This is a genomic window from Pseudomonas maumuensis (genome assembly GCF_019139675.1).
In the GTDB taxonomy this organism is placed as follows: domain Bacteria; phylum Pseudomonadota; class Gammaproteobacteria; order Pseudomonadales; family Pseudomonadaceae; genus Aquipseudomonas; species Aquipseudomonas maumuensis.
Genome location: NZ_CP077077.1, coordinates 165,852 through 278,371 on the forward strand (window position 1 = coordinate 165,852; position 112,520 = coordinate 278,371).

Consider the following 112,520-nt stretch of genomic DNA (forward strand, 5'->3'; position numbering starts at 1 on the left):
GCTCACGCATCACGCTCAGTTGCGGGTCGGCCAGTGCGTGTTCGCGCCATTGCCGGCGCAGGGCGCGTAGCGGCGCCACAACGTCTCGTTGCCAGGGCCCGGCCAGCGCCTGCAGGGTGGCAATCCGTTGTTCGTCGACGGCCACGCCGCGGGCCTGCAACCAGGTGCCGCAAAGCAGCAGGCAGACATCGCCGCCCAGTTCCTGGAGGGCCAGGCAGGCTGCCTCGACACCCGGCCGGGCATACAGGGCCAGGGCATGATTCCACAGGTCGGTGTGCATGGTTTCACTCGCGCCAGTGATCGGGGAAGCTGGTAGACTCCGCGACCATCATGATCAGACTATCGAACCTCACTTTACAGCGTGGTCCCCAGCGCCTGCTAGAAGGCGCCGAGATGACCCTGCACACCGGCCACAAGGCCGGCCTGATCGGTGCCAACGGTGCCGGTAAATCCAGCCTGTTCGCCTTGCTGCGCGGCGAGCTGTCGCCCGATGCCGGTGACTGCCAGCTGCCCGGCGACTGGCGCATCGCCCACATGCGCCAGGAGGTCGACACCCTCGACCGTATCGCCGTGGACTATGTCCTCGATGGCGACGTGCGCCTGCGTAAGGTCCAGGCCGAACTGGCCGCCGCCGAGCAGGCCCATGACGGTACCGCCCTGGCGCGCCTGCACAGTGAGCTGGACAGCGCCGACGGCTACACCGCCGACGCCCGGGCGCGCAAGCTGCTGGCCGGCCTTGGCTTCAGCAACGAGCAGATGGACCGCCGCGTCGGTGACTTTTCCGGTGGCTGGCGGATGCGCCTGAACCTGGCCCAGGCCTTGATGTGCCCGTCCGACCTGCTGCTGCTCGACGAACCGACCAACCACCTGGACCTCGACGCCATCCTCTGGCTGGAGGAGTGGCTCAAGGGCTACCCGGGCACGCTGCTGCTGATCTCCCACGACCGCGACTTCCTCGATGCCGTGGTCGACCATGTGCTGCATGTCGAGCAACGCAAGCTCAATCTCTACAAGGGCGGCTACAGCGCCTTCGAGCGCACCCGCGCCGAACGCCTGGCGCAGCAGCAGCAGGCCTACGAGAAGCAGCAGGCGCAGCGCGCGCACATGGAAAAGTACATCGCCCGCTTCAAGGCCCAGGCCACCAAGGCGCGCCAGGCGCAGAGCCGGATCAAGGCCCTCGAGCGCATGGAGGAGCTGTCGGCGGCCCACGTCGATTCGCCGTTCGACTTCGTCTTCCGCGAATCGGAGAAGATCTCCAGCCCTCTGCTCGACCTGTCCGAGGGCCGCCTGGGCTATGGCGACAAGGCCATCCTCGAGAAGGTCAAGCTGCAGCTGGCGCCGGGTGCGCGGATTGGCCTGCTTGGCCCCAACGGCGCGGGCAAGTCGACCCTGATCAAGAACCTCGCCGGCGAGCTGCAGCCGTTGTCCGGGCGCCTGGTGCGCGGTGAAAACCTCGCCGTCGGCTACTTCGCCCAGCATCAGCTCGACTCGCTGGACGACAAGGCCAGCCCACTGTTGCACCTGCAACGCATCGCGCCGGGCGAGCGTGAGCAGACCCTGCGCGACTTCCTCGGTGGTTTCGACTTCCATGGCAATCGTGTGGACGAGCCGGTGGTCAACTTCTCCGGTGGCGAGAAGGCCCGCCTAGCCTTGGCGCTGATCGCCTGGGAGCGACCGAACCTGTTGCTGCTCGACGAACCGACCAACCACCTGGACCTCGAGATGCGCCTGGCGCTGACCATGGCGCTGCAGGAGTTCGCCGGTGCCGTGGTGGTGGTCTCCCACGACCGTCACCTGCTCAAGAGCACCACCAACGACTTCCTGCTGGTGGCCGACGGTAAGGTCGACACCTTCGACGGCGACCTGGACGACTACAGCCGCTGGCTGGTCGAGTTCCGCCAGCGCAACGCGCCGGTGAGCAGCACGCCGGCCAACCCCGACAAGACCGACAAGAAAGCCCAGCGCCAGGCGGCCGCGGCCCTGCGCCAGCAGTTGGCGCCGCACAAGAAGGCGGCCGACAAGCTGGAGACCGAGCTCAACCAGGTACACAAGGATCTGGCCGAGGTCGAGACCGCGCTGGGCGACGGTGGCGTATACGAGGCCGCGCGCAAGGATGAACTGCGCGACCTGCTGGCTCGCCAGACCAAGCTCAAGCAACGCGAAGGCGAGCTTGAAGAGGCCTGGATGGAGGCTCTGGAAACCCTCGAAAGCATGCAGGCCGAACTCGAGGCGCTGTCCTGATGGAGGAGCTGCGCTCGCTGTTGCCGGGGCAGTGGATGGACTCGATGTGGCTGGGGTTGCAGATTCTGCTGATCCTCATCGCCGCGTTCGTCCTGCAGCGCATGGTCGCTCGCGGGTTGAGAAGTCTGGGCGAACGCTACCCTTTGCCGCACGAGCTGATGGTGCCGGTGCGCGGCGCCTTGCGCTGGCTGATCATGGGCAGCGCGTTGCTGTTCGTGCTCGAGCGCCTGGGCGTCTCGGCCACGGTGCTGTGGACCGCGCTGTCGGGCTTCGTCGCGGTGGCGGCGGTGGCGTTCTTCGCCATCTGGAGCGTGCTGTCCAACTTGCTGTGCGCGGTACTGATCTTCACTGTCGGGCCATTTCGCATCGGCGATGTGGTCGAGTTGGTCGACACCCTCGACAAGCCGGGGGTGAAGGGCCGGGTGATCGCCATCAATCTGCTGTACACCACGCTGATGGAAACGCCGGAAGCGGGGGGCGCGCTGGTACAGGTACCCAACAGCCAGTTCTTCCAGAAGGCCGTGCGCCGTTGGCGTGGCGCCGAGGCCGCCACAGCGGTAAGGCCCGAGGCGATCGAAACCGACTGAAGCCGCAGAATTTAGTGGTTATTTTTTCGCCAGCACCGTAGCTTAACGCTTTGTAACAAATGTTCGAGCGAGGTGTGCGATGTCGATGGAAACGTGGTTGGCCTTCTTTGCCGCGTGCTGGGTGATCAGCCTGTCGCCGGGCGCCGGGGCCATTGCCTCGATGTCCAGCGGGCTGCAGTACGGTTTCTGGCGGGGGTACTGGAATGCCCTGGGCCTGCAACTGGGCCTGATCGTGCAGATCGCCGTCATCGCCGCCGGTGTCGGTGCCATCCTTGCCGCTTCCGCCACGGCCTTCCAGGTCATCAAGTGGTTCGGCGTCGCCTACCTGGTTTACCTCGCTTACAAGCAATGGCAAGCACTGCCGATGGACATGAGCGACGGGTCCGGCGTGCGGCCGATCGGTAAGCCGCTGAGCCTGGTGTTCCGTGGTTTCCTGGTTAATGTCAGCAACCCCAAGGCGCTGGTGTTCATGCTCGCGGTGCTGCCGCAGTTCATCAACCCGCACGAGGCGTTGCTGCCACAGTACGTGGCGATCACCGTGACCATGATCAGCGTCGACCTGCTGGTGATGGCGGGCTATACCGGGCTGGCTTCGCGGGTGCTGCGCCTGCTGCGCACGCCGAAGCAGCAGAAGCGCCTGAACCGCACCTTTGCCGGGCTGTTCATTGGCGCTGCGACGTTCCTCGCCACCTTGCGCCGCGCGCCGCTTTGACGCGTGATGGGGCCTCCCAGAGGCCCCATCAGCGCTGCCGATCGAGCAGCCCCTTGAGCAGATCCACCGGCAGTGGAAACACGATGGTCGAGCTCTTGTCCCCGGCAATCGAACCCAGCGTCTGCATGTAGCGCAATTGCATCGCCCCCGGCTCCTTGCCCAGCATCTGCGCCGCCTGCATGAGTTTCTCCGACGCCTGCAACTCACCCTCGGCATGGATCACCTTGGCCCGGCGTTCGCGCTCGGCCTCGGCCTGGCGGGCGATGGCGCGGATCATCGATTCGTTGAGGTCGACGTGCTTGATCTCGACGTTGGCCACCTTGATGCCCCAAGCGTCGGTCTGTGCATCCAGCACTTCGCGGATATCCGAGTTCAACTGTTCGCGCTCGGCCAGCAGTTCGTCCAGCTCGTGCTTGCCAAGCACCGCCCGCAAGGTGGTCTGGGCCAGCTGGCTGGTGGCGGCGAGGAAGTCCTCGACCTGGATGATCGCCTTCTGTGGGTCGAGTACGCGAAAGTACAGCACGGCGTTGACCTTGACCGAGACGTTGTCGCGGGTGATCACGTCCTGGGGCGGTACATCCAGCACCACGGTGCGCAGGTCGACGCGCACCATCTGCTGGATCCCCGGAATCAGGATGATCAGGCCCGGGCCCTTGACCTGCCAGAAGCGCCCGAGCTGGAACACCACGCCGCGCTCGTACTCGCGCAGGATGCGCAGCGCCGACAGCAGCAGTACGGCCAGCAGCACCAGTACGGCGCTGAAACCGAATTGCATGAACATCGCTTACTCTCCTTGCGCCGTGGGCGCAGTGGCGCTGACCTCCAGGGTCACGCCATGACGGGCCGTCACCCGCACGTGCTGGCCAGGTTGCAGCGGTGTCGCGCACTGCACCTGCCACTGTTCGCCCTGGGCCTGTACCGAGCCGCAGAACGGGTTGTCGGTGCGCACCTGCGTCACCGTTACCAGGCTGCCCACCAGCCCGGCATCGCCGCTGACCAGGGCGCGCCGCCGCGCCTTCACCGCCATGCCCAGCACGCCGCCGAGCAACAGCGCCGAGAGCACTGCCAGGCTGACGATCAGCGCCAGCGGAATGCCGAAGCCTGGGGCGTCGGTGTCCATCAGGATCACCGCGCCGACGACGAAGGCGACGATACCGCCGAAGCCGACCACGCCGAAGCTGGGCAGGAACGCCTCGGCGACCATGAACGCCACCCCGAGCAGGATCAACGCCACCCCGGCATGGCTCACCGGTAGCAGTTGCAGGGCATACAGCGCCAGCAGCAGGCAGATGCCGCCGACCACGCCGCCGACCCCGGAGCCCGGGTTCATGAATTCGAACAGCAGGCCGTACACGCCGATCATGATCAGGATCAGCGCCACGCTGGGGTTGGTGATCACCGCGAGCAGGCGGGTGCGCCAGTCCGGCAGGTGTTCCACCACGCTGGCGCCAGCGGTCTGCAGGGATAGGGCCTGGCCGGCGACGGTCAGTGTTTGACCATCGAGCTGGCGCAGCAGGTCGGGCAGGTCAACGGCGACCAGGTCGATGACCTTCAGCCGCTGGGCTTCGCTGGCCGATAGGCTGACCGCCTCGCGCACGGCCTTTTCCGCCCAGTCGGCGTTGCGCCCGCGCAGTTGCGCCAGGCCGCGGATGTAGGCTGCGGCGTCGTTGACCTGTTTATGGGCAAGAGTGTCCTGTTCGCTGCTCGCAGCAGGTTTTTCGTCCTTGCCGGAGATACCGATCTGGACCGGCGTCGCCGCGCCCAGGTTGGTCCCCGGAGCCATGGCTGCCACGTGACTGGCGTAGAGGATGTAGGTGCCGGCGCTGGCCGCCCTGGCACCGCCCGGGGCGACGTAGGTGGCCACCGGCACCGGGCTGGCGAGGATGGCCTTGATGATCTGGCGCATGGCGCTGTCCAGCCCGCCGGGGGTGTCGAGGCGGATCACCACCAGTTGCGCGCCTTGTGCCTGCGCCTGGTCCAGCCCACGCAGCAGATAGTCGGCGCTGGCCGGACCGATGGCGTCATCGACGCTCAATAGCCATACGCTTGCGCCAGGCGCGGTCTGGCCACCCGGGGCGAAGCCGAGCATCAACAGCAACAGCAGCATGCGCCAGCGCTGGGCGATCACCTGTCGTCACCTCATGCGGACCTGTCCTTGAAGTTTAGCCGTGGCTGCCGGGCCACGGCCTAAACTTGAGGATGGGGGCAAAACCGGAGGTGCATCATGCGTATGGCCAAGACCCTTCAGCAGCGCCTGGACCAGGCCAACTGCGACTACGACATCATTCCCCATCCCCATTCGGCCACCAGCCTGGAGTCGGCGCGCACGGCCGGCGTACCCGCCGAGCGGGTCGCCAAGTCAGTGATGCTCGATGACCGCCATGGCAACTTCATCATGGCCGTGCTGCCGGCCAACCGGCATCTGGACATGACCGAGGTGCGCATGACCGGCGCCTGGCAGCTGACCCGCGAAAGCAACCTGCCGAGCCTGTTCGGCGATTGCGAGCGCGGCGCCATCCCGGCCCTGGGCGACGCCTACAACATTCCCATGCTGCTCGACCGGAGTCTTACCCGCCAGGGCGATGTCTACCTCGAGGCAGGTGACCACGATCATCTGATCCACATGAGCATGGAGCAATACTTGAAGCTGGTGCCGCACGCCGAAGTGCGCGAATTGAGCTGATGCTCGCAACCAACGCCGGGTTGGCGTCGTCGACGACCCGCCCGGCCCGAGGAGGAATCATGGAAGCACCGAACCATCCATTTGCCGACCTGTTCAAGCAACTGGGGCTGGCGGACGATGCCACCAGCATCGACCAGTTCATCACCACTCATTCGCCGTTGAAGAACGAAATCAAGCTGGTGGATGCGCCGTTCTGGACCGAGGCGCAAAGAGCCTTTTTGAAGGAAAGCATCATAGAGGACGCCGATTGGGCGGTACCCTTCGACCAACTCAACGAAGCGCTGCGTCGCCCCCGCAAATAAAGCGCCGAGCGGCACCTGATGGGTGATCGGGCCGTTGCTATGCTCAGGTAAAACAAGAGGGGATGGCGCAATGAAAGATCCCTACGCACCAGGATTCTGGTGCACCGTGACGATCCTGGGCACCCTGACCGCCGGCTACTTCTACGGTATCCGGCACACCCACCAGATGAACCAGGCCGTGCAGTTTCTCTATGCCGCCGCCGCCGTGACCGCGGCGGTGGCGCTCTGCGGCCTGGCATGGATCGCCTGGCAGCATTTGCACCTGAACAAGCGTGAGGTGGCCCAGGGGCGAACGTTGCTGACCATCTGGAACACCAAGGTCGCCCTGCGCCGGGTCGAGACGGTGTTCGACCGCTATTTTTGGGGTAGCTACTGGCACTCCGGGCGCACCTTCGAGGAGGTGATGGGCGAGCTCAAGGGCACGCCGCTGGAGCAGAGCCTCGATGCCCTCAAGCGCCAGTGCCGGGAGCTCGACCGCGAGGTTCACGACCACCACCATCATTGGTTGGCCAATGCCCGCGACCTGTCCAGCGTGGCCACGGCGATGGCCCGCGAACGCTACCAGCTGGACCTGTGCGATGCCCCGGTGCGCGACGGCGGCAATACCGCCGTGCTCAATCGCGATCTGGAAGTGCTGGTGTACACCTGGTCGGCGCGCCTGCGCAGCTTCGACCATCAACTGGACGAGCTGGAGCGCGCTTACCACTGAAGGAGATCATTCGCCGCGGATGTATTGCTCGAGCTGCAGGATCAGGTTGGCCTGCTCGGCGATGGTTTCTTTCACAAGGTCGCCAATCGACAAAAGCCCCAGCAGCTTGCCGTTATCCACTACGGGCAGGTGGCGCAGATGGCGGTTGGTCATCAGGTTCATGCAGTACTCGAGGTTCTGCTTGGGCTCCACGGTGACCACCGGCGAACTCATGATTTCCCGTACTGGCGTTGCAGCCGATGAGCGCCCCTTGAGCACCAGCTTGCGGGCATAGTCGCGCTCGCTGACGATGCCGACGACCTGGTCGTTTTCCATCACCGGCAATGCACCGACGTTCTTCTCCGCCAGCAGCTTCAAGGCATCCAGCACCGAGTCATCCGGGCTGATGGTGTAGACGGTCTGATGCTGGGACTTGGCTTTGAGGATTTGTTCGACGTTCTTCATACGGGCCTCGGTGGGTGAAAAAGCGCGGTGTCGGAGTAAATAAAGCATCCGGCACGGCGCTCTGCACGGCAATGCAGGAAACGGCATCGAGGTGATTGAAAAACGTCATCGGTGAAGCGGGGCTGCTGCGCCGCCCAATCGCCGGCAAGCCGGCTCCCACATCGATCGCGCCATCTTCAAGGTCAGCGCTGTACCTGTGGGAGCCGGCTTGCCGGCGATGAAGCCAGTGAAAAGCCCGCAAAGCGGCCCTTTGAGAAGGCTCAGAGCTTCGGCATCTGCCCGATCCGCGCCACCATCTCGCTGACGATCTGCAGGTCGAGCATGAACTGCTCCACGGTCTTGAACTCGTTGTCGTTGTGCCCGGTGTACTTCACATCCGGCATGGCCAGGCCGAACTGCACGCCGTTGGGCAGGTCGTGTACCGAGGTGGCGCCGGCGGAAGTGCCGTACTCGTGCTTCATGCCCAGGTTCTCGCTGGCCACGGCCAGCAGGGCCTTGACCCACTCGCCCTCGGGGTTGCGGTACATCGGCTCGTCCATGCTGTAGTCGAAGGCCACCTTGGTCTGGCTCTTGGCAACCCAGCTGTCGAGCTTGCCGGAGATCTCACCCTTGAGGGTGTCGAGCGACTTGCCTTTGGGAATGCGCAGGTTCACCGCCAGCTTCAGCGCCTTGTCATCCAGGCCGACGAAGGTCAGCGAGGTGGTCAGCGGGCCCATGAAGTCGTCCTTGAAGCCGACGCCGAGCTTGTTGCCCAGGTAGTCCAGGCCCCAGTTGTCGGCGGCGTAACGGGCGGCGTCGGTGATGTGGTTGTGCTTGAGCGGCACGTCCTTGCCCAGGCCATTGAGGAAGTCGAGCATGCGCGCCACCGGGTTGACACCGGACTCGGGCTCGGAGGAGTGCGCCGACACGCCGGTCACGGTCAGCAGCACCTGCTTGCCGTCGACCTTGGCGTCGATGCTGAAGTCGCCACCATGGCGTTTGGCGTAGGCCGCGCCGGCCTTGTTCAGCGCCTTGGCCAGGTCGGCCGGCTTGTCGCTGGTCAGTGTCGCCACCGAGCTGCCGGGGATCTGGTTGGTGGCCAGGCCGCCGGTGAGGTTGATCACCTCGGCGCCTTTGCCATCACCGGCACGCTTGGCGAAGGTGGCCATGACGGTGCCGTAGCCCTTCTCGGCGATCACCACCGGGTAGCCGCCGTCCAGCGCCAGGTTGTAGTCGGGGGTGGCGTTGCGTTCGAAGTAGTAGGGGATGGCGTCACCGGTGGTTTCCTCGGTGGTGTCCACCAGCAGCTTGAACTGGCGCGCCAGCGGCAGCTTTTCGTCCTTGGCTACTTTCAGCGCGTAGAGCGCCACGACGATGCCGTTCTTGTCGTCCTCGGTGCCGCGGCCGTACATGCGGTCGCCCACTAGGGTGACCTTGAACGGGTCGAGCTTGGTGCCGTCCTTGAGCTTCCAGTTTTCCGGGGTGACCGGCACCACGTCGGCATGGGCATGGATGCCGATGACTTCCTTGCCTTCGCCCAAGGTGATCTCGTAGACGCGGTTGTCGATATTGCGGAACTGCAGGCCAAAGCCCTCCGCCAGGGCCTTGATCTTGTCGGCGATCTTGAGGAATTCCGGGTTCTCGTGCTGCGGCACGCCCTCTTTGCGAACGGTCGGGATCTCCACCAGCTCGCGCAGGGTCTCCTTGGCGGCCTTGCCGTACTTGATGCGGGTGTACAGGCCCAGCAGACGGTTGATCTCGTCCTGTTGCTCGGCAGCCAGCGGCTTGCCGGCCAGGTACAGCTTGAGGGTGTCGTCCAGCTTGTCGGCCTTGGCCAGGTCGCTGCCGGCCAGCTTGCCGAGGAACTGCTTGAAGTCCGCCGGGTCGCTGCCGTCGTAGGCCTTGATGATGGCGGCGGACTGCTGCTGGGAGAGGTTGGCCTGGGCCGGGATCGAGAACATGGCCACGCTGGCCAGCAGGAGCGATGCGGCGGATAGCTTGGTAAATGGCATGGGTGTGCGCATTCCTTTGCAAGGGGGGGAGGGTGACCGTTTACGCAAACGGAAGATGCCCACGCTATCACCAATGACCACTGGCGCGGGAGAGGTGGCAATGTGCATTTCTGCACAAACGTGCAAGCTTTCACCTACGGCGCGGCCTGCAGCTTTATGACAAAAATGCGTATCATTAGCGTTTTTCGTAATAACCCCTGCTTTACAGAGAAGGATCCTCATGTTCACGTCTTACCTTGCACCCCTGGCCGGGGTGTTGGCCTTCACCCTTGCCTGCATCGCGCCCGCCCAGGCCCGTGACGACGGCACCGACCATTCCCTCACCCTGGAAAAGGTCGTGCAGACCTTCACCGTGCAGACCGACGGCAGCTTCCAGGTGGCGGTCGAGTCGATCTCGCGCATCAACGAAGAGCGGGCCATCCAAGCCAAGGCCCAGCAGGCGCTGAGCTACAACCGCTCGTACGAAACCCTGGAGGTCGACGAAGCCTTCACGCAGAAGCCCGACGGGCGCAAGGTCATGGTGGAGGCCGCGCAGATCAAGGAGCAGCAGGAGCAGGCGTCCACCTACGCGCCGATGTTCCAGGACTCCCGGGTCAAGGTGGTGATCTTCCCGGAAGTGGCCGTCGGTGATCGCCTGGTGTTGCGCTACAAGCGCCATCGCAGCACTGCGCTGTTCCCTGGCCACTTCGAGGACCTCACCGGCCCGGATTTCCACCCCGTGGAGCAGTTCTCGCTGATCTACGACCTGCCGGCGGATCTGCCGCTGTACGCCGATGCTCGTGGCTTCAAGGCGTCCACCCCCAAGGCCGGCAAGGGCCGCAAGGTCTACCGCTGGGACTTCGTGCCCACCGACCGGGCCAGGATCGAGGCGAGCGCCGTGTCCTACCTCGACTACGGCCAGTACCTCGCGGTCTCGACCTTCAAGGACTACGCCGGGCTTGCCGCCAGCTACCAGGCGCGCGCCGGCGTGGAAGTGACGCCGGCCATCGCCGCACTGGCCGAGCAACTGACGGCGAACCTGCCCGATGCCCGGGCCAAGGCGCTCAAGCTCAGCGACTGGGTACGTGAGAACATCCGCTACGTGGCGGTCTATGTCGGTGCCGGCGGGGTGGTCCCGCATTCGGCGCAGAGCGTGCTGGACAACCGCTATGGCGACTGCAAGGACCATGTCGCCCTGCTCGAGGCGTTGCTCAAGGCCGCGGCCATCGAAAGCTCGCCTGCCCTGATCAACCTCGGCAATGCCTACCATCTGCCCAAGGTGCCGACCCTGGGCGTGCTCAACCATGTGCTCACCTACGTGCCGAGCCTGGACCTGTACCTGGACTCGACCGATCCGTCGGTGGCCGCTGGCTACCTGCCGCTGATGGACCTGGACAAGACCACGCTGCTGACGGCCTCGGGCGCGTTCGGCAAGACTCCGGCTTCGCAGTTCGGCAAGCAGGTCGGTGAGATGCTGTTCAAGGTGAAGGGCACGGGTGCCGCGGACTTTACCGGTACTTCGACGATCGAGGGTTGGGCCAGCGAGGTCAACCGCTATGGCGCCAAGTCGATGAAGCCAGCCGACCTAGACCGCATGGTCGAGCAGGTGCTCAATGCCTACGGGCAGCGGGGTAGCGGCAAGATCCTGATCCAGCCATCGGTGGCGCCGGAGCACTTCCGCAGCCAGGTCCAGGGCCATACCGAGAACCTGGTGAACCTGCCAGGCCCAGTGGGGCTTCCGGCGCTGAGCAGCCTGGCTGGCGGCATCTCGCAGATGGTCTATGGCTTTGCCGCGGAAAACGAACGCACCCAGGGCTTCGTCTGCATTTCCAACGAAACGGTGGAGCAGTCGCGCTTCGAGTTCCCTGCCGAAGTCACCGTCCTGGCGACGCCCAAGGCCGTCGCCGTGAAGGAAGGCAGCTTCGACTACAGCGCGCGGTATACCCGCGATGGCAATGCCGTGGTGGTCGAGCGGCGCATGCAGTTCAAGCATCCGACGGCAGTGTGTACGCCTGAGGAGTTCAAGGCGATGAAGCCGGTCATCGAGGCCATGGTCCGGGACCTGCAGGGCCAGATCATCGTGCAGGGCTGAAGCCCGTAAACGCAAAAGCCCCGCCAGAGTGACTGCGCGGGGCTTTGCTTTTGCCGTCACCGTGGCAACACGTGGGTGACGGTTGATGTCATGGCGCACTCGGCGGGATTCGAACCCACGACCCCTGCCTTCGGAGGGCAGTACTCTATCCAGCTGAGCTACGAGTGCAACGGGCCGCATCATACCCATCTGCGTCGAGGACGTCCATCGCCTTGATCTGTGGCTGTTTTTCCACGGCATCGGGGGAGCCGGCGATTGCCCGGCGAGTCCGCCCCGACCGGTGCGAGGCTTGGGTGCGCAACGGTCTATCCATATGCGATATCGATATTTCACAGGGCAGACTTAGGCTCGCTATCTTCTTGCTACAACTTGTTATAACAAGTCAGATCACAGCGAAGACGACCATGGCCGAATTGCTTCCCCTCTCTCCCGTACCGCTCTATACCCAGCTCAAGGACTTGCTGCGCGAGCGCATCCTCGACGGCAGCTACCCACCGCACAGCCGCATGCCCTCGGAAAACGAGCTGGGCAAGGCGTTCGACGTCAGCCGCATCACCGTGCGCCAGGCGCTGGGCGACCTGCAGAAGGAAGGGCTGATCTTCAAGATCCACGGCAAGGGCACCTTCGTCGCCAAGCCCAAGGCATTCCAGAACGTCAGCACCCTGCAGGGGCTGGCCGAGTCGATGACGCAAATGGGCTACGAAGTGCTCAACCGCCTGCGCAGCCTGCGCCATGTGCCAGCCAGTGCCCTGGTGGCGGCACGCCTGCAGGTCGAGGAGGGCAGCCTGGTCACCGAGATCCGCCGGGTGCGCCTGATCAACCGCGAGCCGGTGTCGCTGGAAATCACTTGGCTGCCCAAGGCGGTCGGGGAAAAGCTGGAGAAGGCCGACCTGGTCACCCGCGACATCTTCCTGCTGCTGGAGAACGACTGCGGCATCGCCCTCGGCCATGCCGACCTGGCCATCGACGCGGTGCTTGCCGACAGCGACCTCACCCAGGCGCTGGAGGTGGAGGAGGGCTCGCCGATCATGCGCATCGAGCGCCTTACCCACACCGCCGACGGCGCGCCGCTGGACTTCGAGCACCTCTACTACCGGGGCGATGCCTTCCAGTACCGCCTGCGCATCGACCGCCAGAAAGGGGGCAAGGCATGACTGTGGAGATCCAGGACTACGACATCGTCGTCATCGGTGGCGGCACCGCCGGCCCCATGGCGGCGATCAAGGCCAAGGAGCAGGACAAGGCCCTGCGCGTGCTGCTGCTGGAGAAGGCCAACGTCAAGCGCAGCGGCGCCATCAGCATGGGCATGGACGGTCTGAACAACGCCATCATCCCAGGCCATGCCACCGCGGAGCAGTACACCAAGGAAATCACCGTCGCCAACGATGGCATCGTCAACCAGGCCACGGTGCATGCCTATGCCACCAAGAGCTTCGAGACCATCGAGCAGCTCGACCGCTGGGGCGTGAAGTTCGAGAAGGACGAGACCGGCGACTACGCGGTGAAGAAGGTCCACCACATGGGCGCCTATGTGCTGCCCATGCCGGAGGGGCACGATATCAAGAAGGTGCTCTATCGCCAGCTCAAGCGCGCCCGGGTCGAGATCAGCAACCGCATGGTCTGCACCCGTGTGCTGCTCGATGGCGAAGGCGCGGCGGCCGGTGTACTCGGTTTCGATTGCCGCACGGGGGTGTTCCGGGTGATCCGCGCCAAGGCGGTGATCCTTGCCTGTGGCGCCGCCGGGCGCCTGGGCCTGCCGTCGTCGGGCTACCTGATGGGCACCTACGAAAACCCCACCAATGCCGGCGACGGCTACGCCATGGCCTACCACGCAGGGGCGGAGCTGGCGAACCTCGAGTGCTTCCAGATCAACCCGCTGATCAAGGACTACAACGGCCCTGCCTGCGCCTACGTCACCGGACCGTTGGGTGGCTACACCGCCAACAGCAAGGGCGAGCGCTTCATCGAATGTGACTACTGGAGCGGGCAGATGATGTGGGAGTTTCATCAAGAGCTCGAGGGCGGCAATGGCCCGGTGTTTCTCAAGCTCGACCACCTGGCCGAGGAAACCATCCAGAACATCGAAGAGATCCTGCACGGCAATGAGCGCCCCAGCCGGGGCCAGTTCCATGCCGGGCGCGGCACCGACTACCGCCAGCACATGGTCGAGATGCATATCTCCGAGATCGGTTTCTGCTCCGGGCATTCGGCGTCGGGGGTATGGGTCAACGAGAAGGCCGAGACCAGCGTGAAGGGCCTTTATGCCGCTGGTGACATGGCGGCGGTGCCGCACAACTACATGCTCGGCGCCTTCACCTATGGCTGGTTCGCCGGCGTGAATGCCGCGCAGTACGTGGCCGGGCGTGACTTCGCCGCCGTCGATGGCGCGCAGGTCGAACGTGAACAGGCGCGGGTCTTCGCCCCACTGCGCCGTGAGCACGGGCTGCCGCCAGCGCAGGTCGAGTACAAGCTGCGGCGCATGGTCAACGACTACCTGCAGCCGCCCAAGGTTACGAAGAAGATGGAGATCGGCCTGGCGCGGTTCGCCGAGATCGAGCGCGACCTGGCGCAGATGAAGGCCAGCAACCCCCATGAGCTGATGCGCGCCATGGAAGTTGCGGTCATCCGCGATTGCGCCGAGATGGCCGCGCGCGCTTCGTTGTTCCGCAAGGAGAGCCGCTGGGGGCTGTACCACCACCGGGTTGATTTCCCCGAGCGCAATGATGGTGAGTGGTTCGTGCATTGCCATCTGAAGAAGGGCGAGGACGGTGAGATGACCAGCTTCAAAAAGCCGGTGGAGCCGTACCTGATCCCGCTGGATGCCGAGGAGCAGACCGCGTACGACCGGCTGCGGGTGAAGGCTGACGCGGCGTGAATGGGGCCGCTGTGCGGCCCTTTCGCCGGCAAGCCGGCTCCCACAGGGTGGACATAGCGCTTCTGTGGGAGCTGGCTTGCCAGCGATAGGGCCAGCAGCCCCGGCGATTAACCATAAAGAGGGCCAAAGGCCCCAAGGACCCCGTGAACATGGCCTACCAACCCCAGGAAATCTTCTTTCGCAGCAGCGCCCCGGTCACCATCGACGAAGACAAGTGCATCGCCGAGAAAGGCTGCACCGTCTGCGTCGAGGTCTGCCCCATGGACCTGCTGGCCATCAACCCGGCCACGCAGAAGGCCTACATGGCCTTCGACGAATGCTGGTACTGCATGCCTTGCGAGAAAGACTGCCCCACCGGCGCAGTGAAGGTAGACATCCCCTACCTGTTGCGCTGAAGCCTCTGTTTCAACCAAGCGTGGATTGCCCGATGACCGAACGCATCACCGATAACCCTGACATCCTCGACCTGTTGCCGCGCCTCAACGATGTCGACGCTGGCGTGCGGCGCATTGCGCTGATCGACCTGGCCGACCTGGAGGACCCCGACGGCCTCCCCTGGTTGACCGATGCGCTGTTGGTCGACGCCAGTTCTGAGGTGCGCGCCGAGGCGGCGCGGCTGCTCGAAGCCTGGGAGCAACCGGAGGTGGTGCAAGGCTTGTGCGCCGCGCTCGCCGATCCTGCCGAGGCAGTACGGCTGGCGGCCGCCCAGAGCCTGAGCGAACTCAAGACCCAGGACGCCGGGCAACAGATCCTGCCCTGGACCAACCACGCCGATGCCTTCGTGCGTGCCAGTGCCTTGCGCGCCCTGCGCGAGCTGCGCCTGGAAGAAGCCGCCGAGCCCGCGTTGCGGGCATTGGCCGATGGTGATGGCGCTGTGCGCCGTGAGGCGGTGGGTATCCTTGGCTGGCTCAAGCATGCAGCGGCGTTGCCCGCATTGGCGCAGTTGGCGGCGAATGAACCGGATAGCGACGTGCGCCGTGCGGCCATTGGCGCGTTAGGCCTGGCCCGTGACGGCAGTGCGCTACCGGCGTTGATCGGCGCCTTGGCCGACGAGGCCTGGCAGGTGCGCGAAGAGGCGGCGACCACATTGGGCAAGGTGGGCGATGGCGAGGCTGGGCAGGCGTTGATCGCGGCCCTGGGCGACAGCTACTGGCAGGTCCGTCTGCGCGCGGCGCGGGCATTGGGCCGGCTCCGCCATGCGGCGGCGCTGGAAGCACTGGCGCAGCTGCTTGGCCACGGCATTGCCAACTTGCGCAAGGAGGCTGCGCTGGCGCTGGGCGAACTAGGTGAAGCCCGGGCATTGTCGGCGTTGCAGGCGGCCGAGGCCGACAGTGACCCGGAAGTGCGCAAGGCGGTGCGTATCGCCCAGGCGCAGTTGCGGGGGGTGGCGTGATGCAAACCCCCAGTGCGTTGAACAACCGCCGTGCAGCGGGTGAGCTTCAGCTGCGCTGGGGCCAGACGTGGCAGGTGATCAGCCACGCCCGGCTGCGCGGTGCCTGCCCTTGCTCACAGTGCCGCGTGGCAAGGTTGAACGGCGCGATCAGCCTGGTACGCGAGGATGTACGCGTGGCGCGGATCGAGGCACAGGGGTACGGGTTGCAGCTGGTGTTCAGCGATGGGCATGAGCGGGGGATCTATCCTTGGGACTACCTGCGCAGCCTTGGATGACAGCCCTGGCCACCGATTCCTAGAGCGCAATCAACTCTGGCCGCAACCCTTCCACCCCCTGCGTCACAGGCCGCAGGTATCCGCCATCGCCGGTAATCTGATGCAACACCCGCTCCCGCAAACCGTGCAATGCAACGCCGGTGCGCTGGCGCGGGTGCGGCAAGTCGATCTCCACCACCGCCTTGATCCGCCCTGGACGCGGCTCTAGCACCACCACCCGGTCGGCCAGGTAGGTCGCCTCCTCGGCATCGTGGGTGACCAGCAGGATGGTGATCCCTGCGCGTTCGCGAATCGCCAGCAGCTCGTCCTGGAGTTGTTGCCGGGTCAGCGCGTCGAGGGCGCCGAAGGGTTCGTCCAGCAGCAGGATCCTCGGGCTGGCCACCAGGCCGCGGGCGATGGCCACGCGCTGGGCCATGCCGCCGGACAGCTGGTGCGGGTAGGCCGCTTCGAAGCCGACCAGCCCTACCAATTGCACGTATTCATGCACACGCCGGGCGCGTTCGCCCTGGGTGAGCTTTTCGTTGATCAACCCCAGGCCGATGTTCTGCGCCACCGTCAGCCAGGGAAACAGGCGGTGTTCCTGGAACACGATGCCACGTTCACCGCCGATACCATCGACCGGCTGACCGTCCACCCGGATCGTGCCGCTGTAGTCGGTGTCCAGCCCCACCAGCAGGCGCAGCAGGGTGGACTTGCCGCACCCGGAGGAGCCGACGATGGCGATGAACTCGCCTTGGTTGATCGAGAGGTCGAAGTTGCGGATCGCCTCGAAGGCCTGGCCATCGACGCTGAAGGTCTTGCCGACCCCCTCGAAACTGACCAGAGGCGGCGTGGCGTCGGCTTGGTTGGCTGCGTGCAGGGCCGGGGTAATGAAGGCGTTCATGCGGATCTCCAGCGCGTGGCGCGCGATTCGAGGCGTTGGCCGAGGTGGCCGAGCAGGGCGCCGACCAGGCCGATCAGAACCATGGCGGCCATCACCTGGTCCATGCGGAACAATTGCTGGGCGCCAATCATCAGGCTGGCGATGCCGCCGTCCGAGGGCATGAAGTATTCGGCGCCGATGGTGCCGAGCCAGGCGTAGATCAACGACAGGCGCAACCCGGCGAAGATCGCCGGGGCGGCGCCGGGCAGCACCAGCAGACGCAGCCGGTGCGCCAGGCCCAGGCGCAGGGCCTGTGCCGCTTCGCCCAGCTGTGGCGCAAGGCTGGCGATGCCGCGCTGGGTGGCGATCAGCAGCGGGAAGAACGCCGCCAGCGCGACGAACACCAGCTTGGCGCCTTCGCCCAGGCCGAACCAGGCGGTCAGCAGGGGTACCCAGGCAAACAGCGCCACCTGGCGCAACGCCGACAGGCTTGGCCCGAGTAAACGCTCGGCGTTCGGCGACAGGCCCAGCAGCAGGCCCAGCACGAAGCCCGCGCCACCGCCAAGCAGCAGGCCGGCAAGGGTGCGTTGCAGGCTCAGGCGCAGGGCCTCGGGCAACGAGCCGTCGAGCAGGCCTGCGTACAGGCTGCGCAGCACATCCAGCGGCGAGGTGAGGATATTGGCGTCCACCCAGCCAAGGCTGTTGGCGGCCTGCCACAGCAGCAACAGCCCCGCAGGTAGCAACAGGCTTTGCCAACCGCGTGGTAGCTGGCCCCGCAGTTGTTCGCCCGTGGCCGGTTGCGGCCAGTGCAACAGACCACGTTCCACGCGCGAGAAGCCGCGATCCAGCAAGGCGCCGACCAGGCCGATCAGCAGGATGCAGAGGAACACCAGGTCGAGCATGAACAGTTGCCGCCCCCAGACCATCAGGTAGCCGATGCCTTCGCTGGAAGCCAGCAGCTCCACGGCCAGCAGCGAGGTCCAGCCAGTGGCCAGGGCCAGCCGCACACCGGCGAGAAACGCCGGCAGCGCGGCGGGCAGCAGCAGGCGCAGGAACAGCAGGTGATGGGGCAGACGCAGGACGGCGGCGGCTTCCCGCAGTTTAGGTTGGGCATCGCGCACGCCGACCAGGGTATGCAGCGTCACCGGCACCACCACGGCCTTGACCAGCACCACCAGCTTGAGCAACTCGCCGATGCCGAAGAACAGCATGAACAGTGGGATCCAGGCCAGGGTCGGGATCTGCGCCAGGGCGACGAAGGTGGGCAGCACCAGTGTCTGCGCCCGTCGCGACCCGCCCAGCCAGGTGCCCAGCAGCAGGCCGCTGGCGATCCCTACCAACAGCCCCCAGATCAGGCGCTGCAGGCTTATCCACAAGTGGCCCCAGAGCTCGCCCGAGCCGAACTCCAGCGCGCTCTGCCAGACCAGCGCGGGGGCGGGCAGGATCTGTTCGCTCATCCAGTGCTCACGGCTGGCGACGATCCACAAGGCCGCCACCGCCAGCGGCACGATCCACGGTATCCAGGAGCGGCCGTGCGCCGCGACAGGGCCGCGTACTGGCCGCCATAGACGGCGCAGGCTTGCGCTCAAGACTTCGCTCATCGGCGCACCTCTCAAACCATTCCTTGTTTATTCGCTTATGGAATTAAAAAATCTCACAAGCAAGATTCAAGAGATAAGAGCATGCGCCCGTTGCCGGCGATAGCCCCGTTCCGTTGCGTTTTCCTCATATTTTCCATGCGTTTCCTGCAAGCCCGTCCCAGGCCCGCGTGGCGCCTGATTTATGTCTTATGGTTACTAAAAAATGAAGTTTTGATCTTTGTAGGTTCTAACCGGACCTGCCTAGCTTCTGGCCCATAGCGCCGGCCATCGCCGGTGGCAGCCTGCCAAGGAGCCTTGCCATGAAAACCGCGTTCCGCCATCTGCTCAGCCCGTTGCTCGCCGCCTTGTTGAGTTCCGTGCCGGTGGCCGCCCATGCCGCCCAGCCCGATGTGATCCGCATCGCCGTGCCCGACCTCAGCGCCGGCAGCAAACCCAGCGCTGGCGGCGTGGTGGACGTGCTGCGCGACCAGCAACTGCTGGAGAAAGAGTTTGCCAAGGACGGCATCCGCATCGACTGGCGCTTCTTCAAGGGGGCCGGCCCCGTGGTCAACGAAGCCCTGGCCAACGGTCAGGCGGACTTCGCCTACCTGGGCGACCTGGCCGCGATCATCGGCAAGGCCAACGGCCTCGACACCCGCGTGCTGTCGGCTGGGGTGCGTGGGGTGAAGAGCTACCTCGGGGTAGTCCCGGGCTCGGGCATCCACAGCCTGCAAGACCTCAAGGGCAAGCGCGTGGCAGTGTTTCGCGGCACCGCCAACCAGCTGTCGTTCGCCAGCGCCCTGGCCAGCCAGGGGTTGTCCGAGCGTGAGCTGAAAGTGATCAACCTCGACTTCAACGCCGCCAATGCCGCCCTGGCCGCCAAGCAGATCGACGCCACCTGGGGCCTGTCCAACCTGCTGTCGCTACGTGAGCGTGGGCTGGTCGAGCTGCCGGTCAACTCGCGCAACCTTCAGGGCGCTGGCAGCACCCAGGCGGTGTTGCTCGGCACCGGCGCGTTCATTCGCCAGCACCCCGACCTGGTGCAGCGCCTGGTCAACACCCAGGAACAGGCGGCGAAGTGGCTGCGCGACGAGCGCAACCGCGAGGCCTACGTGGACCTGGTGGCCAATACCGCCAACTGGCCGAAGTCGATCCTGCGCGACGACCTGGCCGAGGAGAACCTTGCCGAGTACTTCGACCCACGGCTGGACGCCGGTTTCGTCGGCCTGCTGCAACAGGGCGTCGACCTGGCCGCCAAGGAGCGCCTGATCCGCCGTGGCTTCCAGGTAGCCGACTGGATCGAACCACGTTTCATCGACAACGCCCTGCAACAGGACCAGGCCGTCCAGGCCACCCGCTGACCCGACAACAACCGTGAGGAGCACGACCATGAGCAACGCCGCACTGGCCACCGCGCCGCAAACCCTCGAACTCGATATCCACCCCGTCGCCGGGCGCATCGGCGCCGAGATTCGCGGCATCGAGCTGTCCGCTGACCTCGACCCAGCCACCGTCGACGCCATCCAGGCGGCGCTGGTGCAGTACAAGGTGATCTTCTTCCGTGGCCAGGAGCACCTGGACGACGTCGGCCAGGAAGCCTTCGCCCAACGGCTCGGCGACCCCATCGCCCACCCCACGGTGCCCGTGGTCGACGGTACCAGCTACCTGCTCCAACTCGATGGCGCCGAGGGGCAGCGGGCCAACTCCTGGCACACCGACGTGACCTTCGTCGATGCCTATCCCAAGGCCTCGATCCTGCGCAGCGTGGTGGCCCCGGCCTCCGGTGGCGACACGGTGTGGGCCAACACCGCCGCGGCCTACCAGGAACTGCCCGAGCCGCTGCGTGCCCTGGCCGACCAGCTGTGGGCGGTACACAGCAACGAGTATGACTACGCCAGCGTGAAACCGGATGTCGATCCGGCCAAGCTGGAGCGCTACCGCAAGGTGTTCACCTCGACGGTTTACGAGACCGAGCACCCGGTGGTGCGGGTGCATCCGATCAGTGGCGAGCGCGTGCTGCAACTGGGGCATTTCGTCAAACGCATCAAGGGCTATTCGCTGGCGGACTCGCAGCACCTGTTCGCAGTGCTGCAGGGGCATGTGACACGCCTGGAAAACACTGTGCGCTGGCGCTGGCAGGCCGGGGACGTGGCGATCTGGGACAACCGCGCGACCCAGCACTATGCGGTGGATGACTACGGTACGCAGCCGCGCATCGTGCGCCGCGTGACCCTGGCCGGCGAGGTGCCGGTGGGGGTGGATGGGCAACTGAGCCGGACCACGCGCAAGGGCTGAGATCGTTGGGGCCGCTTTGCGGCCCTTTCGCCGGCAAGCCGGCTCCCACGAAAAGAGTGCGCAGCAACCCCTATTCGCTAAGCTTCGGCGTCACAGGCCACCAACTGTCTCACCAGCCCCTGCGCTAGCGCCGACAAGCCATACCCCACCCGGCTCACCACCCCATAGCGGGTGTAGAACGCCTCTTCCTGTTCCGGTACCAGGTCCGCCAGCTTGAGCGCCACCAGCCCTTCGTACGGACGCAAGTTTGCGCTGCAGGCGATGCCGAGGGTGTCCGAGTGCAGCACGACATTGAGCAGCGCATAGCCATGCTCGCATTCCACGCTGGGCAGAAAATCCTGGCGCCCGCTTAGGTCGCTGAGGATCTTGCGGATGTTCGGCGGGCGGAAGGTGGTCGCCAGCGGATAGTCGAACAGGTCCCGCGCCCGCACTTCGCCAAGCTCGGTCAATGGATGCCCCTGGCGGCAGCAGAAGTGCCAGCGTTGGGGCGTGAGCTTATGCACCTGGTAATCCGGGTCGGCTTCGAACTGGCGGGTGTCGGCGACGAAGAACTCGATCTCCTCGGCGATCAGCCGGCGGTTCAAGGCCTGCCAATTGTCCACCTGGAAGCAGGTGCGCGCTGCCGGGTACTCGGCGACGAAGCGCGCCACCGCCCGCGGCACTAGCCCGCCGGCGGGCGCCGGCCCCGAACCAAAGCGCACCACGCCGGTGGTGGCGCCATTGAACTGATTGATCTCGTTGACCAGGTTGTGCGCCCCATGCACCAGGCGCCGCGAATGCTCCAGCACCAGCAGGCCCTGGCGGGTCGGCGCCAGCTCCTTGCTGGCGCGGTCGACCAGGCGGCAGCCGACGTTGTGCTCCAGCGTCTGGATGCTGCGGCTGAAAGCCGATTGCGAGAGGTTCACCGCAGCCGCCGCGGCGACGAAGCTGCGGTGCTCGACAAGGGCGATGAAGTGGCGGAGCTGGCGCAGGTCGATATGCATTTTCTACATGGAAACTTTCGGTGGAATGCAATTGCTGGGAAGGGTTGGGAACCTTATAAAGGGAGTCACTTATTCCACAAAATATGAATTAAAAATATTTATATCTCTTAAAAGAATATACGTCTGCCTGACCGCGATTCGGTTCCGCCAACGGAAATGCTCGCCTGGGCCCTTGCCTCAAGGAGCATCTGCATGTCCCGACTTTCCCGTTGGCCCGCGCGCGTCTCGCTGTTCGCCCTGCAACCCCTGGCGGCTGGGGTGCTGCTGGCCGCTTCCGGCAGCAGCTTCGCCGATGAGCCCAACGCCGCCCCAGCCGTGAGGCAGGAGGCCCAGCTTGGCACCGTCACCGTCAATGCCCGGCGGCGCGAAGAGACCGCGCAGAGCGTGCCCACGCCGATCAGCGTGCTGGGCAGCGAAACCCTCGAGACCCAGCGCATCTACCGCGTGCAGGATTTGCAGCAACTGGTACCGAGCACCAACGTCGCCTATGTGCATGCCCGCCAGTCGAGCATCTCCATCCGCGGCCTGGGCAACAACCCGGCCAGCGATGGCCTGGAAGGCAGCGTCGGGATCTACCTCGACAACGTCTACCTCGGCCGCCCGGGCATGGCGGTGTTCGACCTGCTCGATGTCGAACAACTGGAGGTGTTGCGCGGCCCGCAAGGCACGCTGTTCGGCAAGAACACCACTGCCGGGGTGCTCAACATCACCACGCGCAAGCCAACCTTCCACCAGGAGGGCAGCGTGCAGTCATCGCTGGGCGAGGATGGCTACTGGCAGACCCAGGGCAGTTTCTCCGGCCCCTTGACCGACACCCTCGCCGGGCGCATCAGCGCCTATCACACCGAGGACGACGGCTATGTGAAGAACGTCTACAACGGCCATGACCTCAATGGTGGCAAGCGCCAGGGCTTTCGCACCCAGTTGCTGTTCAAGCCCAGCGAAACCTTCAACCTGCGCTGGATCGGCGAATACAACGAAGAAAACTCCGACAACGGCATCCTCAGCCTGTACAGCACCGGCCCGACCATCAATGGCGTGAATCGCTACGAAAGCCTGGCCGCCCAGGCCGGCGCCACCCTGGTGTCGGGCAAGGATCGCAAGGTCAACTTCGACGCCGACCAGATGGTCAAGGTGTTCCAGGGCGGAACCTCGGTGGAGGCCAACTGGACCCTGCCCAACGACTTCACCCTCACCTCGATCACTGCCTACCGCTGGTGGGACTTCACCCCGCGCAACGACGACGGCCTCAACGTGCCGGTGTTCCGCAGCGCCGGCGTCTCGGTGCGGGACAAGCAGTACTCCCAGGAAATCCGCCTGGCTTCGCCCACCGGTGGGTTCTTCGACTATGTGCTCGGCGCCTACTACTTCAAGCAGGACCTGGACAACAAATCGTTCACCTACAACGGACCGCAAGCCGATATCTGGAACCTGACCCCGGCTGGCGCCCTGGCCAACGTCACCACGATCGGCAACGGCCATATCGATACCGACAGCTACGCGTTGTTCGCCCAGGGTACCTGGCACCTGACCGAGCGCCTGGATTTCACCGCTGGCGTACGGGGTACCTATGAAGAGAAAAGCGCCTGGGTGACCCGCGATGCACCGTCCGGCGGCGCGACGGTAACCGGCGCGGCGGCTGCGGCTCGCCAGGGCCGGGTGGGGGCCTACGATTCGGGCGACCTCAGCCAGTACAGCTTCGCCCCGTCCGGGCTGCTTAGCCTGAGCTACCGCTTCAGCGACGCGGTACTGGGCTATGCCAGCCTGTCCCACGGCGAGAAGTCTGGTGGCGTCAACCTCACCGTCGGTGCCGCGCCTCGCCTGGGCACCGATTCGCTGTTGGTGGGCACCGAGCGCGCCAACAACGCAGAACTGGGGCTCAAGAGCACGCTGCTGGACAACCGCCTGCAGCTCAACACCAACCTGTTCTGGACCGAAGTGCATGGCTACCAGGCCAACGTCTACGACGAGGCCAACCGCGTGCAGTACCTGGCCAATGCCGGCAGCGTGCGCTCGCGGGGCCTGGAGTTCGAGGCCACGGCCCTGCCGATCCGCGGGTTGACCGTGAATTTCAATGGTTCGTGGAACGACGTGCGCTACACCGAGTACGACGACGCGCCATGCCCGCCGGAGGTGAGCCTGGCCAATGCCGCCGCCACTTGCGATCTGTCCGGCCACCAGGTGGTCGGCGCCTCCAAGTACATCGCCAACCTCAACGGCCAGTACAAGTGGCAGCTGACCGAGCGTATCGAGCCCTACGTCACTGCCAGCTACGCCTTCCGCTCCAGGGCCGTCGGCACCATCGACGACTCCGACTACGGCCAGATCCCCAGCTACGCCATCGTCAACCTGTCCACCGGCGTGCGCCTGGACCAGGGCGACGGTGTCCTCGACCTGTCGCTGTGGGTAAAGAACGCCGGCGACAAGACCTACTTCACCAGCCTGTGGAACTCCGCCAACGGCGGCTACGCCGGCGTGCTGGGCACCCCGCGCACCGTGGGCGCCACCGCCCGTTACGACTTCTGAGCACAAGGAGCTTTGCCATGAACGCCAAGACCCAACCTCACGACCTGCCCGAAGGCGCCTGCCTCACCGCCAAGGTGCCCGAGCGCGACGAAGCCCTGCTTGGCGACGTCGTGATCAACCCATACCGCCTGGCGCCGTTGACCGCGATCATCCGCGACGGCGGTCGCGCCCTCGGCGCCGCCCACGTTCGCGTGCTGGGGCGTGGCGAGCGTGGTGTCGATATCAGCTACGAGGTGTCCGAACGCTCGTTGTGGACCTACGGTGGCATCCCCGTGTTCGGCCTGTATCCGGACCACGTCAACCAGGTGGAGGTGAGTTACAAGCTCGAGGGTGAGCGCATCCGCGAACGTTACGAGATCTACGCCCCGGCGGTGCGCCTGCCAGTGGTGGCCAAGCAGACCGCCGCGCTGCCCGAGGTGGAGCCGGTCAAGGTTGCGCCTGGCTTCGAACCGCGTCTGTACCTGTTCAACCACCTGCTGGCCGACATCCCCGGTGGTCGCGCCTTCAAGTGGAACGGCCTGGGCGGCGCCGCCGAGTGGGACTCGGTGGGCAACAACTGGATCTCCGACAGCAACGGCGATGTGCGTTGGTACCTCGATATCGAGCAGATCCACGATTCCAACCACCGCGACGGCCTGGGCGGCACCATGGGCTTCCACCAGACCCGCGACGGCAAGTTGATCTGGGGCCAGGGCCAGACCTACTCCAAGTACGACCTGCTGGGGCGGCGCATCTGGCAGCGCAACCTGCCGGACAAGTTCGCCGACTTCTCCCACGAAATCCGCGAGACGCCCAACGGCACCTACCTGCTGCGGGTGGGCACCAGCGACTACCGGCGCCCGGACGGCAAGCGCGTGCGCTCGATCCGCGACCATATCATCGAGGTCGACGAAGCCGGCGACGTGCTGGATTTCTGGGATCTCAACCAGATCCTCGACCCGTACCGCGGCGACCTGCTGGAAACCCTGGGCAAGGCTGCGATCCAGCTCCCGGACGGGGTGCAGAAACAGGACGACCGCCTGGCCAACGAGCTGGCCGAGGGCGACCTGCCGTTCGGTGACACCCCGGGGGTAGGCACCGGGCGTAACTGGGCTCACGTCAATGCCATCGACTACGACGCCGATGACGACAGCATCATCGTTTCAGCACGGCACCAGGGCGTGGCGAAGATCGGTCGCGACAAGCAGGTGAAGTGGATTCTTGCCGCGCCCCAAGGTTGGCCGGCGCATTTGCAGGACAAGGTACTCAAGCCTGTGGGCGAGGGTTTCGAGTGGTCCTGGACCCAGCACACCGCCTGGCTGACCGGGCGCGGCACGCTGACCGTGTTCGACAACGGCTGGGGCCGGGACTTCGGCCCGACCAAGCTGGCGGGCAACTACAGTCGGGCGGTGGAATACAAGGTCGACGAGGCCAACGGCACGGTTGAACAACTATGGCAGTACGGCAAGGAGCGCGGTGACGAGTGGTACAGCCCGATCACCTCGGTGGTGGCCTACCGGGCCGATACCGATACCCAGTTCATCTATTCGGCGTCGGTGAACTTCCTCACGCCCGAGAAACTGACCACCACGGTGCTTAACGAGGTCCGACGCGGTACCCAGGAGGTGGCGGTGGAGCTGAAAGTGCATAGTCGCCAACCGGGCAGCGTGGGTTACCGGGCACTGGTGATCGACCTCGACAAGGTGTTCTGATTTCGTTGATCTAAACTGGCACTGCCCAATCGCGGGGCAAGTCGCATCGGCATACCGCCGCTCCGACTTGCCCCGCGACGTTTTTGCCACTGATCTGAATTCCGACCACTCGTTCTTTTTTTCGAACAGCCTATTGTCCAACCCCCCAGCGCCCGCTTAGCATTCCGTTTGAGATTTCAAACGCTCGGCACCCAGGCGTCGAACACCCTGGTGCACGAATTCCTGACGGCCGCCCCCGCATGGGGCGCCTTTTCAACAATCAAAATTCGCAGTAAAGGGAAGCCGACATGCAGCTCAAAGACGCTCAGTTGTTCCGCCAGCAGGCCTTCATCAACGGTGAATGGCTGGATGCGGACAGCGGTCAGACCATCAAGGTGACCAACCCGGCCACCGGCGAAGTGATCGGCAGCGTGCCGAAGATGGGCGCCGCCGAAACCCGCCGCGCCATCGAGGCCGCCGACAAGGCGCTGCCGGCCTGGCGCGCACTGACCGCCAAAGAGCGTGCCGGCAAGCTGCGTCGCTGGTTCGAGCTGATGATCGAGCACCAGGACGACCTGGCCCGCCTGATGACCACCGAGCAGGGCAAGCCACTGGCCGAAGCCAAGGGCGAGATCGCCTACGCCGCCTCGTTCATCGAGTGGTTCGCCGAAGAGGCCAAGCGTGTCTACGGCGACGTGATCCCGGGCCACCAGCCGGACAAGCGCCTGATCGTCATCAAGCAGCCGATCGGCGTCACCGCAGCCATCACCCCGTGGAACTTCCCGGCGGCGATGATCACCCGTAAAGCCGGTCCGGCTCTGGCCGCTGGCTGCACCATGGTGCTCAAGCCCGCTTCGCAGACCCCGTACTCCGCCCTGGCCCTGGTCGAGCTGGCTACCCGTGCCGGCATCCCGGCTGGCGTGCTGAGCGTGATCACCGGCAGCGCCGGCGAAGTCGGCTCCGAACTGACCGGCAACTCCCTGGTACGTAAGCTGTCCTTCACCGGCTCGACCGAAATCGGTCGCCAGCTGATGGAAGAATGCGCCAAGGACATCAAGAAGGTTTCCCTGGAGCTGGGCGGCAACGCGCCGTTCATCGTGTTCGACGATGCCGACCTGGACAAGGCGGTCGAGGGCGCGATCATCTCCAAGTACCGCAACAACGGCCAGACCTGCGTCTGCGCCAACCGTATCTACGTGCAGGACGGTGTCTACGACGCCTTCGCCGAGAAGCTGAAAGCCGCCGTGGCCAAGCTGAAGATCGGCAACGGCCTGGAAGAAGGCACCACCACTGGCCCGCTGATCGACGGCAAGGCTGTCGCCAAGGTCCAGGAGCACATCGAGGACGCCGTGGCCAAGGGCGCCAAGGTACTGTCCGGTGGCAAGCTCATCGAAGGCAACTTCTTCGAGCCGACCATCCTGGTCGACGTGCCGAAAACCGCTGCTGTTGCCAAGGAAGAGACTTTCGGCCCGCTGGCGCCGCTGTTCCGCTTCAAGGACGAGGCCGAAGTCATCGCCATGTCCAACGACACCGAGTTCGGCCTGGCCTCGTACTTCTATGCCCGTGACATGAGCCGCGTGTTCCGCGTTGCCGAGGCCCTGGAATACGGCATGGTCGGCATCAACACCGGCCTGATCTCCAACGAAGTCGCGCCGTTCGGCGGCATCAAGGCCTCGGGCCTGGGCCGCGAAGGTTCCAAGTACGGTATCGAGGACTACCTCGAGATCAAATACCTGTGCATCAGCGTCTGATCGCCGGGTAAGCGGTTTTACCTCTGCCAGCGGGGCGCGAGAGCGACGTCTCGCTGGCCTTTTTGACATAGCGGTACCCGGTGGCCAGGGCATGCGTGACAGTCGATCAACGAATACTGTGTACGCCTGCATCCAGCCACCCCCGAATAAAAGCGCCGCAGAACCGGCGCAATTGAGGGCACTATGAGCAAGACCAACGAATCCCTGATGCAACGTCGTGTCGCCGCCGTCCCACGTGGCGTTGGCCAGATTCACCCGATCTTCGTCGATACCGCGAAGAACTCGACGGTGATCGACGTTGAAGGCCGCGAACTGATCGACTTCGCCGGCGGCATCGCCGTACTGAACACCGGCCACCTGCACCCGAAAGTGGTCGCGGCCGTGCAAGACCAGCTGACCAAGGTCAGCCACACCTGCTTCCAGGTGCTGGCCTACGAGCCTTATGTCGAGCTGTGCGAGAAGATCAACAAGCTGGTACCAGGCAACTTCGACAAGAAGACCCTGCTGGTCACCACCGGCTCCGAAGCCGTTGAAAACGCCGTGAAGATCGCCCGTGCCGCCACCGGCCGCGCCGGCGTGATCGCCTTCACCGGCGGCTACCACGGCCGCACCATGATGACCCTGGGCCTGACCGGCAAGGTCGTGCCGTACTCCGCCGGCATGGGCCTGATGCCAGGTGGCATCTTCCGCGCCCTGTTCCCAAGCGAACTGCACGGAATCAGCGTCGACGACGCCATCGCCTCGGTCGAGCGCATCTTCAAGAACGACGCCGAACCGCGCGACATCGCCGCGATCATCCTCGAGCCGGTACAAGGCGAAGGCGGCTTCCTGCCTGCGCCGAAAGAACTGATGCAGCGCCTGCGCGCCCTGTGCGACCAGCACGGTATCCTGCTGATCGCCGACGAAGTGCAGACCGGCGCTGGCCGCACCGGCACCTTCTTCGCCATGGAGCAGATGGGCGTCGCGCCTGACCTGACCACCTTCGCCAAGTCGATTGCCGGCGGCTTCCCGCTGGCCGGTGTGTGCGGCAAGGCCGAGTACATGGACGCCATCGCCCCGGGCGGCCTGGGCGGCACCTACGCCGGTTCGCCGATCGCTTGCGCCGCGGCCCTGGCGGTGATCGAAGTGTTCGAGGAAGAGAAGCTGCTGGATCGCAGCAAGGCCGTTGGCGAGCGCCTGACCACCGGCCTGCGTGAAATCCAGAAGAAGCACCCGATCATCGGCGACGTCCGTGGCCTGGGCTCGATGATTGCCGTGGAAGTCTTCGAGAAAGGTACCCACACCCCGAACGCCGCCGCCGTTGCCCAAGTGGTCGCCAAGGCACGTGACAAGGGCCTGATCCTGCTGTCCTGTGGCACCTACGGCAACGTCCTGCGCATCCTGGTGCCGCTGACCGCCGAAGACGCCCTGCTGGACAAGGGCCTGGCGATCATCGAAGAGTGCTTCGCCGAACTGGCCTGAAATATGTGACGCGCTTCAGAAAAAAACCCGCCTCGGCGGGTTTTTTTTGTGCCGTTCATAGGCATCAGGCGCTAAGGTTGTACGAGGATTCCGTGGAAGCTGCGATGGATCGCGCGTCATAGCCTGGAGAATAGCCCATGAGCGCTATCGACCCCGTCCCCCCCTGCGTGCTGATTGCCGAAGGCGATCCCTGGGTGCGCGACATGCTCAGCGAAATGCTGCTCAGCGTGCGCTGCGATGCCCGCCTGCAGGTCTGTGCCGATGGTTCCGAGGCGCTGAGCGCGTTGGCGGCCAAACCCGACCTGATCATTGCAGCCCGTGAACTCTCAGGGCTCGATGGTCTCGATCTGCTGCGCAAGGTACGCGCCAAGGGTGGTAAGCCCGGCTTGCCGTTCATCCTCATGAGCGACCGCACTGACAGCGCCAGTGTGCGTGAGGCGCTGCCGCTGCACCCGACCGCCTACTTGAGCAAGCCGCTCGACCTGGACAATCTGCGCAAGCGCCTGGAGAACCTGCTGCTGGCAGTGGGCGAGCAGATTGCCTGCCCGGTGCCGCCGTTGCAGCCGGGCGCGCAACTGCCGGCCTACCTGGAGCAGCGCAGGGCCACCGCCGATGGCGGTCCGCTGTTCGCCGATGTGCAGATGGCGGTCAAGCGTGCTCTCAATCCCCATGGCCTCAATCTCAAGGTGCTCGAGGAAGAGGTGCGCAACGACCCGCAGATCACCGGCGTGCTCATCGCCGCCGCCAATAGTGCCGCCCTGCACCGCGAAGCGCCGGTACAGACCCTGCTGCAGGCGCTGAACAAGCTCGGCAGCACCCAGAGCATGAATCTCATCCTCGGCCTCACGCTCAAGCGCAGCGCCCGCTTGACCGACCCGCTGCTGGCGCGACACGCCACCCATTACTGGAACCTTTCGCTGCACACCGCCGAGTACGGTCGCACCCTGGCGCGCATGCTCGAGGTGGACGAAGCGCGCTGCTACTGCGCGGGGCTGCTGCACTGCCTGGGTGACCTGGCGGTGCTGCGCACCTTGCAGGAGTGGCGCCTGGCCGGTGGCGAGCTGGACGAGGATCAGGTGGAGCTGTCGCTCAACGAGTTCGGCGCACCGTTCGGCTCGGCCCTGCGCACCCGCTGGCGCCTGCCGCTGGACTTGCGTGAGCTGATCGCCGCGGTGTATCAGCTGGGTGGCGGTGTCTACTCCCGGGAAATCCTGGCGATGAACCTGGCCGGGCAACTGTCGCGACTCAAGCCCAGCGAGGGGCTGGAGAAGATCGCCAGCAGCAAGACGGCGCGGTTGCTCAAGCTGGGGTTGCCGGAGCTGTCGCGGCTGCGCAAGGTGGACCCTGAGGCGCTGGCGCGGGAGGAGGCCGAACGTCTGGAGGCGGAAACTGCTGCGAGCGAGCCGGAGGTTGCCCCGATCACTGCACCGGCTACTGACGCAGGCCCGGTCGAAGATGAGGAGCGCCAGGCTTGATCAATGCAGCGCCGGAGTTGCATCAGGCTTGGGAGCATTCCTACATGTATTGCGGACGGCTGTTCGTATCCAGGGAAGTCCTTCACGCGTAGCTTTCCCTGCACTCCAACAACGGGGGTGACAGCAGAGTTGCGGCTGAAGATGAGCACGTACAGACACCATGGTCTGCGCTATCAAGTCTTTCGATCGCAAGCGCGAAAGCTAGCCCAGGAAGCATTCTGCAGGAGTCAACGTGTGCCCAGACCTGGGCTTGACGTCGACAAGGTGCGTTTCGAACCTATTGGCCACAGGGCTTTCGAGGCTTTTCAGGGCTGGGGCGAGCAGACCCACCACTTCCCGTGGGAGGAGGTGCCGCGATGGACGGACTGCGACCTCAAAGGCTTCGATTTGTCGCTGTGGTTTGCGCGAGAGCTCTGCGGGCTCTGCTATGCCAGCCCCCGGCAAAGCAGACGCTGCATCAAGATCATCCTGCTGGAGGGCAAGCCGGGCCCGGAAAATCCATTGAGGGGGCTGGTGGCGTCACTGTCTTTGTTGGCGGTTGCAGAGTACGCAAGGATGCTCAAGTACTCGCGAATTGAGGTTCAACAGCCAGATCCGGGAGCCGAGCCCCTGTACCAGTCGCTTGGCTTCGCTCGCGATCCGGCCGGAAGTCTCGTGATATCCGTGGCGGCAATGAGCCAGCGACGTGGTTTCCACATCTCGGAGGTGCCTATGAGCTATTCGAAAGATTCCAGGAGGGCTGCACTGATCAAACGCTACACAGCCCAGGCTATCGCTTTGGCCGGTGAAATCACCGATCAGCAACGACATTTTCTCGAAGTTGGCTTCAAGGAAGGTCTGGAAAAGGAGCCTGAGGGGATATTGGCTGGGCCACGTAGCGGGTCGATCGATTATGAGTGGAGTGCCGCAGCCGCGAAGTGACCCGCTTCAGCCTTTCACGATCTGGTTCTTGCCCTGGCGCTTGGCACGGTACATGGCCGCATCCGCCCGGGCGAACAAGCTGTCTAGCGTTTCATCCTCATCCTGTAACCCCGTCAGCCCTTGGCTCACTGTGACGCCATAGGTCTGCTCACCATGACTGAAACTCAACCGCTGGATTTCCCGCTGCAGCCGCTCGGCAATCTGTTCGGCCACCTGAGCGGTGCAGCCGGGGAACACGGCGGCGAATTCTTCGCCACCAATGCGCCCGAACTGATCGCCACGCCTTAGCACGGCCTTGCCGCTGTCGGCGATGCGCTGCAGCACGTGGTCGCCTTCCTGGTGACCATAACTGTCGTTGATGTGCTTGAAGTCGTCGATGTCCAGCAGCAGGAAGGCCATCGGCGTGCCGTCCTCGCGGGCGCTGTCGAAGGCCTGCTGGGCGCACTCGAAGAAATGCCTGCGGTTGCTGCTTTGGGTAAGCACGTCGGTGGTGGCCAGGCGCTGCAACTCGCCTTCGAGCTGCTTCTTCTCGGTGATGTCCTCGGCGATGCCGACGATGATCACCCGCTGGTCGCCCTCGCGTTGCTGGTTGATATAGCACTTGTCGCTGAGCCAGCGCACTTCGCCGGCGGCGTTGAGGATGCGGTACTCGCGGTCCTCGACGGTGCCCTTGACCAGCACCTGGGCCAGGCTGCGTTCGGCGTACTCCAGGTCGTCCGGGTAGATGGCGTCGCGCCATTCGTTGTAGTCGGCCAGCACCAGGCTGGCCGGGCGACCGAAGATGCGTTCGTAGGCGGGGCTGACGTAGAGCACCTGGCGGGTTTCCCAGTCGAAGGCCCAGAGCACGGCATTGACGCTGTCGAGCAGCGAGCTGTACAGCTGCTCGCGTTCGCTCAGGCGGGCCACTTCGCCTTGAGCGTGCAACAGCGCGAGCAGGGTTTGAGCAGCTTCGGGGCGCGGGGTGCCGGTTGAGGTGGGTGGGAGGTCTTTGGCCATGAGCACGGAACGGTTCTCGACGATGGGCGTGCGGCCACGGTCCGGCCCGCCACGCGGGCGATATGCCGGATTTGAGTCGATTGAGCGGGGGGAAGTTCCGGTCGGCACGCCCCGTTGCGGGGCATGCCGATCAACGGTGCTCAGGCGCCGTTGGGGCGCAGCGAGTAGGTCTTGAGCTGGGCGGCGAAGTCACGCAGCGACTGGATGCCACTGGCTTCGGCCTCGTGTACCCAGTCCTTCATGGCGGCGAGCATGTCGTGGCCGTTGGCGCTGGTGCGCGCCCAGATCTGCTGCAGCGCCAGGCGCTTTTCGTAGATGGTCTTGAGTGCCTGGCTGTGGGCCAGCAGCGACTCGATGCGCACGTGGTGGCGATCCTGCAGCAGGCTGGTTTCCCGCGAGAGCAGGCGCTTGGCGCGGCGGAAGCGGTGGCGTACCGAGGTGTCGACCTTGTCCAGCTCCTGCTTGACCAGCGGGCCGATCACCAGCTTGCGGTACTGGGCCATGATCTGGAAGCGGTTGTTGAGGATGGCCATGGCGGTGTCCATGTCCAGCGACGCCTTGCCCTCCACCCGATGGGCGATGGGCGCCACACGCTGCACCTTGGCCAGGCGCAGCAGGCTCAGCAGGCGGATCCACATCCAGCCCATGTCGAATTCCCAGCGGCGTACCGAGAGCTTCGCCGAGTTGGGATAGGTGTGGTGATTATTGTGCAGCTCTTCGCCGCCAATGATGATGCCCCACGGCACCAGGTTGGTAGCGGCGTCGCGGCATTCGAAGTTGCGATAGCCCACGGCATGGCCCAAGCCGTTGACCACGCCGGCGGCCCAGAACGGGATCCACATCATCTGGATCGCCCAGATGGTGATGCCGATGGTGCCGAACAGCAGCAGGTCGATGACTGCCATCAGCGCGATGCCGCCGAGCTTGTAGCGGGTGTAGAGGTTGCGCTCGATCCAGTCGTCCGGGCAGTTCTTGCCGTAGATGCGCAACGTTTCCTCGTTGCGCGCCTCTTCCCGGTACAGCTCGGCGCCCTTGCGCAGCACGGTACCCAGGCCCTTGTGTACCGGGCTGTGCGGATCGTCGGGGGTTTCGCACTTGGCGTGGTGCTTACGGTGGATGGCGGTCCACTCGCGGGTGTTCTGCGCCGTGGTAAGCCACAGCCAGAACCGGAAGAAATGCTTGAGGCCCGCGTTCAGCTCCAGGGCGCGGTGGGCCGAGTAGCGGTGCAGGTAGATGGTGACGCTGACGATGGTCACATGGGTCATCAGCAGGGTGACGGCGACCAGTTGCCAGGCCGACAAGTCGAGCAGACCGTAATACCACATAACGGGAAATACCCTCGGAAAACAGGCGGAACAACGCAGGCATTATCCTTTGGCGGGGAAATAAAACCAGTCGCGCTTTTGGATAGGAAGTCACAGGGTGTTTCAGCCCCTATAATGCCCCTTCTTTTTTCATGGGCTCATCCACCCGACATGTCTGTTTCCGTTCGCGACGCCTTGCGCATGGCCGGGCTCTACGTGTTGTTTTCGATTCTCTGGCTGGCGCTGTCCGAGCTGGTTTTACACGGTATGACCGAGAACCCATTGGCCCTGGCCGTGGGGCGGCAGATCAATGTCGTGCTCTGGGTAATGCTCAGTGCCGCACTGATCTTCGTTTCCCGCGCGCGCCTGCTCGATTTCATCGGCATCGGCGCGCGCCTGCGCAGCGAGGACCGTGAGCGCCTGCGCATGGCCGCAGCGGTGTTCGACAGCACCTTGGAGGGTGTACTGGTGACCGACCGCAACGGCCTGATCGTGCATGTCAACCGGGCATTCATGCGCATCACTGGCTACCAGCAGGAAGAAGTCATCGGTCAGCGCCCGAGCAAGTTCAAGTCCGGGCGCCATGGCGCGCCGTTCTACCAGCAGATCTATGCCGCGCTGGCAGAGCAGGGTGAATGGAGCGGGGAAATCTGGAACCGCCGTAAAAGCGGGGAGATCTACCCGCAATGGCAGACGATTTGTGCCATTCACGATGACAGTGGCGCACTCAGCCATTACGTCGCGGTGTTCAGCGACATCAGCGTGATCAAACACACCGAGCAAGAGCTGGCCTACCTTGTCCATCACGATCCGCTGACCGGCCTGCCCAACCGCCTGCTGTTCAACGATCGCGCGATGCAGGCCATGGCCGCGGCGCAGGCCAACAAGCGCGGTTGCGCCTTGCTGCTGCTCGACCTCGACCACTTCCAGAGCATCAACGACGGCCTCGGCCACACCATTGGCGACCAACTGCTCAAGCTGGTCGGCGAACGCCTGCGCGAGGTGCTTGGCAGCGGTGTGACCTTGGCGCGCCTGGGGGGCGACGAGTTCGGCGTGCTGGCCGAGAGCTGCCAGCAGGTGGGCCAGGCCGGCAAGTTGGCGCAATCGATCATCGAACGCTTGAAAGAACCGTTCTGCTTCGAGGGCAACCGCCTGTTCATCAGTGCCAGCATCGGCATCAGCCTGTTTCCCAACGATGCACTGAGTGCCGAGCAGCTGCTGCGCAACGCCGATTCGGCGCTGTTCAAGGCCAAGAGCAATGGCCGTGCCTGCTACGCGTTGTACACCGAGGAGCTTACCGCCCATGCCCAGCAGCGGGTCGAGACTGCCGGCGAATTGCGCCGGGCGCTCGAACAGCAGGAACTGCGGGTGTTCTTCCAGCCGGTGTACGATCTGTTCACCGCGCGGATGATCGGCGTCGAGGCGCTGGTGCGCTGGCAGCACCCTGTGCGTGGCCTGGTTCCTCCCGGGGAGTTCATCCCCATCGCCGAGCGTACCGGGTTGATAGCAGAAATCGACGCCTGGGTGCTGCGCCAGGCGTGTCGGCAGATGATGCAGTGGCAGGTCGAAGGGCGGCAGCTGGCGTTCGTGGCGGTGAACATCTCCAGTCGCCTGTTCAGCCAGCGTGACCTGTACCGACAGGTGGCCGATGCGCTGCACGATACCGGGCTGGACCCATCGCTGCTCGAACTCGAAGTGACAGAGAGCGCCGTGATGGAAGACCCCGAGGTCGCCCTGGAACAGCTGCATCGCCTGCGCGAGCTGGGCGTGACCTTGGCCATCGACGATTTCGGCACGGGTTACTCGTCATTGCTGCGGCTCAAGCGCATGCCCGTGCAGAAGCTGAAGATCGACCAGGGTTTCGTCGCGGGTTTGCCCCACGACGAAGACGACATCGCCATCGTGCGGGTGATCATCGCCCTGGCGCGGAGCATGGGCATGCAGGTGCATGCCGAGGGCGTCGAGCAGGCCGAGCAGGCGCGGTTCCTGCTGGAGCAGCAGTGCCAGCTGGGGCAGGGGTATTGGTTCGGGCGGCCGGTGCCGGCGGCGGAACTGCACTGGGGCTGAGGTCGTATCGCAGGGCAGGCCCGCTCCCGCTGGTCGCAGGAGCGGGCTTGCCCCGCGATAGGCTCAACGCTTGTTCAACCCTTTGGCCAAACGGTCCCCACCCAACTGGATCACCGCCACCAGCGCCACCAGCATCACGATCACGGTCAGCATGATCTGGCTGTCGAAGCGCTGGTAGCCGTAGCGATAGGCGATATCCCCCAGGCCTCCGGCACCGATCGCCCCGGCCATGGCCGACGAGTTGATCAGTGTCACCAGGGTGATGGTGAAGCCGCCGACGATCCCCGGCAGCGCCTCAGGCAGCAGAACGTGCCAGACGATGTGCCAGCGCCGGCAGCCCATGGCCTGTGCCGCTTCGATCAGGCCGTGGTCCACCTCGCGCAGGCTGACCTCGGCGATGCGCGCGAAGAACGGCGTGGCGGCGATGGTCAACGGCACCACCGCGGCCCACACGCCATAGGTGGTGCCGACCACCAGGCGGGTGAAGGGGATCAGCGCGACCATCAGGATCAGGAACGGGATCGAGCGGAACAGGTTGACGATGGCGCCCAACACCCGGTTCAGCGCGGCGGCCTCGAAGATCCCGCCCTTGTCGCTGGTGACCAGCAGCACTGCCATCGGTACCCCGACGATTAGCGCGACCAGCGAGGACACGCCGACCATCAGCAGGGTGTCGAGCAAGCCTTGCAGCAGGCGATCAATCCACATGGCCGAGTACCTCCACATCCGCGGCCCAGCGACGGGCGCGTTCGAGCAATTGGTGGGTGTCCAGCGGCGAACCGCGCACGGCCAGGATCAGTTGCCCCAAGGCATGCTCGCCGATGGTCTCGACGCCGCCCTGGAGCAGCCGCACGCGTCCGCCCAGATCGCTGAACAGGGCGCTCAGTTCCGGCTCGCCCACCAGGTCGAGCTTGAGCACCACAGCCGCGTCGCGGCTGATCGGCTGGGCACGCAGGCTGGCTTGCAAGGCGGCCGGCAGCTTGGTCTGCAGCGGTGCGAGCAGGGTGCGGGTGACGTCGTGGCGCGGTGTGCCGAACACTTGCCAGACCTCGCCCTGTTCGACGATCTCGCCCCGCTCGAGCACCACCACGCGCTGGCAGATATCGCGGATCACCGCCATTTCGTGGGTGATCAGCACCACGGTCAGGCCCAGGCGTTGGTTGATGTCGCGCAGCAGCTCGAGGATCGAGGCGGTGGTTTCCGGGTCCAGCGCGGAGGTGGCTTCGTCGCACAGCAGGATCTCGGGGTCATGCACCAGCGCCCGGGCGATGCCGACGCGCTGCTTCTGCCCGCCGGACAGCTGCGCCGGGTAGACATGGTGTTTTTCCGCAAGACCCACCAGCTCCAGCAGCTCGCGGACCTTGCGCTGGCGCTCGGCCTTGGCCACCCCGGCCACCTTCAACGGCAGCTCGACGTTCTGCCACACGGTCTTGGCCGACATCAGGTTGAAGTGCTGGAAGATCATGCCGATGCGCCGGCGCAAGGCGACCAGGCGGTCTTCGTCGAACGGCGCGATATCCACCTGCTCGATCAGCACCCGGCCCTGGCTGGGCTGTTCCAGGCGGTTGATGGTGCGCAGCAGCGAGGACTTGCCGGCGCCGCTGCGGCCGATGATGCCGAATATCTCGCCGCGGCGGATGTTCAGGTCGATGCCTTGCAACGCCGGCTGGACCTGGCCCGGATAGGTCTTGCCCAGGCCGATGAAGCGGATGTGCGCCTGGTTCACTTCCGGGCGCAGGGCCGTTTCTTCGGCCTTGGACGGTTCGGCGGGCGGGATGGGCGCCCTGAGGGCGCTGGCCTGGGCCATGTCAGCCTTCCCAGCCGGCCTGGTAGAGCTTGCCATGGGCCTTGTCGAGGGCGGCGCGCACCGCCGGCGAGTGTTGGTAGATGTCGACGAACTTGGCCAGGCGCGGGTCGTTTTTCTCCTGTGGGCGGATAACGAACTGGATCACGTATTCCTTGTTCTCCAGGCCGTCGAACAGCAGCGCCGAGGTGGCGTCAAAGGTGTTGGCCAGGCGGATATAGGCCGGGTAGCCCTGCACCAGGTCGGCGTCGTCGTAGGCGCGCACCAGTTGCACCGCTTCTACCTGGAGAATCTTGATCTTCTTCGGGTTGGCGATGATGTCGTCCTCGGTGGCCTTGTAACCCACGCCCTGCTTGAGGGTGATCAGGCCGGCCTTGGCCAGCAGTTGCAGGCCACGGCCACTGTTGATCGGGTCGTTGGCGATGGCCACGCTGGCGCCTTCGGGCAGCTCGGCAAAGCTTTTGTACTTTTTCGAGTACAGCCCGACGTTGTTGATGATCCCCGGTGCATAGGGGACCAGGTTGAAGCCGGCGGCGGCCTTGGCGTTTTCCAGGAAGGGGATGTGCTGGAAGTAGTTCACGTCGATGTCGCCGCTGTTGAGGCTGACATTCGGCGCGATCCAGTCGCTGAACTCGATCAGCTTCACTTCCAGGCCCTGTTTATGGGCCTCCTCCACTGCCGCCTCCAGGGGAATGGCGAAGGCGGCGGTGGTGCCGATCTTCAGTGGTTCGGCGGCGAGGGCTGCGGCGGACAGGCCGAGGCCCAGGGCAATGGCCGCGACGGGCCGGAACAGTTTTTCAAGCATGGTGCAGGGCTCCAGTCGGGGCAGGGGTGTGGGCGTTGCGGTAGGTGGATCCGGGGTGGTCGGCGGGCAAGTGCGGGTGGTCGCTGGCGAACAGCTTCTCGCGCAGGGTGCCCTCGGCGTAGTCGGTCTTGTAGCGGCCACGGCGTTGCAGCTCGGGGACTACCAGGTCGATGAAGGCTTCGAAGCTTTCCGGGGTGACGGTGCGGGTCAGGTTGAAACCGTCCAGGCCGGTGTCGTCGAGCCAGCCGATCAGTTGCTCGGCGACTTGCTCGGGGCTGCCGACCAGGACCACGTAGCGCCCCCCCAAGGCGTGTTGCTCGAGCAGGCGGCGGCGGGTCCAGGCGCTTTCCTGCAACTGGCGGGTGGCGGACTGGATGGCATTGCCCTTGGCGAAGCCGATGGGTTCGTCCAGTTCGTAGCGGGAGAAATCGATACCGGTGGAGCTGGCGAAGTGCGCAACCCCGGCCTCGGGGCTGGCGTAGCGCAGATACTCGGCGTGCAGGGCGCGGGCTTCGTCCTCGGTTTTGCCAACGATCACGGTGATGCCCATGAATACCTTGACCGCCTGCGGGTCGCGACCAGCTGCTTGCGCCGCTGCACGCACTTTGTCGACCTGGGCGCGGGTGGCGGCCTTTTCCTGGCCACTGATGAACACGCACTCGGCATGGTTGCCGGCAAAGGCCAAACCGCGTGCCGAACTACCGGCCTGGAACAGCACCGGCGTACGCTGTGGTGAGGGTTCGCACAGGTGGTAGCCCTCGACGTCGTAGAACTCGCCATGGTGCGCGACCTTGCGCACTTTGTCCGGGCGCGCATAGACGCGTTGCTCGCGATCGGCGACCACGGCGTCGTCGGCCCAGCTGCCTTCGAGCAGCTTGTACAGCACCTGCAGGTACTCGTCGGCCTGGTCGTAGCGGCGGTCGTGCTCGGGTTGCTGCTCCAGGCCCATGGCCCGGGCGGCGCTGTCGAGGTAGCCGGTGACGATGTTCCAGCCGACCCGGCCATTGCTCAGGTGGTCGAGGGTGGAGAGGCGCCGGGCGAACAGGTAAGGCGCTTCATAGGTCAGGTTGGCGGTGAGGCCGAAGCCCAGATGCCTGGTAACGGCGGCCATGGCCGAGACCAGCAGCAGCGGGTCGTTGACCGGCAGCTGGATCGACTCCTTCAGCGTCACGTCCAGCGACTGGCCATAGACATCGTAGGTGCCGACGATATCGGCGATGAACAGCCCGTCGAACAGTCCCCGCTCCAGCAGGCGGGCCAGGTCGGTCCAGTAGTCGAGGGTCTTGTACTGGGTCGAAGTGTCCCGCGGGTGGGTCCACAAACCGTGGTTGATGTGCCCGATGCAGTTCATGTTGAAGGCATTGAGCAGGATCTGCTTGGCCATCAGATGGTCCCTCGGCGCGGCGGTTTCTCGTCGTTGAGGTAGTAGTTGCCGATAGCGTGGTACTTCCAGCGCACCGGGTCGTGCAGGGTATGCACCCGGGCGTTGCGCCAGTGGCGGTCGAGGTTGTGCTCGGCCAGGGTGGCCTGGCTGCCGGCCAGCTCGAACAGGGTGGTGCCGGCGGCCAGGGAGATCTCGGTGCTGATCGCCCGGGCCTCGGCGACGGCGATGGAGGCGGCGGCCAGGGTCTCGGCGTTGCTGTCGGCTTGGGCGATGTCGAGGATTTCCCCGGCGCGTTCGAGCAGGGCCTCGGTGGCGTGCAGGCGGATTGCCAGGTGACCGAAGCTCTTCAGGGTCAGCGGATCGTCGCTGGCCTTGTCGAGGCCGGAGTCGATCCAGGGTCGGCTGCGGGTGCGCACGAAATGCAGGGCGTCCTCGTAGGCGGCGCGGGCGATACCGGTGTCGATCGCGGCATGGAGGATCTGCGCCAGCGGGCCGACCGTGGTCGGGCGCTCGAAGGCGCTCTGGAACGGTACGACGTCCTCGGCGCGGACCGGCACATGGTTGAACACCACCGAGCCGCTGCCGGTGGTGCGCTGGCCGAAGCCGCTCCAGTCGTCGATCACCTCGATGCCCGGGTTGTCGGCGGGCACGAAGGCCAGGTGCGATACGCCCTGTTCGTCGATCACCAGGGTCGGGATGCGCTGGGCGTAGATCGCGCCGGTGCAGTAGAACTTGCGGCCGTCGATACGGAAGTGGTCGCCGTCGCGGCTCAGGCGGGTGGTGCGCTCATGGGCGTTCTTCGTGCCGAGCTCGGCCAGGGCGTTGCCGAAGCGGCGGCCGGCGAGGACTTCGGCGTAGAGGCGTTGCTGTTGTTCGGGATTGCCGTTCACCCGCAGCACTTCCAGGGCGTAGAAGTGGTTCTGCGGGATCTGCCCGAGCGAGGCGTCGGCCTGGGCGATGCGGGCGATGACCTTGGCCAGGGTGGCGCTGGACACGCCGGCGCCGCCAAAGGCCTTGGGCACGCTGATGCCCCACAGGCCGGACTGCACGAAACGTTCGAGTTCGGCATGCGGCAGGCGGCGCTCGCGGTCGCGCAGGGCGCTGTCTTCGCGCAGGTAGTGGGCGAGTTCGTCGGCGACGGCCAGGGCCTGGGCGTCGGTGCTGATGAGGGATGCAGTCATGTTGCTCTCCGGGCACTGGGGGTCGCTGTGCTTCCCTTTCGCCGGCAAGCCGGCTCCCACAGTGAGGGTTCACTGGAGTACTTGTGGGAGCCGGCTTGCCGGCGAAAGGGCTGCAGCGCAGCCCTTGGGCCTTGAATCAGATCCAGGAATGGCGGGCAGGCAGGGTGCCGTTGAGGTAGTAGGCGCCGACGGCGTGGTACTTCCAGCGCACCGGGTCGTGCAGGGTGTGGACCCGGGCGTTGCGCCAGTGCCGGTCGAGGTTGAACTCGGCCAGGCTGGCGCGGCTGCCGGCCAGCTCGAACAGCTTCTCGCTGGCCTGCAGCGAGATCTCGGTGGTGAGCACCTTGGCTTCGGCCACGGCAATCGAGGCACGGGCCGCGGCGGCGGCATCGATCACACCGGCGTTCACTTCGTCGAGCACCCTGGCGGCCTTGCGCAGCAGGGCCTCGGCGGCGTGCAGTTCGAGCTTCAGGCGGCCGATGTCGGCGATCACATAGGGATCGTCGCTGTTGCGTTCGACCTTGGCCTCGATCCAGGGCCGGGACTTCTCCCGCACGAACTGGATCGTGTCCGCGATGGCCGCTTCGGCGATGCCGGCGTCGATGGCCGCCTGGATCAGCTGCGAGGCGGCGCCCTGGATGCTGGGCTCTTCACGCAGGCGCCAGTTGTCCAGCACCAGGTCGGCGTCCACCGGCACCTGGTCGAGCAGCACGGTGCCGCTGGCGGTGGTGCGCTGGCCGAAGCCGGACCAGTCGTCGACGATGCGCAGCCCCGGGCTGCCGCGACGGACGAAGGCCAGGCGTTGCCGGCCGTCATCGTCCAGGGCTTTTACCGCTACCCAGTGGGCGTACAGGGCACCGGTGGAATAGAACTTCTCGCCACTGATGCGATAGCCGTCGCCCTCGCGGGTAATGCGTGCCTTGAGCGTCAGGGTGTCCTTGGTCCCGCGCTCGGGGCCGGCATTGCCGATGCGCCAGCCGTCGAGCACGGCGCGGAAGATCGCTTCCTGCTGCGCCTGGGTGGCGGTAAGGCGCACCAGTTGCAGGATGCCGAACTGGTTCTGCGGAATCTGCCCCAGCGCCGGGTCGGCGGCACTGATCAGGCGGAACACTTCGGCGATGGTTTCGAACGACACCTCGGGGCCGCCGAAGGCCTTGGGCACGCTGATGCTGCCCAGGCCGCTGCGGGTGAACTGCTCAATCTCGGCCCATGGCAGCTTGCGCTGCTGGTCACGTTTGGCGGCCTGCTGGCGGGCCACCTCGGCCAGTTCGCGGGCGGCCTGCAGGGCCTCTTCGTCGTTGCGCAGCACCTTGGCCGGCAGCAGCAGTGGCGAGCTATCGTGATCGCTGTGGAATCGGGTAGTTGGTTGGCTGGACATCAGTACCGCTCCTTGGCTGCACTCAATGCCCTGGCGTTATGCACTGGGGTGATTGTGATCCTGACCATTCCTAACCTCACAAAGTTGAAAGCGTCGCCTCAGCTGATGGCGACAGACGTTTGCTGGTCCGGTGGTCCGGTCGATATACCCTATTCGTTTAGAAAAAGTTTATGAACTACCGTTTAGGAATATGAATAGAAGAACTGCGGGGTCTGCCCTGTCACTGTGAGCCAGTGACAGGGCAGAAAGGTCAGCGCTGAACCGTTACCACCAGCTTGCCCGCTGCCTGGCGCTGCGCCAGACGCTCGATCGCGGCGCCGCCCTCGGCCAGCGCGTAGGTCTGCGACACCAGCGGCTTCAGCTTGCCCTCGGCATGCCAGGCGAACAGCTGGCGGAAGTTGGCGGCGTTGTCCTCCGGCTGGCGCTGGGCAAAGGCGCCCCAGAACACCCCGACCACTGCCGCGCCCTTGAGCAGCGCCAGGTTCACCGGCAACTGCGGGATCGTCCCGCTGGCGAACCCCACCACCAGCAAGCGGCCGTTCCACGCCAGTCCGCGTACAGCCTGGTCGAACAACTCGCCACCGACCGGATCGTAGATCACATCCACGCCCTGGCCGCCGGTCAGGCGCTTGATCTCGTCCTTGAGGCTGGCCTGGCTGTAGTCGACCAGCTCGTCGGCCCCGGCCGCCTTGGCGATCGCCAGCTTCTCGGCACTGCTGGCCGCCGCGATCACCCGCGCGCCGAGGGCCTTGCCGATCTCCACCGCCGCCAACCCAACGCCACCCGAGGCGCCGAGCACCAGCAGGGTTTCACCGGCCTTGAGCTGGCCGCGCTGGGTGAGGGCGTGCATCGAAGTGCCGTAGGTCATGCCGAACGCGGCGGCAGTGGTGAAGTCCATGCCCGCCGGGATCGGCAGCACGTTGTAGAACGGCACCGCCACTTGCTCGGCGAAAGCGCCCCAGCCGGTCAGGGCCATTACCCGGTCGCCGACCTTGAACGCACCGGCCTTCTCGCCCACCGCGGCCACCACGCCGGCGGCCTCCGCCCCCGGCGAGAACGGCAACGGCGGCTTGAACTGGTACTTGCCCTCGATGATCAGGGTGTCGGGGAAGTTGACCCCTGCGGCATGCACGTCGAGGAGGATCTCGTTCTTCTTCGGCACGGGGCTGGCGACCTCTTCCAGGACCAGGTCCCGCGCCGGGCCCAGGGCTTTGCACAACAAGGCTTTCATCAGGGCTATTCCTTTGCGTGTGGTGGCCGATAAGTGTAGGAGGGCCACCCCGAGGGTCAACGAGCATGGTCGGCCCTGATGAGCTGGCATAAGCCCGGGCTTGGGTTTGGCCGGCGCGCTGGGTAAGCTGGCGCCAACTGTATTGAGGAGCGAATTCGTGAAAGCGTGGATCTTGATGGTGCTGGCCCTGATGCTGCCGGCGGCGGCTATGGCCGAGGAAAAGGAAGGCGAGCCCAAGGTCGCTTACATCAGCCTCAGCCCGCCCTTCGTCGGCAACTACGCCCTCGACGGCGGCCCCAAGCTGCGCGTGTACAAAGCCGACGTCGCCCTGCGCGTGACCGGCGACGCCGCCGCCACGGCGGTCAAGCACCACGAACCGCTGATCCGCAACCAGCTGGTGGCGCTGTTCACTCAGCAGGGCGTGGACAACATGAGCAACGTCGAGGCCAAGGAAAAGCTGCGCCAGGAAGCCCTGAAACAGGTGCAGCAGGTGATGGAGTCCGAAGAGGGCAAGCCGATCGTCGAGGACCTGCTGTTCAACAACCTGATCGTGCAGTGATCAGGCGGCGAGGCTGCGGCGAAAGCGCGCCAGGGCCACGCCGAAGAACACCAGGCCGATCGCGGCCAGCGCCGCGACGTCCGGCCACACCACGCTCAGCCCGGCGTCGCGGAACAGGATCGCCGCGCCGAGGCTGACGAAGTGGGTTGAGGGCGAGCCCTGCATGACCCACTGCAGCCACTGCGGCATGCTGTCCAGCGGTGTGCTGCCCCCCGACAGCAACAGCATCGGGATGATCACCGGGATCGCCAACAGGCCGAACTGCGGTGTCGAGCGCGCCAGGGTGGCGAGGAAGATGCCCAGTGCCGTGCTGGCGAACAGGTACAGCGCAGTCACCCCCAGGAACAGCGCCATCGAGCCCGCCAGCGGCACGCCCAGGGCGCCCTTGACCACCACTTCCAGCGATATCCAGGTACAGGCCACCACCACCAGGGCGTTGCTGGCGATCTTCGCCAGCATGATTTCCAGTGCCGTCAGCGGCAGCACCAGCAAGTGGTCGAGGGTGCCGTGCTCGCGCTCGCGCAGCAACGCGGTGCCGGTAAGGATGATGGCCAGGATGGTGATGTTGTTGACGATCTGGATCACCGCCAGGAACCAGCCGCCTTCGAGGTTGGGGTTGAACAGCGCCTTGGGATTGAGCAGTGCCGGGCTGCTGGTGCTGCGGCCCGCGTATTCGAGCAGCTCGCGTTCGAAGATCCGCCCGATGTAGCCCGCGCCCATGAAGGCCTGGCTCATGGCCGTGGCATCGACGTTGACCTGCAGTTCCGGCGAACGCCCGGCCAGCAGGTCGGCCTGGAAGTTCACCGGCAGGTTGATCACGAAGGTGTACTGGCCGCTGTCCATGGCCTGGTCCAGACGATCCGCCGGCAGTGCCACGGCGGGCTGGAATTCGGGCGGTTGCAGCGACTCGGCAAGCTTGCGCGAGATGGCGCCGTGGTCTTCGTCGACCACTGCGACACTGGCGTTGTGCACGCCTATTACCGAACCTGCGGCAGGCATGTAGATCGCCACGCTGAACGCGTACAGCAGGAACAGCAGCAACACGCTGTCATGGCGCAGGCTGGTGAGCTCCTTCAGGCCCAGGCGCAAGGTGTGGGAGAGCCGGCTCATTTCAGGCCTCCTGCTTTTTCAGCATGATCAGGCTCAGCCCGGTGAAGGCGGCGAAGAAGCCCAGCAGCGCCAGGCACTGCGGCCACAGCTCGCGCAGGCCCAGGGCCTTGGTGAAGGTGCCGACGGCGATGTCGAGGAAGTAGCCGGCCGGGAACAGCTGGCCCATCAGCGCCGCCGCGCCCTCCAGCGACGAGCGCGGCACGATCAGCCCGGAGAACTGGATGGTCGGCAGGCTGGTGATGATCAGGGTGCCGAGGATCGCCGCGATCTGCGTGCGGGTGAATGCCGAGATCAACAGGCCCAGGCTGGTGGTCGCCAGCAGGTAGGCCAGGCCGCCGCACGCCAGGGCCAGCGGGCTGCCCTTGAGCGGCACGCCGAACAGCCAGCGGTTCATCGCCACCAGCAGCGCCAGGTTGACCAGGCTCACCGCGAGGTACGGTGCCTGCTTGCCGAGCAGGAACTCCAGGCGGGTCAGGGGCGTGGCGTAGAAGTTGGTGATCGAGCCCAGCTCCTTTTCCCGCACGATGCCCAGCGCGGTGAGCATGGCCGGGATGAAGGCCAGGATCAGCGCCATGACGCCAGGGCCGATGGCGTTCACGCTGACCACGTCCTGGTTGTAGCGAAAGCGCGTTTCCAGGCGCACCGGCTGCTGGCGCGAGACAGGGTTCGGGCCGAGTGCCACGAGCTGTTCGAGGTTGGCCTGATGCACGGCCTCGACATAGTTGCGGCTGGTCTCGGCGCGAAACGGCATGCCACCGTCAAGCCAGGCCGCAACCACCGGCTGGCGCCCGGCATGCAGGTCGCGGCCAAAGCCAGGCGGGATCTCCAGGGCCAGCTTGATCTCCGAGCGCTGCAAGCGCTGGTGCAGCTGGCGGGCATCGCGGATCGGCGGCTGCTCGGCGAAATAGCGCGAGCCACGGAAGGCTTCCAGGTAGGCGCGGCTCTGCGGGCTCTGGTCCTGGTCATAGACGGCGAAGGCGAGGTTTTCCACATCCAGCGAGATGCCATAGCCGAAGATCACCATCATGAACAATGCCCCTGCCAGGGCGAAGGCCAGGCGCACCTTGTCGCGCAGCAGCTCTTTGCCTTCGCGGCTGGCGACGGCCAGCAGGCGGCGCAGACTGAAGGCCTGGCGCAGGGCGGGCGTTGGGGCAGCGGCCTGTTCCAGCGTGGTGTCGGCTTGTGTCTGGGTGGGCGCGTCCTGGGCCTGTTCGAGGCAACGCACGAAAGCGTCTTCCAAGGTGTCGCCGCCGAACTGGATTTGCAGGGCCTGCGGGGTGTCGCAGGCCAGCACCCGGCCGGCATGCATCAGCGAGATGCGGTCGCAGCGCAGGGCCTCGTTCATGAAGTGGGTGGACAGGAAGATGGTCACGCCCTGCTCGCGGGACAACTCCACCAGCAGCCGCCAGAAGTCGTCGCGGGCCGCCGGATCGACGCCCGAGGTCGGTTCATCGAGGATCAGCACTTCCGGGCGGTGCAGCACCGCCACGGCCAGCGACAGACGTTGGCGCAGGCCCAAGGGCAGGGCGCCGGACGGCTGGTCGGCGATAGCGCCAAGGTCGAAGCGCTCGATGAGTTCGGCGATGCGCGGCGCGCTGTCGGCCTTGGCCAGGTCGAACAGGCGAGCATGCAGCTCGAGGTTCTGCCGGGCGCTCAGCTCGCCGTACAGGGAATAACTCTGGGACATGAAGCCGACCCGCTTGCGCGTGGCCAGGTCGCCGGCATCCACCGGGCGGCCAAGCAGGCTGGCGCTGCCTTCGCTGGCCGGCATCAGCCCGGTGAGCACCTTCATGGTGGTGGTCTTGCCGCAGCCGTTGGAGCCGAGGAAGCCGAAAATCTCGCCGCGACCGATGGCGAAGCTGACCTTGTTCACCGCGGTGAAGTCGCCGAAGCGCAAGGTCAGATCGTGGGCTTCAATGGCGATCGGCCCGTCGTCGGCCTGGCGTGGCGGAATCCGCAGCGGCTCGGGTTGCTCGCGGCCAGCGCCCTGAAAGTGGGTGAAGGCATCGTCGAGCTTGCCACTGGGCGTGGTCGCGGCCAGCTCATGGCTCAGGCCCGCAGCCAGCAGGCGACCGGCATCGAGCATCAGGCAGTGCTCGAACTGCTCTGCTTCCTCCATGTAGGCGGTGGCCACCAGCAGGGTCAGTTGCGGGCGCTGGGCGCGCACCTGCTCGACCAGTTCCCAGAAGCGCCGCCGCGACAGTGGGTCGACGCCGGTGGTCGGCTCGTCGAGGATCAGCAGGTCCGGCTCGTGGATCAGCGCGCAGCACAACCCCAGCTTCTGCTTCATGCCGCCAGACAGCTTGCCGGCCGGGCGCTCGGCGAAACTTTCGAGGTCGGTGGCGCGCAGCAGGCTGGCCATGCGTTGCTCGCACTCGGCGCGGCCCAGGCCGAACAGAGTGGCGAAGAAGCGGATGTTCTCGCGGATCGACAGCTCCGGGTACAGGTTGTTGCCCAGGCCCTGGGGCATGAACGCGACCTTGGGATACAGCGCGGTGCGGTGGCGGCGTTGGCGGATCGAGCCGCCGAGCACCTGCAACTCGCCCTGTTGCAGGCGCTTGACCCCGGCAATCAGCCCGAGCAGGGTCGACTTGCCGGCGCCGTCCGGGCCGATCAGGCCGCAGCGGGTGCCGGCCGGCAGGCTGAACGCGAGGGGGTGCAGGGCCTGCAGATCGCCATAATGGTGGCTGACGCCGTCGGCCTGCAGCGCTGTCGCCGCGTTCATTGCAGGTTGGCCGGCCAGCCCACGTCGGCAGTGCGCACGTACCCGGCGCCGGGCATGCCCGGCTTGGCCTGGGGCACGGCGCTCGGCTCGGTCAGGCGCAGCTTGACCCGGAACACCAGCTTTTGCCGCTCGTCACGGGTCTCGACCTGTTTCGGGGTGAACTGCGCCTTGGCCGCGACAAAGGCGATCTTCGCCGGCAGGGCCTGCTCGGGCAGGGCGTCGAGCACGATCCGCGCCTGGTCGCCCACGGTCAGCCGGCCGCTGGTGGCGGCGGGCAGGTAGAGGTTCATGTACTGGTCGCTGGGGTCGATCAGCATCAGCACCCGGCCACCGGCACCGAGCACCTCGCCGGGCTCGGCCAGGCGCAGCTGGATGATGCCGTCGATGGGGGCACGCAGGCTGCTGTCGTCGATTTCGCTGGTGAGCTGGGCGACCTGGGCCTCGGCGGCGCCAATGGCGGCCTTGATCGCCGCCAACTGGGCGCGGGCGGCGACCACGGCAGAGGTGGCGGTGTCGTAGCGAGCCTGCTGTTGGTCGAGCAATTGCTGGCTGGCGAACTTGCGCTGGTAGATTTCGCGCACCCGCTTGAGCTCCTGGCTGGCCAGCAGCAGCTCACTCTGGCGCAACTGCACGCTGGCCTGGGCGGCGGCGTAGTTCTCGCGGGCGCGCAGCACCTCGGCCTCGGCCTGGCTGCGCTGGGCCTCCATGGTGCGGGTGTCGATGCGGGCGAGCAGTTGACCGCGGGTGACCTTGTCGCCTTCATCGACCAGCACCTCGGCCAGGCGCCCGGGTACCTTGCTGGCGATCTGCACTTCGGTGGATTCGAGGCGCCCGTTACCCATGCTCAGGCCTTCGGGCAGGCGGTCGTGGAGGGACTTCCAGTAACCCAGCCCGCCGGCCGCCAGAAGCAGCAACACAAGGGCGGAGGCGAAGACTCTGGGGGCTTTTCGATTCATCGGTCTGCATCCTGCGGCTTGCACGCCTTATCCTGGCGTGACGCGCATCCTGGCGCGTTGATATTGGTCAAACCCCCTACAGTAGACGCACAATCAGCTCAGCGCGAGGATCGCCGCCCATTGTTCGGCGGTCACCGGCATCACCGACAGGCGGCTGCCCTTTTGCACCAGTGGCAGTTCCTCCAGTGCCGCCTGCTGCTTGAGCAGGCCCAGGCCGAGTACCTGGCGGAAGGTCTGCACATGCTCGACATCCACCGCGCTCCACGGGTTCTTCTCGGCGCTGGCCTTGGCATCGTGGTAGTGGCTTTGCGGGTCGAGGGCGGTCGGGTCCGGGTAGGCCGCGGCGCTGATCCGGGCAATGCCGGCGATTCCTGGTTGCGGGCAGCTGGAGTGGTAGAAGAAGAACTCGTCGCCTACGCTCATGGCCCGCAGGAAATTGCGCGCTTGGTAGTTGCGTACCCCGTCCCAACGGGCACTGCCCAGGCGTGCCAAGGCTTCGATGGAGAGCTCGTCGGGCTCGGATTTCATCAGCCAGTAGGCCATGGATGCTGCTCCTGAAAGAGTTTGAAATAACTCGTTGCATGAAACCGACAGTCGGTTGGCGTCAACGTTTGCCTAGCGCCTCATGTTGTCGGAAAATGCGCCGATTTTAAGCTATACGCTCCGGCAGCCATCAAGAAAGCCGCCGAGCTTGGACAGTTGTTCTTGGGGGGCAATCAATGAAACAACGTAAACCGGACCTGCTCTGGATCCTGGCCTTCATCTTCGGCCTGGGCGTGGTCACCACCGGTTACGCGCAAGGCTTGTGGGAGCGCAAGCTCGATGCCGCCTATCAGCAGGCGCCCGTCGATCCGGCGCAGCAACAGCACCGCTGATCGCGGGTTCACTTCGCTGCCAAGTACCAACCACGGTCTGACACCGTGCCTTGCAACGGTACATCCCAGCTTGCCTGGTTGAGCCGCTCCACCTTCTGGCATTCATGCGCCAGCCCCAGCAGCAATGGTTTTTTCCAGGCCTTGCGCCGGCCCTGATAGGCCAGGCTGCGGTCATAGAAGCCCCCGCCCATGCCCAGGCGCCCCCCCATCTCATCGAAACCGACCAGCGGCAGCAGGATCAGGTCCAGTGCCCAGATCGGCCTTTGGCGTTTGCGCTCGACTACAGGTTCGGCGATGCCGAAGCGGTTGGGTCGCAGCTTTTCACCTGGCTCGAAACGCTGGAACACCATGCGCGTGGCGGGCCAGGCGTGCAACACCGGCAGGTAGACGTGCTTGCCGCGCCTGTGCGCCTCGCGCAGCAGCAGGCGCGGGTCGATCTCGCCGTCATTGGGCAGGTACAGGGCGATATGCCGGGCGCGGCGGAACAGTGGATGCTGCGCCAACTGGCGATAAAGGCCTTCGGCGGCCTGGCGTTGCTGGGTGGGTGTGAGAGCGCGGCGGGCATTGCGCAGGAGGCGGCGAAGCTGGGGGCGGGTGAGCGGCGCGGTGTCGGTCATGGCACGGGCGATCCCTGAAGAAACGAAAAGCCCGCCGTGGAAGGCGGGCAGTTCTGAAGGCAGGCTCCCCGACAAGACCGCTATCGGTGTAGCCCTTGAACCCGAAAGTTCAAGGTGGAGATTGCAGGGGGCGTTAAGGCTTTCCGTCGGGCGGACATGCACACCGGCCCCAGCGTGCAACCCCCGTGGTTGTGCGTATCGGCTCAGGGACATAACCGACTGGCGCATCCCCCAGGGAGTGGCGCCAGTATACCAATCTCAATCGTTTTTGCTAACCGGATCGTCGGAGAGGGCCTGGTCGACCCGCTCCAGCAGGTCGCGCACCTGTTCGCGGGTGGTACCGCCGCTGGCCACTTCGGGGCGCTCCTGGCGGTGCAGGAGTTCGTGGGTGATATTCAGCGCAGCCATCACAGCGATACGGTCGGCGCCGATCACCTTGCCGCTGCTGCGGATCTCGCGCATCTTGCCATCCAGGTAGCGGGCGGCGCCGACCAGGTTGTTGCGCTCCTCGGGCGGGCAGATGATCGAGTATTCCTTGTCGAGGATCTGGACGGTGACGCTATTGCTTGAACTCATGAGTCTTGCTCCAGGGCCTTGAGGCGCAGGATCATCGATTCGATCTTGCGTTTGGCGATCTCGTTCTTTTCGATCAGCTGGGCGCGCTCCTCGCGCCAGGATCGTTCCTGAGCTACTAAGAGTGCGTTTTGCCGCTTTAGTTGCTCGACCCGTTCGATCAGCAACTCGAACCGGCTCATCAGCGCTTGCAGGTCGTTCTCTTGCATGGGTTGCACTCGATTCCTTGACTCGCCTGGCGATCATGCCTGCCCCAAGGGCGCGACGGCCAGTGCCGATGGTCTTGGCGCGCCTGCCGGTGCTAGGATACAAGGTCTCCATTCTAGTCATTGCGCCGTCTGGCGCCTAGCTGCCCATGCCCAATACCCAATCGCCCTACATTGCCTTCGCCATGTTGCTTTCGAGCAATGGCCACCCAGTCACCCCCGCCGAGCTGCACGGCCTGCTGATCGGCCGTAGCTGCGCCGGCGCCGGCTTCGATGCCGATGCCTGGCTGGCCGACGCCGCCCAGCTGCTCGAGACCGAACCTGGTGACACCGTCCGCAACGCCCTGGTCGGCCTGCAAGAGATGGTCAAGGCCGAGCTGACCGGCGACGACGTCGCCATCGTCCTGCTGCTGCCTTCCGATGATGCCGCACTCAGTGACCGCGCCACCGCGCTGGGCCAGTGGTGCCAGGGCTTCATCACCGGTTTCGGCCTGAACGCCGGTGGCAAGGACTTGTCCACCGATGCCAAGGAAGTGCTCCAGGACCTGGTGGCCATTTCGCAGGTCCAGGAAGCGCTGGAAGAGTCCGAGGACGGCGAAAGCGACTACATGGAAGTCATGGAGTACCTGCGCGTCGCCCCGCTGCTGCTGTACACCGAGCTGGCCAAGCCCGAAGCGCCTGCGCCAAAGCCATCGCTGCACTGATCTGATCGGGGTCGTTTGCCCATGAGCCACATACCCAAGGCGGAGTACGCCCGTCGGCGCAAGGCGCTGATGGCGCAGATGGTCCCCAACAGCATCGCCATCCTGCCCGCCGCCGCAGTTGCCATCCGCAACCGCGACGTCGAGCATGTCTATCGTCAGGACAGCGATTTCCAGTACCTGAGCGGCTTCCCCGAGCCGGAGGCGGTGATCGCGCTGATCCCGGGCCGCGAGCATGGCGAGTACGTGCTGTTCTGCCGCGAGCGCAATCCCGAGCGCGAGCAGTGGGACGGCCTGCGGGCCGGCCAGGAAGGCGCGGTGCGTGATTTCGGCGCCGACGATGCCTTCCCCATCAGCGATATCGACGAGATCCTGCCGGGCCTGATCGAGGGCCGCGAGCGGGTCTACAGCAACATGGGCGGCAATCCCGAATTCGACCGCCGGCTGATGGAGTGGATCAATGTGATCCGCTCCAAGGCCCGCCTGGGCGCCCAGCCGCCGAACGAGTTCGTTGCCCTGGATCATCTGCTGCACGACATGCGCCTGTATAAATCGGCGGCGGAAGTGAAGGTCATGCGCGAGGCCGCGGCAATCTCCGCCCGTGCCCATGTGCGCGCCATGCAGGCCTGTCGCGCCGGGCTGCACGAGTACAGCCTGGAAGCCGAGCTGGACTACGAGTTCCGCAAGGGCGGGGCGAAGATGCCGGCCTACGGCTCGATCGTCGCCGCCGGGCGCAATGGCTGCATCCTGCACTACCAGCAGAATGATGCGCCGCTCAAGGACGGTGACCTGGTGCTGATCGACGCCGGTTGCGAGATCGACTGCTACGCCAGCGACATCACCCGCACCTTCCCGGTCAGCGGGCGCTTCTCGCCCGAGCAGAAGGCCATCTACGAGCTGGTGCTCGCGGCCCAGGCCGCGGCGTTCGCCGAGATCGCCCCGGGCAAGCACTGGAACCATGCCCACGAGGCGACCGTGCGGGTGATCACCGAAGGGCTGGTGGCGCTGGGCTTGCTTAAGGGCGAGGTACAGGCGCTGATCGACAGCGAGGCCTACCGAGCCTTCTACATGCACCGCGCCGGGCACTGGCTGGGCATGGACGTGCACGACGTGGGCGAATACAAGGTCGGTGGCCAGTGGCGCGTGCTCGAGCCGGGCATGGCGTTGACCGTCGAACCGGGCATCTATATCGCGGCCGACAACCAGGCCGTGGCGAAGAAATGGCGCGGCATCGGCGTAAGGATCGAGGACGACGTAGTGGTAACCAGACAAGGCTGTGAAATCCTCACTTCAGGCGTGCCGCGCACGGTCGCCGAGATCGAGGCGCTGATGCACGAAGCCCGCAAGGACGCCGCATGAACCGGGTCAACCTGGCGATCATCGGTGGTGGCCTGGTCGGCGCCAGCCTGGCCCTGACGCTGCAGGCCGCGGCCAAGGCGCGGGGCTGGACGATCCTGCTGATCGAGCCGTTCGCTCCCGGCGACAGCTTCCAGCCCAGCTACGACGCGCGTTCTTCGGCGCTGTCCTACGGCACCCGGCAGATCTACGAGCGGCTGGGGCTGTGGCAGGCCATCAGCCGCCGCGCCGAGCCGATCCGGCAGATCCAGGTATCCGACCGTGGCCGCTTCGGCGCCACGCGCCTGGATGCGCTGGAGGAAGGCGTGCCGGCGCTCGGCTATGTGGTGGAGAACGCCTGGCTCGGCCAGTGCCTGTGGCAGGCCATCGACAACGAGGTGGTCAGCTGGCGCTGCCCGGCGCAAGTGCAGGCGATGCAGGCCATCGCCGGTGGCTATCGGTTGCAGCTGGACGACGACACCGTGCTGGAGTGCGACCTGGCGGTGCTGGCCGATGGTGGCCGTTCGGGCCTGCGCGAGCAGTTGGGCATCCATGTGCGCCACACGCCGTATGAGCAGAGCGCGCTGATCGCCAACATCACCCCAGGCGAGGCCCATGCCGGGCAGGCGTTCGAGCGCTTCACCGAGCAAGGGCCGATGGCCCTGTTGCCGCTGGCGGACAACCGCTGCGCGCTGGTCTGGACCCGCCAGGGCATGGATGCCAAACGCCTGGCCGAACTCGACGAGCGCAGCTTCCTGCGCGAACTGCAGGAGGCCTTCGGCTACCGCCTCGGCGCCCTGCGCCAGGTCGGTGCCCGTCATCTCTATCCGCTGTCGCTGGTGGAGGCCGAGGAGCAGGTGCGCCCGCACCTGGTGGTGCTGGGCAATGCCGCCCACAGCCTGCACCCGATCGCAGGCCAAGGCTTCAACCTGTCGCTGCGCGATGTGCAGTCGCTGGCGGACGCCTTGCTGGCCGGCCCGGCGCTGCCGGGCGATCTGCCCACGCTACAGGGCTATCACCAGCGCCAGCGCCTCGACCAGGCCCTGACCATCGGCTTCTCCGACCAGGTCACCCGGGTGTTCGGCAGCAGCCAGCCGCTGCTGGCGGCCGGGCGCAACCTCGGCCTGCTCGGGCTGGACTTGCTGCCGCCGGCGAAAAGCTGGTTCGCCCGCCAGGCCATGGGCCTCGGCACTCGCCCCGACCCGCGGGGCCGCCCATGAGCGCTGCGCGTCGGCTCGCACGGCGAGCGCGGATGCTGCGCTGGTTGCTGAACTTCTACCCGCCCTACCTGGGCGCCGGCATCCACATCCAGGAAATCAGCCCGGACATGCGCAGCGTCAAGGTGCGCATGAAGCTGACGCGGTGGAATCGCAACTACGTCGGCACCCAGTTCGGTGGCAGCCTGTACGCGATGGTCGACCCGTTCTACATGCTGCTGCTGATCGAGCAGCTGGGGCGCGAGTACATCGTCTGGGACAAGGCCGCCTCCATCGATTTCATCTCACCGGGCAAGGGCCCAGTGTATGCCGAATTCCACGTCGACGACGCGCTGCTGGACGAGATCCGCCAGCAGACCGCCAGCGGCAAGAAGTACCTGCCGCGGTTGCAGGTGGAGATCCGCGATGGCGCCGGCGAGCTGGTGGCGCGGGTCGACAAAACTTTATACGTGCGGCTCAAGCCGCAAGCGAGGCAGGCGTAAGGCATGGAAATGCGCGCAGATCTGTTGATTGTCGGTGCCGGCATGGTCGGCAGCGCCCTGGCCCTGGCCTTGCGCCACAGTGGCCTGGAGGTGCTCCTGCTCGACGGTGGCCCGTTGTCGGTCAAGCCGTTCGACGGCGAGGCGCCTTTCGAACCAAGGGTCAGTGCCCTGTCGGCGGCCAGCCAGCGCATTCTCGAGCGCCTGGGGGCCTGGGAGGGCATCGCCCGGCGCCGTGTCTCGCCGTACTCGGACATGCACGTCTGGGATGGCAGCGGCACCGGCGAGATTCATTTTTCCGCGGCCAGCGTGCATGCCGAGGTGCTGGGGCATATCGTCGAGAACCGTGTGGTCCAGGACGGCCTGCTGGAGCGCCTGCACGACAGCGATGTCGGGCTGCTGGCCAATGCCCGCCTGGAGCAGTTGCGCCGCTCCGGCGACGAGTGGCTGGTGACCTTGGCCGATGGTCGCAAGCTGCGTGCGCCGCTGGTGGTCGCCGCTGACGGCGCCAATTCGGCCGTACGTCGCCTGGCCGGTTGCCAGACCCGCGAATGGGATTACCTGCATCACGCCATCGTCACCAGCGTGCGGTGCAGTGAGGCGCACCGCGCCACGGCCTGGCAACGCTTCACCGACGAAGGCCCGCTGGCGTTCCTACCGCTGTCGCGTGATGGCCGCCAGGACTGGTGCTCGATCGTCTGGTCGACCACGCCGGAGCAGGCCGAGCAGGCCATGGCGCTGGACGACGCGGCGTTCCGCAAGGCGCTTGAGCGTGCCTTCGAGGGCCGTCTGGGTGACGTGCTCGAGGCTGATCCGCGGGTCTGCGTGCCACTGCGCCAGCGCCATGCCAAGCGCTATGTCGAGGAAGGGCTGGCGCTGATCGGTGACGCCGCCCACACCATCCATCCGCTGGCGGGGCAGGGGGTCAACCTGGGCTTCCTCGATGCCGCCGTGCTGGCCGAAGAGCTGGTACGTGCCAGCGAGCGCGGCGAGCGCCTGGCCGATGTGAAGGTGCTGGGCCGCTTCGAACGGCGGCGCATGCCGCACAACCTGGCGCTGATGGCAGCGATGGAAGGCTTCGAACGGTTGTTCCAGGCCAACCCGTTGCCGCTGCGCTGGTTGCGCAACAGTGGGCTGAAGCTGGTGGAACAGATGCCGGAGGCCAAGGCGCTGTTCGTGCGCCAGGCATTGGGGTTGTCCGGGGACCTGCCGGAGTTGGCCAAGGCCTGAGGGTCGCTGGGGCCGCCTTGCGGCCCAATCGCCGGCAAGCCGGCTCCCACAAAGGCCTGCGTTGTCACTGTGGGAGCCGGCTTGCCGGCGATTGGGCTGCGCAGCAGCCCCTTGCAACATTCGGTAACGGCTAAGCAGATGAGCAGGAAAATGGGATTCACTACCATTTGCACCTCTCAACCCAGCGAGGAGTACCCCCAATGTTGCCCCGCAAGCCCCTACTGGCCGCACTGGCCCTCACGCTGTTCGGCGGCACCGCCCAGGCGGCGGACGAAGTGGTGGTGTACTCCTCGCGCATCGACGAGCTGATCAAGCCGGTGTTCGACGCCTATACCGCCAAGACCGGCGTCAAGATCAAGTTCATCACCGACAAGGAAGCCCCCTTGATGCAGCGCATCAAGGCCGAGGGCGAGAACGGCGTGGCCGACCTGCTGCTCACCGTCGATGCCGGCAACCTCTGGCAAGCCGAGCAGATGGGCATCCTGCAACCGATCAAGTCGGCCACCATCGACCAGAACATTCCACCGCAGTACCGCGCCTCGTCCCACGACTGGACCGGCCTGAGCCTGCGCGCACGGACCATCGCCTACTCCACCGACCGGGTCAAACCCGCCGAGCTGACCACCTACGAGGCCCTGGCCGACAAGCACTGGGAAGGCCGCCTGTGCTTGCGCACGGCGAAGAAGGTCTACAACCAGTCGCTGACCGCCACCCTGATCGAGAACCACGGCGAGGCCGAGACCGAGAAACTGATCAAGGGCTGGGTCAACAACCTGTCTACCGACGTGTTCTCCGACGACACCGCGGTGCTTCAGGCCATTGCCGCCGGCCAGTGCGACGTGGGCATCGTCAACACCTACTACTACGGGCGCCTGCACAAGGAAAAGCCTGATCTGCCGGTCAAGCTGTTCTGGCCCAACCAGGGAGACCGCGGCGTTCACGTGAACCTCTCGGGCATCGGTCTGACCAAGCACGCGCCGCACCCGGAAGCGGCGAAAAAGCTGGTGGAGTGGATGACCGGCGAGGAGGCGCAGAAGCTGTTTGCCGACATCAACCAGGAATTCCCGGCCAACCCGAAGGTGAAGCCATCGGCGGAAGTGGCGGCCTGGGGGAGCTTCAAGGCCGACAGCATTCCGGTGGAAGTCGCTGGCAAGCGCCAGGCCGAAGCCATTCGCTTGATGGATCGGGCTGGCTGGAACTGAGTCCGCCGTCTTATTCTTGACAACCGATCGCGGGGCGAACCCGCTCCCACAGTGTTTGTGGGAGCGGGTTCGCCCCGCGATGCTATCGCACAGCCATCGAGATTTTCGATTTGCCCCATTCTCCCCAACGCCGCTGGTACCTGCCGGTCTTCCTGGTCGCCGCCCTGGTCTTGCTGCCGCTCAGCGTGTTGCTGCTGTCCTGGCAGTCGGTCGACAGCCAGATCTGGTCGCACCTGCTCGACACCCAGATGAGCCGTCTGCTGGGCAACACCCTGACCCTGGTGTTGGGCGTGGGTATCGGTGTGACCGTGCTGGGGGTGAGCCTGGCGTGGCTCACCAGTCTCTGCGAGTTCCCCGGCCGGCGCTGGCTGGACTGGGCGCTGATGCTGCCGTTCGCCATCCCGGCCTATGTGTTGGCGTTCGTCTTCGTCGGCCTGCTCGACTTCGCCGGTCCGGTGCAGACGGCACTGCGCGAGGTGTTCGGGCCCATGCGCCTGCCCAGGGTGCGCTCCACCGGTGGCGTGATCACGGTACTAGTGCTGGTGTTCTATCCCTACGTCTACCTGCTGGCGCGCACGGCCTTTCTGGCCCAGGGCAAGGGCTTGATGGAGGCGGCGCGAGTACTCGGGCTGTCACCGCTGCAGGCCTTCTGGCGGGTGGCCTTGCCGATGGCGCGGCCGGCCATCGGTGCCGGCATCGCCCTGGCACTGATGGAGACGCTGGCCGATTTCGGCGCGGTAGCGGTGTTCAACTTCGACACCTTCACCACGGCCATCTACAAGACCTGGTACGGCTTCTTCAGCCTTTCCAGCGCGGCGCAACTGGCCAGCCTGTTGCTGCTGGCGGTGATGCTGGTGCTGTATGGCGAGCGCCGGGCCCGAGGCGCCAGCCGCAGTGGCAACGAACGCCCCAGGGCGCAGGCGCTGTATCACTTGCGGGGGCTCAAGGCGTTGGCCGCCAGTGGCTGGTGCCTGCTGGTGTTCGCCTGTGCTTTCGTCATCCCGATGCTGCAGTTGCTGGCGTGGTTCTGGCAGCGAGGTCGACACGACCTGGACGAGCGCTACCTTGGCTTGGTGCTGCACACCCTGTACCTCGGTGCCATGGCGGCGCTGATCACGGTCAGCGTGGCCATGCTGCTGGCTTTCGCCAGACGCCAGGCAGCGACCGCCGGTATCCGTGCAGGGGTCGGGCTGGCCAACCTCGGTTATGCCTTGCCCGGTTCGGTGCTGGCCGTATCGATCATGCTGGCGTTCAGCTACCTGGACAATCAGCTGGTGGTGCCGCTGTCCCAATGGCTGGGCGGGGCAGGCAAACCGTTGCTGCTGGGAAGCTTGTCGGCATTGTTACTGGCCTATCTGGTTCGATTCATCGCCGTGGCCTATGGCCCACTGGAAAGCAGCCTGGAGCGGATCCGCCCATCGCTGCCGGAGGCCTCACGCAGCCTCGGGGTTTCCGGACTGCGATTGTTTTTCAAGGTGTATCTACCCTTGCTGGTGCCCGGCGCCCTCAGCGCCGCCCTGCTGGTGTTCGTCGATGTATTGAAGGAGATGCCGGCGACTCTGCTGATGCGACCTTTTGGCTGGGATACCCTGGCCGTGCGCGTGTTCGAGATGACCAGCGAGGGCGAATGGGCGCGGGCTTCTTTGCCGGCATTGACCCTGGTGCTGGTTGGCCTGTTACCGGTCATTGGCCTGATTCGCCGCTCGGCCCATCGTCCGGGGCAGCCGCGCTAAGGGTGCCACGCGGTCTCCATGCGGCTACAATGCGCGGCATTCGCAGCGACGGGTCCTATAACAACAGGTGATGATTGAACATCGCCGACCGCCGCCGCCTCGCCACGCCCGGAAGGAGAAACCCATGGGACAGCGTACGCCTTTGTATGACCTGCACCTGGCGCTCGGCGCCAAGACGGTCGATTTCGGCGGATGGGACATGCCCCTGCACTATGGCTCGCAAGTCGAGGAGCACCACCAGGTGCGCAGTGACTGCGGGGTGTTCGATGTCTCCCACATGACCGTCATCGATATTGACGGTTGCGCCGCCACACCCTGGCTGCAACACCTGCTGGCCAATGACGTGACGCGTCTGGAAAGCCCCGGCAAGGCCCTCTACAGCCCGCTGCTCAATGCCGAGGGTGGGGTCATTGACGATCTCATTGCCTACCGCACCGAAGACGGTTATCGCCTGGTGGCCAATGCCGCCACCCGCGACAAGGTGCTGGCCTGGCTGCAGACCCGCAGCGAAGGCTTCAAGGTGAGCTTCAAAGCGCGGCCTGAACTGGCCATTCTTGCCATTCAGGGGCCTCACGCACGGGAAAAGGTCGCCGCCTTGCTCAGTGCCTCGCGGGCCGCGTTGATCCGCGAGTTGCGCCCCTTCGAAGGCCTCGCCGACGGTGACTGGTTCATCGCCCGCACCGGCTATACCGGCGAAGACGGCCTGGAAATCATTCTCCCGGGCGAACAGGCCCCGGCGTTCTATAACGACCTGGTCGGTGCCGGCATTGCCCCGAGCGGTCTGGGCGCACGCGATACCTTGCGTCTGGAAGCCGGCATGAACCTGTACGGCCAGGATATCGACGAAGCCCACACCCCGCTTACCTCCAACCTGGGCTGGAGCGTTGCCTGGGAGCCGGCCGGTCGCGAATTCATCGGCCGTAGCGGTTTGCTCGCGGAAATCGAACAGGGCGTGAAGGAGAAACTAGTCGGCCTGGTGCTCGAGGAGCGCGGTGTATTGCGTGCCCACCAGGTGGTCCGTGTATCCGGGATTGGCGAAGGAGAGATCACCAGTGGTAGTTTCTCGCCTACGCTGAGCAAATCCATTGCCCTGGCACGTGTGCCCATGGCCACCGGTGACCGCGCCGAAGTGGAGATTCGCGGCAAGTGGTACCCGGTGCGGGTGGTCAAGCCGACCTTCGTGCGCCACGGCAAGATCCTGATCTGATTATTCAAATGGCGGGCCGACCGCTGACCCTAACGAGGAATACAAGACAATGAGCCAAATCCCCGCCGACCTGCGTTTTGCCGAAAGCCACGAGTGGGCTCGCCTGGAAGCCGATGGCACGGTGACCGTGGGTATCAGTGACCACGCCCAGCAAGCACTGGGCGACGTGGTGTTCGTCGAACTGGCCGAAGTCGGCAAAGTGTTCGAAGCCGGCGACGCCGCTGGCGTGGTCGAGTCGGTCAAGGCTGCCTCGGATATCTATGCGCCGGTGGGTGGTGAAGTCATCGCGGTCAACGAAGAACTGGCCGACAGCCCGGAGCTGCTCAACGAAGAGCCTTACGAGTCGTGGATCTTCAAGCTGAAGCCGAGCAACCCCGCTGAGTTGAACAAGCTACTGGATGCTGCTGGTTACAAGGCTGCCATCGGCGAGTAAATGCTCGCGGAGCAAGCCCGCTCCCACGACGTGCGCCATGGCGATGTGTGCCAGGCGTGGGAGCGGGCTTACCCGCACGGCAAACGCAATAATCCCCGCACATTCGGCAATCCTTCCTAGACTTGTAAGTCTCCATGAGAGCTGGTCCAGGAAGAGATAGTCGCCATGTCCCAGTCACCATCGCTGAGCCAACTGCAAGAGCCCAACCCTTTCCTGCGTCGCCACCTGGGGCCCGATGCCCAGGAGCAGCAGGCCATGCTCGACACCCTCGGCGTCGCCAGCCGCAGTGAACTGATCGAGCAGACGGTGCCGCCGGGCATCCGCTTCAATCGCCCGCTCGACCTGCCGCCGGCCCTCGATGAGCAGGCCGCACTGGCCAAACTCGCGGGCTACGCTGCGCAGAACCAGCTATGGACCAGCCTGATCGGCATGGGCTACCACGCTACCATCACCCCCACCGTCATCCTGCGCAACGTGCTGGAGAACCCTGGCTGGTACACCGCCTACACACCCTATCAACCAGAGATCGCCCAAGGCCGGCTGGAGGCGCTGCTGAACTTCCAGCAAATGGTCATCGACCTTGCCGGCCTGCCCCTGGCCAATGCCTCGCTGCTTGACGAGGCCACCGCCGCTGCCGAGGCGATGGCCCTGGCCAAGCGCGTGGCGCGCAGCAAGAGCAACGCGTTCTTCGCCGACGAGCATTGCCACCCGCAGACCCTGTCGGTGCTCAAGACCCGCGCTGAAGGCTTTGGCTTCGAGCTGATCATCGATTCCGTGGATAACCTCGCCAGCCACCAGGTGTTCGGCGCATTGCTGCAGTACCCCGACACCCACGGCGAGGTGCGCGACCTGCGCCCGCTGGTCGATCAGTTGCACGGCCAGCAGGCCCTGGCCTGTGTCGCCGCCGACATCCTCAGCCTGGTGGTGCTGACGCCGCCCGGCGAGCTGGGGGCCGACGTGGTGCTCGGCTCGACCCAGCGCTTTGGCGTACCCATGGGCTATGGCGGGCCGCACGCGGCCTACTTCGCCTGCCGCGACGACTACAAGCGGGCCATGCCCGGGCGCATCATCGGCGTATCGCGCGATGCCCGTGGCAACACCGCGCTGCGCATGGCCCTGCAGACCCGCGAGCAACACATTCGTCGCGAGAAGGCCAACTCCAACATCTGCACGGCCCAGGTGTTGCTGGCCAACATCGCCGGCTTCTACGCCGTCTACCATGGCCCCGAGGGCTTGCAACGCATCGCCCAGCGCGTGCATCGGCTGACGTTCATCCTCGCCGCCGGCCTCGAAGCCAAAGGCATCAAGCGCCTCAACCAGCATTTCTTCGACACCCTGACGCTGGACGTTGGCGGCACCCAGGCGGCGATCATCGAAAGCGCCGAGGACGCCCGCGTCAACCTGCGCATTCTCGGTCGCGGGCACCTGGGGGTGAGCCTGGACGAAACCTGCGACGAGGCCACGGTGCTCAAATTGTTCGACATCTTCCTCGGCGTCGACCACGGCCTGGACATCGCCACCCTCGACCAGCTAGCCCTGCCCGAAGGCATCCCCGGCGCGCTGGTACGGCGCACACCGATCCTGCAGCACCCGGTGTTCAACCTGCACCACAGCGAGACCGAGATGCTGCGCTACCTCAAGCAGCTGGAGAACAAGGACCTGGCGCTCAACCAGTCGATGATCCCGCTGGGCTCATGCACCATGAAGCTCAACGCCACCAGCGAAATGATCCCCATTACCTGGCCCGAGTTCGCCCAACTCCATCCATTCGCCCCGGCGGCGCAGGTGCAGGGCTACAAGGCGATGATCGACGAGCTTGAAGCCTGGTTGTGCGCCATCACCGGCTTCGATGCGATCTGCATGCAGCCCAACTCGGGTGCCCAGGGTGAGTACGCCGGGCTGATGGCGATCACTCGTTATCACCAGAGCCGCCACCAGGCCGGGCGCACGATCTGCCTGATCCCGTCCTCGGCCCATGGCACCAACCCGGCGTCGGCGCAGATGGCCGGCATGGAGGTGGTGATCGTCGAGTGCGACGAGGACGGCAACGTCGACCTCGATGATCTCAAGGCCAAGGCGCGCCAGGCCGGCGAGCGGCTGTCGTGCCTGATGGTGACCTACCCGTCCACCCACGGTGTATACGAGGAGGGTATTCGCGAGATCTGCGAGGTGGTACACCAGCTTGGCGGCCAGGTGTACATGGACGGCGCCAACCTCAATGCCCAGGTGGGGTTGGCGCGACCGGCGGACATCGGTGCCGACGTCTCGCACATGAACCTGCACAAGACCTTCTGCATCCCCCATGGCGGCGGTGGCCCGGGCATGGGCCCCATTGGCATTCGCGCGCACCTCAAGCCGTTCGTCGCCAGCCACCCGGTAGTGCCGGTGCCTGGGCTGGACCCGAACAACAGCGCAGTGAGCGCGGCGCCTTGGGGCAGTGCGAGCATCCTGCCGATCAGCTGGATGTACATCGCCATGATGGGGCCGCAGCTGGCCGACGCCAGCGAGGTGGCGATCCTGTCCGCCAACTACCTGGCCAGCCAGTTGCGCGATGCCTTCCCGGTGTTGTACCGCGGGCGTAACCAGCGCGTGGCCCATGAATGCATCTTCGATCTGCGCCCGCTCAAGGCGCTGACCGGCATTACCGAGGAGGACGTGGCCAAGCGCCTGATGGACTATGGCTTCCATGCGCCGACCATGTCGTTCCCGGTACCGGGCACGTTGATGGTCGAGCCCACCGAGAGCGAATCGAAGGCCGAGCTGGACCGCTTCGTCGAAGCGATGCTGGCGATCAGGGCGGAGATTGCCGAAGTCCAGAAAGGCACCTGGCCGGCCGAGGACAACCCGCTCCGGCACGCACCGCATACCCTGGCCGATGTGCTGGCGCCGTGGAACCGACCGTATGGCCTCGAGCAGGGCATCGCCCCCAGCGCTCATGCCCGCCAGCACAAGTATTGGCCGGCGGTGAACCGGGTCGACAACGTGTATGGGGACAGGAATCTGTTCTGCGCGTGCGTGCCCGTGGAGGCGTATCGCTAGTGTCTGGCGGGCGAGGCAGGGGGCAACTGTCTTGCATTGCGGCCGCTATGCGGCCCATCGCCGGCAAGCCGGCTCCCTCAGGGGCCGCGTATGGCTTGAAGCGATACGGTCGGGGGAGAGCCGGCTTGTCGTGGCGACGAATCGCGGCGATGGGCTGCGCAGCAGCCCCGGAAGTTACTCGGTGACGGCGTTCTTGGCCAGGATCGCGTTGGCCAGCTCCATGTCGCTGGCTTGCACGCCGGGGTTGTCCGCGCGCACTTGGCGGATCGCGGCTTCCAGGAACGGCCCGCGAATGGCGCCGTCACTGGCGACGAAGCTGCCGGCGTCGTCCTGGGCGGCGACGATCAGCTTGTGGTCCTTGAAGGTCAGGTAGGTCGAGGCGGTGGTCGCGCCGGAGGAGATGATATTGCGCCAGAACGTGTCGGCCATGGCGGAGCCAAGGGGCAGCGAGAACAGAACTGTGGCTGCGATGGCTGTTTTGAAACGCATGATGAATCACCTCGGCGTGTGAGGGCGGTTGAGATGCCGCTTCGATCCTTCTCCATGGCCCCAAGTTCCCGGCCGTAAAGGCTATTTCTTACTTATCCACAGACCCGCAGGACTTCCTCGGGGCAGGTTCTGCCCTGGTCGACCTGATCACATCCATGCCTTCGCAGATCCCGCAGCCCGTCTATCTCAGCCTGTTGCCGTAGCTCCGCGAGGTCGCTGGAAGGGGTTATCCGCGTGCGCAGCGCGGCGCTGACCCGGAGCAGTTCGAAGAGCCCGGTGCGTCCATGAAAACCGGTGCCCCGACACTGTGGGCAGGCCTGGCCGTCCTGCAGGAGCAGGCCCCGGCAGTCGGGACACAGGGTGCGCACCAGGCGCTGGGCCATGACCCCGAGCAGGGTGGCCCTGATCAGGTAGTCAGCCACCCCAAGCTCCAGCAGGCGGGTGATCGCGCCACAGGCGTCCTGGGTGTGCAGGGTCGACAACACCAGATGCCCTGTTAGGGCCGCCTGCACCGCCACCTGGGCGGTTTCCCTGTCGCGGATTTCGCCGATCATGATGATGTCTGGGTCTTGGCGCAGCAGGGCCCGTGCACCGCTGGCGAAGTCCAGTTCCAGATTGGGCTGGACCTGCAACTGATTGATCATCGGTTCAAGCCGCTCGATCGGGTCTTCGATGCTGCAGAGGTTGACTTGGGAAGTGGCCAGGTGCCGCAGACTGGCGTAAAGGGTGCTGGTCTTGCCCGAGCCGGTTGGTCCCGTCACCAGCAGGATGCCCTGGCGCTGTTGCAGCAGGGCCAGCCATTGCTCCAGTAATGCGCCCTCCAGGCCCAGGGTCTCGAGGCTGTCGTGCAGTTGCTGGGGATCGGACAGGCGCAGCACCAGTTTTTCGCCGAACGGAGTAGGCAGGGTGGACAGGCGCAGTTCCACCTCGACGCCACTGGGCAGGCGGGTTTTCAGGCGGCCATCCTGCGGCCGGCGTTTCTCGGCGACATTCATGCGGCCCAGGTGCTTCAGTCGGCTGACCATTGCCAGGGTGACGCTGGCTGGAAAGGCATACACCGGGTGCAGCAGGCCATCGATGCGCAGGCGCAGTTGGCCCTGCTCGCGACGGGGCTCCAGGTGGATATCACTGGCGCGCTGCTCGATGGCGTACTGCAGCATCCAGTCGACGATATGCACGATATGAGCATCGTCCGCACTGGCCTGTGGTTGCCTGGCACCCAGCTCGAGCAGTTGCTCCAGCTCACCCAGGCGCGGTAGCTGGCCCAGGTCCGCGCCACGTACCGAGTGGGCCAGGCCCAGGAAGGTCGGACGCAACTGGCGGATCTGGCGCGGATTGGCCAGCACCCGTCGCACGACCTTGCCCAGGCTGCGGCTCAGGTCTGCCTCCCAATCATGTTGATAAGGCTGGGCGCTGGCCACCGTGACGCTGTGTTCATCCTCGGCCACGGCGAGGATGCCGTGGCGCTGGGCGAAGGCGGCGGACATCAGCCCGGCCACGCGCACCAGGTCGATGCGCAAGGGATCGATTGTCAGAAAAGGTTGCCCGACCCGGTCTGCCAGCCAGCGGCATAGAGCATCCAGCTGCAGCGGCTGGCCGGGATGGCGTGGATCTGGATGGGCGCTGGCGGCTATCAGCTCAAGGGGGTGTTCAGTGGGGTGGAGCTTGGCGCGCTCCAGTGCAGCGAGGGCCGTCCCGGGCGTGATCCGCTGTTCCGCCAGCAAGGTGTCCAACAGGCGATTGAGGTCAAGGTCATGGTGGTCGTTGGCGAGCATGGAGGCGTCCTTGCCGGGCTTCAGGGGCCTGGGCAAGGCTAGCCGTGCAGGGCGGTAGGCGTCGGCGCAAAAGGTTTCCGGACGTTGCCCTGTGGTCTCAACGACTGGCGACCTCCGAAAGCTGCGGTAGGTTCGCCAGGCACACTTCGCTGACGCAGACCAGGTTGCGCAGTTTTTGGGCGATCACTTCGGCCCGGTGCCAGCTCAGGCCGCCGACGCCGATCGCCACGTCCAGCAGGTCGTCGCACTGGCTCACGTTGACGCTATGTGGGGTGAGGAACTGCAGGGCGAACAGGTTGAGCACGCGGCACAGGCTGTCCGGCTCGGCATCGGCTTGCAGGCGGTAATGCACGGTGCAGTGGATCGTGTTGGCGGCCCAGGCGTCGAGGCGGGGCAAGGTGAGGGGCCGTTCGAGTGCGTTCATGCTGGGTCTCCGCGAAAGTGGAGAAATTCTTGCACGTCAGACGGGGAATTTTTTCGCTATGATTCGCCAATATCGCGCTACTGCGAATTTTTTAATTCGTAAAAATGCAAATTGGAGAATTATTAATGCTTGGCGAATTGGACGCTTACGACCGGCGCATTCTTGAACTGCTGCAAGACGACGCCTCGCTGTCCAGCGCGCAGATTGCCGAGCGTGTGGGCCTGTCGCAGTCACCTTGCTGGCGGCGCATTCAGCGCCTGAGAGAGGAGGGCGTGATTCGCGGCCAGGTGACGCTGCTGGACCGCAAGAAGGTAGGGCTGAACACGCAGATCTTCGCCGAAGTGAAGCTCAACGCCCATGGCCGTTCGAACTTCGCCGAGTTCACCGAGGCGATCCGCGGTTTTCCCGAAGTGTTGGAATGTTATGTGCTGATGGGGGCGGTGGACTTCCTGCTGCGTATCGTCACCTCGGATATCGAGGCTTACGAGCGGTTCTTCTTCGAAAAGCTATCGAACGTGCCGGGTATTCAGGAAGTTAACTCGATCGTGGCGTTGTCGGAGATCAAGTCGACCACGAGCCTGCCGCTGAGGCCCTGAAGAGCCAATCGCGGGGCAACCCGCTCCCACGAGTGCAGGAGCGGGCGGCGCGGACTCAGGCCTTGAGCAGGTGCTTCCAGGCGCGGTTCTGCTCGATGGCGCGAGCCTGCTCGATGCGGGCTTCGAGCAGTTCGCCCTTGTCTTCCTCCAGCAGCGGCAGTTCGGCCAGCTCGTGCAGCTTGTTCAGCTCGCCGTAGAGGCGATCCTGCTGTGGCAGGTCGAGCACTTGGCGGGCATGGTGCAGCCAGGTTTGCACGGTCTCGATGCGCGGCAGCTGCTCGGCCAGGTCCTCCGGACGCTGCACATACAGCGGCAGTTTCAGGGCGCGGGCTTCCTCGCCCAGCAAGTGCTGCAACCAGCTGGCCAGCTGCGCCTTGCCCTGGCGCTCGCCCCGGCCCTTGCGCTCGGCGGTCCAGGCGCGGGCGGTCAGCCAGCGTGCGGTCTCCAGGGAGAACTGGCCCCAGCGCGGATCTTCCAGCTCTTCGGCGAACTGCTCGGGGGCGGCGCGACGGATGTCCTCGTCGTCATTGCCGGCCAATACCAGCGGGCGCCAGTCTTCCAGCAGCGCATCGAGGCTGGCGCGCAGGGCGCGGGTGGTCGGGCGCGGTGCCGCCTGGCCGAGGCTGGCGGTGATGGCGCGCAGTTCGGCCAGGCAGCGAACCCAGTCCTGCAGCAGGCGCCAGTGGCCATTGTGGCGATACTGCTCGGCCAGGCGCTGGCTGCTGCCCAGCAGTTGCCAGGCCAGGGCGGCGTAGGCGTCGTCCATCGGCATCTCGGCGTGCAGCTCGGTCACCGGCAGGCCCAGCTCGTAGCTGTCCGGATCGAGCAGGCGGTAGCCGCGCTCGGCCTTGCTGATGTCGCATGGCATCAGGGCGAGACTGGCGGACAGCTCGGCGGCCAGCTCCAGCAACGCCTCTGGGGCACCTTCACGCAGCTCCAGCTCCAGCTCGCAGATTTCTTCCTTGCGCTTGCCGGCGATCACGAAGCCCTGGTCGATGGCCGCTTCGATCACCACCTTGGCCTTGCCACGGCCCCAGGCGATCTCGGCGTACTCGCGGGTGAAATCGGTGGTGAACAGCGGCTTGATGGCCTTCTTGTCCAGCCCGGCCAGTTGCTCGGGCCAGCAGGTGCCATCGAGTTTCTTCAGGTCGAGCTTGACCTTGTCCAGGTGCCATTCGAACTCGTTGCGCTCGGATAGGCCGGCCACGCTCTGGCCGCGGCATTTGAGGGTCTGGATGATGACCTCGCCGTCGCGGCGCAGGCGCAGGGCGACACGGGCTGCGGACAGGTCGCGCTCCGGGGTGTCGAAGTACTGGTTGAGCAGTTCGCGGGTCTGCCAGCCGGACTTGTTGCGCTTCTTCAGCAGCGGGTGCTCGCGCAGGGCGGCAAGGGTCTCGCGACTGGCGCGGAGTTTGAGTTCGGTTTCTGTGTGCATCGCGGGCTCGGAAGGAGGGGCATCGTGATTGGCCAGTCTACAGCACTTGCGGCTTGAATCCTTAGCTTGTGGGCGCGCGCTTGCCTTGCGGGCCTTTTGCATTGTTATGATGCCCCTCATGCTTCCGAGGAGTCCGCGCATGCCGTTGCCGTCGCTGAAAGACCAGTTTGCCGCCCTGATCGCCGCGCCCTCGGTCAGTTGCACCCAAGCCGCGCTGGACCAGTCCAACCGCGCGGTCATCGACCTGCTGGCCGGCTGGTTGGGCGACCTGGGCTTCACCTGCGAGATCCAGCAGGTCAACCCTGGCAAGTTCAACCTGCTCGCCAGTCGCGGCACCGGCCCCGGTGGCCTGGTGCTGGCCGGGCACAGCGACACTGTCCCCTATGATCCGCAACTGTGGAGCAGCGACCCGCTCAAGCTGACCGAGGTCGATGGCCGCTGGGTCGGCCTGGGCAGCTGCGACATGAAGGGCTTCTTCGCCCTGATCATCGAGGCGGTGATCCCGCTGCTCGAGCACGACTTCAGGCAACCACTGCTGATCCTCGCGACGTGCGACGAAGAAAGCTCCATGTCCGGCGCCCGTGCTCTGGCCGAGGCCGGCCAGCCCCTCGGGCGGGCGGCGGTGATCGGCGAGCCCACCGGGCTCAAGCCGATCCGCATGCACAAGGGCATCCTCATGGACCGCATCGATATTCTCGGGCGCAGTGGCCATTCGTCGGATCCGACCCTGGGGCGCAGCGCCCTGGAGGCCATGCACGCGGTGATGGGCGAGCTGATGACGCTGCGCCGCAGCTGGCAGGAGCGGTACCGCAACCCACAGTTCACCGTACCTACCCCGACTCTGAACTTCGGTTGCATCCATGGTGGCGACAACCCCAATCGCATCTGTGGCCAGTGCGCCCTGGAGTTCGACCTGCGCCCGCTGCCGGGCATGGACGTTGAGCAGTTGCGCGCGGCGATCCGCAGCAAGATCGCGCCACTGGCCGAACACCACGATGTGCGTATCGACTATGCGCCGCTGTTCCCCGAAGTGCCGCCGTTCGAGCAGGCCGCCGACAGCGAGCTGGTGCGCCTGGCCGAACGCCTGACCGGCCATCGCGCCGAAGCGGTGGCCTTTGGTACCGAAGCGCCTTATCTTCAGCAGCTCGGTTGCCAGACCATCGTGCTGGGGCCCGGTGACATTGCCTGTGCCCACCAGCCCGGCGAATACCTTGAAATGTCACGTATCGAGCCTACCGTGCGTCTATTGCGTGACCTGATCCAACACTACTGCCTGAGCCATTGATCTTTCCCTGACCAGAGGAGACCGCGCGTGACCGCAAGCCTGTTCCGACGATGACATTCGAACGTTGTGCGCCTTTTCGTTCTCCGTTCACTTATCCACAGGCCCTGTCATGCCCGATTACGTCAACTGGTTGCGCCATGCGTCTCCCTACATCAACGCCCACCGCGACTGCACCTTCGTGGTCATGCTCCCCGGTGATGGCGTCGAACACCCGAACTTCGGCAACATCGTCCACGACCTGGTGCTGCTGCACAGCCTTGGCGTGCGCCTGGTGCTGGTCCATGGCTCGCGCCCGCAGATCGAGAGCCGCCTGGCCGCCCGCGGCCTGACCCCGCACTATCACCATGGCATGCGCATCACCGACGCGGCGACGCTCGACTGCGTGATCGACGCCGTTGGCGCCCTGCGCCTGGCCATCGAAGCGCGTCTGTCGATGGACATGGCGGCCTCGCCGATGCAGGGCTCGCGCCTGCGGGTGGCCTCCGGCAACCTGGTCACCGCACGGCCGATCGGCGTGCTCGAGGGGGTCGACTACCACCACACCGGCGAAGTGCGCCGGGTCGACCGCAAGGGCATCAACCGTCTGCTCGATGAGCGCTCCATCGTGTTGCTGTCGCCGCTGGGCTATTCACCGACCGGCGAGATCTTCAACCTTGCCTGCGAAGACGTGGCCACCCGCGCCGCCATCGAGCTGGGTGCCGACAAGCTGCTGCTGTTCGGTGCCGAGCCAGGCCTGTTGGATGAGCGCGGGCAGTTGGTACGCGAGCTGCGTCCGCAACATATCGCGCCGCACCTGCAGCGCCTGGGCAGCGACTATCAGGCCGAGCTGCTGGATGCCGCCGCCGAAGCGTGCAAGGGCGGCGTGGCGCGCAGCCATATCGTCAGCTATGCCGAGGATGGTGCGCTGCTGACCGAGCTGTTCACTCGCGGGGGCGGTGGCACGCTGGTGTCCCAGGAGCAGTTCGAGGTGGTGCGCGAGGCGACCATCGAGGATGTCGGCGGCCTGCTGGAGCTGATCAGCCCGCTGGAAGAGCAGGGCATCCTGGTACGCCGCTCGCGTGAGGTGCTGGAGCGTGAGATCGAGCAGTTCAGCGTGGTTGAGCGCGAGGGCATGATCATCGCCTGCGCGGCGCTGTACCCGATTGCCGATTCCGAGGCGGGGGAGCTGGCGTGCCTGGCGGTAAACCCGGAGTACCGGCATGGCGGGCGTGGTGACGAACTGCTCGAGCGCATCGAGGAGCGGGCGCGCACGCTGGGGCTCAATACCTTGTTCGTGCTGACGACCCGGACTGCACACTGGTTCCGCGAGCGCGGCTTCTCGCCCAGCGGCGTGGAACGGCTGCCGGCGGCGCGGGCTTCGCTGTACAACTACCAGCGCAATTCGAAGATCTTCGAGAAGCCGCTCTGATGCCATCGCGAGGCAATGAAAAACGCCGCCCTTGAGGGCGGCGTTTTCGGTTACACGGTGTGCAGGTACCAGTTGTACTCGAGGTCGGAGATCGAGTGCTCGAACTCCTCCAGCTCGCTTTCCTTGCACGCGACGAAGATGTCGATGTACTTCGGATCGATGTACTTGTTGAGGATCTCGCTGTCGTCCAGCTCGCGCAGGGCATCGCGCAGGTTGTTCGGCAAGCTCTGCTCCAACTGCTCGTACGAGTTGCCTTCGATCGGCTCGCCAGGTTCGACCTTGTTGGTCAAACCATGGTGTACGCCGGCCAGTACCGCGGCCATCATCAGGTACGGGTTGGCGTCGGCGCCGGCCACGCGGTGCTCGATGCGCACGGCATCCGGCGAGCCGGTCGGCACGCGTAGCGCCACGGTACGGTTGTCTAGGCCCCAGCTCGGTGCGTTCGGCACGTAGAACTGCGCGCCGAAACGGCGGTACGAGTTGACGTTCGGGCAAAGGAACGCCATCGAGGCGGGCAGGGTCTCGAGCACACCGCCGACAGCGTGACGTAGCGCGGCGTTCTGCTCGGGATCCTCGCTGGTGAAGATGTTGTTGCCATCTTTGTCCAGCACGGAGATGTGTACATGCAGGCCGTTGCCTGCCTGGCCCGGGTAGGGCTTGGCCATGAAGGTGGTGTCCATTTCATGGTCGTAGGCGATGTTCTTGATCAGGCGCTTGAGCAGCACCGCATAGTCACAGGCCTTGAGCGGGTCGGCGACGTGGTGCAGGTTGACTTCGAACTGCGCCGGGGCGCTTTCCTTGACGATGGCGTCGGCCGGGATGCCTTGCTCCTTCGCGCCTTCGAGGATGTCCTGCAGGCAGTCGGCGTATTCGTCGAGGTCGTCGATCAGGTACACCTGGGTCGACTGTGGGCGCTTGCCCGAAATCGGCGAGCGTGGCGGCTGCGGGCGGCCGTTCACGTTCTCCTGGTCGATCAGGTAGAACTCCAGCTCGAACGCGGCGCAGATGGTCAGGCCCATCTCGGTGAACTTGCTCACCACCTGGCGCAGCACTTCGCGCGGGTCGGCGAAGAAGGGTTCGCCTTCGATTTCGTGCATGGTCATCAGCAGCTGCGCGGTCGGACGCTTCTGCCAGGGTTCGTTGGAGAGGGTGCCAGGGATGGGGTAGCAGATGCGGTCGGCATCGCCGATGTCCAGGCCGAGGCCGGTGCTTTCGACGGTCGAGCCGTTGATATCCAGGGCGAAAAGGGAGGCCGGCAGGTTGATGCCTTTCTCGTAAACCTTGTGGAGGCTGGTGCGCTCTATGCGCTTGCCGCGCACCACACCATTCATATCTGCAATCAGAAGGTCAACGTAGAGAACCTCAGGATGTTCCTTAAGGAACGCGTTCGCTTCGTTAAGCTGAACGGCACGCGGGGGTACCGACATGATGCAACACCTTTTTTGTTAAAAATATCAATCAAGGGGGGCTTGCAACCCCAGTCAATCGGAAAGACCAGGTGAAGTCAAGCCAGCACCCTGATGCCCTTAAATGGCACATCTACGGCAGATTTGCTGCATATCGGGGCGTGCCATTATCCGCTATTTTCGTCTTGAAGGGTTATCTCGAGCGGGGCGTGTTTTATTTTTTACGGAGGAGTTGTGTAAAAAAATGAACGAGGCTAAGCTCGGCAACAACCCAGAACACAATAATACGAGGGTCACATGGTCCGCCTGTCGAGACCTGCCAGCGCCGCATGCACGGTGCGTTCAGGTACATCTCCCGGTTGCCGTCCGGTCACTGCACGCCTGCTTCGAAGGGGCGCCGCGCTGGCCGCAATAATTGACGGTTCGCTTAAAAAAGCCATGCCTCGTAACGCTTTAGCGCAACACCTCCTTTCCTTCTGCCCTTCGCTTTCTGTCCGGACGCGCGCCCATGGTGTGTATCCATTGTCGTCCTGCGCGAGGGTTTTTGCTTTAGCCATGCACAGCATCCAGAATCAAGGCGCGGGCCTGTCCAGGCCCCTCGGCGCGCTGCGCGCCGACTTTGCCCGACGCCTGGCGTCAGTGGCCGCGGGTTGCCGCCAACCGCGCCACATTACCTCCTGAGGTATTTATGAGTAACAACCTCGACCAGCTCACCGATTGGTTGAAAGAGCACAAGATCACCGAGGTGGAGTGCCTGATCAGCGACCTGACCGGCATCACCCGCGGCAAGATCTCGCCCACCAACAAATTCATCGCCGAAAAAGGCATGCGCCTGCCCGAGAGCGTGCTGCTGCAGACCGTGACTGGCGATTACGTCGACGATGACATCTATTACGAACTGCTCGACCCGGCCGACATCGACATGATCTGCCGCCCCGACGAGAACGCGGTGTTTCTCGTGCCATGGGCCATCGAGCCAACCGCCCAGGTGATCCACGACACCTACGACAAGAAGGGCAACCCGGTCGAGCTGTCGCCGCGCAACGTGCTGAAGAAGGTCCTGAAACTCTACGCCGACAAGGGCTGGCAACCGATCGTCGCGCCCGAAATGGAGTTCTACCTGACCAAGCGTAGCGAAGACCCCGACTTTCCGCTGCAGCCGCCGGTGGGCCGTTCCGGTCGCCCGGAAACCGGGCGCCAGTCGTTCTCCATCGAGGCGGCCAACGAATTCGACCCGCTGTTCGAGGATGTCTACGACTGGTGCGAGCTGCAGCAGCTGGACCTCGACACGCTGATCCACGAAGACGGCACCGCGCAGATGGAAATCAACTTCCGTCATGGCGATGCCCTGCACCTGGCCGACCAGATCCTGGTGTTCAAGCGCACCATGCGCGAGGCGGCGCTCAAGCACAACGTGGCCGCCACCTTCATGGCCAAGCCGATGACCGGCGAGCCGGGCAGCGCGATGCACCTGCACCAGAGCGTGGTCGACGTGGCCACCGGCAAGAACATCTTCTCCAACGCCGATGGCAGCATGAGCGAGTTGTTCCTCAACCACATCGGCGGCTTGCAGAAGTTCATCCCCGAGGCGCTGCCGCTGTTCGCCCCCAACGTCAACTCGTTCCGCCGCTTCCTGCCGGACACCTCCGCGCCGGTGAACGTCGAGTGGGGCGAAGAGAACCGCACCGTAGGCTTGCGCGTACCGGATGCCGGGCCGCAGAACCGCCGGGTCGAGAACCGCCTGCCGGGCGCCGACGCCAACCCGTACCTGGCCATCGCTGCCAGCCTGCTGTGCGGCTATATCGGCATGGTCGAAGGCATCGAGGCCAGCGCGCCAGTCCAGGGCCGTGGCTACGAGCGCCGTAACCTGCGCCTGCCGCTGACCATCGAGGACGCCCTCGAGCGCATGGAAATCAGCCGCGCGCTGGAGCAGTACCTGGGCAAGAAATTCATCGCCGGCTACGTCGCCACCAAGCGTGCCGAGCATGAGAACTTCAAGCGCGTCATCAGCTCCTGGGAGCGTGAGTTCCTGCTGTTTGCTGTGTGATCAACCCTGAGGCCGCCTGCGGGCGGCCACCGGAAAATGGAGAGGCACATGAGCGTCAACAACCCGCAAACCCGTGAATGGCAAACCCTGAGCGGCGAGCACCACCTTGCACCTTTCAGCGACTACAAACAGCTGAAGGAAAAGGGGCCGCGTATCATCACCAAGGCGCAGGGTGTGCATTTGTGGGACAGCGAGGGGCACAAGATCCTCGACGGCATGGCCGGCCTGTGGTGCGTGGCGGTCGGCTATGGCCGTGAAGAGCTGGTGCGGGCGGCAGAGCAGCAGATGCGCGAACTGCCGTACTACAACCTGTTCTTCCAGACCGCCCACCCGCCGGCGCTGGAGCTGGCCAAGGCAATCACCGACGTGGCGCCTGCCGGCATGACCCATGTGTTCTTCACCGGCTCCGGCTCCGAAGGCAACGACACCGTACTGCGCATGGTCCGCCACTACTGGGCGCTCAAGGGCAAGCCGGGCAAGCAGACCATCATCGGCCGCATCAACGGCTACCACGGCTCCACCGTCGCCGGTGCGAGCCTGGGCGGCATGAGCGGCATGCACGAGCAGGGCGGCCTGCCGATCCCGGGCATCGTGCATATCCCGCAGCCGTACTGGTTCGGCGAGGGTGGCGAGATGACTCCGGATGAGTTCGGCGTGTGGGCCGCCGAGCAGCTGGAGAAGAAGATTCTCGAAGTCGGCGAGGACAACGTCGCCGCCTTCATCGCCGAGCCGATCCAGGGCGCCGGCGGGGTGATCATCCCGCCAGACACCTACTGGCCGAAGATCAAGGAAATCCTCGCCAAGTACGACATCCTCTTCGTCGCCGACGAAGTGATCTGCGGTTTCGGCCGTACAGGCGAGTGGTTCGGCTCCGATTACTACGGCCTCGAACCCGACCTGATGACCATCGCCAAGGGCCTGACCTCCGGTTACATCCCCATGGGCGGTGTGATCGTGCGTGACACCGTGGCCAAGGTGATCAGCGAAGGCGGCGATTTCAACCATGGCTTCACCTACTCCGGCCACCCGGTGGCGGCAGCGGTGGGCCTGGAAAACCTGCGCATCCTGCGTGACGAGCAGATCGTCGCGAAGGCCCGCGATGAAGTGGCACCCTACTTGCAAAAACGACTGCGTGAGCTGCAGGACCACCCACTGGTGGGCGAGGTGCGCGGCCTGGGCCTGCTCGGCGCGATCGAGCTGGTCAAGGACAAGGCCACCCGCAGCCGTTACGAGGGCGAGGGCGTGGGCATGGTCTGCCGCAACTTCTGCTTCGACAACGGCCTGATCATGCGTGCCGTCGGCGACACCATGATCATCGCGCCGCCGCTGGTGATCAGCCGCGAAGAAGTGGACGAGCTGGTGGAAAAGGCGCGCAAGTGCCTGGACTTGACCTACGAAGCGATTAAATGACGGTCTGCTAGGCTGGCGAGGTGACATTAAGTCGTTACAAGGCCCTGCTTTTGTTGAAACAGCGCCTTGTAACTTGCCAGACTAACGGCTGTTTCAGTCGCCCAGCGCGTGCCCCGTGGGACCTGGCTGCTGAACAGATGGCTTGATAATAAATTCTGGAGCATTACGCATGAAGAAATTGGGCAAGACGCTGCTGGCCGCCGCCCTGATGGGTGCCATGGCCACCGCTGTTCAGGCTGACGACAAGGTGCTGCACGTTTACAACTGGTCGGACTATATCGCCCCGGACACCGTGGCCAACTTCGAGAAAGAGACCGGCATCAAGGTCGTCTACGACGTCTTCGACAGCAACGAGACCCTTGAAGCCAAGCTGCTGGCGGGCAAGTCGGGTTACGACATCGTCGTGCCGTCCAACAACTTCCTGGCCAAGCAGATCAAGGCCGGCGTCTACCAGGAGCTGGACCGCTCCAAGCTGCCGAGCTGGAAAAACCTCGACCCGGCCCTGCTCAAGGCGGTCGGCGATGCCAGCGACCCAGGCAACAAGTTCGCCTTCCCCTACATGTGGGGCTCCATCGGCATCGGCTACAACCCGGAGAAGGTCAAGGCCGCGCTGGGCATCGACAAGATCGACTCGTGGGACGTGGTGTTCAAGCCAGAGAACATCGCCAAGCTCAAGAGCTGCGGCGTGAGCTTCCTCGATGCGCCGACCGAGATGATCCCGGCCGCGCTGCACTATCTGGGCAAGCCGAGCGACAGCACCAAGAAGGAAGACCTGAAGGCGGCCGAGGACCTGTTCCTGAAAATCCGCCCTTCGATCACCTACTTCCACTCTTCCAAGTACATCTCGGACCTGGCCAACGGCAACATCTGCGTGGCCGTGGGCTACTCGGGTGACCTGGAGCAGTCCAAGGCCCGTGCCCACGAGGCCGGCGACAAGGTCAAGCTGAGCTATGTCATTCCGAAGGAAGGTGCCGGCACCTTCTATGACATGGTCGCCATCCCGAAAGATGCCGAGAACGTCGAAGCCGCCTACAAGTTCATGGAATACCTGCTGCAGCCGAAAGTGATGGCCGGCATCACCAACGCCGTGCGTTTCCCGAACGGTAACAAGGCAGCCACCGAGTTCGTGGACAAGGACATTACCAGCGATGCGGCGATCTACCCTTCCGAGGAAGTGAAGGCGCAACTCTACGCGATCAAGGCGCCAGAGAAGACCGCCCAGCGCGAGATCACCCGCAGCTGGACCAAGATCAAGTCGGGCAAGTAAGCCCGATGCGGCAACCTCTGGGCCGGGCTTTTCCTGCCCAGAGGCCAGTAAAGGCAAATAAGTTTGCGGCATCCACGCCGTGAAGGTAAGTTGCGCGCCGGTTTTGCGTGTGCGGCCGAGGTTTACTGCCCGCAAAGGCACTGATTGTGAGGACCACCCACTTGTCTATTTCTGTTTTTCGCCAGGCCTTGATGGCCGGAGCGGGTCTGACGCTGGCTTGCAGCGTCCAAGCGGCGCCCACGGTGCACATCTACAACTGGTCCGACTATGTCGGCCCCACCACGCTCGCCGATTTCCAGAAGGAAACCGGGATCGAGCCCAAATACGACGTCTTCGACAGCAACGAGACGCTGGAAGGCAAGCTGCTGGCCGGGCGCACCGGCTATGACGTGGTCGTGCCGTCCAACCATTTCCTCGGCAAGCAGATCAAGGCGGGCGCGTTCCAGAAGCTCGACCGCGACCTGCTGCCCAATTATGCGAACCTCGACCCGGCGCTGATGAAGCGCCTGGAGAAAAACGACCCGGGCAACCAGTACGCCGTCCCCTACCTGTGGGGCACCAATGGCATCGGCTACAACGTCGAGAAGGTCAAGGCGGCGCTGGGCACCGACAAGATCGATTCCTGGGCGGTGCTGTTCGAGCCCGAGAACATGAAGAAACTCAGCAAGTGCGGCGTGGCCTTCCTCGACTCCGCCGACGAGATGCTGCCGGCGGTGCTCAACTACATGGGCCGCGACCCCAACAGCAGCAACCCCAAGGACTACGCCGATGCAGAGAAGAAACTGCTGGCCGTGCGTCCCTACGTGACTTACTTCCATTCTTCGAAATACATCACCGATCTCGCCAACGGCGACATCTGCGTGGCCGCCGGCTTCTCCGGCGACGTGTTCCAGGCCAAGGCCCGCGCCGAAGAGGCGAAGAAGGGCGTGAAACTGGCCTACGCCATTCCCAAGGAAGGCGGCAACCTCTGGTTCGATGTGCTGGCGATTCCCAAGGACGCCAGCAACGTCAAGGAGGCCCATGCCTTCATCAACTATTTGCTGAAACCTGAGGTTATCGCCCAGGTCAGTGATTACGTCGGTTACGCCAACCCGAACCCCAAGGCTGGCGACCTGATGGACCAGGCCGTGAGGACTGACGCCGCGGTTTACCCACCGCAGGAAGTGCTGGACAAGATGTTCGTCAACGCCGAGTTGCCACCCAAGGTGCAACGTTTGATGACCCGCAGCTGGACCAAGGTCAAGTCGGGCAAGTAACAATCCAGGCCCGCCAGCGCAGCGGCGGGCACAAAAATCTTGTTGGGAGTTTCACTCATGGCAGTTGCCTCCGGTGCCTATAAGAAAGCCCTCGAGGGTGGCCAGCAACCCAAGCAGGTGCTGGTCAAGATCGACCGGGTCACGAAAAAGTTCGACGAAACGGTAGCCGTGGACGATGTGTCCCTGGAAATCCGCAAGGGCGAGATCTTCGCCCTGCTGGGCGGCTCCGGTTCCGGCAAGTCCACCTTGCTGCGCATGCTGGCCGGCTTCGAGCGTCCGACCGAAGGGCGGATCTTCCTCGATGGCGTCGACATCACCGACATGCCGCCCTACGAGCGGCCGATCAACATGATGTTCCAGTCCTACGCGCTGTTCCCGCACATGACCGTGGCGCAGAACATCGCCTTCGGCCTGCAGCAGGACAAGATGCCCAAGGCCGAGATCGAGGCCCGCGTGGCCGAGATGCTCAAGCTGGTACACATGACCCAGTACGCCAAGCGCAAGCCGCACCAGCTGTCCGGTGGCCAGCGCCAGCGCGTGGCCCTGGCCCGTTCGCTGGCCAAGCGTCCCAAGCTGCTGCTGCTCGACGAGCCGATGGGCGCGCTGGACAAGAAACTGCGCTCGCAGATGCAACTGGAGCTGGTGGAGATCATCGAGCGCGTGGGCGTGACCTGCGTGATGGTGACCCACGACCAGGAAGAGGCCATGACCATGGCCCAGCGCATCGCCATCATGCACCTGGGCTGGATCGCCCAGATCGGCAGCCCGATCGACGTCTACGAGACCCCGACCAGCCGCCTGGTCTGCGAGTTCATCGGCAACGTCAACCTGTTCGAGGGCGAGGTAGTCGACGACGCCGAAGGCCACGCGATCATTGCCAGCCCGGAACTGGAGCGCAAGATCTACGTCGGCCACGGTGTCACCACCTCGGTCGAAGACAAGCACATCACCTACGCCCTGCGCCCCGAGAAGCTGCTGGTCACCACCGAGCAGCCGACCTGCGAGCACAACTGGTCGCGCGGCAAGGTCCACGACATCGCCTACCTCGGCGGCCACTCGGTGTTCTACGTCGAGCTGCCCAGCGGCAAGATCGTCCAGTCGTTCGTCGCCAACGCCGAGCGCCAGGGCACCCGCCCGACCTGGGACGACGAAGTCTACGTATGGTGGGAAGACGACAGCGGCGTGGTACTGCGGTCATGAAAATCCGCAAGCTCAAGCGAGCCTTCCAGCGCCTTACCCCGGAGGGGCGGCACCTGGTGATCGGCGTGCCGTTCATCTGGCTGTTCCTGTTCTTCATGCTGCCGTTCTTCATCGTCCTGAAGATCAGCTTTGCCGAAGCCGATGTGGCCATCCCGCCGTACACCGAGATCTACACCTACCTGGAAGGCAAGGTCCAGCTGGTGCTGAATCTGGCCAACTATGGCCTGCTGACCGAAGACGAGCTGTACATCGCGGCCTACCTCGGCTCGCTCAAGGTGGCCTTCTTCAGCACCTTGCTCTGTCTGCTGATCGGTTACCCGATGGCCTACGCCATTTCCAAGGCCAGGAAAGAGTCGCAGACCGTCCTGCTGCTGCTGATCATGATGCCGACCTGGACTGCGATCCTGATCCGCGTCTACGCCTGGATGGGCATCCTCAGCAACAACGGCCTGCTCAACAGTTTCCTGCTGTGGCTGGGGCTGATCGACCAACCGCTGCAGATCCTCAACACCAACCTGGCGGTGTATATCGGCGTGGTCTACTCGTACCTGCCGTTCATGATCCTGCCGCTGTACGCCAACCTGGTGAAGCACGACGAAAGCCTGCTGGAAGCTGCATCCGACCTCGGTTCGAGCACCTTCAACAGCTTCTGGAAGATCACCGTGCCGCTGTCGAAGAACGGCATCATCGCCGGCTGCATGCTGGTGTTCATCCCGGTGGTGGGCGAGTTCGTGATTCCTGAACTGCTTGGCGGCCCGGAAACCCTGATGATCGGTAAAGTGCTGTGGCAAGAGTTCTTCAACAACCGTGACTGGCCGGTGGCATCCGCGCTGGCGGTAGTGATGCTGGCGATCCTGATCGTACCGATCCTGCTGTTCAACCGCAGCCAGGCCAAAGAGATGGAGGGCCGCGCATGAAACGCTTCAGTTTCTCCAAGCTGATGCTGGTGCTCGGCTTGCTGTTCATCTACCTGCCGATGCTGATCCTGGTGATCTACTCGTTCAACGCCTCGAAGCTGGTGACGGTATGGGGCGGCTGGTCGGTGAAGTGGTACGTCGGCCTGCTCGACAACACCCAGCTGATGGGTTCGGTGATGCGCTCGCTGGAGATCGCCTGCTACACGGCGGTCGCCGCGGTGGCGCTGGGCACCCTGGCGGCCTTCGTGCTGACCCGGGTCACCCGCTTCAAGGGCCGCACGCTGTTCGGTGGCCTGGTCACCGCGCCGCTGGTGATGCCCGAGGTGATCACCGGTCTGTCGCTGTTGCTGCTGTTCGTGGCCATGGCGCAGATGATCGGCTGGCCCCAGGAGCGCGGCATCGTCACCATCTGGATCGCCCACACCACGTTCTGCGCCGCCTATGTGGCGGTGGTGGTGTCGGCGCGCTTGCGCGAGCTGGACCTTTCCATCGAGGAGGCGGCCATGGACCTGGGCGCCAAGCCGTGGAAGGTGTTCTTCCTGATCACCATCCCGATGATCGCGCCGTCGTTGGCGGCGGGCGGCATGATGTCGTTCGCCCTGTCGCTGGATGACCTGGTGCTGGCCAGCTTCGTCTCCGGCCCTGGCTCGACCACCCTGCCGATGGAAGTGTTCTCGGCCGTGCGCCTGGGCGTGAAGCCGGAGATCAACGCCGTGGCCAGCCTGATCCTGCTGTCGGTGTCGCTGGTGACCTTCATGGTCTGGTACTTCAGCCGCCAGGCCGAGGAGCGTCGTCGTCGGGCGATCCAGCAGGCCATCGAGGAGGGCGCCGCGGCGAACGTCTCGCAGCCGCAGGTCCGCCGTCCGGCCCAGGCCGCCGCGCAGGCCTGAGCCAACGCATCGCGGGGCAAGTCACATCGGCGGTATACCGATGCGCCTTGCCCCGCGGTCTTTTCAGCCCTGGTCCGGCCAGTTCCAGGCCGGTTCATCCAGCATGCCCTGCCCGACGATACCGGTCTGTCCCAAGGTCTTCTCCAGGTGGATCGAGTTACAGTCGGCATCCTCCTCCAAAGCCGCCACCAGCCGTGGCGCGTGCGACACCACCCATACCTGACATTCTCGCGCCGCGCGGCGGATCAGGCGCGCCAGCGCCGGCAGTAAGTCCGGGTGCAGGCTGGTCTCCGGCTCGTTGAGCACCATCATGCTCGGTGGGCGAGGGGTAAGCAGGGCCGCCACCAGCAGCAGGTAGCGCAATGTGCCGTCGGACAGTTCCGCTGCGCTCAGCGGCCGCAACAGCCCGGCCTGATGGAAGCGCAGGCCGAACAGGCCGCCGGGCTGGGCATCGACCGCAAGCCGGGCGCCGGGAAAGGCGTCGCTCACCGCGTCCTGCAGGGCCTGCAGATCGCCGATCTCGTCGATGGTCTGCAGGGCGGCGGCGAGGTCGCGGCCATCGTGATGCAGCACCGGCGTGCGCGTCCCCAGCCGCGATTGTCGGGCGGGCGCTTCGGCATCGGTACGGAAATGGTCGTAGAAGCGCCAGCTGCGGATCTGCTCGCGCAGATGCGGTACCTCGGGGGAACTCTGGAGACTGCCGACCTGGTCGAACAGGCTGTCGAACTCGGTCATGTGCTGGTGCAGCACCTGCCATTGGCGCCCGTCGCGGGCCTTGACCATCCCCGCGTTGCGCTGCACCAGCTGGCTGGCGGGCCGGCACAGGGGGCCGGCCCAGATCGTCTCCTGCTTGATCTGCGGGTCCAGGGCGAACTTCGACCGGCTGGGTTCGGGCAGGCCGAGGCTGATTGCGTAGCCGAAGTCTTCGCCGGCAAAGCCCATCTTCAGTCGCCGAGCTTGCTGGCGTGGCCCGCCTTCCACTGGCACCTCGCCGTTGAGCATGCGCCGGGTGAGCTTCTCGGGGCCGGCCCAGAAGGTCGATTCCAGCCCGCCCTCGGCAGCCAGCGCGTTGACCACACCGCCGCGCGCGGTCTCCGCCAGCAGGCGCAAGGCCTTGTACAGGTTGGACTTGCCGCTGCCATTGGCTCCGGTAATCACGTTCAGCCGACCCAGCGGCAGCACCAGCTGGTTGATCGAGCGGTAGTTGGCAATGGCCAGGGTGGTGAGCATAGGCGGCATCCTTGAGCGGTCGGACGGCAGTATCGCCGATCCCGTCTCGCTTTGTTGAACCCTGGCCAATGCCGTTTGTCGATCCCTGATCTACGCTTTCAAACGCATCCCTTTTACCTGAGAGAAGCAAGGAGCCTGCATGACGCTAGAGCGCGCGCCGCTGGTCGTTTGCCTGGGGTTGCTGTCCCTGCTATCAGGCTGTGGCAAGGAGGAGGTCGGCCAGGTGTTGCCCCGGGTCGCGGTGCAACAGGTGCAGCCCACCGACTTTGCCGCCCGGGTCACCCTGACCGGTGACGTGCAGGCGCGGGTGCAGACCGACTTGTCGTTCCGCGTGGGCGGCAAGATCATCGCCCGCAGCGTCGATGTCGGGGACCATGTAAAAGCCAACCAGGTACTGGCGCGCCTGGACCCCAAGGACCTGCAGAACAACGTCGATTCGGCCAAGGCCGAAGTGTTCGCCGAACAGGCCCGAGTCACCCAGACCAGCGCCGCGTTCGTGCGCCAGCAGAAACTCCTGCCCAAGGGCTACACCAGCCAGAGCGAGTACGACTCCGCCGAAGCCGCGCTGCGCAGCAGCCAGAGCGCGCTCAAGGCCGCCCAGGCGCAACTGGCCAACGCCAACGAGCAATTGAGCTACACCGCATTGGTGTCCGAGGCCGACGGCGTTATCACTGCGCGTCAGGCCGAGGTCGGCCAGGTGGTGCAGGCGACCATGCCGATCTTCAGCCTGGCCGTCGATGGCGACCGTGACGCGGTGTTCAATGTCTACGAATCGCTGCTGGTGGCGCCCAGCAAAGAGAAGGACGTGACGATCAGCATGATCGACAATCCCGCCATCACCGCCCAGGGCCATGTGCGCGAGATCACCCCGACGGTCTCGGCGCAGAGCGGCACGGTGCAGGTCAAGGTGGCCCTGCGCGATGTGCCCAAGGGCATGGCCCTTGGTGCGCCGGTGACGGCGTCGGCCAGTGCCCATGGCAAACCGAGCGTCGAGCTGCCTTGGTCCGCCCTGACCAAGGCATTGAACGAGCCCGCCGTGTGGGTGGTCGGCGAGGGCGACAAGGCGCAACTGCGCAAGGTCCAGGTGGCGCGCTACCTGACCGGCAAAGTGGTGATCAGCGAGGGTCTCGAGGCCGGTGAGGTGGTGGTGGTCAGTGGTGGCCAGCTGTTGAACCCAGGCATTCAGGTCGAGAAGGTCGACGCCAGAAACGGGGGAGTCGCGCCATGAGGCCGTTGCTGCCGATATTGTCCGCCTGTGCGTTGCTGGCTGCCTGTGGTGGCGAGGAAGTCCAGCCCGAACCCGTGCGACCGGTGCTGTCGACCGTGGTCGAGCCCCAGGTGCAAGCGCAGCTTGGGCGCTTTGCCGGCAACATCCAGGCGCGTTTCGAGAGCACCTTGGGTTTTCGCGTGTCTGGCCGCATCGCCCGGCGCTGGCTGGATGTCGGGGCCCAGGTCAAGCCGGGCGACACCCTGGCTACCCTCGATCCGACCGACCAGCAGAACCAGTTGCGTGCCGCCGAAGGCGACCTCGCGCGGGTCCAGGCGCAGTGGATCAATGCCCAGGCCGATGCCCGTCGCCAGCAACAGCTGTATGACCGCGGAGTCGGTGCCCAAGCCCAGCTGGACATCGCCCAGACCAACCTGAAGACCACCGGCGCGTCACTGGAACAGGCGCGCTCGGCGCTCAGCCAGGCCCGCGACCAGCTCGACTACAGCACCCTGCGGACCGACCATGCCGCCGTGATCACGGCCTGGCAGGCCGAGGCCGGGCAGACCGTCAGCGCCGGCCAGGCCGTGGTCACCCTGGCGCGCCCGGACGTGAAGGAAGCGGTGATCGACCTGCCGATCGCCTTGGCCGAGCAACTGCGCCGCGACCTCACCTTCACCGTCGCCTCGCAGCTCGACCCGAGCATCAATACCACCGCCACCTTGCGCGAGTTGGAGCCCCAGGCCGATGCCACCACCCGTACCCGTCGCGCCCGCCTGACCCTGGCCAGCACCCCGGACGCTTTCCACCTGGGGACCGCGATCAGCGTCACCCTGACCTCGGCACTGACCCCGCGCAGCCAGTTGCCGCTTTCCGCGCTGCTCGAACGCGATGGCAAGACCCAGGTCTGGGTGGTCGACCCGCAGGGCAAGACCGTGGCCACCCGTGACGTCACCCTGGCGGAGCGTGGCCCTGACAGCATCATCCTGTCCTCCGGTGTGCAACCCGGCGAGCGCGTCGTCACCGCCGGCGTGAACAGCCTCAAGCCTGGCCAGAAGGTCATCTTCGACGAGGACGCACGATGAAAGGAAGCTTCAACCTCTCCGAATGGGCGCTCAAGCACCAGTCCTTCGTCTGGTACCTGATGTTCGTCGGCCTGCTGATGGGAGTCTTTTCCTACTTCAACCTGGGTCGAGAGGAGGATCCGTCCTTCACCATCAAGACCATGGTGATCCAGACCCGCTGGCCCGGCGCGACCCAGGACGAGACGCTGTACCAGATCACCGACCGGATCGAGAAGAAGCTCGAGGAACTCGACTCGCTCGACTACGTGAAAAGCTATACCCGCCCCGGCGAATCGACGGTCTACGTGTACCTGCTCGATACCACCAAGGCCAAGGACATTCCGGACATCTGGTACCAGGTGCGCAAGAAGATCCAGGACATCCGCGGCCAGTTCCCGCAGGGCGTGCAGGGGCCGGGTTTCAACGACGAGTTCGGCGACGTGTTCGGCTCGATCTACGCCTTCACCTCCGATGGCCTGAACCTGCGCCAGCTGCGCGACTATGTGGAGCAGGCCCGCGCCGAGGTGCGCGAGGTGCATAACATCGGCAAGATCGAGCTGATCGGCACCCAGGACGAAGTGCTCTACCTGAACTTTTCCACCCGCAAGCTGGCGGCCCTGGGCATCGACCAGCGGCAGGTCATGGAGGCGCTGCAATCGCAGAACGCGGTGACCCCGGCGGGGGTGATCGAAGCCGGCCCCGAGCGCATCTCGGTGCGCACCACCGGGCAGTTCGCCTCGGAGAAAGACCTGGAGACGGTCAACCTGCGCATCAACGACCGCTTCTTCCGCCTGGCCGATATCGCCGACATCGAGCGCGGCTATGTCGATCCACCGTCGCCGATCTTCCGCTACAACGGCCAACCCGCCATCGGCCTGGCCATCGGCATGAAGGCCGGCGGCAACATCGAGGTGTTCGGCGCGGCGCTGAAGAAGAAGATGGACAGCATCGTCAGCGAACTGCCGGTCGGGGTCGGCGTACATACCGTGTCGGACCAGGCGGTGGTGGTCAAGCAGGCGGTCGGTGGCTTCACCAGTGCCTTGTTCGAAGCCGTGGTGATCGTGCTGGTGGTGAGCTTCGTCAGCCTGGGCGTGCGTGCCGGGCTGGTGGTGGCCTGTTCGATCCCACTGGTGTTGGCCATGGTGTTCGTGTTCATGGAATACAGCGACATCACCATGCAGCGGATTTCGCTGGGTGCGCTGATCATTGCCCTGGGCCTGCTGGTGGATGACGCGATGATCACCGTGGAGGTGATGGTCACGCGCCTGGAAATGGGCGAGACGAAAGAGCAGGCGGCGACCTTCGCCTACACCTCGACGGCCTTCCCCATGCTTACCGGCACCCTGGTGACCGTGGCCGGTTTCGTGCCGATCGGCCTCAACGCCAGCTCGGCCGGTGAATACACCTATACCTTGTTCGCGGTGATCGCCGTGGCGCTGCTGGTGTCGTGGGTGGTGGCGGTGTTCTTCGCCCCGGTGCTGGGCGTGCATATCCTCAGCAGCGAAAAGCTCAAGCCCCACGAGGCCGAACCTGGGCGGGTGGGCCGGGCGTTCGAACACGGCCTGCTGTGGTGCATGCGCCACCGCTGGGTGACGGTGATCGGCACCATCGTGCTGTTCGCACTGTCGGTGGTGGGCATGCGCTTCGTGCAGAACCAGTTCTTCCCGTCTTCGGACCGCCCGGAGATCCTGGTCGATCTCGACCTGCCGCAGAACGCCTCGATCGAGGAAACGCGCAAGGTGGTGGATCGCCTGGAGGCGAAGATCAAGGACGACCCCGACCTGGTGCGCTGGAGCACCTACATCGGCCAGGGCGCGATTCGCTTCTACCTGCCCCTCGACCAGCAATTGCAGAACCCCTATTACGCCCAGCTGGTGATTGTCAGCAAGGGCTTCGAAGAGCGCCAGGGCATGATCGAGCGCCTGCAGAAACTGCTGCGCGAGGACTTCGTCGGCATCGGCAGCAACGTGCAGTCGCTGGAGATGGGCCCGCCGGTGGGCCGGCCGATCCAGTACCGGGTCAGCGGCAAGGACATCGACCAGGTGCGGCGCTATGCCATCGAGCTGGCCACGGTGCTCGACGGCAACGAGCATATCGGCGACATGATGTACGACTGGAACGAGCCCGGTAAGGTGCTGCGCATCGAGATTGCCCAGGACAAGGCACGCCAGCTGGGGCTGTCGTCAGAAGACGTGGCCAATGTGATGAACAGCATCGTCAGCGGCGTGCCGGTTACCCAGGTCAACGACAACATCTACCTGGTCGACGTCATCGCCCGCGCCGAGGACAGCGAGCGGGGCTCGCCCGACACCCTGCAGAACCTGCAGATCGTCAGCCCCAGCGGTGTGTCCATCCCTCTGCTGGCGTTCGCCACCGTGCGCTACGAGCTGGAGCAGCCATTGGTGTGGCGGCGCGACCGCAAGCCGACCATCACTATCAAGGCCTCGGTGGTCGGCGATATCCAGCCGACCAACCTGGTTGCCCAGCTCAAGCCGAAGATCGACGAGTTCGCCGGCAAGCTGCCGCCCGGCTACGGCGTGGCCACCGGCGGTACGGTGGAAGAGAGCGGCAAGGCCCAGGGGCCGATCGCCGATGTCATTCCGTTGATGCTGTTCCTCATGGCGACCTTCCTGATGATCCAGCTGCACAGCGTGCAGAAGCTGTTCCTGGTGGTCAGCGTCGCGCCGCTGGGGCTGATCGGCGTGGTCCTGGCCCTGGTACCCACTGGCACGCCCATGGGCTTCGTGGCGATCCTCGGCATCCTCGCCCTGGCCGGGATCATCATCCGCAACTCGGTGATCCTGGTGACCCAGATCGACGAATTCGAGGAGCAGGGCTACACCCCCTGGGACGCGGTGGTGGAGGCGACCAACCACCGCCGTCGGCCAATCCTGCTGACGGCGGCGGCGGCAAGCCTGGGGATGATCCCGATTGCCCGGGAAGTGTTCTGGGGGCCGATGGCCTACGCCATGATCGGCGGCATTATCAGCGCAACGCTGCTGACGCTGTTGTTCCTGCCGGCGCTGTACGTGGCCTGGTACAAGATCCGCGAGCCGGAAAAGACTTCCTGAGAACCACGCGCACCCTGTGGGAGCTGGCTTGCCAGCGATAGCGTCGGTGAGGCTGACGACACTATCGCTGGCAAGCCAGCTCCCACAGGGTTCAGTGTTCGCGCTAATGGTTATATAAACATTCTTAAACAGTATTTTTAAGAATATCCGCGCCTCACTAGTATTGCCCTCAAGCCAGGCGCAAATCCCCTTCAAAACCTCTGCCCGGCTCCCTTACTCACAGGAGAACGAGCATGAGTGCATCTCTGCGCAGCATCGACGGTCAGGACGAAGCCACCATTCTGCGGGAAATCCAGAGTGCCCTGCGCGACCTGCGCTTTGGCGCGGTGGAGATCACCGTGCATAACGCCCAGGTGGTGCAGATCGAACGCAAGGAGAAGTTCCGCCTGCAGCAGCCCGGCAACAAGACCGGCTGACACCGCACCCCTTCAAAACTAGAAAAATGCCAATCGGGAGCTTCACCATGTCCATCCGCCGTTATGCGCTTGCCGCCCTGGCCAGTGCCGTTTTTGCCGGTTCCGCGATCGCCAAGGACTACGAATTGCTGAACGTGTCCTATGACCCGACCCGCGAGCTGTACCAGCAGTACAACGCCGAGTTCATCAAGCATTGGCAAGCCGCCAACCCCGGCGACAAGGTGAAGATCCAGCAGTCCCACGGTGGTTCGGGCAAGCAGGGCCGCGCGGTCATCGACGGCCTGCGCGCAGACGTGGTGACCCTGGCCTTGGCCGGCGACATCGACGAGATCGCCAAGCTCGGCAAGACCCTGCCGGAGGACTGGCAGAAGCGCCTGCCGGACGCCAGCACGCCGTACACCTCGACCATCGTGTTCCTGGTACGCAAGGGCAACCCGAAAGGCATCAAGGACTGGGGCGACCTGATCAAGAAGGACGTCTCGGTGATCACGCCCAATCCGAAGACCTCCGGCGGCGCCCGCTGGAACTTCCTCGCCGCCTGGGCCTATGGCCTGAAGACCGGCGGCAGCGAAGACAAGGCCAAGGCCTACGTTCAGGAACTGTTCAAGCACGTGCCGGTGCTCGATACCGGCGCGCGTGGCTCGACCATCACCTTCGTCAACAACGGCCAGGGCGATGTGCTGCTGGCGTGGGAAAACGAAGCCTTCCTGGCGCTGAAGGAAGACGGTGGCAGCGACAAGTTCGAAATCGTCGTCCCATCGCTTTCGATCCTGGCCGAGCCACCGGTGGCGGTGGTCGACAAGAACGCCGAGAAGAAGGGCAACGAGAAGATCGCCGAGGAATACCTCAAGCATCTGTACAGCCCGGCTGGCCAGAAGATCGCTGCGGAAAATTTCTACCGTCCGCGTGACGCGAAGGTCGCCGCCGAATTCGGCAAGCAGTTCCCGAAACTGGACCTGGTGACCATCGACAAGGACTTCGGTGGCTGGAAGACTGCGCAGCCGAAGTTCTTCAACGATGGCGGTGTGTTCGACCAGATTTATCAGGCACAGTGATCGGCAATGAACAAGCGGGGCCGCTTCGCGCCCCTTTCGCCGGCAAGCCGGCTCCCACAGGAAGCGGGAATGTACCGCCACTGTGGGAGCTGGCTTGCCAGCGAAAGGGCTGCGCAGCAGCCCCACAAACAAAACCCTTCAGTAGCCTGCACCGGCCCGGGATGACTCCCGGGCTTCGTGCGTTCAACCAGGGACCTTTATGTCACGTCGCATTTCCCCCGTCATACCCGGCTTCGGGCTGACGCTGGGCTACACCTTGGTGTACCTCAGCCTGATCGTGCTGATACCGCTGGCGGCCATGTTCATCCATGCCTCGCAGCTCACCTGGGAGCAGTTCTGGAACATCGTCAGCGCGCCGCGGGTCATTGCCGCGCTGAAGCTGAGTTTCGGCACCGCCCTGTTCGCCGCCATCATCAACGGCGTGATCGGCACCCTGTTGGCCTGGGTGCTGGTGCGCTACACCTTCCCCGGCCGCAAGGTCATCGACGCGATGATCGACCTGCCGTTCGCCCTGCCCACCGCCGTGGCCGGCATCGCCTTGACCGCCTTGTACGCCCCCGCGGGCTGGGTCGGCCAGTTCGCCACGGATCTTGGCTTCAAGATCGCCTACACCCCACTGGGCATCACCCTGGCGCTGACGTTCGTCACCCTGCCGTTCGTGGTGCGCACGGTGCAGCCAGTGCTGGCTGACATCCCGCGTGAGGTGGAAGAGGCTGCCGCCTGCCTGGGCGCGAAACCTTTGCAGGTGTTCCGCCATGTACTGGCTCCGGCGTTGCTGCCAGCGTGGTTGACCGGCTTCGCCCTGGCCTTCGCCCGCGGCGTGGGCGAGTACGGCTCGGTGATCTTCATCGCCGGCAACATGCCGATGAAGACCGAGATCCTGCCGCTGCTGATCATGGTCAAGCTCGACCAGTACGACTACACCGGCGCCACCGCCATCGGCGTGTTGATGCTGGTGGTTTCCTTCATCCTGCTGCTGCTGATCAACCTGCTGCAGCGGCGCATCGAAACCCCTTGAAGGAGGCCCGCTAATGTCTTCATCAACCCTTGGCGCGACCGCCGCCGCCAACGCCGCCCGGCGTGGCAGTGCCACTTCGCGCCGCGTGCTGATCACCCTGGCCTGGATCGTCTTTGCGCTGTTCCTGGCCCTGCCGCTGGTGATCGTTGTGTCTCAGGCCCTGAAAAACGGCTTCGGCACCTTCTTCGAGGCGATCTTCGAGGCCGATGCCTTGTCTGCGCTCAAGCTGACCCTGCTGGCGGTGGCCATCTCGGTGCCGCTGAACCTGCTGTTCGGGGTCAGCGCCGCCTGGTGCGTGAGCAAGTACAGCTTCCGTGGCAAAAGTATCCTGGTGACCCTGATCGACCTGCCGTTCTCGGTGTCACCGGTGATCGCCGGCCTGGTCTACGTGCTGATGTTCGGCGCCCAGGGCCTGTTCGGCCCTTGGCTGCAGGACCACGACATCCAGATCGTGTTCGCCCTGCCGGGCATCGTCCTGGCGACCATCTTCGTCACCGTGCCGTTCGTCGCCCGTGAACTGATCCCGCTGATGCAGGAGCAGGGCACCCAGGAAGAGGAGGCCGCGCGCCTGCTCGGCGCCAACGGCTGGCAGATGTTCTGGCACGTCACCCTGCCGAACATCAAATGGGGCCTGATCTACGGCGTGGTGCTGTGTACCGCGCGGGCCATGGGCGAGTTCGGCGCGGTGTCGGTGGTGTCCGGGCATATCCGTGGCGTCACCAACACCTTGCCGCTGCACGTTGAGATCCTCTACAACGAGTACAACCATGTCGCGGCCTTCAGCGTGGCCAGCCTGCTGCTGATCCTGGCGCTCTTCATCCTGCTGCTCAAGCAGTGGAGCGAGAACCGTATTAACCGCCTGCGCCACAGCGCCGCGGAGGAATGATTCATGTCGATCGAAGTTCGTAACGTCAGCAAGCGCTTCAACAGCTTCCAGGCCCTGGACAACATCAACCTGGATATCCACAGCGGTGAGCTGGTGGCTTTGCTTGGCCCGTCCGGCTGCGGCAAGACCACCCTGCTGCGCATCATCGCCGGCCTGGAAACGCCGGATGACGGCAGCATCGTGTTCCATGGTGAGGACGTGTCCGGGCACGACGTGCGTGATCGCAACGTCGGCTTCGTGTTCCAGCACTACGCGCTGTTCCGCCATATGAGCGTATTCGACAACGTCGCCTTCGGCTTGCGCATGAAACCCAAGGGCGAGCGCCCGAGCGAGAGCAAGATCGCCGAGAAGGTCCATGAGCTGCTGAACATGGTCCAGCTCGACTGGCTCTCGGACCGCTACCCCGAGCAGCTGTCCGGCGGCCAGCGCCAGCGTATCGCCCTGGCTCGTGCCCTGGCGGTGGAGCCCAAGGTTTTGCTGCTCGACGAGCCGTTCGGGGCGCTGGATGCCAAGGTGCGCAAGGAGCTGCGCCGCTGGTTGGCGCGGCTGCACGAAGACATCAACCTGACCTCGGTGTTCGTTACCCACGACCAGGAAGAGGCCATGGAGGTCGCCGACCGTATCGTGGTGATGAACAAGGGTGTGATCGAGCAGATCGGTTCGCCGGGTGAGGTGTACGAGAAACCGGCCAACGACTTTGTCTACCACTTCCTGGGTGACTCCAACCGCCTGGCGCTGAGCGAAGGCCACCATGTGCTGTTCCGCCCGCACGAGGTGTCGCTGTCGCGCCATGAGACCGAAGGCCACCATGCCGCCGAGGTCCGCGATATCCGTCCGTTGGGCGCGACTACCCGGGTGACGCTGAAGGTGGAAGGGCAGAGCGAGCTGATCGAGGCCGAGGTGGTCAAGGATCACGACAGCCTGACCGGGTTGGCGCGGGGGGAGACGTTGTTCTTCCGGCCGAAGGTGTGGCAGAAGGTGGCGGATATCTGATTCGCCAGTTGCATGAAGAACCCGGGCTTGGTCCCGGGTTTTTTATGTGCTGGCGGATAGTCGGGGCTGCGCTGCAGCCCATCGCCGGCAAGCCGGCCCCACAGTACAAGGTCTGCTGCAATGACTTGTGGGAGCTGGCTTGCCAGCGATCGAGGGCAAAGCCCTCGCAGCGGATTGATGCCTTGAACGAATATTTTGAATGCTGATAAGGCATCGTTCGCAAGCTGTTCTGCGGTAGCCCGCAAACGACGCGGGCTGTGGACAGACCATCGAAATAATTATTCCATTCTGGTCTAATTTTACGTTTAAACATTTCTTTCTGAGCTAAGCCCCTGAGCCCGATGATTCAGCCACACACCTGAATCAACACCCCAGGAGTTTCTAGCAATGGGTAATGTCCAGACGGCCGTCAGGGCCTTTGAGCAGCCATGGCACCCGGCAGCGGGCGACCTGGTCGAGCTCGGACGCACGCTGCGCCTGCCGCTTGGCCAGTTACGCCTGCAACGCACGCCGCTGAGCGGCCTCAAACGACGCGACAAGCTGGCGTTGGTGCTGCTGGTGCTGGCCCTGCACGGTGCCGTCGCCTACTGGATCAACCAGGCACCGACCCCGGCGTTGCCCAACGTGCCGCCACAGATTCCGCCCATGACCATCGAGTTCGCCGCGCCCGCGCCGCCAGTCGTCGAGCCGCCGCCGCCAGCCCCGGCAGCGCCTGTGCTCGAACCGCCACCGCCGGTGCTCGACGAGTTGGCTGCCAAGCCAAAGCCCAAGCCGAAAGTCGTGCCCAAACCTGTGGCCAAGCCACAGCCAAAACCGCAGCCGAAACCGGTCGAAGCGCCGCCACCCACGCCTACGCCCGTGGCCGCGCCGGCTCCGCCTGCGCCTGCGCCACCCGCCCCGGCCCCGGTGACGCCAGCCTCGGCCAACGCGGCGTACCTCAAGAACCCGGCGCCGGAATATCCGCAGATGGCCCAGCGCCGTGGCTGGGAGGGCACCGTGCTGCTGCGCGTCGAGGTGCTGCCCAGTGGCAAGCCAGGGCAGATCCAGATCCAGAAAAGCAGTGGTCGTGACGCCCTGGACGCTGCCGCGCTAGCCGCGGTGAAACGCTGGAGCTTCGTCCCGGCCAAGCAGGGCGAGGTGGCCCAGGTGGGTTGGGTCAGCGTACCGATCGATTTCAAGCTTCGTTAACTTGCGAGCGCACACAGGAAGGACTTCATCATGAGCTTGTTGGCATCTCCCCTCGAATCCGTTGAAGGCGCGGTCATCTGGCTGCTGGTCGGCTTCTCCGTCGCCACCTGGGCGCTGGCCCTGGTCAAGGTCGTGCAGTTCGTACGCCTGAAGCAGCAGGACAAACGCTTCCATCAACAGTTCTGGGCCGCGTCCAGCCTCGACTCCGCCGCCGAGCCGGCCCACGATCTGCCAGGCCCGGCTGCCCGTGTTGCTCAGGCGGGATTTGCGGCGATTGCGGTCGGCGAGCCTGGCCAGGCCAGTGACCTCAGCCAGGCCATCAACCACCAGGACCGCCTGGAGCGCGCCTTGCGCCAGCAGATCGTCCGCGAGCGTCGGTCGCTGGAAACCGGCCTGGCGGTGGTGGCCAGCATCGGCAGCACCTCGCCCTTCATCGGCCTGTTCGGCACGGTGTGGGGCATCATGGAGGCGCTCAAGGGCATCAGCGCGGCGGGCTCGGCGAGCCTGGAGACCGTGGCCGGGCCGATCGGCGCGGCGCTGGTCGCCACCGGCGTGGGCATCGCTGTCGCGGTGCCGGCGGTGCTGGTCTACAACTACTTCCTCCGTCGCCTGAAGCTGACTGCGGCAGACCTCGACGACTTCGCCCACGACTTCTACAGCCTGGCGCAGAAGAGTGCCTTCCGCGTGCTGGTGCATCCGGCGGTGCAGCGCCAGCACGCCGGCTTCACCCAACCGGTGAAGGAGGCGTCCTGACATGGCCTTCTCGACCCAGGACAGCGATGAAGTGTTGAGTGAAATCAACGTCACGCCGTTGGTGGACGTCATGCTGGTGCTGTTGGTGGTGTTCATCGTCACCGCGCCGTTGTTGACCAACGCCATCCCGATCAACCTGCCCAAGACCGAGGCCGTGGCCCCGGTGGAGCAGAAGGATCCGCTGGTGGTGAGCATCGATGGCAGTGGCAAGCTGTTCATCAACAAGGACGAGATCCAGCCCGACCTGCTGGAGACCAATCTCAAGGCTGCCAAGGACAAGGACGCCGAGCTGCGTGTGCAGCTGCAGGCCGACGATGGTGTGAACTACGGCGAGGTCGCCCGGGCAATGGCGGCGATCGAGCGTGCCGGGATCAGCAAGCTGGCGGTGATCACCGCGCGCTGACCGGCGATACCTTCTTCAGGCAAGTGCTTAGGGGCCATTTTCCTTGGCAGGGGATGGCCCTTTTTTTATGCGCAGCCAAGCTTCTTTCATATGAGATTTTGGTTATTAATAAATAGCTTCTTATTCCTTTACGAATATAACTCCCTCCCTATACTTGCACCCAAGCACGCAAACTTCCGGAGGCGTCCCCATGCGCAATGAGTCGATTCGTTACCTGATTGTGCCGGGCTGGCAAGGATCGCCAGACAACCATTGGCAAAGTCACTGGCAGCGCAGCCTGCCCAACAGCGCCCGGGTCGAGCAGCATGACTGGCTGACCCCGCAGAGGCGCGACTGGGTCCAGGCGCTGGAGCAGGCGATTGCCGCCGAGCGTTCGCCGGTGATTCTCATCGCCCACAGCCTGGGCTGCATCACGGTCGCCCATTGGGCCGCCCAGGCCAGCCCGGAGCTGCTGCAAAGAGTGCGCGGTGCGTTGCTGGTGGCGCCGGCGGATGTCGAGCGGCCAACCTGCGCGCCGGCGCTGCGCAACTTTGCGCCGATTCCCCTGCAGGCCCTGCCATTCCCCAGCCAGGTGGTCAGCTCCGACAACGATCCGGCGGTGAGCGTACCGCGTGCGTTGTACCTGGCGCAGGCCTGGGGGGCCGAAGCCGGGCTGCTGGCCGACGCCGGGCATATCAACGTCAAGTCCGGGCATGAGCGTTGGGAGCAGGGCTTCGCCTATCTCTACCGGCTGCAGGCCCGTGTCGACCAGCGCGCCCTGCGTCGCGCCTGATCCACAGGTTTTCATCGAGCGAGCTGAATCCCTCGACCGCGTGCGGCCGGGGCGGGAGTATTCCATGACATTTCACACCCCTTTCGGTCAGCCACTGCTGACCTTCCCCGAACTGGACAAGAGCCCACTGAGCATCCGTGCCAAGGCGCTGGTATTCGTCGATCCGCGTTCCCAGGCGTTGCGTCAGGCGCTAGAGCGGCTGGCACCACAACCGTTGCCGGTGCTGATCCGTGGCGAGACCGGCACCGGCAAGGAGCTGCTGGCCCGGCAGATTCATCGCGCCAGCGACCGGGGCGGGCTGTTCGTCTCGGTCAACTGCGCGGCCATCAGCCCGACCTATGCCGATGCCGAGCTGTTCGGCTACAGCGCCGGCAGCCAGGGCGGTACCGCCAGCAGCCGTGCCGGCTGGTTCGGTTCGGCCAACGGCGGCACGCTTTATCTGGACGAGATTGCCGACCTGCCCCTGGCAATCCAGGGCAAGCTGCTGACGGCCTTGGAGAACCGCGAGGTAACCCGGGTCGGTGCCACTCAGCCGCAGGCCGTCGATGTGCGGCTGGTGGCCGCTTCCAGCATCGACCTGGCCCAGGCCGTGCGCGCCGGGCGCTTCAACGAACGGCTTTACCATTACCTGCACGAGGGTGAACTCGAGCTGCCGGCATTGCGTGATCGGGTCGGCGATATCCTGCCACTTGCCGAATACTTCGTCGGCATCTACAGCGTACGCTTGGATCGGCCACTGCCCCTGATCAGTGAGGCGGCCCAGCAGGCGCTGGAGGCCCATGCCTGGCCGGGCAATACCCGTGAGCTGGAGAACGTCATCCACTTCGCTCTGCTGGTCAGCGACGGTGAGGAGATCCTTCCCGCGCATCTCGATCTGCCGGATACCGCACCGTTGGCTAGCCTGGCTCGCCAGCTAGCGCAACTGGGCGCCAGCCGAGAGCCGGAAACCCTGGCCGATCTGCGCGGGCTGCTGGGCGCAGCCCTGGCGCAATTGGGCGAATCCGCGCCGTAGAGCAGCGCGTAGCCTTTCATAAGCAAAGGCCATGATGGCGATTTGTTTTTGGAATAAGAAGCTAATCAAAAGATATTGTTACGGAATAAAAAATCTCGGTATTGTCCACTCACGCCCACCCGAACGGATGGGCACCCGACTCGCCATCTGCGATGGCCCAGCTTCAGAACAAGGATCACCATGAAAAAGACCCTGCTGACCACCGCCCTGGCCGCCGCCCTGTCGTTTGCTGGCCTGGCCAATGCCGCCGAGAAACTGGTGGTCGCCGCCACGCCCGTGCCGCATGCCGAAATCCTCGAACTGATCAAGCCGACCCTGGCCAAGGAAGGCGTAGACCTGCAGATCAAGGTCTTCACCGACTACGTGCAGCCCAACGTGCAAGTCGACCAGAAGCGCCTGGACGCCAACTACTTCCAGACCCTGCCGTACCTGAAGAGCTTCAACGAAGGCAAGGGTACTCACCTGGAAACCGTGATCGGTGTGCATGTCGAGCCGTTCGGTGGCTACTCGAAGAAGGTCAAGAGCCTGGCCGAGCTGAAGGACGGCGCCACCGTGGCGATCCCCAACGAGGGCAGCAACAGCGGTCGCGCCTTGCTGCTGCTGCAGAAGGCTGGCCTGATCACCCTGAAGGATCCGAAGAACGCCCTGGCCACGCCGAAAGACATCGCCGAGAACCCGAAGAAGCTCAAGTTCAAGGAGCTTGAGTCGGCCATGCTGCCGCGCGTGCTGGATCAGGTCGACCTGGACATGATCAACACCAACTACGCCCTTGAAGCCGGCCTGAACCCGGCCAAGGATGCCCTGGTGATCGAAGGCAGCGATTCGCCTTACGTGAACTTCCTGGTCGCCCGCCCGGACAACAAGGACAGCGTGGCCATCCAGAAGCTGGCCAAGGCGCTGACCAGCCCGGAAGTGAAGGCGTTCATCGAGAAGAAGTACAGCGGCGCGGTATTGCCGGCGTTCTGATACGCGAAACGCTACGAAAAACGCCGACGCATTTTGCGTCGGCGTTTTTGTTTGCGCTGGCTTGAAGAAGGGTAGGTCTGTATTGCCTATCGCGGGCAAGCCTCAGCGCTGATTGGCCAATGCCCGGCGTAGCGCCAGGAGCCACAGCAGTTGTTCGTTCGAAGCAGGCAAGCAGGGGCTGTTCATCGTTGTCGTCCTTGTTAAATGTGATGGGCCGTGCAAGTCACAGTTTGAAACCCTTTGAGGGGGATTTACCCGGAAAGATCCGTGAGTGAATGAAGGAATTTTCAGAGGAATTCAGGGCGGTGATATAGATATGCGATAAAGGTATTTATAAAAATATTTTTATGCATTTAGAGTCTATAAATCGTGCCTACCGGCACAGCGCCACCACCGGTTAAACGACGCCGAGCGACCCTCGTGCCGACCCTGGACTCTTCCTATGCCGTACCTTCGTGACCCCGCGTCGAGGCCACTTCCATGAGCTTCGACACTGCCTTCATGCTTAGCACACTGCCGGCCTTCTTCAAGGCCGTGGGTGTGACCCTGCAAGTCGGGTTGATCGCCATCGTCACCTCGCTGCTGGTGGCATTGCTCAACGCGACGATCCTGGTGTTTCGCACGCCCTTCGTGTGGCGCCTGGTCAGGGGCTATGTGGAGCTGGCGCGTAACACGCCGTTGCTGATCCAGCTGTTCTTCGTCTACTTCGCTTTGCCGAGCCTGGGTGTGAAGGTGTCCGGTTTCAGCGCCGCCATCATCACCATGACGTTCATGGGCGGGGCCTATCTCACCGAGGTACTGCGCGCCGGTGTCGAGGCCGTGCCACGCGCGCAGCTTGAGTCCGGGCGCTCCATCGGTCTTTCCGAGGGGCAGTTGCTACGCCATGTGATCCTGCCCCAGGCCGGCATCCTCAGCCTGCCGGCGTTGTTCGCCAATTTCGTCTTCCTGCTCAAGGAAACCACAGTGGTGTCGGCGGTGGCGGTGCCGGAGATCCTCTACACCACCAAGAACTACATCGCCCTGTACTACAAGACCTACGAAATGCTCGCCGTGCTGACCCTGCTCTGCGTGCTGATCTTCCTGCCGCTGTCGCTGCTGCTGCGCTACCTGGAACGGAGGCTGCAACATGGCCAGTTCGGGCATTGAGTTGTTACAGGTGTCGTTGCCGCAACTGGCTGCCGGCGCTGGGCAGACCCTGGCCATCTCGGCTCTGGGCATCCTGTTCGCCACCTTGGGCGGCGTGCTCTATGGCGTGCTGGCGACCCTCGGCAAACGCTGGCTGAACCTTTTGCTGCAGGTGTACCTGGAGCTGTTCCGGGCGATTCCGGTGCTGGTCTGGCTGTACCTGGTGTTCTTCGGGCTGCCGATCTTCTTCGGCCTGAGCATCCCCAGCTTCTGGTGCGCAGTGCTGGTGCTGGGCTTGTGGGGCGCCAGCGAAGTGGGCGAGGTGGTGCGTGGTGCCTTGCAGTCGTTGCCGCGTGGCCAGCGCGAGGCGGGGCTGTCGATCGGCCTGAGTGGCTGGCAGCTGTACGGCTATGTGCTGATGCCCCAGGCACTCAAGCGCATGACGCCGCCGACCATCAATATCTACACGCGGATCATCAAGACCAGCTCGCTGGCGGTACTGATCGGCGTGGTCGAAGTGATCAAGGCAGGCCAGCAGATCATCGAGCGCACTTACGAGTCGGTGCTGATCTACGGCGCGCTGTTCCTGTTCTTCTTTCTTGTCTGCTACCCACTGTCGGTTGCATCCGACGTGCTGGAGCGGCGTTGGGCCCACGCATGAACCCATTGATCGAATTCCAAGGCTTCAACAAGTTTTTCGGCGAGCATCAGGTGCTCAAGGATGTCGACCTCGCGGTGCAGGCCGGCGAAGTGGTGGTGATCCTCGGCCCCAGCGGCTGCGGCAAGAGTACCTTGCTGCGTTGCCTCAATGGCCTGGAGGATGCCCAGGGCGGCAGCTTGCGCCTCGACGGCCAGGAGCTGCTCGGTCCCGACACCGACTGGCGCCAGGTGCGCCAGCGGGTCGGCATGGTGTTCCAGAGCTACCACCTGTTCGGCCACATGAGCGTGATCGACAACCTGCTGCTGGGGCCGCTGAAGGTGCAGAAGCGCGAACGCCACGAGGCCCAGGCCCAGGCCGAGGCTCTGCTGGCCCGGGTAGGGCTGCTGGACAAGCGTGACGCGTTCCCGCGCCAGCTCTCCGGTGGCCAGCAGCAACGCATCGCCATTGTCCGGTCGTTATGCATGAACCCACAGGTGATGCTCTTCGATGAAGTCACCGCCGCCCTCGACCCTGAGATGGTCAAGGAAGTGCTGCAGGTGATCCAGGGCCTGGCCCGCGAAGGCATGACCCTGCTCATCGTCACCCACGAAATGGCCTTCGCTCGCGCGGTGGCCGACCGCATCGTGTTCATGGAGGCCGGCAGGATCCTTGAACAGAACCACCCTGAGCGCTTCTTCACTCAACCGCAGACCGCACGCGCGCAGCAGTTCCTGGAGAAATTCTCGTTCGTCGAAAGCCTGCCCAAGACACTGTCTAAGCCACTGCACAAGGAACTGTCATGAAGACTGCCCCGTTCGCCAAACTGCTCGCGCCATTGCTGGGCCTGGCCCTGCTGGCCGGCTGCAACAAATCCGAAGACCCGGCCAAGCCCGCCGCCGCCTCGCCGGCCAGCAGCTACCTGGAAACCATCAAGGCCCGCGACAAGCTGATCGTCGGCGTGTTCACCGACAAGCCACCGTTCGGCTTCGTCGATGAAAGCGGTCGCTACGTGGGCTTCGACACCGACATCGGCCGGCGCTTCGCCAAGGACCTGCTGGGCGACGAGAACAAGGTCGAGTTCGTCGCCGTCGAGCCTGCCAGCCGCATCCCGTTCCTGCAGAGCGACAAGGTTGACCTGATCCTGGCCAACATGACCGTCACCCCCGAGCGCAAAGAGGCGGTGGATTTCACCAACCCCAACCTGCGCGTGGCGGTGCAGGCCATCGTCGCCGACGGTAGCCCGGTGCAGAAACTAGACGACCTGGCCGACAAGACCATCATCGTCACGACCGGCACTACCGCCGACATCTGGCTGACCAAGACCCACCCGGACTGGAAACTGCTCAAGTTCGAGAAGAACACCGAGTCGCTGGCCGCGTTGGCCAACGGTCGGGGTGATGCCTATGCCCAGGACAACCTCATCCTGTTCAGCTGGGCCAAGCAGAACCCGGGCTACCGCGTGCTGCCACAGCTGTTGGGTGACGAAGCACCGATCGCCCCGGCGGTGAAGAAGGGCAATACCGAGTTGCGCGATTGGGTGAACGCCGAACTGGCCAAGCTCGGCGAGGAGAAGTTCCTGCTCAAGCTGTACGACCAGTACGTGCGCAAGGAACTGAGCGATGACACCAAGCCTGAGAGCGTGATCGTCGAGGGCGGCAACTGGCAGGGCTGATCGCCTGAACGGGGCCGCTGTGCGGCCCATCGCCGGCAAGCCGGCTCCCACAGGAATCTTCATAGCCCATGTGGGAGCCGGCTTGCCGGCGATGGGCTGCAAGGCAGCCCCTTTCGGTCTCAGCAATTACGCGGTAACCAGTTCAGCAGGAAATCATTCACCACCTGCGGATTCTCCAGGCTGGAGATATGCCCGGCGAATGGAATCTGTGCCGCCAGGCATCCAATCAGCTGCGCCATCTCGGCTGACTCCGCCGGTGGCCTTGGGATGTCCTGGTCGCCACAGAGCACGATGGTCCGCTCTCCCGGCAGCTCACCGAGTCGCGCCAGCAGGTCTGGCCGGCCGAAGATCACCCGGCCCATGGGGTCGAGGCTTTCGCGGATGGTCTTGGCAGTGCTCGCCTTCAGCCCGGCGCGGAACTGCTCGCGCACGTCAGGCACGGTTTCCCCACCGGCATGGAAGAAGATCGGCACCACGACGTCCAGCAACGGGTCGATGAAGGCTCCCGCTTTGCTTGCCGCATCCAGCAAACCGAAATACTTCAGCCGCGTCGCCTCGGGCTCGGCGCCCAGGTAGGTGTCCATCAGCACCAGGCGGTCGACGCGTTCAGGGTGGTCGATGGCCAACTGCGCGCCCCACATGCCGCCCACCGACAGCCCGACCAGGTGGCACTTCTGGATATCCAGGGCATCGAGCAACGCCAGATGCTGGCGAGCCAGGGCGGCCATGTCGACGGTACTGGCGGGCGGGGCGGCGGAATCGCCGTGGCCCCACAGCTCAGGCACGATGACCCGGAAGTGCCGTGACAGGGCGTCGATCTGCGGTTGCCACATGGCGGACGACCACAGGTAGCTGTGGCCCAGCAGCACTGGGAAGCCCTGGCCCTGGTCGACATAGCTCATGCGTGCTCCGTCGATCTCGATGAAGTGTTTCTGCATTGCGTGACCTCATGGATTGCGAGAGGGCCGCTGTGCGGCCCCGGTTTCTATCTGGGCACCAGCCGCAGCGTGCTTTGCGCCGGAATCACCCCCATCCGCGCCTTGTGATAGCGCCCCTCGATGTAGTCCTCGGCCTGGTCGCCATAGTGCCGGTCGAACGGCACGCCACTCTGCCCGACCGGGTTGATGGTCAGCGCGGCGCCGGCGTCGGCGAAGTCGATCAGGCGGCGGGTGGAGGGCCCGTAGGTGACCGGCCAGGGCGCCGGGCCGATCTTCGCCGACAGGTTGTTCGGCACCTCATGGGTCCCGGGCGCGGCGTAGGGCCCGACATTGAACAACAGGTTCAGCGGCTTCTTCACGCCCAGCGGATGGTTGTGGGTGAGGGTATGGGCCTTGCCCCACTGCCAGCTGGCCGGATCCTTGCCGAAGGTCTCGCGCAGGTGCTTGAGGCTGCGCTGCCAGGCCAGGCGCACTATGGCGTTGCGATCGGTGTGTTCGTTGCTACCGCGCAGATTCCACCACGGCGATTGAGGGTCGCCAGCCAAGCGAGGCAGCGCGGCGTCGATGGCACGGGTACTGATCAGCACCGGGAACCAGGTGTCGCCCAGTTCGTCGTGCAGGGCGGCGAACGCCAGCTCGTAGAGAAACTGGTTGAACAGCGTGGCGCTGGTGGAGTCCAGCGGGTAGTCGCCGCGCCAGGCTGCCAGTTGCTCGACCAGTTCCTTTTCTTCGTCGCCCTGGGCGACGTTGCGCAAGGTGCCGAGCAGCGGTGCCAGGGTACGCGGACCATAGTCGGTGCTGGTTTCCAGTTGCAGGGCCTGGCTGTTCTGGGTGTCCCACTTGATGTCCGGGTCGCGTAACAGGCGATCGAGCTGGCGCCCTCGGTCGGCCAGGTTGTAGTACCCGGGCACGGGCAGTGCGCCCGGTGGCTGGTAATTGGCCGAGACGATGTAGCCGCTGGCCGGGTTCTCCTGCTGTGGATTGACACTGAACGGGTAGAACCCCGGCTTGGCGGCCTGGCCGCTGCCGCCGTCGAGGATGAACGCCGGGTTGACGCCATCCGGGCGAATTGGCAGGCGCGCCGCCGCCCACCAGCCGATGTCGCCACGGGCATTGGCCCATACCAGGTTCAACCCTGGCGCCTGGATCTTGCTTGCCGCCTCGCGCATCTTGTCCAGGGTGTCGGCGCGGTTGATCTGGTAGAAACCCTCGAGTATCGGGTTCTCGGTTTCCAGGAAGGCCCACCACATGGCTATGGGCGTCGGGCCGGCGGTGTCGCCGAGCACGCTGTTGACGATCGGACCGTGGGGTGAGCGGCGCAAGGTGATGCTGGCGGGTTTGGCGTCCTTGACCGCGATCTGCTGCTCGGTCTTTTCCAGCGCCTGCCAGCGGCCATCGACCATCACCTGCTCGGGGTTCTGCGGATTGGTCCGCTCCGCGATCAGGTCGACGTCGTCGTTCTGGAACATGGTCAGGCTCCAACCGAAGTCGCGGTTGTGGCCGAGCAGGGCGAACGGGTTGAGCGCCTGGAAGTAGCCATACAGGTTGAAGCCTGGCGCCGACAACTCGGCTTCGTACCAGATCGCCGGCACCGCGAAGCTGATGTGCGGGTCACCCGCCAGCAGTGGCCGGCCGCTGCGGGTATGGCTGCCGGCCACGGCCCAGGCGTTGCTGCCCTCGAACTGCGGAACACCCGCATCGCCCAGGGCCTCGTGGCTGAGTCGCGCCAACTGCTCCAGGCTGCGCCAGTCGGCGGCGGCCAGCGGCGTGGCCACGGCGCCGTCGGGCTGCCAGTCGAGGTCGAAGATCTTCAGGTACTCGGGGCCGAGCTGGTCGCGAATGTAGGTCAGCGCCGGGTCGGTGCGGAACGCGGCGGCGAAGCTGTAGGCGAGGTAGCCGGCAATGCTCAGGGTGTCCTCGGCGGTGAAGGGGCGCGGCGTGATGCCGAGCAGGTCGAACTCCATCGGCTTGGGGTGGCTGGCCTGCCACTGGTTGATGCCGTCCAGGTAGGCCTGCAGCGCCTGCCAGGCCGGTGACTGGCGGTCCTGGCGCTGCACCATCAAGGCCGCCTGGTCGCGAATGCGCAGGCTGCGGAACAGGGTGTCGGTAGGCAGCAACTTCTCGCCCAGCACCTCGGCCAGCTCGCCGCGAGCCAGGCGGCGCATGATCTCCATCTGGAACAGACGGTCCTGTGCTTGCACATAGCCCAGGGCGCGGTACAGGTCCTGTTCGTTCTGCGCCTGCAGGTGCGGCACGCCACGGGCATCGAAGCGCACGCTGACCGGCGCCTGCAAGCCGTTGATGGCCATCTCTCCATCGCGCTGGGGCTGCTTGCCCTGCACATACCAGTAACCGCCGCCTGCGGCGGCCAAGGCGATCACCACCGCCAGCAAGGTCAGGCTGCGCTTCATCGAGACTCCTTGTGCACTCGAGCGAAAGAATGTGGTCCGATCATCGGCGGATTCGCGAACTGAGCATAGCCCCCTGAAAGGAGTTTCCATGTCCCTCAGCGAAAAACAGAAAATGCTGGCAGGCCAGCTCTACCATGCCGGCTGCCCCGAGCTGCAAGCCGAGCAGGCGGCCAACCGGCAGTGGATGCATCGCTACAACGGCAGCGTCGAGCAACCCAACGAGGCGCGCCATGAGTTGTTGAAGGCGCATTTCGCCAGCGTGGGCGAAGGCGTGGTGATCCGGCCGCCGTTCCACTGCGACTATGGCTACAACATCAGCGTGGGCGCCAACACCTTCATGAACTTCAACTGCGTGATCCTCGACGTGCTGCCGGTGCGCATCGGCGCCGACTGCCAGATCGCCCCGGCGGTGCAGATCTACACCGCCGACCACCCGCTGGACTCGGCGCTGCGCCGCAGCGGCCTGGAAAGCGGGCGCCCGGTAATCATTGGCGACAACGTCTGGATCGGCGGCGGGGCGATCATCCTGCCGGGGGTGACCATCGGTGATAACGCCGTGGTCGGCGCCGGCAGTGTGGTGACCCGGGATGTGCCGGCGGGAGCGGTGGTGGTGGGTAATCCGGCGCGGGTGCGTCAATCGATCCAGGGGCAATAGCAGCCGACCGCCAGGGTATTCGAGGCCTGCACCCGACGCCCTTGTGCCAGCGCCTTGAGGATTGGCTCGATGAAACTGTTGCTCGAGTTGCATACCGCGCCTTCGCTGTAGGGGCCGAAGTAGGCGAGGTTGCCGTCGTGGTCCCAGATCGCCACGGCGGGGCTGGCGGGCAGGTGCTCGCTGCCGGGCAGGCTGGTCAGGGGCTTCAGTGTTCCCAGGTTGGCCGGCAGTTGGCCGTGGCTGCCAGGCTTTTGCACGACATGGAAGCTGACCCCGAGCGGTGCGAAGTGCTCGACCAGCTCGCCCAGGTGCTGCTGGTTGCCGACGTTGCACGGGCAGGCCGGATCCCAGAAATGCACCACGCGGATCGGCCCCGGGCCGGCCAGTTCGGGTGGAAGACGCAGTTGGCTGCCATCGAAAAAGGTGGCCTGGTTGTCGAACGGGCGTAGATAGCGGGATTGGAAGCTGTCGTAGGCCCACCACAGGGCGGTGGCGCAGAGTAGCAGTGCAAGGAGTGTGAGAAGTCGCTTCGCCATGGGGGCCTTGCGCGATGCTCGTGGGAGCGGGCTCGCATTGTTCGTCGTAGGAGGGCCAAGCTTGCCATGACGCGGCCCAGAGCTGAATATCGCAGATCAATACTTGCTTCACTCTGGATGTACCGATGCCCGCCAGTTTCCACCCCGACCTGCTGCGCGCCAGCCTGTCGCCCCTTGCCGATCGCCACCTGCTGTCCACCCAGGGCCAGGCCTACCAGGGCTTCTACGGCCTGGGCCTGTCCGCGCACAGTTGGCTGGGCGGCTTCCAAGTGGCGGGTTTCGACCTGGTCGGCCAGGTCTGGCTGCCCGAGCGGCCACAGGCGACGTTGTTCCTGCTGCATGGCTACTACGATCACATGGGCTTGTACCGCCACGTGATCGAATGGGCCCTGGGGCGCGGCTACGCCGTGATCGGCTGCGACCTGCCAGGGCATGGCCTGTCCAGTGGCGAGCGGGCCAGCATCGATGATTTCGGCATCTACCAGCAGGTGCTTCAGGCGCTGTTCGAACAGGCCCGGCTGCTCGACCTGCCAAGACCCTGGCATCTCTGCGGCCAAAGCACCGGTGGGGCTATCGTGGTCGACCATCTGTTGCACCAGGGCGAAAGCAGCCCTGTTGACGGAGAGACAATCCTGTTGGCCCCCCTGGTGCGCCCGCGGGCCTGGGGCTGGTCGAAGTTGAGTTACCGGGTGCTGCGCCACTTCGTCAACGGCATCGAGCGGCGCTTCAGCGAGAACACCAACGACCCGGCTTTCCTGCCTTTTCTCGAAGCCGACCCGCTGCAGCCACGGCGCCTGCCGACCGCCTGGGTCGGTGCGCTGATGGAGTGGGTCCGGCGCATCGAAGCCGCGCCCCGGAGCACGCGGCGGCCGCTGATCGTGCAGGGCGAGGCGGACGGCACGGTGGATTGGCCGTACAACCTCAAGGTGCTCAAGGCCAAGTTCGCCGAGCCGCAGATCCTCATGCTGCCCGAGGCGCGGCATCACCTGGCCAACGAGCTGCCCGGCATCCGCCAGCGCTACTTCGAGTTCATCGGCCAGCGCCTGGGCTGACTCACTTCAGGTTGGCGGCGTTCTGGCCCACGGCCAGGGCGGCGCGAACCGCGGCCACCGCGGCTTTGTAGTAGGCCTGGCCGTCCGTCGATTCGGCGAAGGTGGCGAACTGTTCGAGCTCGGCGTCCGACAGGTCGCGATATACGTACAGCAGCGTGTTGTTCAAGTCCTCGCCCACCTGGTTCATCAAACGCTGGCGTTGGCCATCGAGCAGGCTCTGGGCCTGGCCGCCGCCGAACAGGCCGGGCAGCATCGAACTCAGACTGTCAGCTGCAACGCCGGCGATCGCCAGGCTGACCTCGGCGCCAGCTTCGCGAGCGGGCAGGGCCTGGGCCAGGTGGCCGACGATCAGCACCCGGTTGTCGCTGGCCTGGATCTTCGGCAGGCCCTTGGCATGCTTGGCCAGTTGGTCCTTGCGCGTGGCGAGCAGTTCGGCGGCCACCACCTTGCGCCCCAGCGGCGACTGGAAGAAGGCCAGGGCCGGCGAGGGGTTGGGCAGGTTGGCGCGCAGTTGCGCCTGGGCCCGTTGGTCCATGGCCTGGGCCTGGAACCGTTGGTTGCTGTTATTGACCAGCGCCTGGTAAACCGCAGGCGGCAGGCTGTTGCGGTAGCGCTGTTGGGCGGCGCTCACGGCATCGTTGAAATGGGCGCGCTGGTCGGGCCAGCCAGCGACCTTGTACAGCTGATCGAGGGTGTCTGCCCAGACAGGCATGGTGCAGATCATCAGCAGAAGCAGGGAAAACAGACGGCGCATTCAGGACTCCTGTCGGCAGGCCGCCATTGTCCTTGGCGTGGCGGGGCTTTGTCGAGTCGCCAGCGGCGCTTCCTGACCAAGCGGCGCTGTGCGAGCGATGGCCGAATGGCTATGATGCGCCATGCACATTCCTTCCGAACATCCGCTGCTGTCGACGATCGTCGATGACCTGGCCACCCGTGGCTGGTCGCAGCAATCTCTTTTCCTGCCCGACGAGCTGTCGCGCGCGCTGGCGGCCGAATGCCGTCGTCGTTACGCCGAGGGTGAGCTCAACCCCGCCGGCATTGGTCGTGGCGCCGCGCAGGAGATCCGCGAGGCGATCCGTGGCGACCAGATCCAGTGGATCGACCCTGGTGAGTCGGAGGTCTGCGACCGCTACCTGGGGGCGATGGACGATCTGCGCCAGGCCATCAATCAGGGGTTGTTCATGGGGCTGGAGGACTTCGAGTGCCATTTCGCCCTGTACCCTCCGGGCGCCTTCTACAAGCGCCATCTTGACCGTTTCCGCGACGACGACCGGCGCATGGTGTCGGCCGTGCTGTACCTCAATGAGGGCTGGCAGCCGCAGGATGGTGGCCAATTGCGCATGTTCCTGAAGGGTGATGTCGAACACGACGTGGCGCCGTTGGCGGGCAGCCTGGTGGTGTTCCTGTCGGGCGAAGTTCCGCACGAAGTGCTGCCGGCAGGGCGTGAACGCCTGTCGTTGACCGGTTGGTTCCGGCGCCGTGGCAATGAGCCGTTCTGAGCTGCCGAAGGTACTGGTCAGCGCCTGCCTGCTGGGCCAGCCGGTGCGCTACGACGGACGTGCCAGTGGCCATCCCGATGTATTGCAGCGTTGGCAGGCCGAAGGCAGGGTGGTGCCACTGTGCCCGGAAGTAGCCGGTGGCTTGCCGACACCACGACCGCCTGCGGAGATACCCGGTGGGCAGGGTGGGGCGGTGCTGGATGGGCAGGCACAGGTGCTGACGGTGACCGGCGACGATGTCAGCGACGCCTTTCTCGCCGGGGCCCGCCTGGCGCTGGAACTGGTGCGTCGGCATGGCATCCGTGTGGCGGTGCTCAAGTCGGGCAGCCCCTCGTGTGGCAATCTGCAGACCTATGACGGCAGTTTCAGCGGTGTGAAGGTGGCGGGTGAGGGCGTGACCACGGCCTTGTTGCGGCGCGAAGGGTTGCTCGTGTTCAGCGAGCTGGAGCTGGAAGACGCGCAGCGAGCGTTGAGCCAGATCTGATCGCGGGGCAAGCCCGCTGCCACGCAATGCTGAGCATGACGGCAGCGGGCTTGCCCCGCGATGCGGTGTTACTGTCCGGCGCTCGCCTGCTTGGTACCCTTGAGCCATTTGCTTTCCAGGTCAGCCAGGCGGCCATCGTCCTTGATCCGTTGCAGGGCATTGTTCACAGCCGTCTCGAAGGCTGGATTGTCCTTCAGGTACGGAATCACCAGTTTCTGGCTGGCCAGGGCCCGAATGGTGTCGAGTTGGTCGCTCGGTTCGACGTATTGCTTGTTGAAGGCCATGTCGAACTTGCCGCTCTCCACCCCAGGCAGCACCTCTTCGGCTGCGGTCTCGACGAACTCGGCCCGCACATCCAGCTCCTTTGCCAGGGCCTGGCCCAACTCGATTTCGAAACCGGTCAGGTGTTCGTCTTCCTTGAACGCATAAGGTGGTGAATCGCCCAGCACGGCAATACGCAGTTCGCCACGGTCGTTGATTTCGTCGATCAGTTCGGCCTGGGCCAGTGGGCTGAACAATACCGCCAACAGAATGCCAATGGTCAAACGCATGAGTGCCCCTTTCTTGTTCGGCAGGTGAATGTCATTCGCCGAGGCTTTCTTTTCTGCCGCGGTCGAACGCAGCCTATGACCGTGTAGCTGCGTTAATGTTTACGCCGGCCTGAAATATTTCTGCCCCTGTTTTTGAACCTCTGCCGGGCTGGTTGGACTATGGTGAAGTACCGCTGTGCTTCGTTTAAGTGATAGCGGTCAATTGAAGTGAATCACAGGAGAAGTGAATGAAAAGCCTATTTTCGCGTGCTGCCGTCGCCGGTCTGCTGATGGGGGCGTCGGTGTTCGCCAGTGCCGCGGATGCGCTGAAGAGCCAGCAGCCACCGGAAGGCGCCAAGGTCTTCATCGTTTCCCCCGCCGACGGGGCCACGGTCGACAAGACCTTCACCGTCAAGTTCGGTATCGAGGGTATGGGCCTCAAGCCCGCGGGTGACCAGACCCCGCACACCGGGCATCACCATCTGTTGGTTGATGTGGACAAGGCGCCGGTCGCCGACATGCCGTTGCCGACCAGCCTGATGCCGGAGAACAACGCCCCCCTGCCGGCCGGCCCGCAAGTGCTGCACTTCGGCAAGGCGCAGACCGAGGCGACCATCACCCTGACGCCGGGCAAGCACACCCTGCAGCTGGTGCTGGGCGACAAGTACCACGTGCCGTTCAAACCGAGCGTCGAATCGCAGAAGATCACCGTCAACGTCAAATGACGCTTGCTCTTTGAGACGCGCAACAACGAAAAAGGGAGGCCACCAGGGCCTCCCTTCTTCATGCAGCCGGCAAACTTAGAACAGTACGCGCGAGCGAATAGTGCCCTTCACATGCTGCAGTTTCTCCTGGGCCAGATCGGAGTACTCGGCATCGACGTCGATGACCACGTAACCCACTTTCTCATCGGTCTGCAGGAACTGACCGGAGATGTTGATACCGTTCTCGGCGAACACTTTGTTGATTTCGCTGAGCACGCCCGGGATGTTTTCGTGGATGTGCAGCAGGCGGTGCTTGCCCGGGTGCGCCGGCAGGGCGACTTCCGGGAAGTTGACCGACGACACCGAGGTACCGTTGTCGCTGTACTTGACCAGCTTCTCGGCCACTTCCAGGCCGATGTTGGCCTGGGCTTCGGCGGTGGAACCACCGATGTGCGGGGTCAGGATCACGTTGTCCAGGCCACGCAGCGGGCTTTCGAACTCTTCGTCGTTGGAGCGCGGCTCTACCGGGAACACGTCGATGGCGGCGCCGATCAGGTGCTTGTCCTTGATCGCGGCGGCCAGGTGATCCAGCTCGACCACGGTGCCACGGGCGGCGTTGATCAGGATGGCGCCCTTCTTCATCGCGCGGATTTCCTTCTCGCCGATCATCCACTGGGTGGATGGCAGCTCAGGCACGTGCAGCGAGACGATGTCGGCCAGGCCCAGCAGTTCGTTCAGGCTGGTCACCTGGGTGGCGTTGCCCAGCGGCAGCTTGGTCAGCGGGTCGTAGAAGTAGACCTGCATGCCCAGGCCCTCGGCCAGCACCGACAGCTGGGTGCCGATCGAGCCGTAGCCGACGATGCCCAGTTTCTTGCCGCGGATCTCGAAGGAGTTGGCCGCGCTCTTGATCCAGCCACCGCGGTGGCAGGAGGCGTTCTTCTCGGGGATGCCGCGCAGCAACAGGATGGCTTCGGCCAGCACCAGCTCGGCTACCGAACGGGTGTTGGAGTACGGTGCGTTGAACACCGCGATGCCGCGGTTGCGCGCTGCGCTCAGGTCGACCTGGTTGGTGCCGATGCAGAAACAGCCGACCGCGACCAGTTTCTTCGCACAGTCGAAGACCTCTTCGGTCAGCTGGGTGCGCGAGCGGATGCCGATGAAGTGGGCATCGGCGATCTTTTCCTTCAGCTCTGCATCCGGCAGCGAGCCAGTGAGGTACTCGATGTTGCTGTACCCGGCAGCCTTGAGGATATCCACCGCATTCTGGTGGACGCCTTCAAGAAGAAGGAACCTGATCTTGCTCTTGTCGAGAGAAGTCTTGCTCATCTGCGTAAACCTGTATCCCGGAGAAAAATGGCGAGGGGGGTGAAGCGGCGCGGCGTCGGCCTTAGCACGAACAGCGGGAGGGCTATGCTAGCATACGCGACACAATCTGAGCCCATCCCGACAGGTGAAGCGTGCTCAGGGTGACTATGAATAAGGCGAGAGTTCCAGCGATGACCCAGTCCGTGGTAATTGATGAACTGATGACCCTGGTCGACCCTGGCAAGGTCCTCACCGACCCAGCCTCGCTCGACGCCTACGGCAAGGACTGGACCAAGCACTACCCGCCTGCGCCCAGCGCGATCGTCTTCCCCAAAACCATCGATCAAGTCCAGGCCATCGTGCGCTGGGCCAACCGGCACAAGGTCGCCTTGGTGCCATCGGGCGGGCGTACGGGATTGTCGGGCGCTGCCGTGGCCGCCCATGGCGAGGTGGTGGTCGCCTTCGACTACATGAACCAGATCCTGGCCTTCAATGAGTTCGATCGAACCGTCGTGTGCCAGCCGGGCGTGGTAACCCGCCAGCTTCAGCAGTTCGCCGAGGATCAGGGGCTGTACTATCCGGTGGACTTCGCCTCTTCAGGCTCCAGCCAGATCGGCGGCAATATCGGCACCAATGCCGGCGGGATCAAGGTGATTCGCTACGGCATGACCCGCAACTGGGTGGCCGGGCTGAAGGTGGTCACCGGCAAGGGCGAGCTGCTCGAGCTGAACAAGGACCTGATCAAGAACGCCACCGGCTACGACCTGCGCCAACTGTTCATCGGCGCCGAAGGTACCCTGGGGTTTGTGGTGGAGGCGACCATGCGCCTGGACCGTGCGCCGCGCAACCTCACGGCGATGGTGCTGGGCACGCCTGACTTCGACGCGATCATGCCAGTGCTGCACGCCTTCCAGGGCAAGCTCGACCTCACCGCATTCGAGTTCTTTTCCGACAAGGGCCTGGCCAAGATCCTCGC

At 64.8% G+C, this 112,520-nt stretch carries 103 protein-coding genes, 1 tRNA gene and 1 other RNA gene (2 of these 105 cut by a window edge); 67 read left to right on the forward strand and 38 right to left on the reverse strand.

The window, feature by feature from the left end; translation table 11 throughout:
* A protein-coding gene (locus tag KSS90_RS00800) for a TIGR02444 family protein (RefSeq protein ID WP_217867866.1) crosses the window boundary here: on the reverse strand, positions 1 to 280 show its 5' portion. The gene continues 200 nt to the left of window position 1, outside the view; only the first 280 of its 480 coding nucleotides appear in the window; it begins with the start codon at positions 278 to 280; the stop codon falls past the left edge of the window.
* A gap of 50 nt (positions 281 to 330) precedes the next feature.
* On the opposite strand from KSS90_RS00800, the gene KSS90_RS00805 reads away from it, so the two are divergent.
* The 3 genes from KSS90_RS00805 (at position 331) to KSS90_RS00815 (ending at position 3,540) form a co-directional block, all read left to right on the forward strand.
* On the forward strand, positions 331 to 2,241 hold the full coding sequence (locus tag KSS90_RS00805) for an ATP-binding cassette domain-containing protein (RefSeq protein ID WP_217867867.1): 1,911 nt from the start codon (positions 331 to 333) through the stop codon (positions 2,239 to 2,241).
* Positions 2,241 to 2,828, forward strand: a complete 588-nt coding sequence (locus KSS90_RS00810; protein WP_217867868.1) for a mechanosensitive ion channel family protein — start codon at positions 2,241 to 2,243, stop codon at positions 2,826 to 2,828. The genes KSS90_RS00805 and KSS90_RS00810 overlap by 1 nt, the downstream gene beginning before the upstream one ends.
* 79 nt (positions 2,829 to 2,907) lie before the next feature.
* Entirely contained in the window at positions 2,908 to 3,540 is a 633-nt protein-coding gene (locus tag KSS90_RS00815; RefSeq protein WP_217867869.1) for a LysE family transporter, read from the forward strand.
* A 28-nt stretch (positions 3,541 to 3,568) separates the two neighbouring features.
* Here KSS90_RS00815 and KSS90_RS00820 read toward each other — a convergent pair whose 3' ends face one another.
* Both KSS90_RS00820 and KSS90_RS00825 read right to left on the reverse strand, forming a co-directional pair.
* Complete coding sequence (locus tag KSS90_RS00820; RefSeq protein ID WP_217867870.1) at positions 3,569 to 4,321, reverse strand: slipin family protein; 753 nt, start codon at positions 4,319 to 4,321, stop codon at positions 3,569 to 3,571.
* 3 nt (positions 4,322 to 4,324) lie between these two features.
* Entirely contained in the window at positions 4,325 to 5,668 is a 1,344-nt protein-coding gene (locus KSS90_RS00825) for an NfeD family protein (protein WP_217867871.1), read from the reverse strand.
* A gap of 96 nt (positions 5,669 to 5,764) precedes the next feature.
* Between KSS90_RS00825 and KSS90_RS00830 the strand changes: the two genes are divergently transcribed.
* The 3 genes from KSS90_RS00830 (at position 5,765) to KSS90_RS00840 (ending at position 7,234) form a co-directional block, all read left to right on the forward strand.
* Complete coding sequence (locus KSS90_RS00830) at positions 5,765 to 6,223, forward strand: aminoacyl-tRNA deacylase (RefSeq protein WP_023629227.1); 459 nt, start codon at positions 5,765 to 5,767, stop codon at positions 6,221 to 6,223.
* A 59-nt stretch (positions 6,224 to 6,282) separates the two neighbouring features.
* Positions 6,283 to 6,525, forward strand: coding sequence for a DUF2789 domain-containing protein (locus tag KSS90_RS00835; RefSeq protein WP_217869712.1), 243 nt, complete (start codon positions 6,283 to 6,285; stop codon positions 6,523 to 6,525).
* A 70-nt stretch (positions 6,526 to 6,595) separates the two neighbouring features.
* A complete protein-coding gene (locus KSS90_RS00840; protein ID WP_023629225.1) occupies positions 6,596 to 7,234 on the forward strand; it encodes a hypothetical protein in 639 nt (212 codons plus the stop codon).
* 6 nt (positions 7,235 to 7,240) lie between these two features.
* Here KSS90_RS00840 and KSS90_RS00845 read toward each other — a convergent pair whose 3' ends face one another.
* Positions 7,241 to 7,678, reverse strand: coding sequence for a CBS domain-containing protein (locus KSS90_RS00845; RefSeq protein ID WP_023629224.1), 438 nt, complete (start codon positions 7,676 to 7,678; stop codon positions 7,241 to 7,243).
* Positions 7,679 to 7,938: 260 nt separating this feature from the next.
* Complete coding sequence (locus KSS90_RS00850) at positions 7,939 to 9,669, reverse strand: dipeptidase (protein WP_217867872.1); 1,731 nt, start codon at positions 9,667 to 9,669, stop codon at positions 7,939 to 7,941.
* 220 nt (positions 9,670 to 9,889) lie between these two features.
* Between KSS90_RS00850 and KSS90_RS00855 the strand changes: the two genes are divergently transcribed.
* Entirely contained in the window at positions 9,890 to 11,740 is a 1,851-nt protein-coding gene (locus KSS90_RS00855; RefSeq protein WP_217867873.1) for a DUF3857 domain-containing transglutaminase family protein, read from the forward strand.
* 91 nt (positions 11,741 to 11,831) lie between these two features.
* Here the strand turns inward: KSS90_RS00855 and KSS90_RS00860 are convergent.
* Positions 11,832 to 11,908, reverse strand: a tRNA-Arg gene (locus KSS90_RS00860).
* Positions 11,909 to 12,144: 236 nt separating this feature from the next.
* On the opposite strand from KSS90_RS00860, the gene KSS90_RS00865 reads away from it, so the two are divergent.
* The 5 genes from KSS90_RS00865 to KSS90_RS00885 all read left to right on the forward strand — a co-directional run bounded on the left by KSS90_RS00865 (position 12,145) and on the right by KSS90_RS00885 (position 16,283).
* Positions 12,145 to 12,894, forward strand: coding sequence for a GntR family transcriptional regulator (locus KSS90_RS00865; protein WP_217867874.1), 750 nt, complete (start codon positions 12,145 to 12,147; stop codon positions 12,892 to 12,894).
* Positions 12,891 to 14,615, forward strand: coding sequence for a fumarate reductase/succinate dehydrogenase flavoprotein subunit (locus KSS90_RS00870; RefSeq protein WP_217867875.1), 1,725 nt, complete (start codon positions 12,891 to 12,893; stop codon positions 14,613 to 14,615). Before KSS90_RS00865 ends, KSS90_RS00870 begins: the two co-directional genes overlap by 4 nt.
* Before the next feature lie 149 nt (positions 14,616 to 14,764).
* Positions 14,765 to 15,010, forward strand: coding sequence for a 4Fe-4S dicluster domain-containing protein (locus KSS90_RS00875; protein WP_008096634.1), 246 nt, complete (start codon positions 14,765 to 14,767; stop codon positions 15,008 to 15,010).
* Positions 15,011 to 15,042: 32 nt separating this feature from the next.
* Positions 15,043 to 16,008 (forward strand): HEAT repeat domain-containing protein, encoded by a 966-nt coding sequence (locus KSS90_RS00880; RefSeq protein ID WP_217867876.1) that lies wholly within the window; start codon positions 15,043 to 15,045, stop codon positions 16,006 to 16,008.
* A complete protein-coding gene (locus KSS90_RS00885) occupies positions 16,008 to 16,283 on the forward strand; it encodes a DUF971 domain-containing protein (RefSeq protein WP_217867877.1) in 276 nt (91 codons plus the stop codon). The genes KSS90_RS00880 and KSS90_RS00885 overlap by 1 nt, the downstream gene beginning before the upstream one ends.
* A gap of 19 nt (positions 16,284 to 16,302) precedes the next feature.
* On the opposite strand, the gene KSS90_RS00890 is transcribed toward KSS90_RS00885, so the two are convergent.
* Positions 16,303 to 17,166, reverse strand: coding sequence for an ABC transporter ATP-binding protein (locus KSS90_RS00890; protein ID WP_217867878.1), 864 nt, complete (start codon positions 17,164 to 17,166; stop codon positions 16,303 to 16,305).
* Positions 17,163 to 18,746: an ABC transporter permease gene (locus KSS90_RS00895; protein WP_217867879.1), complete on the reverse strand. Its 1,584-nt coding sequence runs from the start codon at positions 18,744 to 18,746 to the stop codon at positions 17,163 to 17,165. Before KSS90_RS00895 ends, KSS90_RS00890 begins: the two co-directional genes overlap by 4 nt.
* Before the next feature lie 299 nt (positions 18,747 to 19,045).
* Here KSS90_RS00895 and KSS90_RS00900 point away from each other — a divergent pair, with 299 nt between their 5' ends.
* Both KSS90_RS00900 and KSS90_RS00905 read left to right on the forward strand, forming a co-directional pair.
* Positions 19,046 to 20,086 (forward strand): ABC transporter substrate-binding protein, encoded by a 1,041-nt coding sequence (locus KSS90_RS00900; RefSeq protein WP_217867880.1) that lies wholly within the window; start codon positions 19,046 to 19,048, stop codon positions 20,084 to 20,086.
* Positions 20,087 to 20,114: 28 nt separating this feature from the next.
* Complete coding sequence (locus KSS90_RS00905; protein ID WP_217867881.1) at positions 20,115 to 21,020, forward strand: TauD/TfdA dioxygenase family protein; 906 nt, start codon at positions 20,115 to 20,117, stop codon at positions 21,018 to 21,020.
* Between the two features lie 77 nt (positions 21,021 to 21,097).
* Here KSS90_RS00905 and KSS90_RS00910 read toward each other — a convergent pair whose 3' ends face one another.
* The gene (locus KSS90_RS00910) at positions 21,098 to 22,003 is read right to left on the reverse strand and encodes a LysR family transcriptional regulator (protein ID WP_217867882.1); all 906 of its coding nucleotides are present in this window, start codon (positions 22,001 to 22,003) and stop codon (positions 21,098 to 21,100) included.
* Positions 22,004 to 22,195: 192 nt separating this feature from the next.
* Between KSS90_RS00910 and KSS90_RS00915 the strand changes: the two genes are divergently transcribed.
* The 6 genes from KSS90_RS00915 to KSS90_RS25525 all read left to right on the forward strand — a co-directional run bounded on the left by KSS90_RS00915 (position 22,196) and on the right by KSS90_RS25525 (position 31,807).
* Positions 22,196 to 24,529 carry a TonB-dependent receptor gene (locus KSS90_RS00915; protein ID WP_217867883.1) on the forward strand — a complete coding sequence of 778 codons (2,334 nt, stop codon included), beginning with the start codon at positions 22,196 to 22,198 and terminating at the stop codon, positions 24,527 to 24,529.
* A 17-nt stretch (positions 24,530 to 24,546) separates the two neighbouring features.
* Positions 24,547 to 26,220, forward strand: coding sequence for an aryl-sulfate sulfotransferase (locus KSS90_RS00920; protein WP_217867884.1), 1,674 nt, complete (start codon positions 24,547 to 24,549; stop codon positions 26,218 to 26,220).
* Between the two features lie 287 nt (positions 26,221 to 26,507).
* Positions 26,508 to 27,950: an NADP-dependent succinate-semialdehyde dehydrogenase gene (gabD, locus tag KSS90_RS00925; protein WP_046853707.1), complete on the forward strand. Its 1,443-nt coding sequence runs from the start codon at positions 26,508 to 26,510 to the stop codon at positions 27,948 to 27,950.
* 183 nt (positions 27,951 to 28,133) lie between these two features.
* A complete protein-coding gene (gabT, locus tag KSS90_RS00930) occupies positions 28,134 to 29,411 on the forward strand; it encodes a 4-aminobutyrate--2-oxoglutarate transaminase (RefSeq protein WP_217867885.1) in 1,278 nt (425 codons plus the stop codon).
* Between the two features lie 137 nt (positions 29,412 to 29,548).
* Positions 29,549 to 30,886: a response regulator gene (locus tag KSS90_RS00935; protein WP_225933117.1), complete on the forward strand. Its 1,338-nt coding sequence runs from the start codon at positions 29,549 to 29,551 to the stop codon at positions 30,884 to 30,886.
* Positions 30,887 to 31,120: 234 nt separating this feature from the next.
* Entirely contained in the window at positions 31,121 to 31,807 is a 687-nt protein-coding gene (locus KSS90_RS25525; protein WP_225933118.1) for a hypothetical protein, read from the forward strand.
* A gap of 6 nt (positions 31,808 to 31,813) precedes the next feature.
* Here the strand turns inward: KSS90_RS25525 and KSS90_RS00945 are convergent, their stop codons facing one another.
* Both KSS90_RS00945 and desA read right to left on the reverse strand, forming a co-directional pair.
* On the reverse strand, positions 31,814 to 32,803 hold the full coding sequence (locus KSS90_RS00945; RefSeq protein ID WP_217867886.1) for a GGDEF domain-containing protein: 990 nt from the start codon (positions 32,801 to 32,803) through the stop codon (positions 31,814 to 31,816).
* 140 nt (positions 32,804 to 32,943) lie between these two features.
* Positions 32,944 to 34,128, reverse strand: coding sequence for a delta-9 fatty acid desaturase DesA (gene desA / locus KSS90_RS00950; RefSeq protein ID WP_217867887.1), 1,185 nt, complete (start codon positions 34,126 to 34,128; stop codon positions 32,944 to 32,946).
* 150 nt (positions 34,129 to 34,278) lie between these two features.
* Here desA and dibA point away from each other — a divergent pair, with 150 nt between their 5' ends.
* Entirely contained in the window at positions 34,279 to 36,174 is a 1,896-nt protein-coding gene (dibA, locus tag KSS90_RS00955) for a phosphodiesterase DibA (protein ID WP_217867888.1), read from the forward strand.
* A gap of 63 nt (positions 36,175 to 36,237) precedes the next feature.
* Here dibA and KSS90_RS00960 read toward each other — a convergent pair whose 3' ends face one another.
* The 7 genes from KSS90_RS00960 to KSS90_RS00990 all read right to left on the reverse strand — a co-directional run bounded on the left by KSS90_RS00960 (position 36,238) and on the right by KSS90_RS00990 (position 43,957).
* On the reverse strand, positions 36,238 to 36,882 hold the full coding sequence (locus tag KSS90_RS00960; RefSeq protein ID WP_217867889.1) for a methionine ABC transporter permease: 645 nt from the start codon (positions 36,880 to 36,882) through the stop codon (positions 36,238 to 36,240).
* Positions 36,872 to 37,981 carry a methionine ABC transporter ATP-binding protein gene (locus tag KSS90_RS00965; RefSeq protein ID WP_217867890.1) on the reverse strand — a complete coding sequence of 370 codons (1,110 nt, stop codon included), beginning with the start codon at positions 37,979 to 37,981 and terminating at the stop codon, positions 36,872 to 36,874. Before KSS90_RS00965 ends, KSS90_RS00960 begins: the two co-directional genes overlap by 11 nt.
* A gap of 1 nt (position 37,982) precedes the next feature.
* Positions 37,983 to 38,783, reverse strand: coding sequence for a MetQ/NlpA family ABC transporter substrate-binding protein (locus KSS90_RS00970; protein ID WP_217867891.1), 801 nt, complete (start codon positions 38,781 to 38,783; stop codon positions 37,983 to 37,985).
* A complete protein-coding gene (locus KSS90_RS00975; protein WP_217867892.1) occupies positions 38,776 to 40,167 on the reverse strand; it encodes an LLM class flavin-dependent oxidoreductase in 1,392 nt (463 codons plus the stop codon). The genes KSS90_RS00970 and KSS90_RS00975 overlap by 8 nt, the downstream gene beginning before the upstream one ends.
* Complete coding sequence (locus tag KSS90_RS00980) at positions 40,167 to 41,348, reverse strand: SfnB family sulfur acquisition oxidoreductase (RefSeq protein WP_217867893.1); 1,182 nt, start codon at positions 41,346 to 41,348, stop codon at positions 40,167 to 40,169. The genes KSS90_RS00975 and KSS90_RS00980 overlap by 1 nt, the downstream gene beginning before the upstream one ends.
* A gap of 136 nt (positions 41,349 to 41,484) precedes the next feature.
* Complete coding sequence (locus KSS90_RS00985; protein ID WP_217867894.1) at positions 41,485 to 42,726, reverse strand: SfnB family sulfur acquisition oxidoreductase; 1,242 nt, start codon at positions 42,724 to 42,726, stop codon at positions 41,485 to 41,487.
* A gap of 250 nt (positions 42,727 to 42,976) precedes the next feature.
* A complete protein-coding gene (locus KSS90_RS00990; protein ID WP_046853717.1) occupies positions 42,977 to 43,957 on the reverse strand; it encodes an NADPH:quinone oxidoreductase family protein in 981 nt (326 codons plus the stop codon).
* Between the two features lie 157 nt (positions 43,958 to 44,114).
* Between KSS90_RS00990 and KSS90_RS00995 the strand changes: the two genes are divergently transcribed.
* Positions 44,115 to 44,516, forward strand: coding sequence for a flagellar basal body-associated protein FliL (locus KSS90_RS00995; RefSeq protein ID WP_046853718.1), 402 nt, complete (start codon positions 44,115 to 44,117; stop codon positions 44,514 to 44,516).
* Here the strand turns inward: KSS90_RS00995 and KSS90_RS01000 are convergent, their stop codons facing one another.
* The 4 genes from KSS90_RS01000 to KSS90_RS01015 all read right to left on the reverse strand — a co-directional run bounded on the left by KSS90_RS01000 (position 44,517) and on the right by KSS90_RS01015 (position 49,850).
* The gene (locus KSS90_RS01000) at positions 44,517 to 45,626 is read right to left on the reverse strand and encodes an ABC transporter permease (protein WP_217867895.1); all 1,110 of its coding nucleotides are present in this window, start codon (positions 45,624 to 45,626) and stop codon (positions 44,517 to 44,519) included.
* A 1-nt stretch (position 45,627) separates the two neighbouring features.
* Positions 45,628 to 48,351, reverse strand: coding sequence for a ribosome-associated ATPase/putative transporter RbbA (gene rbbA / locus KSS90_RS01005; protein WP_217867896.1), 2,724 nt, complete (start codon positions 48,349 to 48,351; stop codon positions 45,628 to 45,630).
* A complete protein-coding gene (locus tag KSS90_RS01010) occupies positions 48,348 to 49,307 on the reverse strand; it encodes an HlyD family secretion protein (protein WP_217867897.1) in 960 nt (319 codons plus the stop codon). Before KSS90_RS01010 ends, rbbA begins: the two co-directional genes overlap by 4 nt.
* Before the next feature lie 93 nt (positions 49,308 to 49,400).
* Complete coding sequence (locus KSS90_RS01015; protein ID WP_046853722.1) at positions 49,401 to 49,850, reverse strand: EVE domain-containing protein; 450 nt, start codon at positions 49,848 to 49,850, stop codon at positions 49,401 to 49,403.
* A gap of 176 nt (positions 49,851 to 50,026) precedes the next feature.
* Between KSS90_RS01015 and KSS90_RS01020 the strand changes: the two genes are divergently transcribed.
* Positions 50,027 to 50,182, forward strand: a complete 156-nt coding sequence (locus KSS90_RS01020; protein WP_011536298.1) for a hypothetical protein — start codon at positions 50,027 to 50,029, stop codon at positions 50,180 to 50,182.
* An 8-nt stretch (positions 50,183 to 50,190) separates the two neighbouring features.
* Here KSS90_RS01020 and KSS90_RS01025 read toward each other — a convergent pair whose 3' ends face one another.
* From KSS90_RS01025 to KSS90_RS01040, 4 genes are all read right to left on the reverse strand, one after another.
* A complete protein-coding gene (locus KSS90_RS01025; RefSeq protein ID WP_217867898.1) occupies positions 50,191 to 50,799 on the reverse strand; it encodes a 5-formyltetrahydrofolate cyclo-ligase in 609 nt (202 codons plus the stop codon).
* Positions 50,800 to 50,860: 61 nt separating this feature from the next.
* Positions 50,861 to 51,040: non-coding RNA, 6S RNA (gene ssrS, locus KSS90_RS01030), on the reverse strand.
* Between the two features lie 17 nt (positions 51,041 to 51,057).
* Positions 51,058 to 51,375 (reverse strand): cell division protein ZapA, encoded by a 318-nt coding sequence (locus KSS90_RS01035; RefSeq protein WP_046853724.1) that lies wholly within the window; start codon positions 51,373 to 51,375, stop codon positions 51,058 to 51,060.
* Entirely contained in the window at positions 51,372 to 51,581 is a 210-nt protein-coding gene (locus KSS90_RS01040) for a TIGR02449 family protein (RefSeq protein ID WP_217867899.1), read from the reverse strand. Before KSS90_RS01040 ends, KSS90_RS01035 begins: the two co-directional genes overlap by 4 nt.
* Positions 51,582 to 51,727: 146 nt before the next feature.
* On the opposite strand from KSS90_RS01040, the gene KSS90_RS01045 reads away from it, so the two are divergent.
* From KSS90_RS01045 to gcvP, 10 genes are all read left to right on the forward strand, one after another.
* A complete protein-coding gene (locus tag KSS90_RS01045) occupies positions 51,728 to 52,282 on the forward strand; it encodes a YecA/YgfB family protein (RefSeq protein ID WP_038707024.1) in 555 nt (184 codons plus the stop codon).
* 21 nt (positions 52,283 to 52,303) lie between these two features.
* On the forward strand, positions 52,304 to 53,638 hold the full coding sequence (gene pepP / locus KSS90_RS01050; protein ID WP_046853725.1) for a Xaa-Pro aminopeptidase: 1,335 nt from the start codon (positions 52,304 to 52,306) through the stop codon (positions 53,636 to 53,638).
* Positions 53,635 to 54,834 (forward strand): 2-octaprenyl-6-methoxyphenyl hydroxylase, encoded by a 1,200-nt coding sequence (gene ubiH / locus KSS90_RS01055; protein WP_217867900.1) that lies wholly within the window; start codon positions 53,635 to 53,637, stop codon positions 54,832 to 54,834. Before pepP ends, ubiH begins: the two co-directional genes overlap by 4 nt.
* Positions 54,831 to 55,313, forward strand: coding sequence for a DUF4442 domain-containing protein (locus tag KSS90_RS01060; protein ID WP_023633020.1), 483 nt, complete (start codon positions 54,831 to 54,833; stop codon positions 55,311 to 55,313). The genes ubiH and KSS90_RS01060 overlap by 4 nt, the downstream gene beginning before the upstream one ends.
* 9 nt (positions 55,314 to 55,322) lie before the next feature.
* Positions 55,323 to 56,540, forward strand: a complete 1,218-nt coding sequence (locus KSS90_RS01065; RefSeq protein ID WP_217869714.1) for a 2-octaprenyl-3-methyl-6-methoxy-1,4-benzoquinol hydroxylase — start codon at positions 55,323 to 55,325, stop codon at positions 56,538 to 56,540.
* Between the two features lie 200 nt (positions 56,541 to 56,740).
* Positions 56,741 to 57,742: an extracellular solute-binding protein gene (locus KSS90_RS01070; RefSeq protein ID WP_217867901.1), complete on the forward strand. Its 1,002-nt coding sequence runs from the start codon at positions 56,741 to 56,743 to the stop codon at positions 57,740 to 57,742.
* A gap of 110 nt (positions 57,743 to 57,852) precedes the next feature.
* The gene (locus KSS90_RS01075) at positions 57,853 to 59,475 is read left to right on the forward strand and encodes an ABC transporter permease (RefSeq protein ID WP_217867902.1); all 1,623 of its coding nucleotides are present in this window, start codon (positions 57,853 to 57,855) and stop codon (positions 59,473 to 59,475) included.
* A gap of 124 nt (positions 59,476 to 59,599) precedes the next feature.
* A complete protein-coding gene (gene gcvT / locus KSS90_RS01080) occupies positions 59,600 to 60,682 on the forward strand; it encodes a glycine cleavage system aminomethyltransferase GcvT (protein ID WP_217867903.1) in 1,083 nt (360 codons plus the stop codon).
* A gap of 49 nt (positions 60,683 to 60,731) precedes the next feature.
* Positions 60,732 to 61,115, forward strand: coding sequence for a glycine cleavage system protein GcvH (gcvH, locus tag KSS90_RS01085; RefSeq protein WP_217867904.1), 384 nt, complete (start codon positions 60,732 to 60,734; stop codon positions 61,113 to 61,115).
* Between the two features lie 165 nt (positions 61,116 to 61,280).
* The gene (gcvP, locus tag KSS90_RS01090; protein WP_217867905.1) at positions 61,281 to 64,154 is read left to right on the forward strand and encodes an aminomethyl-transferring glycine dehydrogenase; all 2,874 of its coding nucleotides are present in this window, start codon (positions 61,281 to 61,283) and stop codon (positions 64,152 to 64,154) included.
* Between the two features lie 174 nt (positions 64,155 to 64,328).
* Here gcvP and KSS90_RS01095 read toward each other — a convergent pair whose 3' ends face one another.
* The 3 genes from KSS90_RS01095 to KSS90_RS01105 all read right to left on the reverse strand — a co-directional run bounded on the left by KSS90_RS01095 (position 64,329) and on the right by KSS90_RS01105 (position 66,842).
* Positions 64,329 to 64,643 (reverse strand): DUF2388 domain-containing protein, encoded by a 315-nt coding sequence (locus tag KSS90_RS01095; RefSeq protein ID WP_217867906.1) that lies wholly within the window; start codon positions 64,641 to 64,643, stop codon positions 64,329 to 64,331.
* Positions 64,644 to 64,735: 92 nt separating this feature from the next.
* Complete coding sequence (locus KSS90_RS01100; RefSeq protein ID WP_217867907.1) at positions 64,736 to 66,418, reverse strand: GspE/PulE family protein; 1,683 nt, start codon at positions 66,416 to 66,418, stop codon at positions 64,736 to 64,738.
* Between the two features lie 97 nt (positions 66,419 to 66,515).
* Entirely contained in the window at positions 66,516 to 66,842 is a 327-nt protein-coding gene (locus tag KSS90_RS01105) for an ACT-like domain-containing protein (RefSeq protein ID WP_217867908.1), read from the reverse strand.
* A 125-nt stretch (positions 66,843 to 66,967) separates the two neighbouring features.
* Between KSS90_RS01105 and KSS90_RS01110 the strand changes: the two genes are divergently transcribed.
* A complete protein-coding gene (locus tag KSS90_RS01110; RefSeq protein ID WP_023631494.1) occupies positions 66,968 to 67,438 on the forward strand; it encodes an Lrp/AsnC family transcriptional regulator in 471 nt (156 codons plus the stop codon).
* Positions 67,439 to 67,493: 55 nt separating this feature from the next.
* On the opposite strand, the gene KSS90_RS01115 is transcribed toward KSS90_RS01110, so the two are convergent.
* Positions 67,494 to 68,873, reverse strand: a complete 1,380-nt coding sequence (locus KSS90_RS01115; protein WP_217867909.1) for a CYTH domain-containing protein — start codon at positions 68,871 to 68,873, stop codon at positions 67,494 to 67,496.
* Between the two features lie 139 nt (positions 68,874 to 69,012).
* On the opposite strand from KSS90_RS01115, the gene argE reads away from it, so the two are divergent.
* Both argE and argA read left to right on the forward strand, forming a co-directional pair.
* Positions 69,013 to 70,158: an acetylornithine deacetylase gene (gene argE / locus KSS90_RS01120; RefSeq protein ID WP_217867910.1), complete on the forward strand. Its 1,146-nt coding sequence runs from the start codon at positions 69,013 to 69,015 to the stop codon at positions 70,156 to 70,158.
* A gap of 109 nt (positions 70,159 to 70,267) precedes the next feature.
* Positions 70,268 to 71,566, forward strand: a complete 1,299-nt coding sequence (argA, locus tag KSS90_RS01125; RefSeq protein WP_038707016.1) for an amino-acid N-acetyltransferase — start codon at positions 70,268 to 70,270, stop codon at positions 71,564 to 71,566.
* A gap of 50 nt (positions 71,567 to 71,616) precedes the next feature.
* Here the strand turns inward: argA and KSS90_RS01130 are convergent, their stop codons facing one another.
* On the reverse strand, positions 71,617 to 72,993 hold the full coding sequence (locus KSS90_RS01130) for a glutamine synthetase family protein (RefSeq protein ID WP_217867911.1): 1,377 nt from the start codon (positions 72,991 to 72,993) through the stop codon (positions 71,617 to 71,619).
* A gap of 667 nt (positions 72,994 to 73,660) precedes the next feature.
* Here KSS90_RS01130 and KSS90_RS01135 point away from each other — a divergent pair.
* The 7 genes from KSS90_RS01135 (at position 73,661) to KSS90_RS01165 (ending at position 81,959) form a co-directional block, all read left to right on the forward strand.
* Positions 73,661 to 75,019 carry a glutamine synthetase family protein gene (locus KSS90_RS01135; protein WP_217867912.1) on the forward strand — a complete coding sequence of 453 codons (1,359 nt, stop codon included), beginning with the start codon at positions 73,661 to 73,663 and terminating at the stop codon, positions 75,017 to 75,019.
* A 48-nt stretch (positions 75,020 to 75,067) separates the two neighbouring features.
* Positions 75,068 to 76,429, forward strand: coding sequence for an aspartate aminotransferase family protein (locus KSS90_RS01140; protein ID WP_217867913.1), 1,362 nt, complete (start codon positions 75,068 to 75,070; stop codon positions 76,427 to 76,429).
* A gap of 169 nt (positions 76,430 to 76,598) precedes the next feature.
* Positions 76,599 to 77,696: a polyamine ABC transporter substrate-binding protein gene (locus tag KSS90_RS01145; RefSeq protein WP_217867914.1), complete on the forward strand. Its 1,098-nt coding sequence runs from the start codon at positions 76,599 to 76,601 to the stop codon at positions 77,694 to 77,696.
* 161 nt (positions 77,697 to 77,857) lie between these two features.
* Positions 77,858 to 78,952 carry a polyamine ABC transporter substrate-binding protein gene (locus KSS90_RS01150; protein ID WP_046853739.1) on the forward strand — a complete coding sequence of 365 codons (1,095 nt, stop codon included), beginning with the start codon at positions 77,858 to 77,860 and terminating at the stop codon, positions 78,950 to 78,952.
* 57 nt (positions 78,953 to 79,009) lie between these two features.
* Positions 79,010 to 80,152 carry a polyamine ABC transporter ATP-binding protein gene (potA, locus tag KSS90_RS01155; RefSeq protein WP_023630468.1) on the forward strand — a complete coding sequence of 381 codons (1,143 nt, stop codon included), beginning with the start codon at positions 79,010 to 79,012 and terminating at the stop codon, positions 80,150 to 80,152.
* Positions 80,149 to 81,069, forward strand: coding sequence for an ABC transporter permease subunit (locus KSS90_RS01160; RefSeq protein WP_217867915.1), 921 nt, complete (start codon positions 80,149 to 80,151; stop codon positions 81,067 to 81,069). Before potA ends, KSS90_RS01160 begins: the two co-directional genes overlap by 4 nt.
* Positions 81,066 to 81,959: an ABC transporter permease subunit gene (locus tag KSS90_RS01165; protein WP_038707013.1), complete on the forward strand. Its 894-nt coding sequence runs from the start codon at positions 81,066 to 81,068 to the stop codon at positions 81,957 to 81,959. Before KSS90_RS01160 ends, KSS90_RS01165 begins: the two co-directional genes overlap by 4 nt.
* A 63-nt stretch (positions 81,960 to 82,022) precedes the next feature.
* On the opposite strand, the gene KSS90_RS01170 is transcribed toward KSS90_RS01165, so the two are convergent.
* Complete coding sequence (locus tag KSS90_RS01170) at positions 82,023 to 83,189, reverse strand: AAA family ATPase (RefSeq protein ID WP_217867916.1); 1,167 nt, start codon at positions 83,187 to 83,189, stop codon at positions 82,023 to 82,025.
* A 139-nt stretch (positions 83,190 to 83,328) separates the two neighbouring features.
* Between KSS90_RS01170 and KSS90_RS01175 the strand changes: the two genes are divergently transcribed.
* The 18 genes from KSS90_RS01175 to KSS90_RS01260 all read left to right on the forward strand — a co-directional run bounded on the left by KSS90_RS01175 (position 83,329) and on the right by KSS90_RS01260 (position 101,430).
* On the forward strand, positions 83,329 to 84,417 hold the full coding sequence (locus tag KSS90_RS01175) for an efflux RND transporter periplasmic adaptor subunit (protein WP_217867917.1): 1,089 nt from the start codon (positions 83,329 to 83,331) through the stop codon (positions 84,415 to 84,417).
* The gene (locus tag KSS90_RS01180; protein WP_217867918.1) at positions 84,414 to 85,481 is read left to right on the forward strand and encodes an efflux RND transporter periplasmic adaptor subunit; all 1,068 of its coding nucleotides are present in this window, start codon (positions 84,414 to 84,416) and stop codon (positions 85,479 to 85,481) included. Before KSS90_RS01175 ends, KSS90_RS01180 begins: the two co-directional genes overlap by 4 nt.
* Positions 85,478 to 88,531, forward strand: a complete 3,054-nt coding sequence (locus KSS90_RS01185; protein WP_217867919.1) for an efflux RND transporter permease subunit — start codon at positions 85,478 to 85,480, stop codon at positions 88,529 to 88,531. The genes KSS90_RS01180 and KSS90_RS01185 overlap by 4 nt, the downstream gene beginning before the upstream one ends.
* Before the next feature lie 233 nt (positions 88,532 to 88,764).
* Positions 88,765 to 88,947, forward strand: a complete 183-nt coding sequence (oscA, locus tag KSS90_RS01190) for a sulfur starvation response protein OscA (RefSeq protein ID WP_003258557.1) — start codon at positions 88,765 to 88,767, stop codon at positions 88,945 to 88,947.
* Positions 88,948 to 88,994: 47 nt separating this feature from the next.
* Positions 88,995 to 90,002: a sulfate ABC transporter substrate-binding protein gene (locus KSS90_RS01195; protein WP_046853745.1), complete on the forward strand. Its 1,008-nt coding sequence runs from the start codon at positions 88,995 to 88,997 to the stop codon at positions 90,000 to 90,002.
* Between the two features lie 199 nt (positions 90,003 to 90,201).
* Complete coding sequence (cysT, locus tag KSS90_RS01200) at positions 90,202 to 91,020, forward strand: sulfate ABC transporter permease subunit CysT (RefSeq protein ID WP_023629656.1); 819 nt, start codon at positions 90,202 to 90,204, stop codon at positions 91,018 to 91,020.
* Between the two features lie 13 nt (positions 91,021 to 91,033).
* Positions 91,034 to 91,906 carry a sulfate ABC transporter permease subunit CysW gene (cysW, locus tag KSS90_RS01205; RefSeq protein ID WP_046853746.1) on the forward strand — a complete coding sequence of 291 codons (873 nt, stop codon included), beginning with the start codon at positions 91,034 to 91,036 and terminating at the stop codon, positions 91,904 to 91,906.
* A 3-nt stretch (positions 91,907 to 91,909) separates the two neighbouring features.
* Positions 91,910 to 92,899: a sulfate/molybdate ABC transporter ATP-binding protein gene (locus KSS90_RS01210; RefSeq protein WP_008093195.1), complete on the forward strand. Its 990-nt coding sequence runs from the start codon at positions 91,910 to 91,912 to the stop codon at positions 92,897 to 92,899.
* A gap of 387 nt (positions 92,900 to 93,286) precedes the next feature.
* Positions 93,287 to 94,087, forward strand: coding sequence for an energy transducer TonB (locus tag KSS90_RS01215; protein WP_217867920.1), 801 nt, complete (start codon positions 93,287 to 93,289; stop codon positions 94,085 to 94,087).
* Positions 94,088 to 94,117: 30 nt separating this feature from the next.
* On the forward strand, positions 94,118 to 94,840 hold the full coding sequence (locus KSS90_RS01220) for a MotA/TolQ/ExbB proton channel family protein (protein ID WP_217867921.1): 723 nt from the start codon (positions 94,118 to 94,120) through the stop codon (positions 94,838 to 94,840).
* A 1-nt stretch (position 94,841) separates the two neighbouring features.
* The gene (locus tag KSS90_RS01225) at positions 94,842 to 95,243 is read left to right on the forward strand and encodes an ExbD/TolR family protein (protein WP_028688526.1); all 402 of its coding nucleotides are present in this window, start codon (positions 94,842 to 94,844) and stop codon (positions 95,241 to 95,243) included.
* Between the two features lie 190 nt (positions 95,244 to 95,433).
* The gene (locus KSS90_RS01230) at positions 95,434 to 96,015 is read left to right on the forward strand and encodes an alpha/beta hydrolase (protein WP_217867922.1); all 582 of its coding nucleotides are present in this window, start codon (positions 95,434 to 95,436) and stop codon (positions 96,013 to 96,015) included.
* 64 nt (positions 96,016 to 96,079) lie between these two features.
* The gene (locus KSS90_RS01235) at positions 96,080 to 97,027 is read left to right on the forward strand and encodes a sigma 54-interacting transcriptional regulator (RefSeq protein ID WP_217867923.1); all 948 of its coding nucleotides are present in this window, start codon (positions 96,080 to 96,082) and stop codon (positions 97,025 to 97,027) included.
* Positions 97,028 to 97,207: 180 nt separating this feature from the next.
* Positions 97,208 to 97,993 carry a MetQ/NlpA family ABC transporter substrate-binding protein gene (locus KSS90_RS01240; RefSeq protein ID WP_217867924.1) on the forward strand — a complete coding sequence of 262 codons (786 nt, stop codon included), beginning with the start codon at positions 97,208 to 97,210 and terminating at the stop codon, positions 97,991 to 97,993.
* Positions 97,994 to 98,473: 480 nt separating this feature from the next.
* Positions 98,474 to 99,139, forward strand: coding sequence for an amino acid ABC transporter permease (locus tag KSS90_RS01245; protein ID WP_217867925.1), 666 nt, complete (start codon positions 98,474 to 98,476; stop codon positions 99,137 to 99,139).
* Positions 99,120 to 99,779: an amino acid ABC transporter permease gene (locus tag KSS90_RS01250; RefSeq protein WP_217867926.1), complete on the forward strand. Its 660-nt coding sequence runs from the start codon at positions 99,120 to 99,122 to the stop codon at positions 99,777 to 99,779. Before KSS90_RS01245 ends, KSS90_RS01250 begins: the two co-directional genes overlap by 20 nt.
* Positions 99,776 to 100,561: an amino acid ABC transporter ATP-binding protein gene (locus KSS90_RS01255; RefSeq protein WP_217867927.1), complete on the forward strand. Its 786-nt coding sequence runs from the start codon at positions 99,776 to 99,778 to the stop codon at positions 100,559 to 100,561. Before KSS90_RS01250 ends, KSS90_RS01255 begins: the two co-directional genes overlap by 4 nt.
* The gene (locus KSS90_RS01260; RefSeq protein WP_110697209.1) at positions 100,558 to 101,430 is read left to right on the forward strand and encodes a transporter substrate-binding domain-containing protein; all 873 of its coding nucleotides are present in this window, start codon (positions 100,558 to 100,560) and stop codon (positions 101,428 to 101,430) included. Before KSS90_RS01255 ends, KSS90_RS01260 begins: the two co-directional genes overlap by 4 nt.
* 119 nt (positions 101,431 to 101,549) lie before the next feature.
* Here KSS90_RS01260 and KSS90_RS01265 read toward each other — a convergent pair whose 3' ends face one another.
* Both KSS90_RS01265 and KSS90_RS01270 read right to left on the reverse strand, forming a co-directional pair.
* Positions 101,550 to 102,368 (reverse strand): alpha/beta fold hydrolase, encoded by an 819-nt coding sequence (locus tag KSS90_RS01265; protein WP_217867928.1) that lies wholly within the window; start codon positions 102,366 to 102,368, stop codon positions 101,550 to 101,552.
* Between the two features lie 47 nt (positions 102,369 to 102,415).
* Positions 102,416 to 104,779 carry a penicillin acylase family protein gene (locus KSS90_RS01270; RefSeq protein ID WP_217867929.1) on the reverse strand — a complete coding sequence of 788 codons (2,364 nt, stop codon included), beginning with the start codon at positions 104,777 to 104,779 and terminating at the stop codon, positions 102,416 to 102,418.
* Positions 104,780 to 104,867: 88 nt separating this feature from the next.
* On the opposite strand from KSS90_RS01270, the gene KSS90_RS01275 reads away from it, so the two are divergent.
* Complete coding sequence (locus tag KSS90_RS01275; protein ID WP_217867930.1) at positions 104,868 to 105,434, forward strand: sugar O-acetyltransferase; 567 nt, start codon at positions 104,868 to 104,870, stop codon at positions 105,432 to 105,434.
* Here KSS90_RS01275 and KSS90_RS01280 read toward each other — a convergent pair.
* On the reverse strand, positions 105,413 to 105,970 hold the full coding sequence (locus KSS90_RS01280; RefSeq protein ID WP_217867931.1) for a DUF6436 domain-containing protein: 558 nt from the start codon (positions 105,968 to 105,970) through the stop codon (positions 105,413 to 105,415). The genes KSS90_RS01275 and KSS90_RS01280 overlap by 22 nt on opposite strands.
* 125 nt (positions 105,971 to 106,095) lie before the next feature.
* On the opposite strand from KSS90_RS01280, the gene bipL reads away from it, so the two are divergent.
* Entirely contained in the window at positions 106,096 to 107,022 is a 927-nt protein-coding gene (gene bipL / locus KSS90_RS01285; protein WP_217867932.1) for a phospholipase BipL, read from the forward strand.
* A gap of 1 nt (position 107,023) precedes the next feature.
* Here bipL and KSS90_RS01290 read toward each other — a convergent pair whose 3' ends face one another.
* Positions 107,024 to 107,776, reverse strand: a complete 753-nt coding sequence (locus KSS90_RS01290) for a DUF2059 domain-containing protein (RefSeq protein ID WP_217867933.1) — start codon at positions 107,774 to 107,776, stop codon at positions 107,024 to 107,026.
* Between the two features lie 121 nt (positions 107,777 to 107,897).
* Between KSS90_RS01290 and KSS90_RS01295 the strand changes: the two genes are divergently transcribed.
* Positions 107,898 to 108,521, forward strand: coding sequence for a 2OG-Fe(II) oxygenase (locus KSS90_RS01295; protein WP_217867934.1), 624 nt, complete (start codon positions 107,898 to 107,900; stop codon positions 108,519 to 108,521).
* Positions 108,508 to 109,005, forward strand: a complete 498-nt coding sequence (locus KSS90_RS01300; RefSeq protein WP_217867935.1) for a 2-thiouracil desulfurase family protein — start codon at positions 108,508 to 108,510, stop codon at positions 109,003 to 109,005. Before KSS90_RS01295 ends, KSS90_RS01300 begins: the two co-directional genes overlap by 14 nt.
* 68 nt (positions 109,006 to 109,073) lie before the next feature.
* Here KSS90_RS01300 and KSS90_RS01305 read toward each other — a convergent pair whose 3' ends face one another.
* The gene (locus KSS90_RS01305; protein ID WP_217867936.1) at positions 109,074 to 109,556 is read right to left on the reverse strand and encodes a transporter substrate-binding domain-containing protein; all 483 of its coding nucleotides are present in this window, start codon (positions 109,554 to 109,556) and stop codon (positions 109,074 to 109,076) included.
* A gap of 227 nt (positions 109,557 to 109,783) precedes the next feature.
* On the opposite strand from KSS90_RS01305, the gene KSS90_RS01310 reads away from it, so the two are divergent.
* Positions 109,784 to 110,260, forward strand: coding sequence for a DUF4399 domain-containing protein (locus tag KSS90_RS01310; RefSeq protein ID WP_217867937.1), 477 nt, complete (start codon positions 109,784 to 109,786; stop codon positions 110,258 to 110,260).
* A gap of 75 nt (positions 110,261 to 110,335) precedes the next feature.
* On the opposite strand, the gene serA is transcribed toward KSS90_RS01310, so the two are convergent.
* On the reverse strand, positions 110,336 to 111,565 hold the full coding sequence (serA, locus tag KSS90_RS01315) for a phosphoglycerate dehydrogenase (protein WP_023629826.1): 1,230 nt from the start codon (positions 111,563 to 111,565) through the stop codon (positions 110,336 to 110,338).
* Positions 111,566 to 111,735: 170 nt separating this feature from the next.
* Here serA and KSS90_RS01320 point away from each other — a divergent pair, with 170 nt between their 5' ends.
* Positions 111,736 to 112,520, forward strand: the 5' portion of a protein-coding gene (locus KSS90_RS01320) for a D-2-hydroxyglutarate dehydrogenase (protein ID WP_217867938.1). It continues 613 nt past the right edge of the window; 785 of the gene's 1,398 nt are visible here — the first part of the coding sequence; its start codon is at positions 111,736 to 111,738; the stop codon falls past the right edge of the window.

Coding starts and splice junctions, on each gene's coding strand:
- KSS90_RS00805 (WP_217867867.1), top strand. CDS start 331: ATGATCAGACTATCGAACCTCACTTTACAGCGTGGTCCCCAGCGCCTG.
- KSS90_RS00810 (WP_217867868.1), top strand. CDS start 2,241: ATGGAGGAGCTGCGCTCGCTGTTGCCGGGGCAGTGGATGGACTCGATG.
- KSS90_RS00815 (WP_217867869.1), top strand. CDS start 2,908: ATGTCGATGGAAACGTGGTTGGCCTTCTTTGCCGCGTGCTGGGTGATC.
- KSS90_RS00820 (WP_217867870.1), bottom strand. CDS start 4,321: ATGTTCATGCAATTCGGTTTCAGCGCCGTACTGGTGCTGCTGGCCGTA.
- KSS90_RS00830 (WP_023629227.1), top strand. CDS start 5,765: ATGCGTATGGCCAAGACCCTTCAGCAGCGCCTGGACCAGGCCAACTGC.
- KSS90_RS00835 (WP_217869712.1), top strand. CDS start 6,283: ATGGAAGCACCGAACCATCCATTTGCCGACCTGTTCAAGCAACTGGGG.
- KSS90_RS00840 (WP_023629225.1), top strand. CDS start 6,596: ATGAAAGATCCCTACGCACCAGGATTCTGGTGCACCGTGACGATCCTG.
- KSS90_RS00845 (WP_023629224.1), bottom strand. CDS start 7,678: ATGAAGAACGTCGAACAAATCCTCAAAGCCAAGTCCCAGCATCAGACC.
- KSS90_RS00850 (WP_217867872.1), bottom strand. CDS start 9,669: ATGCCATTTACCAAGCTATCCGCCGCATCGCTCCTGCTGGCCAGCGTG.
- KSS90_RS00855 (WP_217867873.1), top strand. CDS start 9,890: ATGTTCACGTCTTACCTTGCACCCCTGGCCGGGGTGTTGGCCTTCACC.
- KSS90_RS00865 (WP_217867874.1), top strand. CDS start 12,145: ATGGCCGAATTGCTTCCCCTCTCTCCCGTACCGCTCTATACCCAGCTC.
- KSS90_RS00870 (WP_217867875.1), top strand. CDS start 12,891: ATGACTGTGGAGATCCAGGACTACGACATCGTCGTCATCGGTGGCGGC.
- KSS90_RS00875 (WP_008096634.1), top strand. CDS start 14,765: ATGGCCTACCAACCCCAGGAAATCTTCTTTCGCAGCAGCGCCCCGGTC.
- KSS90_RS00880 (WP_217867876.1), top strand. CDS start 15,043: ATGACCGAACGCATCACCGATAACCCTGACATCCTCGACCTGTTGCCG.
- KSS90_RS00885 (WP_217867877.1), top strand. CDS start 16,008: ATGCAAACCCCCAGTGCGTTGAACAACCGCCGTGCAGCGGGTGAGCTT.
- KSS90_RS00890 (WP_217867878.1), bottom strand. CDS start 17,166: ATGAACGCCTTCATTACCCCGGCCCTGCACGCAGCCAACCAAGCCGAC.
- KSS90_RS00895 (WP_217867879.1), bottom strand. CDS start 18,746: ATGAGCGAAGTCTTGAGCGCAAGCCTGCGCCGTCTATGGCGGCCAGTA.
- KSS90_RS00900 (WP_217867880.1), top strand. CDS start 19,046: ATGAAAACCGCGTTCCGCCATCTGCTCAGCCCGTTGCTCGCCGCCTTG.
- KSS90_RS00905 (WP_217867881.1), top strand. CDS start 20,115: ATGAGCAACGCCGCACTGGCCACCGCGCCGCAAACCCTCGAACTCGAT.
- KSS90_RS00910 (WP_217867882.1), bottom strand. CDS start 22,003: ATGCATATCGACCTGCGCCAGCTCCGCCACTTCATCGCCCTTGTCGAG.
- KSS90_RS00915 (WP_217867883.1), top strand. CDS start 22,196: ATGTCCCGACTTTCCCGTTGGCCCGCGCGCGTCTCGCTGTTCGCCCTG.
- KSS90_RS00920 (WP_217867884.1), top strand. CDS start 24,547: ATGAACGCCAAGACCCAACCTCACGACCTGCCCGAAGGCGCCTGCCTC.
- gabD (WP_046853707.1), top strand. CDS start 26,508: ATGCAGCTCAAAGACGCTCAGTTGTTCCGCCAGCAGGCCTTCATCAAC.
- gabT (WP_217867885.1), top strand. CDS start 28,134: ATGAGCAAGACCAACGAATCCCTGATGCAACGTCGTGTCGCCGCCGTC.
- KSS90_RS00935 (WP_225933117.1), top strand. CDS start 29,549: ATGAGCGCTATCGACCCCGTCCCCCCCTGCGTGCTGATTGCCGAAGGC.
- KSS90_RS00945 (WP_217867886.1), bottom strand. CDS start 32,803: ATGGCCAAAGACCTCCCACCCACCTCAACCGGCACCCCGCGCCCCGAA.
- desA (WP_217867887.1), bottom strand. CDS start 34,128: ATGTGGTATTACGGTCTGCTCGACTTGTCGGCCTGGCAACTGGTCGCC.
- dibA (WP_217867888.1), top strand. CDS start 34,279: ATGTCTGTTTCCGTTCGCGACGCCTTGCGCATGGCCGGGCTCTACGTG.
- KSS90_RS00960 (WP_217867889.1), bottom strand. CDS start 36,882: ATGTGGATTGATCGCCTGCTGCAAGGCTTGCTCGACACCCTGCTGATG.
- KSS90_RS00965 (WP_217867890.1), bottom strand. CDS start 37,981: ATGGCCCAGGCCAGCGCCCTCAGGGCGCCCATCCCGCCCGCCGAACCG.
- KSS90_RS00970 (WP_217867891.1), bottom strand. CDS start 38,783: ATGCTTGAAAAACTGTTCCGGCCCGTCGCGGCCATTGCCCTGGGCCTC.
- KSS90_RS00975 (WP_217867892.1), bottom strand. CDS start 40,167: ATGGCCAAGCAGATCCTGCTCAATGCCTTCAACATGAACTGCATCGGG.
- KSS90_RS00980 (WP_217867893.1), bottom strand. CDS start 41,348: ATGACTGCATCCCTCATCAGCACCGACGCCCAGGCCCTGGCCGTCGCC.
- KSS90_RS00985 (WP_217867894.1), bottom strand. CDS start 42,726: ATGTCCAGCCAACCAACTACCCGATTCCACAGCGATCACGATAGCTCG.
- KSS90_RS00990 (WP_046853717.1), bottom strand. CDS start 43,957: ATGAAAGCCTTGTTGTGCAAAGCCCTGGGCCCGGCGCGGGACCTGGTC.
- KSS90_RS01000 (WP_217867895.1), bottom strand. CDS start 45,626: ATGAGCCGGCTCTCCCACACCTTGCGCCTGGGCCTGAAGGAGCTCACC.
- rbbA (WP_217867896.1), bottom strand. CDS start 48,351: ATGAACGCGGCGACAGCGCTGCAGGCCGACGGCGTCAGCCACCATTAT.
- KSS90_RS01010 (WP_217867897.1), bottom strand. CDS start 49,307: ATGAATCGAAAAGCCCCCAGAGTCTTCGCCTCCGCCCTTGTGTTGCTG.
- KSS90_RS01015 (WP_046853722.1), bottom strand. CDS start 49,850: ATGGCCTACTGGCTGATGAAATCCGAGCCCGACGAGCTCTCCATCGAA.
- KSS90_RS01020 (WP_011536298.1), top strand. CDS start 50,027: ATGAAACAACGTAAACCGGACCTGCTCTGGATCCTGGCCTTCATCTTC.
- KSS90_RS01025 (WP_217867898.1), bottom strand. CDS start 50,799: ATGACCGACACCGCGCCGCTCACCCGCCCCCAGCTTCGCCGCCTCCTG.
- KSS90_RS01035 (WP_046853724.1), bottom strand. CDS start 51,375: ATGAGTTCAAGCAATAGCGTCACCGTCCAGATCCTCGACAAGGAATAC.
- KSS90_RS01040 (WP_217867899.1), bottom strand. CDS start 51,581: ATGCAAGAGAACGACCTGCAAGCGCTGATGAGCCGGTTCGAGTTGCTG.
- KSS90_RS01045 (WP_038707024.1), top strand. CDS start 51,728: ATGCCCAATACCCAATCGCCCTACATTGCCTTCGCCATGTTGCTTTCG.
- pepP (WP_046853725.1), top strand. CDS start 52,304: ATGAGCCACATACCCAAGGCGGAGTACGCCCGTCGGCGCAAGGCGCTG.
- ubiH (WP_217867900.1), top strand. CDS start 53,635: ATGAACCGGGTCAACCTGGCGATCATCGGTGGTGGCCTGGTCGGCGCC.
- KSS90_RS01060 (WP_023633020.1), top strand. CDS start 54,831: ATGAGCGCTGCGCGTCGGCTCGCACGGCGAGCGCGGATGCTGCGCTGG.
- KSS90_RS01065 (WP_217869714.1), top strand. CDS start 55,323: ATGCGCGCAGATCTGTTGATTGTCGGTGCCGGCATGGTCGGCAGCGCC.
- KSS90_RS01070 (WP_217867901.1), top strand. CDS start 56,741: ATGTTGCCCCGCAAGCCCCTACTGGCCGCACTGGCCCTCACGCTGTTC.
- gcvT (WP_217867903.1), top strand. CDS start 59,600: ATGGGACAGCGTACGCCTTTGTATGACCTGCACCTGGCGCTCGGCGCC.
- gcvH (WP_217867904.1), top strand. CDS start 60,732: ATGAGCCAAATCCCCGCCGACCTGCGTTTTGCCGAAAGCCACGAGTGG.
- gcvP (WP_217867905.1), top strand. CDS start 61,281: ATGTCCCAGTCACCATCGCTGAGCCAACTGCAAGAGCCCAACCCTTTC.
- KSS90_RS01095 (WP_217867906.1), bottom strand. CDS start 64,643: ATGCGTTTCAAAACAGCCATCGCAGCCACAGTTCTGTTCTCGCTGCCC.
- KSS90_RS01100 (WP_217867907.1), bottom strand. CDS start 66,418: ATGCTCGCCAACGACCACCATGACCTTGACCTCAATCGCCTGTTGGAC.
- KSS90_RS01105 (WP_217867908.1), bottom strand. CDS start 66,842: ATGAACGCACTCGAACGGCCCCTCACCTTGCCCCGCCTCGACGCCTGG.
- KSS90_RS01110 (WP_023631494.1), top strand. CDS start 66,968: ATGCTTGGCGAATTGGACGCTTACGACCGGCGCATTCTTGAACTGCTG.
- KSS90_RS01115 (WP_217867909.1), bottom strand. CDS start 68,873: ATGCACACAGAAACCGAACTCAAACTCCGCGCCAGTCGCGAGACCCTT.
- argE (WP_217867910.1), top strand. CDS start 69,013: ATGCCGTTGCCGTCGCTGAAAGACCAGTTTGCCGCCCTGATCGCCGCG.
- argA (WP_038707016.1), top strand. CDS start 70,268: ATGCCCGATTACGTCAACTGGTTGCGCCATGCGTCTCCCTACATCAAC.
- KSS90_RS01130 (WP_217867911.1), bottom strand. CDS start 72,993: ATGTCGGTACCCCCGCGTGCCGTTCAGCTTAACGAAGCGAACGCGTTC.
- KSS90_RS01135 (WP_217867912.1), top strand. CDS start 73,661: ATGAGTAACAACCTCGACCAGCTCACCGATTGGTTGAAAGAGCACAAG.
- KSS90_RS01140 (WP_217867913.1), top strand. CDS start 75,068: ATGAGCGTCAACAACCCGCAAACCCGTGAATGGCAAACCCTGAGCGGC.
- KSS90_RS01145 (WP_217867914.1), top strand. CDS start 76,599: ATGAAGAAATTGGGCAAGACGCTGCTGGCCGCCGCCCTGATGGGTGCC.
- potA (WP_023630468.1), top strand. CDS start 79,010: ATGGCAGTTGCCTCCGGTGCCTATAAGAAAGCCCTCGAGGGTGGCCAG.
- KSS90_RS01160 (WP_217867915.1), top strand. CDS start 80,149: ATGAAAATCCGCAAGCTCAAGCGAGCCTTCCAGCGCCTTACCCCGGAG.
- KSS90_RS01165 (WP_038707013.1), top strand. CDS start 81,066: ATGAAACGCTTCAGTTTCTCCAAGCTGATGCTGGTGCTCGGCTTGCTG.
- KSS90_RS01170 (WP_217867916.1), bottom strand. CDS start 83,189: ATGCTCACCACCCTGGCCATTGCCAACTACCGCTCGATCAACCAGCTG.
- KSS90_RS01175 (WP_217867917.1), top strand. CDS start 83,329: ATGACGCTAGAGCGCGCGCCGCTGGTCGTTTGCCTGGGGTTGCTGTCC.
- KSS90_RS01180 (WP_217867918.1), top strand. CDS start 84,414: ATGAGGCCGTTGCTGCCGATATTGTCCGCCTGTGCGTTGCTGGCTGCC.
- KSS90_RS01185 (WP_217867919.1), top strand. CDS start 85,478: ATGAAAGGAAGCTTCAACCTCTCCGAATGGGCGCTCAAGCACCAGTCC.
- oscA (WP_003258557.1), top strand. CDS start 88,765: ATGAGTGCATCTCTGCGCAGCATCGACGGTCAGGACGAAGCCACCATT.
- KSS90_RS01195 (WP_046853745.1), top strand. CDS start 88,995: ATGTCCATCCGCCGTTATGCGCTTGCCGCCCTGGCCAGTGCCGTTTTT.
- cysT (WP_023629656.1), top strand. CDS start 90,202: ATGTCACGTCGCATTTCCCCCGTCATACCCGGCTTCGGGCTGACGCTG.
- cysW (WP_046853746.1), top strand. CDS start 91,034: ATGTCTTCATCAACCCTTGGCGCGACCGCCGCCGCCAACGCCGCCCGG.
- KSS90_RS01210 (WP_008093195.1), top strand. CDS start 91,910: ATGTCGATCGAAGTTCGTAACGTCAGCAAGCGCTTCAACAGCTTCCAG.
- KSS90_RS01215 (WP_217867920.1), top strand. CDS start 93,287: ATGGGTAATGTCCAGACGGCCGTCAGGGCCTTTGAGCAGCCATGGCAC.
- KSS90_RS01220 (WP_217867921.1), top strand. CDS start 94,118: ATGAGCTTGTTGGCATCTCCCCTCGAATCCGTTGAAGGCGCGGTCATC.
- KSS90_RS01225 (WP_028688526.1), top strand. CDS start 94,842: ATGGCCTTCTCGACCCAGGACAGCGATGAAGTGTTGAGTGAAATCAAC.
- KSS90_RS01230 (WP_217867922.1), top strand. CDS start 95,434: ATGCGCAATGAGTCGATTCGTTACCTGATTGTGCCGGGCTGGCAAGGA.
- KSS90_RS01235 (WP_217867923.1), top strand. CDS start 96,080: ATGACATTTCACACCCCTTTCGGTCAGCCACTGCTGACCTTCCCCGAA.
- KSS90_RS01240 (WP_217867924.1), top strand. CDS start 97,208: ATGAAAAAGACCCTGCTGACCACCGCCCTGGCCGCCGCCCTGTCGTTT.
- KSS90_RS01245 (WP_217867925.1), top strand. CDS start 98,474: ATGAGCTTCGACACTGCCTTCATGCTTAGCACACTGCCGGCCTTCTTC.
- KSS90_RS01250 (WP_217867926.1), top strand. CDS start 99,120: ATGGCCAGTTCGGGCATTGAGTTGTTACAGGTGTCGTTGCCGCAACTG.
- KSS90_RS01255 (WP_217867927.1), top strand. CDS start 99,776: ATGAACCCATTGATCGAATTCCAAGGCTTCAACAAGTTTTTCGGCGAG.
- KSS90_RS01260 (WP_110697209.1), top strand. CDS start 100,558: ATGAAGACTGCCCCGTTCGCCAAACTGCTCGCGCCATTGCTGGGCCTG.
- KSS90_RS01265 (WP_217867928.1), bottom strand. CDS start 102,368: ATGCAGAAACACTTCATCGAGATCGACGGAGCACGCATGAGCTATGTC.
- KSS90_RS01270 (WP_217867929.1), bottom strand. CDS start 104,779: ATGAAGCGCAGCCTGACCTTGCTGGCGGTGGTGATCGCCTTGGCCGCC.
- KSS90_RS01275 (WP_217867930.1), top strand. CDS start 104,868: ATGTCCCTCAGCGAAAAACAGAAAATGCTGGCAGGCCAGCTCTACCAT.
- KSS90_RS01280 (WP_217867931.1), bottom strand. CDS start 105,970: ATGGCGAAGCGACTTCTCACACTCCTTGCACTGCTACTCTGCGCCACC.
- bipL (WP_217867932.1), top strand. CDS start 106,096: ATGCCCGCCAGTTTCCACCCCGACCTGCTGCGCGCCAGCCTGTCGCCC.
- KSS90_RS01290 (WP_217867933.1), bottom strand. CDS start 107,776: ATGCGCCGTCTGTTTTCCCTGCTTCTGCTGATGATCTGCACCATGCCT.
- KSS90_RS01295 (WP_217867934.1), top strand. CDS start 107,898: ATGCACATTCCTTCCGAACATCCGCTGCTGTCGACGATCGTCGATGAC.
- KSS90_RS01300 (WP_217867935.1), top strand. CDS start 108,508: ATGAGCCGTTCTGAGCTGCCGAAGGTACTGGTCAGCGCCTGCCTGCTG.
- KSS90_RS01305 (WP_217867936.1), bottom strand. CDS start 109,556: ATGCGTTTGACCATTGGCATTCTGTTGGCGGTATTGTTCAGCCCACTG.
- KSS90_RS01310 (WP_217867937.1), top strand. CDS start 109,784: ATGAAAAGCCTATTTTCGCGTGCTGCCGTCGCCGGTCTGCTGATGGGG.
- serA (WP_023629826.1), bottom strand. CDS start 111,565: ATGAGCAAGACTTCTCTCGACAAGAGCAAGATCAGGTTCCTTCTTCTT.